We start from the raw sequence: 103,109 nt of genomic DNA, 5'->3' as shown, positions 1-103,109 counted from the left end.
GAGGCCGCCGCCGATGCTGATCTCGTAGGAGTACATCGGGGAGAGCTGGCCGCCGGCTGCGACCGCGAGCCCGTATACCTCGGGGTTGTCCTTCACCATGTCCGGCGCGACGCCGGAAGTCAGGTTCTTGAGAACCGTGGGGGCCATGAAGCCCGCGAAGATCGCGGCCACGGACTCCCACAGTTCGGTCGATGCGAGTGCGTCGAACGCCTCTGCCATGTCTGCCATGCTACACCCGGGCCGATGAGAGGGGGCGAAAAAGGCGGCCTGCGCAGGGATTGCGTCGCGTGTGTCCTGATTGCGTCGCTGGTGATCAGCGACGGCCGGGCGACTGCTCTTTCTCCCACATCTCCATGAGTCGGCGCACAACCTCGGCGTTCGAGAGCTCGCCGCGGCGGTGCTCGCTCAGGTCCTCGCGGATGTCCGCGAACTGTTCGGCGTCCTCACCGCTCAGCGTGGTGCGTTCTCGGGCCATGGTCAGAGGTTCGGGTCGTGAATCGGGTTGCCTTCCGGGCCGTAGTGTGTCGATTCCATCTCCAAGCCGCGGGTGTCCCAACGGTCCATCTCGCCGGCCGTGTTCGCGAATATCCACTCCGAGCCGATGATGTGGCCCGCGTCGTCCTCGAACTGCCGCAGCGGGACCGGCCCGGCGTCCGGCGCGTGCAGTTCCTCGGGAAGCGACGGAACGCGCGAGACGGACGGGTTGTGTACGTCGACGGGGTACTCGGCCTCGATCTGGTTCCGGTCCTGTTTGGCCTTGAACGCCCCCAGTACCGTTTCGTCACACTGTGAGACGACCGTCTTTTCCAGCTTCGCGAGCCGCTGGGTGATCCACAACGAGGACGCACCTTCACCGCGGCCGGTCGTTGCCAGCCCCTCGATAGCGTCGGGCACCTTCCCCGTCTGCGGGGCGACGAAGTGCGCCTCGTCGATGGCCGTGAGAGAGTCGCCGAGGCGACGCGCGGCCTTGATGATGCGGGCACAGACCGTCCGCCACTCCTCCGGCGGAAGGTTGTAGCGGGCGAGCACGACGGCGCCGTTCTCCGCGATGAACGACTCCCACATCTTGACGGACCACGACGCCTCCCGAGGACCGACGATGAAGTGAGAGGCGAAGCCGGCTTTCACCAGCCCGCGGTACTCGTCCTTGAAGTCGAGGACGGCGACGTGCTCGAACTCGGGGATGTTGCGCTCGATGATCGACTGCCCGACGAAGGACTTCCCGTGCCCGCTCATGGCGCCGAGGAGCCGGCGCGTCACGGCTCGCGAACTCCTGCGGCGTCCGGGTCGACGCCGGCCGCGAGCGCCACCCGGCGGTTCTTCTCGGGCGTACTGTACCCGTCGTACTCGGGATCTCGCTCGGGGAGCCAGTCGGGGACCATCTCGGTGGGGACATGCCAGCCCGCCTGTCCCTCGTCGGGGAGGTCGGCCCACACGACCGCCCACTCGTCGCCGTTCACGTCGTCGGTGTCGTGCCAGTAGCCCATCGGCACGTATGCGAGGTTGTGTTGATCGAGCAGACTCAGCGCCCGGAGCGCCAGCAGCGCGTTCAGGTTCCGCTCGCGGTACACGTCGGTCTTGTCCTTCGGTTCGCTGTCGGTCTCACTCATCCGCGTCGCCCTCCAGCTCGTCTGCGGCGTTGTGGATGACCGTACAGGCGGCGCGGAAGTTCGCTGCGAACAGTCGTTCGGCCGCCTCTCCTCCGTCGAACTCGACAACGCGATCCTCGAACGTCGCGAGGTCCACGCCCCACTTGTTCCGAACGTGGTGGTCGGCGAGCGCTCGGTCGGAGCCCTCGGCGCCGCCTTCTCGGTACGTCTCCGCCCAGCGGGCGATCTGCGCCTCCCACTCGTCGGCGTCGGCGCCGAGATACCCCTCGACGCCGTCGGTGGTGTCGAGGAGTTCGGGCGCGACGTTTTCGAGCCAGAGGTCGTCGAACGAGCCGCCGGCCATCGCGTCGATCATTGCTTCGAGCGAGTCTCGGCGCATCTCGACGGCCGGCACCTCGCCGATCACGTCCTGGTCGGTGGCGTCCTCCAGGCGCTTGGCGGCGGTCAGTACCTCGTGTTCGGCGCCGGCGATGATGCCGGTCAGGTGGTCGATCGCGCCCATCTCCTTGAGCTTCGCCATCATCTTGCGGACGGCGCGGTTTCTGATCCCCCTCATGCGGCCGCCTCACCCCCGGTTCCGCCCATCGCCTTCTCCATCAGCCGGTCGATCTGCTTGTCGAGAACGTCCGTCTCACGAGTGAGGCCGTCGCCCATCGACAGGACCGTAGCGAACAGTAGCGCCTCGTGCGGTTCGAGGTCGCTCCCGACGCCCATCATGTCCATCGTCTCGTTGAAGTGGTCCGCGAGGTCGTACTGCTCGAAGTGGTCGCGCCCCAGCTCGTTCTCGCCGCCGTGCTTGCGGATCTGGGCGTTGGTCACGGACTTGACGACCGAGACGTACATCTCGCCAGCCTTCGCGACCGACGCATCCGGGTTCGCATCGTCCGCCATGCTGCCCGGCTCGGTCGGTTCGGCGGCGTCGTCGCCGGCGTCCTCGCTCTCGTTCTCGTCGTCGGCACCGGCCTCCGCCTCAACATCGTCGGGGTCGATGTCGCTGGGGACGATCGCCTGCTCGTCGCTCTCGATGTCCGGCTGTTCGTCGCCGGTGTCGCTACCGCCCTCGGTAGCGGCCCCTTCAGGGGCGCTTTCGGCCCCCTCGGGCGCCCCCTCGTCGGCGCTCTCTTCAGCCCTGCCGTCTGGGGATTCGGCTTGCTCTTCGGGGTCGCTCATGCGGTCAGACCACCCCCGGACTCGCCGGCACCGGCTTCAGGGGCCGCTTCAGCGCCCCCCGGTTCCGCCCCTTCCGCGCCGCTTGAGCCGGCTGGATCGCCTGATTCGCCTCCGCCACCGTCGGCGGTGACGAGGAGCACCAAGAGCACCGCCCCAAGGGCCAGCCCGAGCAAGAGTGGAGGGGACACCCCGCCGATAGAGCCGGCAAGCAGGCCCCCAGCGGCGGCCGCTTCCGCCCCTGAAGCGCCCCTCCGGCGCCGCTCTCGTCGCCTTCGGAATCGCCTTCCGAAGCGCTGCCGTCGCTCGATTCGCCTTCGCTGTTCCCCTGCTGCTGTTGGTACTCGTCGTCGGTTGCCATGCTGTCGTCGGTAGCACCCCTTCAGGGGCCGCTTCGGTCGCCTCGGATTCGGCGCTCTCGCGCCCCTCTCCGCCCTGTTCTTCGCCCTTCTCCCCGCTCTCCTCGGCCGGGGACTCGGTAGCGGGGCCCTCGGGGGCGCTTTCGACCCCTTCGTCGCCCCCCTCGTCGCCCGGCTCTTGAGCTTCGAGCTCGGCTCGCAGCGCCTCCTTGTCGGCGTGGGGATCGTCGCTCATCGCGTTGATGTGCGAGCGGACACTGTTCGCGGTCTTGAACTCGCCAGTGCCGAAATCGCAGTCGTCGGCTGGGCAGGTGTGGCCGCTCATAGGTCCATGTGCTCGGCCGCACCGACGCCCTCAGCCATCGCTTCGAGGAACTCACGGAACTCGCGCGGGTCGTCGAAGTCCGGGAGCGTATCGGGCGAGAGGTGCGCTTCTGCGATGAGGTCGCCATCCTCGACAATCTCGGCGCTCCAGTAGCCTGCCTGTACCTCGGTCGGGTCGCTGATCGTGATCTGTGTCATGTGTCTGCCTCCGTAGCTGCTCGTTCGGTTTCGTCACTCACGCCGACGGGCGTCGAACCCGCACCGTCGACGGCCGCCTCTCGTACGTCCTCGCGGTCGCCGGCGGTCACGTCGTGACCGTGTTCGGAGTGGTCTGCATGGCACTCCTCGCAGGTCGTCGCGACCATCCGCACAAGATCCGTGAGGTCGGCGTTCGCATCCTCCAGCTTCGTGAAGTGGATCGGCTCCAGCCCCGCGTCGGTTCGGATGCCGTTCACCGCCCGCGCCGCGTCGTTCGCGTGCTCCAGCGACTCGCGCAGCTTCTCGATGTGCTCGGCGACAGCGTCGGTCGCGTTGAGATAGCCCCGGACCGACCGGAGGTACGCACCGACACGCGCTCCCTCGAGATCGTCCGGCGGCGATAGCGGGCTGGCATCGTCGTCGGTCGGCCCGTCTCCGGGTGCTGGGTCCGGCTCCGTGAGCAGGTCGGATACCTCCGCCTCCGAGTACCCACACGCCTCTTGGAGGAACTCGCAGGCGTCGGGGTCGCCGTGCTCGCAGTGGCCGCGGGCGTGGTTGCAGCCTTCGGCCTGCTCGGTGGCGGCTGCGTTCGCCTCCCGGTCGGCGTCGCGCTGGTCCGGATCGGCGCGGGCGCCGCCGCCCTCTTGGCCGGCGTTCTCCATCACCTCGCGGTGCTCGTCGACCGTGAGGGTCGGGTCGACGTAGCTCGTCCAGTCGCTCACACCGTGGCGGGCGGCCAGTCCCTTGATAGAGCGCGCCCAGAGCACGTTTGCCCGGCCTTTCGAGAAGTCGAGGCGCCCGCGTTCGGCGTCGGTTAGGTCGACCTGACCGGGGCCGCGGTCCTCGCGCTGGGCGGTTCCCTCGTCGGCCTCGGCGCGGAGTCGGTCAAGGAGCGTGTCGGGCGTGTCGCTGACGAAGTGGACCGTCCGCATCCGCTTGTCGTCGTCCACGGGACAAACGAGATCGGCGTGCTCCTCGCGAGCGCGGTCCGCAGCCGCCTTCGAGCCGAACTCGACGGCCTCGCTCACGTCGGCCCCTCCATCGCTGCCAGCGTTACCGCGGCGCCGATGATCAGCCAGAACAGCGTGACTACAACGGCAAACGTGATAGCCGCTGCACACCCTGCGGCGATGAACGGCCCGCTGAAGCAGGTCATGTCTCACCACCCGGACAGATGTATCGATAGCAGATCCGCCCCTCGCCGTCGCGGGTCTGCTCCATCTCGTGCTCGAAGCCCGGCCGGCCGCAGTTGGCGCAGTCCCAGCCCGGCGTCCGAACGCCTGCCTCCTTGGCCTGTTCGTACGTCTCAGGCATTGATACCCTCCGTATCCGACTCTTCGATGAGGGTGACATACTGACCGAGCATCCCGACGGCGAGTAGCGCCAGCGCGATCCCCTGACCGACCCCGCCCCAGTAGCCGAGCGGGTCTGTCGGGAACCTCGCGACCAACATCGCACCGACGTTGAGGCCGAGGATGCCGGCCGTTCCGTAGGCCCACACCAACGTCCATGCGTCAGTCATCGCCCAGCTCCTCGCCGGTGTACGCTTCCAACGTCGAGACGGCCGAGGCGGGCGCGTCGTCGCGCTCGTCGATCTCGCCGGGCTCACCGGCGCCGCGGTACTCGATTCCGTCCGCGGTGTCCTCGAAGGTGTGCGGGAACGTCTTGCCGGTCGCGTCTTCGACAGAAACGACGTGATACGTTCGCTGGGTTCCGTTCTGCTTCTCGTGGAGTGTTTGCACTCCCATGTTCGCGTGAACGGTGGTTTTGCCTACAAGTCTTGTTAGTGATGTATTCAGCTATGGAATTAATCACTTGCGACCGTAAGAAGGAGTCGCCGGCGGGGCCTACAGGTAGGTCTCGCCGTGGTCGAGGTGATCCGCACGGGCCATGTGCCGGCGGTGCTCTTTCACGCTGTTCTCGATGTTCCCGCAGCCGAGACAGCGGATCCGCGACTGAGGAATATCTGTGTCGTCTACTGCATCCGGCTCAGTCATCCGCCGGAGCCTCCTCGGGACTGCCGTAGCTGTTCAGACTCGGGGCCGTCGACGTGAGGGCCTCGTTGACCAGTGCCCGGGCAAGGTTCACGGGGACAGCGTTCCCGATCTGTGCCGTCCTCGACGCCTTCGTGTCGCCGACAAACTCGTAGTCGCTCGGGAAGCCCTGTGCCGCGGCGAGTTCCCGCGGCTGGAGCATCCGGTACCGGAGCCCGAGCCCCAGCGGTGAGAGGTTCGGAACGCACAGCGCGTGCCGATCCTTCGTCGTCACCGTCGGCAACGGCTCGTCGACGGGTGCCGTGTCGCTGTTCCCGTAGTATTCGACGAGGAACGGCGAGACCAGGTGCCCGTCGTGGTTGCTTGCCGTCACCGTGTGAAGCGGCCGGTCGTCTGCCTCGTAGGTCGCGTTCGAGTGAAGCCCGCGAGCCGGCAGGTTCCGCGGCTTCAACGGCTGCGCTTCGATGAAGTGAACGGCGCCGCGCGTCGCGATCGTCGGCACCGGCTCCGTGTCGGCGTCGAGAGCACGGGCGTTCGACTGCTGGCCCATCACCATCCGAGTTCCGCCGTCGGTCGCCGCGGACGCCGTCGCGGACACGAGAAACGGCTCGTCGCGTTCGTCGAGCGCGTCGGGTAGGTCGTCGACCGAAACGACATCCTCCTGCATCCGTTCGATGTCGTCGGGGCCGATCCCGGCGACCACGTCCGCGTAGTCGGCGAGGTCGTCGTCACAGTGGTCGCGGATACCCTGTGCGATCCGCTGCATCGTGTTGTTCGAGAGTGGCCGCGAGCGCGTCCAGATGGACGATCCGCGGTCGCTCCAGTCGATCACTTCAGCGGCCGACCGCCACGGATCGCGGTCCTCGCCGGGCGACTCCGCGTGTGTTGGTTCCGGGTGGGTAGCACGACCGCCACGGCGGGCGACGACGAACAGCCGACGCCGCGAAGTCGTGTCGCCGTAGTCGGCGGCGTTCAGCACGTCGTAGTCGACCGAGTAGCCGAGCGAGTGGATCACGTCGACCCACGCCTCGAACGTCTCGCCGTTTCGCGTCGGCTTCCCGTCGTCGTCGATCGGTCCCCACGACTTCAGTTCCGGGACGTTCTCGACGAGGACCGCCTCGGGTTGCGTCTTCTGAACCCAGTCGACGACGTGCCACGGGCTCGCGCGGCGCTGTTCGGAGACGGGTTGCGATCCGTGGGCTCTGCTGAAGTGCGTACACTCCGGGCCGGCGACGAGCAGGTCCACGTCGTCGTCACCAACGACCTTCGGCGGGTGCAGCTCCTCGACTTTCGCGTTGTGATGCTCGGCCCACGGGTGGTTCCGCTTGTGCGTCGCGATCGCGTCGTCGTCGTGGTTGACGGCGATCAGTCGCACGTCGTAGCCGAGATTTTCGCATTCGAGTGCGAGCCCGTGGCTGAATCCTCCAGCGCCGCAGAACAGGTCCACGGCGGTCAGGTGAGAACCTCCAGATTCGTCTATATCGCCCATGGTTCCACCTCGATGTCCGACAGCGGCACGTAGCTCCAGTTCCAGCGCCCGTTACTGTTCACGCGATTGATCGCGAATCCGATGGACGTCTTCTTCCACTGGTTGTTGAACTCAGCAACGCGCCACATGTTGCCGTTGGCGCTCTGAAGAACCCACGAGAGTGTCCCGTGGGGACTCTCCAGCCGCAGGCATTTCCCGGTCTCAGATGGCGTGATGGCGGCACGTAGCGACTCGTGCGACGGACAGTAATGGTCGTCGAGCGCGAGTTGAGAACCTCCCGCGTTGTGATCATCAGTCATCGGCGGGAACACCCCCACGCCGCGCCTCTCGGCGCTCGGCCACGGTCCGGTGCCGGTGGATCCACTCGTCGGGGTCGGCCGCGGGCGGCTTCACCCGGACGTAGGTCTTCGAGTGCCGGACGCTCGGCCCGTCGCCGGACAGGTTCACGTAGCCCTCTCGCTGGAGCCGGTGGGTGAAGGCATCGAGACTCCCCTTCTTCACGTCGGCCTCGTTGGCGACCGCGCTGTCGTAGTGGTCGAGGGTCAGCTTCAGGTCCTCGTTCGCGAACGCCAGCAGGGCGTCGTAGACGCGCGCCAGTGTGTCGTCGTCGGGACGGAACTCGTCGGAGGTGTCGCGACCGCGCTCGCGTCGAACGACGGCCTCCATGTGTCGGCGGAGGTCGTCGCTCATGCTGTCGCCGCGCTCGTCGAGCACGTCCTGGTAGTCCTCCTTCAGTTCGGCGTCGCACCGGACGGACAACTGCGCGCTGTCGTTGCTCTTACTCTGTTGGTTGCGAGGCATCAGATAGCCTCCGTGTGTAGCAGGTTGGTGTTCGTGTAATACGCAGACGGCGACGGGGAACGGGCCTCCGCTACACACCCCCCCGGGGAGGGGGTAGCGCGGGGTTCGTGCGCGCCCTCGGGTGTGCGCGCTCGCGAGGACCGCCGGAACCGCCGTCGCTGACGGGCCGAGACGGTCGCGAACGGCCGATCCGTCATCTGCGACCCTCCCCGCCGACGCGGCGGTCGCCGACGGCATCCTCTCGAAGCGCCCGATCGATCTGGTGGCCGCCGTCCGGTAGGGCCTCACCTGACGGTGTGTCCTCGACGGCGGTCGACGCGATCCGGACGCGCTCGCCGGTCGTCGTCTCGCCGCCGATGAACGCGGCCTTGCGAAGCGTGCAGAGATGAGCGCATGGCCCGTCGTTCCAGTGATAGCCCTCGCAGTCGCACCAACCGACGAACGCGCCGCTCTCGTCCGCGAGGGCGACGCTGTGTGCGTCCTCTCCGTCCGGGAGAGACACACGCCAGCCGTAGGTGCTCGCCCGCTCGATGAGCGCGTGCAGGCCGTCGGCGCGGTCCCACGAGGTACCGCCCATCGCGGCCTCGAAATCGAGCACGTCGCCGCTGACGGCGTCGGAGACCGTCACCTCGGCCGCGTCTGGAAGCGTGCGGCGGTCGTCGGTGCTCACCGTTCGTCACCTCCAGGACACTCGGGACAGACGCGGCGCGGGATCCCGCTGCCAAACGGCGTCCGTGTAACGAGTCGGGAGCCGCAGCTCGGGCAGTAGCTCACGGAGAACACCTCCCATCATCGAGAGCCGGACACCGCTGATCGTCCTCACCAATCGGGGAGCCGCAGACCGTGCAGATCGGCGCGGGAAGCGCCGACAAATCGACGCGACGGGTGCGGCTCACCGCCGTTCACCTCCGTGGGATAAGGAAGAGGCTACCGGCTGTCGATTCGTGATAGGGTCAGAAGTGGGTTGGGGCGGTTTTCCGATCATAGCGTCTCACCGTGGTGTTCGTCGGCCTCAAGATCCAACGAGTCGATGAGGTGCGACTCGCGTTCGCGGAACTCCTCGCGCTTCGTCGGATGGTCGTAGTGCTGTTCGATCACGGCGACGCTCGCGTTCACACGGCGCGCGACGGCCTCGACGCCGAGGCCGCGGTTACGTTGCCAGCTGATGCTCCCCGAGCGGACCTGATGCGGTGACCGCGAGGACGGGCACTGTGAGGCGCCGCGACCCGCGAACCAGTCGCACGTCGCTTGCTTCTCGCCGTGAGGGCAGTCCTGGTAACGACAGGGAACGGTCGCGTAGTAGCACCAGTTCCGTAGCGTCGTCAACGAAACGCGGCCGTGCGTCGTCGGAAGCAGCGGCGCCCGACCGTGGTCGTCGCGAACCTGCGGCCGCTGCACGCTGATCCACTCGTCCAACACCTCGACCGTCGCGTCGGGAATGCCAACGTCGCGCTCGCCCTCAACGCCGTTCTTCAGCGGAGTGTCCGCGTCCGGCCGGTGCCGGAACTCCAACACGCCGGCCGACCGGTCCACGTCGCTCACGTCGAGCCCGCGGAGGCCGCCCATCCGACAGCCGACCGTCCACAGGATCTCGAGCACGACATGGTGCTTCGAGGCGCGGTTCGGCGACGAGCGCCACGCCTTGAGTAGCGCCTCGCCGCGATCGGGCGCGAGTCGAACCTCCGAGACGTGGTCGCTGCGGTTGATGTCGGGCACCTCGATCGCGTCGCCGACGCCGTCCTCAGCGAGTCCCACGTCGCTGGCCCACTGCAACCAGTCTTGGACCGTCTGCTGGTGGTTCCGAAGCGTGACCGGGGCGAGATCGTCGCCGGCGCGCTTCGCGTCCCACTGGTTGATGTCCCACGCCGTGAGGTCGCGCATCGTCTCGATCTCCTCCTCCTCACACCAGTCGACGAACTGCTTCAGCCGGTACCAGTAGTCCGTCAGGGTGTGCTCCGCGAGCGACACGGCGCGCTTGTCGAGCCACCGTTGGGCGGCTTCCCGGGGAGAGAGGTCGGGCGCGTCGCTCACGGTTCGTCCTCGTCGGTTTCGATCCGCGGGGCGAGCATGAACCGGCCTTCGTGGCCCCAGTCCTCGTTGTGGAACTGAAGCACGGTTGGGAACTCGTCGCCCCACTTGAGGGTCACATCGTCGGCCTTCGCGGCGTTCAGGGCGTCGACCATATCGGCGAGATAGTCCATGCTGAACAGCGACGAGCACGCTTCCGCGCCGTCGTCGCGGGTGTCCCACGCACAACCGAGCATGGTCACGCGGTCGGCGGTCGTGTCGTCGTCCGGGTCGGCGTCCTTCCGCGACTCCAAGACCAACGTCTCGCCGTCGCGAGTGACGCGGACGTAGTCGTGCCGAGAGTCGATCGCGGCGACCGCGTCACCGAGCGCGTCGATGGACGGACGGGCACGGTTCGGAAGGTCGAGACCGGGGAAACTTGGACGCGGTCGCATGTTGTTGGGGTCGATCGCGAACCACTCCGAGCGCCGCGTCATACGGGTGTCCTCGCGGACAATCCGAACGCGAATCCGGCGGTCGAACACGTCCACCACAACGGGATCGCCGTCGTTGCTCCCGCGACCCTTTCGCGCCCACTTCAGGGTCTTCCGTAACCGCTTGAGGTTCACACCGGTCTGGTCTTCGTCGCCGCTGACAGTGTACCGACTGAACCCCTCGGCGGGGAATGACGCATCCACCATCCCGACGTTCGGGGCGTCAACGGCCTTGATCTGCAAGCCGTCGTCGTCGAACACGGCGACACACTCGTCCACGAGCGGCGCCGGGTACCGCAGGAACGACCGGAGCGGGTCGCCCGCGGTCGTGAACGACACACGCGCTTCCTCCGCGGGTTCCTGCGCCAACTCGTTCTCTCGGTCGTCCTCGACGACCTGACCACCGTCAGCGACGAGGCGCCGATCGTCCTCGTCGTCGGACTGGCATCCGATGCACACGCCCTCTTCGTCGAGCGCGGGCTTACCGACGTGCCGACCGCAGTCCGCGCACTTCCCCGAGGCGTTCTCGGGGGGTCGCTGTGCTCGCCCGTCGGGGCCACACACACCGCACCACTCGCGGAACGCCGGCGGGAGCGTAGACAGCGCAACCGGCCGCGGTTCGGTCGTTTTGAGCTGCCGACACTCCTCGTCGAGGTGAAACATCCCGCCGCCATTGCCGCGGCGGCGACTCTCGTACACCGTCTCGGGGAGGTCGTCGCTCATGGACGCACCTCCTCCTCGCGAGCGGCGTCGGCGGCCCACCCGGAGCGCTGGGGCCGCACGGGCGTCACACCCATGATGCGGTTGCACCGGCTGCAACGGCGATCGTTCTCGCCCGGACGGTCGCCCCGCGAGCCCTGCCGCCCGCAGCTCGGGCACCGGATGATGAACTCGTGCGGGTCGTGATGGTCGACCACCAACCCGTCCGAGACGTACGCGGGCGTCTCGGCACTCATGCGTCACTCTCCGATTGGGCGGTCACGCGACGCCCGATCTCGGCGTAGGCCGATGCGGTCCCAGCCGAGTACGTCTTGAACTCACCGAGGTCACCCTCGACCGTGTAGACGGTGCGCGCCATCACACACCCCACGTCGGCGACGCGGTCGGCGACGAGTTCGCCGGCGTCGGTCGCGTCGTACAGGCGGCCCTTCCGGCGCTCTTCGGGCACCAGCAGCGTAACGGCGCCACGCTCGCGAAGGTCGCCAAGCGTCCCAGAGACGTGCGAGAGGTCCAGGCCGGTAGCCTCCGCGATCGTCGACGGCGTCGCCGGACTCTCCGCGAGCCGTTCGAGCACGGCCGCGCGGTGTTCCGAGGCCGCGACCGCCCCGATGAGATCCCAGTCAGGGGACTCGTCGGTGACGGCAGGCTTACGGGATTCGGCCTCGTTCGACGACTCGGGGGTCGGCTCGGACTCGCTGGCAGGCGTGGTGTGAGACTGGCCCCCGTTCATGCTTCGGTCGTTGCGGCGTTCTTCTTCTCGGTGAGCAGATCGTTGGGGTAGTCGAACGGCGTTCCGTTGGCCGTCCGAACAGCGTTGCGGATGTACTCCGCGCGGCTCATCCCGAGCAAATCGGCCTCTTCGTCGATGTTGTTGACCATCTCCATCGGCATGGTGACGGTCACGTTGGCTGATAGCGCCATGCGCCCCCTGCTTAGTAGGTGGTTAACTTAGTCATTTTGGTGCTGCACTTGTTTCACCATGTATCCGTAGACCTGATTAAGTTAGTGACTTAGTACCTAAGCTATTCACTTACTGCGCCACAAATCGCGCGTGTGAGTGCAACCTCAGATGGCGGTGACGAAACCCACAACGTCACCACCACAGTTAGTTCGGAGTTCAAGGACGACTTCGACCGGGCTTTGAAGAAAGCCCAGATCGAGGGGCACGTTCCCTTGAACATGTCTCGCTCCGAAGCGATTCGGAACCTCATGCAGGCGGCGATTGCGGATCCGTCGCTGATGGCCGGTCCCGAGGACGACGGGGGCGAGTGAGTGCAACCGGACTCCCCGGCACCGGCACTATCGTGTAACGCCGGGAGGGTATTAGGGGTCAGCCTACTACCCGGAGTGAAAGTGAAACAACGGAAGCTATATCCAACATGATAGAATCGATGCGATCCGATCTGCTCCGCTTAGTCGCAGACGTGGAGGGGTTCGGGCTGTTCCGACCGGGGGAAGCGGAGGGGTGGCGCGAGGACATCGAGGCGGCGGAAGTGGTTCCGGAGCTGATGCGAATCAACGAGTCGCTGTTGCAGTCCATCGAGGATCGCGACGGGTACGAGGAGTTCCGCGAGCAGGTCGGCGTCTCGCGCGGCTCGCCGGCGGCACCAGTCGACCGAGCGCAGAAATGACAGTTGATCGATTGCCGTGGGATCAGCGTGTGTTAGAAAACGGCGCCATCGGGATTGTTACAGGAATAACCGCATCAGAAGTAGCCGGATCGGGTATCGCTTCGACACTCACTCTTGTCCCGCTTTCACTGGTATGTCTTCTCGGAGCTTCTTACGCTCTCAGATATATGCAAAACAGAAAAGCGACACGGAGGGACGGTCTGGGGCGCGAAATACAGTATGCACCGCGCCGCGAGTAACTCGTTGATTATGTTAACTTACCGTCGAAACTAAGACGGTCTGTTGAGGAATCGGAATTATGTCAGAAGAGCCGACCGCAGGCGACGCGGTGGATGGGTTACTCGGGAACCGATGGGTTCAGACGATCGCGGCCGTCGTAGCGACTGCGGCAGCAGTTCTCGGCGCGCTCCAGCCAACGAACACGGCGGCGTTCATCCCGATGATCGCAGTCCCGCTGATGTGGCGCCTCGGAATGTCATACGGTCGGCGGCAGTAGGCTACAACCCGTACAGTTCTGCGCGCTCGTTCACCGCCCGCCGGACCGTCTTCCGACCGGCATCGAGTTCCTGCGCCGCCGCGCGCTGGCTCATCTCGTCGGCGGCGACCTGCTCCAGCACGGTAACGACGCGGTGGTAGTCGCTGCCCTCGACGAGCCGACCGTCGTCCTTCTCGAACCCCAGCGGCGCGGGACCGTGCCGATACTCATCGGAGTCCTGGCGCGCCGCGATCCCCTCGCGGATGTTCTGACGCTTGATCCGCGCTTCCAACTCGCCGAACACACCGAGCATCTGAAAGAGCGCGCGCTGGTACGGATCTTCCTCGTCGGGCTTCATCACCAGCGACTCGGAGACGATGTGCAGCTCGACGCCAGCCTCTCGCAGCCGCTCGGCGGTGCGCTCCAGGTCGGTGATGGAGCGGGCGACGCGCGAGACCTCGTGCGCAACGACGGCGTCGATCTCGCCGGCCTCCGCGTCGGACATGAGCCGCTGGTAGGCGTCGCGGGCGGTGTTGGTGCCACTCGACTTGTCGCGGTAGACCTCGATCTCGGCGAGCGACGCGCCGAGGGTGTCCTCGGCGTACTGCTTCGTCGAAGTCAACTGCCGTTCGAGGTTCTGCTTCGCGGTGGAAACGCGGGTGTAACAGGCGACGGTCACGCCCACCACTTCGAGCACTTAATATCTAGTCTTTACGCCCAGTCTGGGCAGGGACTAAAGTTCAGCCCCACCCCTCGGGGGATTCTCCGGACACCGGATCAGTACACATCCGAGCGCAGAATCGAGTACTAATTTCAGGGTGGTGGTTGCCGGGGTTCCTGATACACTCGCGAACTTCATTTCACCGCGTCAAAGAAGAATCGGCCGCTAACAAGTTCTCAGTATTCCCCTGGCATCGCTGAAGAACAACAGTTAATATTACAAGAATTTCCATTTACCCTTGTGATTGTGAATCGGGAACGTCTCGCTACTATATTTCTTGCCACAGTAGCCATTGGCCAGGCTTCTTACCAATTCCTAATGGTGCGAGCAGGTCTTTCGAATTTGTTTTTCGATGCGCGGGAAGTCTGGTATCCCGTCGCGGAAGCAGTTAGTTCTGGAGAGGCACTTTACCTCGGCAATGCGGGCGACAACAAACCACCTCTCTTTGAGATCCTCAATGTATTATTTTATCAAACGGGACAATACGAGCTTTCGTTCTTTGCATTTGTTGGATTATCTAATGCACTTGCAGCAGTCTTACTCTATCGATGGGTTGCTCAAGACTACTCTTTGATATTTGGTGAAGCCGCTGCACTACTCTACCTATCTACTCTCCCGTTGATCAATGGAACTATCCTTAATGTCCGCTCAGTTGCCGTCGTATGTCTCCTCTTCGCCCTTTATACTGAGAAGCCATTCGCGAAAGGCGTCAGTATCGCCACAGGTGCGATGTTCTCTCAATATACTGCATTAGCGGCAATACCAATTTTGCTCTGGGGTATTCATCGAAGCAAGCGTACCCGCGAGTGGGTATTCTCTTATATTTCTGCTGGGTTGCTTGTCATTGCAGTCAGTTATGGCACTGTTGGGGTTATCTGGGGTGTTGAGTCATTCCAGCAAGCTATTTTGTCCTCGGTGCTTGCTGCGGGAGATTACGTTGCTACTCCTGTGCGAAATCCGCTTATAAATCCGATACGTTGGGTGAGTTTACTTGGTCTTGTGATTGTGTCGACTGTTCACGTTTGTGTTCCCGCAGCAATTTTGATATCTCGGAAGGTTCGAAGCCAACCAATCCAGATAATTGCTTCAAGCCCAAATTCTGTTTTGGGACAATCATTGATTCTCTCTGTGCTCTATTTCTGCACATTATTCATTAAATCACTCAGATACTATTGGGTATTCGTCATGCCATTTTTCTCTGTACTCACGGCCGAGCTGATCCTCTTGCGTCTGCATTCGAATTCAGAGGACCTATGAATGAGATTGGCATCAAAATGTCAAATTTAGATTTGAACGCATGTACTCAATTCGTGTGAATTCAATTAATGGGCTCTGTTGAAATCCTTCAGATCTGACATTGGCAAGAGCGAGTCTCCTGACCGATTTTCTCGGTTACGGTGCTAAATTACCGTCTCAACAAATCGCACGACAGCAAGAGGGTTTCAACAGAGCCAATTAATGAGCATTCAACTCCTATTGGATTCTTCCGGAATCAAGTTGCTCCCGACAGCAATCAAGACATACCAAAGTGGCTCGTCAATCACGATGTTGACCATTCCGGCGACGGTGATCCCACCAAATCCAATAAAGAGTGCTGAGAGGTACATCTGATCTATACTATCCAGATTGTAGATCGCTCGAGTATAATTGCGAATGATGGATAATCCGGTTGCCAGCAGTATGAGAACTGGTCCAATACCAGCCGCCATCCAGACACGTGTAATCAGATTGTGTGCCCGGAAGGAGCCGATCTCGTACATTTTCTCAGTCAAGACAACAAACCCTTCGTATCCGACACCAGTCAACCAGTGCCGCTGAATTGTAACAAGCTCCGCTTTGTGAACATCATAGCGCTGCGGTCCCAAAACCTCAGGCGAGAACGCGCCCGCTGTGAGCGGGATACTCGTTAGTCTTTGTGGGAATATGCCGATATGGACTGCAGCAAGTACAACGAGGCCGAATAATATGACTGCCACAGCTCCAGCTGGAAGTAGTCTCAAGAGTTCCAGTTCGGCGATAGACCGAAGAAACAGTATAGTCAATGCACCAAGTACGAAAACAAGCCCAACGATACCTCCCCGGGAACCCGAAAGAGGAATGAGGAAAATCATAGACGCAGTCAGCCCCACGTACGCCACTTTTGTCCATCCGGTCTTCCAATGGGTGACGAGTGCCATGAGTGGGATGAGAGCTAAGAGATTGCGCGAAAGTTCGTTTCGGCTAATATACGGGACAATACCTGCGTGAGGTCGCCGAAAGCGATCTCGAACACTCCGTATCCTACCCACAAAGTCGAGATAATTAGAAGTACTCGGATGAGTTCCTGTAGAGCATCATCTCGACCGAGATATACTACGATAGATCCATAATAAATCATCATTAAGCCGAGATCAATAGCTCGGCGCATAGATTCGTATGGACTTGGAGACCAAGATGAACTGGCGATCAAGATAGAGAGTAGAACAAAAATTCCAATATCCGAGTGCGTGAGCCTGACATATCGTTCTTTGATTGCCGTTATAAATGCGAAAGAACCTACAAAAAAGACACCTATCATACGCGGTGTAATATATAAGCCGAGATCAAAACCGTACGGAATGAAGTGGCCGATGATCGGCAAAGAAAGTAGTAGAGCAAAAAGGCGAGTATAGATTTGAGGTCGCATTCGATATGCATGCCTACATCGCTCCGAATTTAGACTTTGCCAATCCGTTGGAACACTCGGCTGGAAAGACTGAAAAATGAGGTGCCAATCCGAGTTTTTAGATCGTCATGTCGGCGACCGCTTCGTTCGTCTCGTCCCCAGAGTCGTTTATCCCTGCCGCGACGGTTGGCCACCTGCGGATAACCTTGTTATTACTGTCGCAGTTGGCTGTCCATTCCCACGGGGTCGTTACTGACGCAACGTCAAACATCGTCCCTCGCAACACGTTTGCCCGCACTCCGGCAGTAGTTGAGTCCGCGTTGTCGAAGAGTGCGATCCGATCGCCGCCGGTGAAATTCAACCCGTGTGAATTGACCACGTTGAGGGTGACTTCAACGCCATCATCGTAATCAAACACAAAAGCCTCCCCAGCAGAAACGTTGCCGCGGACCTCCACACGATTCATATTCGCCCAGCCGTTTGCTCCGCCAGAATGAAAGCGCGCGACGCCGCCCGCGTTCCACGCGTGGACTTCGGCGTACCCGCCGACAACGCTATTCCCGTTCGTCTGTCGAAACTCAACAATTGGGGTGCCGTTAGTCGTGTCAACACGGGGGTAGCCGTAGACAGCCGTTTGATCTTGGCTCGCAATAGATTCAAGATCCGCGTTAAATCGAAACCACGACCCAACACCGCTCGACTCCGATAGCATTGCCCCATCGGCGTAGACAGTTGCGTTTGGCTTCAAATCGAACACCGAACCGGCTGACGATGCCGTCTCTCGGAGCCACACCCCTGATAGCGAGAGCGTGACGCCACCCTCGATTGTGATTGGCAACGTATCGTTTGCGGACACGTCTCCGAGGAAGTCGTTAGTGATGGGACCTTTTTGGATTCTGACCGATCCACTCCTCCGTGAATCTGGGGCGGCTGCCTCATCGATTGCGGCTTGGATGCTGTCGCCACTCGCAATATCAACTTCTATTGCATCTCTCAAGGGCAGTTTGCGCGTGTGTGTCCTATTCCCTGGATCGGTAAACGATTCCTCTGTACTTACCGATTTAGGTTCGATGTCTCTTCCCCGAATCGCGTTCGGGCCGGTCGCCGGCGTTCTCTCTGGCATTTAGTTGTCCTCCATGTCGGTCTTGGTGTTCTCTCGGTCGGATCGGCTCGTCTGCGGCGGCTTGTACGGGAGTCTGTCGAGTGCTGCGCGGGATAGTCCCCGGATCCGTTCCATACCGTACCGAAACGGGACGCCCAGCCCCAGGAGTATCCCAAACAGGAGGTACCCGAGGTTCGATCCGCTGATGCTCGAAATGCTTTCGAGCACGCTTCGAACTCGCCTCCGGCTCGAACGTGACCACGACAGCTGTCACCCAGCGTTCGGCGTCCGAAACGTGGAGTGTCGAGTGACGTATCTCGTGACGCTCGAACAACAGCGAGTCGGGCGTACGGCCGGTCGTCAGCGGCGACTCCTGTGTGTCGGCGTCACCGACGCGAACACGTCGCCCGAGTTGTCGGATTTGTACGTCGACCAGCACTCCAGCTCCCTCAGGCACGTCGAGAGACGGCAAGGGTTTCGGCGTCGGTCGCCGCCAGTCGACGTGCGACGAAATCGCTTGCGTCAGGCTGTCGTAGCGTTCCGACGAGCCGGGCGTTTGCGTGTTACATCCGTGCTTGTCGGGCGAACTGCACCGCGTTCGCCGGTGGTCCGCGCTCGGGTCTCCGTTCTCGCCGAGCGTCACGAACGGGAGTCGAATTTTGTCTGGACCTCCTGCGTCGTGGTATCCCGCCAAGTACCATTCTCAGGCACTCGCCCCTTCGACCTTCTGCGTCGAAACCGACGCGGCTGGATCGTGGTTGACGCCGACGCGTCTCGGGGTCGGCTCCCGACGCTGTTGGTCCGGATTGATTACGTCGGGAGTCGTCGAAAGCCGCGGTTCGTGCGTGCGCCGCCGCGAAGGTGTAGCGCGTCATGTCGTCGATGTCGGTCGGTGGTCCGACGTTGGCCGTCGCGGCCCGGTATTGTCGCTGTCTCCCTCGTCGGTGTCGCGGATCGCCGTCGTAGATCGTCGCCGCGGACCTTCCGAGCCAGTGGCAGAGAATCGGCGAGATAGAACACGCTACCGGGACTGCGTCGGTGGTCGTGAACGTAGTCCACCCGTCACCGCCCGTTCTCGCCGGAGTCGTCCAGCACTCGGCGTGTCCTGTACGCGCCGTCGTCTGAAGGGAACCGTCCGTCCGGGGTCGGGGTTCTTGGTGACGCGCGATGGGCGATCGACACGCAGCCTCGCTCGGGAGGAGTCGGTCGTAGAACGCCAGCGATCGCCGCTTCGATTGTCGGTTGTCCGTCGCACTGCTCACGGCCGCCCGGTCCGGCCGGTGTGCGTCGGTCCATCTTCTCCCGGACCCGCTTCAGTTCCTCGTCCGTCATGTCCTCGTACTCGGTGTTCTCGATGTTAGCCATCCTGTCGCCCTCCGTCGGGTCGCGGTTCCTCGTCCGGGTCGAAGCGGTGCGGCGGCTGGTACTTCTCGTTGCCAACGAGCCGCGCCCCGAAGCGTTGGAGCCACCGGCGATTGCCGATGGACCGCGTCTTGTTCGCTGCGCCCCGCTCGCTATTCCGCTCGACAGCGCCGCGCATCCGGTGGGCCTCGTAGAGGATGCCGAGCGCCGACGTGGCGGTGATACCCGCTGACACCTGCACCGCGTAGCTCGCCAGTAGGTCCATCATGTGAACGCCTCCGCGGTGTTGCTCGCGCTGTTCGCCAGCCACGCGATAGCCAGCAGCGCGACGAGCGCCAGCACGACCTTGCTGTTCGGCAGCCCGAGCGCGTCGCCCGAGCCGCCGAACGGGTTGTTTCCGCCGTCATCGCTTTGGTCGTCGCCGCCCCCGCCGAACGGATTCGATCCGCCGGGGTCGTCGCCACCAGGAAGCGCGCTGCTGTCCTCCTCGACGGTCAGGGACCGCGGCGTACTGGAGTGCGTCCGCTCCTCCTTGATGACCGAAACGGTCGCCTCCACCGTGTACTCTCCCGCCGGAAGCTCCGGGTCGAACTCGACAGCCGCGTTCGCCCCGAGCATCTGCCCCACACGGTTCCGGGGGACGCACTCGCGGACCGTCTCATCAAAGACCTTCTCGCCGGCAGCGTCGCGGATGACGAGGGTTACGTCGGTCTTGTGTCCGTACTCGCCGCCGGTGTTGCAGGTCTTCTCCTCCCACGAGAACGCGGCCGTCTCGTTGTTGTTGACGCCGACGCGGATCGGGATCGGAACCCCCGCCGCGGCCGGACCCTCGAACTCGACGCGCCGAACTCGAACATCCGCCACGGGCTACTCACCCCCGTACATGACCCAGCCGACAACGACGAGTGCCAGCGCCAGCAGCGCCGGATTGCCGATGTCGCCGCCGACTCCCGGTGTCTCTGTGTCGGCGGGCGTGTTGTCCGGCTGGTTGTCGGTGTCGGCGCCGTCGGTGTACTCGCCGCTCTCGCTGTCGACTACCCCGCTCTCGATGCCGCCGGTGTCGTCCGACCCGTCCGACCCGCCCGAACCGTCCGATCCGTCCGAGCCCCCGATAGTGTCGAGCGCGTCGTCGGTGAGATCCTGCTGGGCGTCGTCGGCCGCCGGGTCGTCGCTGTTGTTGTCGCTGATGATGGTGACGCCGCCCGTGTCCGGGTCGCCGTCCGAGTCCACGACGTTGCCGGCCGAGTCCTCGCTGTCGTATTCGAGCCCGCCACCGTCGGCCTGCCCGAGATCGAGGTCGTCGCTGGTCTGGTCCTGCTCGATGTCCTCGGTGTCGTTCGTGTAGTCGCTCGAACCGCCGGAGTCGTCCGAGCCGCCGGAGTCCGTGTCGTCGGTGGTGTCGGTCGTCCCGCCACCGCCGCCGTCCTGGTCCCACGACGGGCCGGTGAGTCCGCCCACCATCAGCGGTTCACCTCCACGTACACCAGCGACGCGAACAGCAGCACGTTGATGAGCGCCGCCGCGACTTGGATGTCCTCGGGTGTCACCGAGGTACCCGCCAGCGCGTTCTCGAACACCGGGGCGCCCGGCTGTGCCGGCGTGCCCGGTTCCACGTACCCCGGCATGGCGGCGCCGTCGGTCATGGTCGTGAGACGGTCCGACGGCTCGGTGCCGGTCGGAGCGCCGCCAGTCGCGGCCGGCGTGAGTCCGCCGGACATTGTTTACCGCCTCGCGGCGTCCATGCGGACCACCGCGCCCAGCCCCTCGATGGAGCCGGTGGCTGCCGAGTAGGGGATCGACAGCAGCGCGTTGGCCGCCGGTTCGGGCTCGCCGTCGCCGTCGACGTCCTGCATGAACGCCGCCGTGTACGGCGCGTCGACGTACAGCGAGAGCGTCCAGTCGGTCGGGACGTACCGCTGCCAGTACGACCGCCCGAGCGAGAGATTCACCGGCTCCTTGGCGTTGTCACGCAGGTGCAGCTTGTTGATGAGCCGCGAGTCGACGGTCTCCTTCGTCCCGTTCGGTGCCTCCTTGACGAGTTCGAGCTGGGCCTGATCGCCCGCGGCGTAGTAGACGCCCAGCGTGGTGTCGGTGCCCCCGCTCGTGTAGTCGAAGGTGTTGGCGTCGTAGTCCACCGAGTCGGGCTGCACGACGGAACCGCCTTCGTACAGTAGCAGCGAGGTGTCGACCGCTCCGGAGTCGATGAGGTCGTGCGAGAGGTTGAACGTCTCCTGGTTGTCCGCAGTCCCGTCGGTCGTGAACTCCTGGTACGCCATGATGGCGTACTCCGTGGCGTTGGTCTCGCGGAGCATGTGCGCCCGGTTGACCTGCACGGAAGCGACCTCGGTCCGCTCGCCGGGCGTGCCGGCGGTGAAGTCGAAACTCGCCTTGGTGAACTCGTCGCGGTTGATGCTGGCCGACTTCAGCCGCGAGCGCACGGCGGATTCGTCCGCCATCGCTCAGTCCCCCCCGGACCGGACGGTCACGGCCTTGTCGTCGAAGTAGAACTCCGAGTTGTCCCAGTCGATCTGCTCCGAGGACTCGAGGAACACCTCGACGCTCTCGATGTCCTCGACGACCAGCGCGGAGCCCTTGAGTTCGACACGGGTCCGGTCGCGGTACTCCTCGTTCTGCTGCTCCTTGATGCTCAGACGGCGGAACGTGCCGATGTTCGAGAGCTTGTAGGAGACGACCTGCGGCTGATCGAGGTGGGGTGCGTCCCATCGGATCGTCACCTCCGTGTCGAGCGGGAGCGGGTCGTCGTTGGAGTCGCGGAGCTTCGCCTGGATGGGGAAGCCCGCGCCGCCCATGTTCGAGATCTCCAGGACCATCCCGTCGATGGGCGAGAAGCCGAGGACCGAGGTCGCCTGATCCACGACGTTGGTCTTCTCGGTGGCCTCGACCTGCCGCGTGCCGAGGTTGGAAAGCGTTTCAGTCATCTACGCCCCCACTCCCTGAACCGTCGACTTGATGTCGAACCGCTCCGCGGCCTTGTCGACCGTGTAGAGGCCGCCGCCGATGCTGATCTCGTAGGAGTACATCGGGGAGAGCTGGCCGCCGGCTGCGACCGCGAGCCCGTATACCTCGGGGTTGTCCTTCACCATGTCCGGCGCGACGCCGGAAGTCAGGTTCTTGAGAACCGTGGGGGCCATGAAGCCCGCGAAGATCGCGGCCACGGACTCCCACAGTTCGGTCGATGCGAGTGCGTCGAACGCCTCTGCCATGTCTGCCATGCTACACCCGGGCCGATGAGAGGGGGCGAAAAAGGCGGCCTGCGCAGGGATTGCGTCGCGTGTGTCCTGATTGCGTCGCTGGTGATCAGCGACGGCCGGGCGACTGCTCTTTCTCCCACATCTCCATGAGTCGGCGCACAACCTCGGCGTTCGAGAGCTCGCCGCGGCGGTGCTCGCTCAGGTCCTCGCGGATGTCCGCGAACTGTTCGGCGTCCTCACCGCTCAGCGTGGTGCGTTCTCGGGCCATGGTCAGAGGTTCGGGTCGTGAATCGGGTTGCCTTCCGGGCCGTAGTGTGTCGATTCCATCTCCAAGCCGCGGGTGTCCCAACGGTCCATCTCGCCGGCCGTGTTCGCGAATATCCACTCCGAGCCGATGATGTGGCCCGCGTCGTCCTCGAACTGCCGCAGCGGGACCGGCCCGGCGTCCGGCGCGTGCAGTTCCTCGGGAAGCGACGGAACGCGCGAGACGGACGGGTTGTGTACGTCGACGGGGTACTCGGCCTCGATCTGGTTCCGGTCCTGTTTGGCCTTGAACGCCCCCAGTACCGTTTCGTCACACTGTGAGACGACCGTCTTTTCCAGCTTCGCGAGCCGCTGGGTGATCCACAACGAGGACGCACCTTCACCGCGGCCGGTCGTTGCCAGCCCCTCGATAGCGTCGGGCACCTTCCCCGTCTGCGGGGCGACGAAGTGCGCCTCGTCGATGGCCGTGAGAGAGTCGCCGAGGCGACGCGCGGCCTTGATGATGCGGGCACAGACCGTCCGCCACTCCTCCGGCGGAAGGTTGTAGCGGGCGAGCACGACGGCGCCGTTCTCCGCGATGAACGACTCCCACATCTTGACGGACCACGACGCCTCCCGAGGACCGACGATGAAGTGAGAGGCGAAGCCGGCTTTCACCAGCCCGCGGTACTCGTCCTTGAAGTCGAGGACGGCGACGTGCTCGAACTCGGGGATGTTGCGCTCGATGATCGACTGCCCGACGAAGGACTTCCCGTGCCCGCTCATGGCGCCGAGGAGCCGGCGCGTCACGGCTCGCGAACTCCTGCGGCGTCCGGGTCGACGCCGGCCGCGAGCGCCACCCGGCGGTTCTTCTCGGGCGTACTGTACCCGTCGTACTCGGGATCTCGCTCGGGGAGCCAGTCGGGGACCATCTCGGTGGGGACATGCCAGCCCGCCTGTCCCTCGTCGGGGAGGTCGGCCCACACGACCGCCCACTCGTCGCCGTTCACGTCGTCGGTGTCGTGCCAGTAGCCCATCGGCACGTATGCGAGGTTGTGTTGATCGAGCAGACTCAGCGCCCGGAGCGCCAGCAGCGCGTTCAGGTTCCGCTCGCGGTACACGTCGGTCTTGTCCTTCGGTTCGCTGTCGGTCTCACTCATCCGCGTCGCCCTCCAGCTCGTCTGCGGCGTTGTGGATGACCGTACAGGCGGCGCGGAAGTTCGCTGCGAACAGTCGTTCGGCCGCCTCTCCTCCGTCGAACTCGACAACGCGATCCTCGAACGTCGCGAGGTCCACGCCCCACTTGTTCCGAACGTGGTGGTCGGCGAGCGCTCGGTCGGAGCCCTCGGCGCCGCCTTCTCGGTACGTCTCCGCCCAGCGGGCGATCTGCGCCTCCCACTCGTCGGCGTCGGCGCCGAGATACCCTCGACGCCGTCGGTGGTGTCGAGGAGTTCGGGCGCGACGTTTTCGAGCCAGAGGTCGTCGAACGAGCCGCCGGCCATCGCGTCGATCATTGCTTCGAGCGAGTCTCGGCGCATCTCGACGGCCGGCACCTCGCCGATCACGTCCTGGTCGGTGGCGTCCTCCAGGCGCTTGGCGGCGGTCAGTACCTCGTGTTCGGCGCCGGCGATGATGCCGGTCAGGTGGTCGATCGCGCCCATCTCCTTGAGCTTCGCCATCATCTTGCGGACGGCGCGGTTTCTGATCCCCCTCATGCGGCCGCCTCACCCCCGGTTCCGCCCATCGCCTTCTCCATCAGCCGGTCGATCTGCTTGTCGAGAACGTCCGTCTCACGAGTGAGGCCGTCGCCCATCGACAGGACCGTAGCGAACAGTAGCGCCTCGTGCGGTTCGAGGTCGCTCCCGACGCCCATCATGTCCATCGTCTCGTTGAAGTGGTCCGCGAGGTCGTACTGCTCGAAGTGGTCGCGCCCCAGCTCGTTCTCGCCGCCGTGCTTGCGGATCTGGGCGTTGGTCACGGACTTGACGACCGAGACGTACATCTCGCCAGCCTTCGCGACCGACGCATCCGGGTTCGCATCGTCCGCCATGCTGCCCGGCTCGGTCGGTTCGGCGGCGTCGTCGCCGGCGTCCTCGCTCTCGTTCTCGTCGTCGGCACCGGCCTCCGCCTCAACATCGTCGGGGTCGATGTCGCTGGGGACGATCGCCTGCTCGTCGCTCTCGATGTCCGGCTGTTCGTCGCCGGTGTCGCTACCGCCCTCGGTAGCGGCCCCTTCAGGGGCGCTTTCGGCCCCTCGGGCGCCCCCTCGTCGGCGCTCTCTTCAGCCCTGCCGTCTGGGGATTCGGCTTGCTCTTCGGGGTCGCTCATGCGGTCAGACCACCCCCGGACTCGCCGGCACCGGCTTCAGGGGCCGCTTCAGCGCCCCCCGGTTCCGCCCCTTCCGCGCCGCTTGAGCCGGCTGGATCGCCTGATTCGCCTCCGCCACCGTCGGCGGTGACGAGGAGCACCAAGAGCACCGCCCCAAGGGCCAGCCCGAGCAAGAGTGGAGGGGACACCCCGCCGATAGAGCCGGCAAGCAGGCCCCCAGCGGCGGCCGCTTCCGCCCCTGAAGCGCCCCCTCCGGCGCCGCTCTCGTCGCCTTCGGAATCGCCTTCCGAAGCGCTGCCGTCGCTCGATTCGCCTTCGCTGTTCCCCTGCTGCTGTTGGTACTCGTCGTCGGTTGCCATGCTGTCGTCGGTAGCACCCCCTTCAGGGGCCGCTTCGGTCGCCTCGGATTCGGCGCTCTCGCGCCCCTCTCCGCCCTGTTCTTCGCCCTTCTCCCCGCTCTCCTCGGCCGGGGACTCGGTAGCGGGGCCCTCGGGGGCGCTTTCGACCCCTTCGTCGCCCCCCTCGTCGCCCGGCTCTTGAGCTTCGAGCTCGGCTCGCAGCGCCTCCTTGTCGGCGTGGGGATCGTCGCTCATCGCGTTGATGTGCGAGCGGACACTGTTCGCGGTCTTGAACTCGCCAGTGCCGAAATCGCAGTCGTCGGCTGGGCAGGTGTGGCCGCTCATAGGTCCATGTGCTCGGCCGCACCGACGCCCTCAGCCATCGCTTCGAGGAACTCACGGAACTCGCGCGGGTCGTCGAAGTCCGGGAGCGTATCGGGCGAGAGGTGCGCTTCTGCGATGAGGTCGCCATCCTCGACAATCTCGGCGCTCCAGTAGCCTGCCTGTACCTCGGTCGGGTCGCTGATCGTGATCTGTGTCATGTGTCTGCCTCCGTAGCTGCTCGTTCGGTTTCGTCACTCACGCCGACGGGCGTCGAACCCGCACCGTCGACGGCCGCCTCTCGTACGTCCTCGCGGTCGCCGGCGGTCACGTCGTGACCGTGTTCGGAGTGGTCTGCATGGCACTCCTCGCAGGTCGTCGCGACCATCCGCACAAGATCCGTGAGGTCGGCGTTCGCATCCTCCAGCTTCGTGAAGTGGATCGGCTCCAGCCCCGCGTCGGTTCGGATGCCGTTCACCGCCCGCGCCGCGTCGTTCGCGTGCTCCAGCGACTCGCGCAGCTTCTCGATGTGCTCGGCGACAGCGTCGGTCGCGTTGAGATAGCCCCGGACCGACCGGAGGTACGCACCGACACGCGCTCCTCGAGATCGTCCGGCGGCGATAGCGGGCTGGCATCGTCGTCGGTCGGCCCGTCTCCGGGTGCTGGGTCCGGCTCCGTGAGCAGGTCGGATACCTCCGCCTCCGAGTACCCACACGCCTCTTGGAGGAACTCGCAGGCGTCGGGGTCGCCGTGCTCGCAGTGGCCGCGGGCGTGGTTGCAGCCTTCGGCCTGCTCGGTGGCGGCTGCGTTCGCCTCCCGGTCGGCGTCGCGCTGGTCCGGATCGGCGCGGGCGCCGCCGCCCTCTTGGCCGGCGTTCTCCATCACCTCGCGGTGCTCGTCGACCGTGAGGGTCGGGTCGACGTAGCTCGTCCAGTCGCTCACACCGTGGCGGGCGGCCAGTCCCTTGATAGAGCGCGCCCAGAGCACGTTTGCCCGGCCTTTCGAGAAGTCGAGGCGCCCGCGTTCGGCGTCGGTTAGGTCGACCTGACCGGGGCCGCGGTCCTCGCGCTGGGCGGTTCCCTCGTCGGCCTCGGCGCGGAGTCGGTCAAGGAGCGTGTCGGGCGTGTCGCTGACGAAGTGGACCGTCCGCATCCGCTTGTCGTCGTCCACGGGACAAACGAGATCGGCGTGCTCCTCGCGAGCGCGGTCCGCAGCCGCCTTCGAGCCGAACTCGACGGCCTCGCTCACGTCGGCCCCTCCATCGCTGCCAGCGTTACCGCGGCGCCGATGATCAGCCAGAACAGCGTGACTACAACGGCAAACGTGATAGCCGCTGCACACCCTGCGGCGATGAACGGCCCGCTGAAGCAGGTCATGTCTCACCACCCGGACAGATGTATCGATAGCAGATCCGCCCCTCGCCGTCGCGGGTCTGCTCCATCTCGTGCTCGAAGCCCGGCCGGCCGCAGTTGGCGCAGTCCCAGCCCGGCGTCCGAACGCCTGCCTCCTTGGCCTGTTCGTACGTCTCAGGCATTGATACCCTCCGTATCCGACTCTTCGATGAGGGTGACATACTGACCGAGCATCCCGACGGCGAGTAGCGCCAGCGCGATCCCCTGACCGACCCCGCCCCAGTAGCCGAGCGGGTCTGTCGGGAACCTCGCGACCAACATCGCACCGACGTTGAGGCCGAGGATGCCGGCCGTTCCGTAGGCCCACACCAACGTCCATGCGTCAGTCATCGCCCAGCTCCTCGCCGGTGTACGCTTCCAACGTCGAGACGGCCGAGGCGGGCGCGTCGTCGCGCTCGTCGATCTCGCCGGGCTCACCGGCGCCGCGGTACTCGATTCCGTCCGCGGTGTCCTCGAAGGTGTGCGGGAACGTCTTGCCGGTCGCGTCTTCGACAGAAACGACGTGATACGTTCGCTGGGTTCCGTTCTGCTTCTCGTGGAGTGTTTGCACTCCCATGTTCGCGTGAACGGTGGTTTTGCCTACAAGTCTTGTTAGTGATGTATTCAGCTATGGAATTAATCACTTGCGACCGTAAGAAGGAGTCGCCGGCGGGGCCTACAGGTAGGTCTCGCCGTGGTCGAGGTGATCCGCACGGGCCATGTGCCGGCGGTGCTCTTTCACGCTGTTCTCGATGTTCCCGCAGCCGAGACAGCGGATCCGCGACTGAGGAATATCTGTGTCGTCTACTGCATCCGGCTCAGTCATCCGCCGGAGCCTCCTCGGGACTGCCGTAGCTGTTCAGACTCGGGGCCGTCGACGTGAGGGCCTCGTTGACCAGTGCCCGGGCAAGGTTCACGGGGACAGCGTTCCCGATCTGTGCCGTCCTCGACGCCTTCGTGTCGCCGACAAACTCGTAGTCGCTCGGGAAGCCCTGTGCCGCGGCGAGTTCCCGCGGCTGGAGCATCCGGTACCGGAGCCCGAGCCCCAGCGGTGAGAGGTTCGGAACGCACAGCGCGTGCCGATCCTTCGTCGTCACCGTCGGCAACGGCTCGTCGACGGGTGCCGTGTCGCTGTTCCCGTAGTATTCGACGAGGAACGGCGAGACCAGGTGCCCGTCGTGGTTGCTTGCCGTCACCGTGTGAAGCGGCCGGTCGTCTGCCTCGTAGGTCGCGTTCGAGTGAAGCCCGCGAGCCGGCAGGTTCCGCGGCTTCAACGGCTGCGCTTCGATGAAGTGAACGGCGCCGCGCGTCGCGATCGTCGGCACCGGCTCCGTGTCGGCGTCGAGAGCACGGGCGTTCGACTGCTGGCCCATCACCATCCGAGTTCCGCCGTCGGTCGCCGCGGACGCCGTCGCGGACACGAGAAACGGCTCGTCGCGTTCGTCGAGCGCGTCGGGTAGGTCGTCGACCGAAACGACATCCTCCTGCATCCGTTCGATGTCGTCGGGGCCGATCCCGGCGACCACGTCCGCGTAGTCGGCGAGGTCGTCGTCACAGTGGTCGCGGATACCCTGTGCGATCCGCTGCATCGTGTTGTTCGAGAGTGGCCGCGAGCGCGTCCAGATGGACGATCCGCGGTCGCTCCAGTCGATCACTTCAGCGGCCGACCGCCACGGATCGCGGTCCTCGCCGGGCGACTCCGCGTGTGTTGGTTCCGGGTGGGTAGCACGACCGCCACGGCGGGCGACGACGAACAGCCGACGCCGCGAAGTCGTGTCGCCGTAGTCGGCGGCGTTCAGCACGTCGTAGTCGACCGAGTAGCCGAGCGAGTGGATCACGTCGACCCACGCCTCGAACGTCTCGCCGTTTCGCGTCGGCTTCCCGTCGTCGTCGATCGGTCCCCACGACTTCAGTTCCGGGACGTTCTCGACGAGGACCGCCTCGGGTTGCGTCTTCTGAACCCAGTCGACGACGTGCCACGGGCTCGCGCGGCGCTGTTCGGAGACGGGTTGCGATCCGTGGGCTCTGCTGAAGTGCGTACACTCCGGGCCGGCGACGAGCAGGTCCACGTCGTCGTCACCAACGACCTTCGGCGGGTGCAGCTCCTCGACTTTCGCGTTGTGATGCTCGGCCCACGGGTGGTTCCGCTTGTGCGTCGCGATCGCGTCGTCGTCGTGGTTGACGGCGATCAGTCGCACGTCGTAGCCGAGATTTTCGCATTCGAGTGCGAGCCCGTGGCTGAATCCTCCAGCGCCGCAGAACAGGTCCACGGCGGTCAGGTGAGAACCTCCAGATTCGTCTATATCGCCCATGGTTCCACCTCGATGTCCGACAGCGGCACGTAGCTCCAGTTCCAGCGCCCGTTACTGTTCACGCGATTGATCGCGAATCCGATGGACGTCTTCTTCCACTGGTTGTTGAACTCAGCAACGCGCCACATGTTGCCGTTGGCGCTCTGAAGAACCCACGAGAGTGTCCCGTGGGGACTCTCCAGCCGCAGGCATTTCCCGGTCTCAGATGGCGTGATGGCGGCACGTAGCGACTCGTGCGACGGACAGTAATGGTCGTCGAGCGCGAGTTGAGAACCTCCCGCGTTGTGATCATCAGTCATCGGCGGGAACACCCCCACGCCGCGCCTCTCGGCGCTCGGCCACGGTCCGGTGCCGGTGGATCCACTCGTCGGGGTCGGCCGCGGGCGGCTTCACCCGGACGTAGGTCTTCGAGTGCCGGACGCTCGGCCCGTCGCCGGACAGGTTCACGTAGCCCTCTCGCTGGAGCCGGTGGGTGAAGGCATCGAGACTCCCCTTCTTCACGTCGGCCTCGTTGGCGACCGCGCTGTCGTAGTGGTCGAGGGTCAGCTTCAGGTCCTCGTTCGCGAACGCCAGCAGGGCGTCGTAGACGCGCGCCAGTGTGTCGTCGTCGGGACGGAACTCGTCGGAGGTGTCGCGACCGCGCTCGCGTCGAACGACGGCCTCCATGTGTCGGCGGAGGTCGTCGCTCATGCTGTCGCCGCGCTCGTCGAGCACGTCCTGGTAGTCCTCCTTCAGTTCGGCGTCGCACCGGACGGACAACTGCGCGCTGTCGTTGCTCTTACTCTGTTGGTTGCGAGGCATCAGATAGCCTCCGTGTGTAGCAGGTTGGTGTTCGTGTAATACGCAGACGGCGACGGGGAACGGGCCTCCGCTACACACCCCCGGGGAGGGGGTAGCGCGGGGTTCGTGCGCGCCCTCGGGTGTGCGCGCTCGCGAGGACCGCCGGAACCGCCGTCGCTGACGGGCCGAGACGGTCGCGAACGGCCGATCCGTCATCTGCGACCCTCCCCGCCGACGCGGCGGTCGCCGACGGCATCCTCTCGAAGCGCCCGATCGATCTGGTGGCCGCCGTCCGGTAGGGCCTCACCTGACGGTGTGTCCTCGACGGCGGTCGACGCGATCCGGACGCGCTCGCCGGTCGTCGTCTCGCCGCCGATGAACGCGGCCTTGCGAAGCGTGCAGAGATGAGCGCATGGCCCGTCGTTCCAGTGATAGCCCTCGCAGTCGCACCAACCGACGAACGCGCCGCTCTCGTCCGCGAGGGCGACGCTGTGTGCGTCCTCTCCGTCCGGGAGAGACACACGCCAGCCGTAGGTGCTCGCCCGCTCGATGAGCGCGTGCAGGCCGTCGGCGCGGTCCCACGAGGTACCGCCCATCGCGGCCTCGAAATCGAGCACGTCGCCGCTGACGGCGTCGGAGACCGTCACCTCGGCCGCGTCTGGAAGCGTGCGGCGGTCGTCGGTGCTCACCGTTCGTCACCTCCAGGACACTCGGGACAGACGCGGCGCGGGATCCCGCTGCCAAACGGCGTCCGTGTAACGAGTCGGGAGCCGCAGCTCGGGCAGTAGCTCACGGAGAACACCTCCCATCATCGAGAGCCGGACACCGCTGATCGTCCTCACCAATCGGGGAGCCGCAGACCGTGCAGATCGGCGCGGGAAGCGCCGACAAATCGACGCGACGGGTGCGGCTCACCGCCGTTCACCTCCGTGGGATAAGGAAGAGGCTACCGGCTGTCGATTCGTGATAGGGTCAGAAGTGGGTTGGGGCGGTTTTCCGATCATAGCGTCTCACCGTGGTGTTCGTCGGCCTCAAGATCCAACGAGTCGATGAGGTGCGACTCGCGTTCGCGGAACTCCTCGCGCTTCGTCGGATGGTCGTAGTGCTGTTCGATCACGGCGACGCTCGCGTTCACACGGCGCGCGACGGCCTCGACGCCGAGGCCGCGGTTACGTTGCCAGCTGATGCTCCCCGAGCGGACCTGATGCGGTGACCGCGAGGACGGGCACTGTGAGGCGCCGCGACCCGCGAACCAGTCGCACGTCGCTTGCTTCTCGCCGTGAGGGCAGTCCTGGTAACGACAGGGAACGGTCGCGTAGTAGCACCAGTTCCGTAGCGTCGTCAACGAAACGCGGCCGTGCGTCGTCGGAAGCAGCGGCGCCCGACCGTGGTCGTCGCGAACCTGCGGCCGCTGCACGCTGATCCACTCGTCCAACACCTCGACCGTCGCGTCGGGAATGCCAACGTCGCGCTCGCCCTCAACGCCGTTCTTCAGCGGAGTGTCCGCGTCCGGCCGGTGCCGGAACTCCAACACGCCGGCCGACCGGTCCACGTCGCTCACGTCGAGCCCGCGGAGGCCGCCCATCCGACAGCCGACCGTCCACAGGATCTCGAGCACGACATGGTGCTTCGAGGCGCGGTTCGGCGACGAGCGCCACGCCTTGAGTAGCGCCTCGCCGCGATCGGGCGCGAGTCGAACCTCCGAGACGTGGTCGCTGCGGTTGATGTCGGGCACCTCGATCGCGTCGCCGACGCCGTCCTCAGCGAGTCCCACGTCGCTGGCCCACTGCAACCAGTCTTGGACCGTCTGCTGGTGGTTCCGAAGCGTGACCGGGGCGAGATCGTCGCCGGCGCGCTTCGCGTCCCACTGGTTGATGTCCCACGCCGTGAGGTCGCGCATCGTCTCGATCTCCTCCTCCTCACACCAGTCGACGAACTGCTTCAGCCGGTACCAGTAGTCCGTCAGGGTGTGCTCCGCGAGCGACACGGCGCGCTTGTCGAGCCACCGTTGGGCGGCTTCCCGGGGAGAGAGGTCGGGCGCGTCGCTCACGGTTCGTCCTCGTCGGTTTCGATCCGCGGGGCGAGCATGAACCGGCCTTCGTGGCCCCAGTCCTCGTTGTGGAACTGAAGCACGGTTGGGAACTCGTCGCCCCACTTGAGGGTCACATCGTCGGCCTTCGCGGCGTTCAGGGCGTCGACCATATCGGCGAGATAGTCCATGCTGAACAGCGACGAGCACGCTTCCGCGCCGTCGTCGCGGGTGTCCCACGCACAACCGAGCATGGTCACGCGGTCGGCGGTCGTGTCGTCGTCCGGGTCGGCGTCCTTCCGCGACTCCAAGACCAACGTCTCGCCGTCGCGAGTGACGCGGACGTAGTCGTGCCGAGAGTCGATCGCGGCGACCGCGTCACCGAGCGCGTCGATGGACGGACGGGCACGGTTCGGAAGGTCGAGACCGGGGAAACTTGGACGCGGTCGCATGTTGTTGGGGTCGATCGCGAACCACTCCGAGCGCCGCGTCATACGGGTGTCCTCGCGGACAATCCGAACGCGAATCCGGCGGTCGAACACGTCCACCACAACGGGATCGCCGTCGTTGCTCCCGCGACCCTTTCGCGCCCACTTCAGGGTCTTCCGTAACCGCTTGAGGTTCACACCGGTCTGGTCTTCGTCGCCGCTGACAGTGTACCGACTGAACCCCTCGGCGGGGAATGACGCATCCACCATCCCGACGTTCGGGGCGTCAACGGCCTTGATCTGCAAGCCGTCGTCGTCGAACACGGCGACACACTCGTCCACGAGCGGCGCCGGGTACCGCAGGAACGACCGGAGCGGGTCGCCCGCGGTCGTGAACGACACACGCGCTTCCTCCGCGGGTTCCTGCGCCAACTCGTTCTCTCGGTCGTCCTCGACGACCTGACCACCGTCAGCGACGAGGCGCCGATCGTCCTCGTCGTCGGACTGGCATCCGATGCACACGCCCTCTTCGTCGAGCGCGGGCTTACCGACGTGCCGACCGCAGTCCGCGCACTTCCCCGAGGCGTTCTCGGGGGGTCGCTGTGCTCGCCCGTCGGGGCCACACACACCGCACCACTCGCGGAACGCCGGCGGGAGCGTAGACAGCGCAACCGGCCGCGGTTCGGTCGTTTTGAGCTGCCGACACTCCTCGTCGAGGTGAAACATCCCGCCGCCATTGCCGCGGCGGCGACTCTCGTACACCGTCTCGGGGAGGTCGTCGCTCATGGACGCACCTCCTCCTCGCGAGCGGCGTCGGCGGCCCACCCGGAGCGCTGGGGCCGCACGGGCGTCACACCCATGATGCGGTTGCACCGGCTGCAACGGCGATCGTTCTCGCCCGGACGGTCGCCCCGCGAGCCCTGCCGCCCGCAGCTCGGGCACCGGATGATGAACTCGTGCGGGTCGTGATGGTCGACCACCAACCCGTCCGAGACGTACGCGGGCGTCTCGGCACTCATGCGTCACTCTCCGATTGGGCGGTCACGCGACGCCCGATCTCGGCGTAGGCCGATGCGGTCCCAGCCGAGTACGTCTTGAACTCACCGAGGTCACCCTCGACCGTGTAGACGGTGCGCGCCATCACACACCCCCCACGTCGGCGACGCGGTCGGCGACGAGTTCGCCGGCGTCGGTCGCGTCGTACAGGCGGCCCTTCCGGCGCTCTTCGGGCACCAGCAGCGTAACGGCGCCACGCTCGCGAAGGTCGCCAAGCGTCCCAGAGACGTGCGAGAGGTCCAGGCCGGTAGCCTCCGCGATCGTCGACGGCGTCGCCGGACTCTCCGCGAGCCGTTCGAGCACGGCCGCGCGGTGTTCCGAGGCCGCGACCGCCCCGATGAGATCCCAGTCAGGGGACTCGTCGGTGACGGCAGGCTTACGGGATTCGGCCTCGTTCGACGACTCGGGGGTCGGCTCGGACTCGCTGGCAGGCGTGGTGTGAGACTGGCCCCCGTTCATGCTTCGGTCGTTGCGGCGTTCTTCTTCTCGGTGAGCAGATCGTTGGGGTAGTCGAACGGCGTTCCGTTGGCCGTCCGAACAGCGTTGCGGATGTACTCCGCGCGGCTCATCCCGAGCAAATCGGCCTCTTCGTCGATGTTGTTGACCATCTCCATCGGCATGGTGACGGTCACGTTGGCTGATAGCGCCATGCGCCCCCTGCTTAGTAGGTGGTTAACTTAGTCATTTTGGTGCTGCACTTGTTTCACCATGTATCCGTAGACCTGATTAAGTTAGTGACTTAGTACCTAAGCTATTCACTTACTGCGCCACAAATCGCGCGTGTGAGTGCAACCTCAGATGGCGGTGACGAAACCCACAACGTCACCACCACAGTTAGTTCGGAGTTCAAGGACGACTTCGACCGGGCTTTGAAGAAAGCCCAGATCGAGGGGCACGTTCCCTTGAACATGTCTCGCTCCGAAGCGATTCGGAACCTCATGCAGGCGGCGATTGCGGATCCGTCGCTGATGGCCGGTCCCGAGGACGACGGGGGCGAGTGAGTGCAACCGGACTCCCCGGCACCGGCACTATCGTGTAACGCCGGGAGGGTATTAGGGGTCAGCCTACTACCCGGAGTGAAAGTGAAACAACGGAAGCTATATCCAACATGATAGAATCGATGCGATCCGATCTGCTCCGCTTAGTCGCAGACGTGGAGGGGTTCGGGCTGTTCCGACCGGGGGAAGCGGAGGGGTGGCGCGAGGACATCGAGGCGGCGGAAGTGGTTCCGGAGCTGATGCGAATCAACGAGTCGCTGTTGCAGTCCATCGAGGATCGCGACGGGTACGAGGAGTTCCGCGAGCAGGTCGGCGTCTCGCGCGGCTCGCCGGCGGCACCAGTCGACCGAGCGCAGAAATGACAGTTGATCGATTGCCGTGGGATCAGCGTGTGTTAGAAAACGGCGCCATCGGGATTGTTACAGGAATAACCGCATCAGAAGTAGCCGGATCGGGTATCGCTTCGACACTCACTCTTGTCCCGCTTTCACTGGTATGTCTTCTCGGAGCTTCTTACGCTCTCAGATATATGCAAAACAGAAAAGCGACACGGAGGGACGGTCTGGGGCGCGAAATACAGTATGCACCGCGCCGCGAGTAACTCGTTGATTATGTTAACTTACCGTCGAAACTAAGACGGTCTGTTGAGGAATCGGAATTATGTCAGAAGAGCCGACCGCAGGCGACGCGGTGGATGGGTTACTCGGGAACCGATGGGTTCAGACGATCGCGGCCGTCGTAGCGACTGCGGCAGCAGTTCTCGGCGCGCTCCAGCCAACGAACACGGCGGCGTTCATCCCGATGATCGCAGTCCCGCTGATGTGGCGCCTCGGAATGTCATACGGTCGGCGGCAGTAGGCTACAACCCGTACAGTTCTGCGCGCTCGTTCACCGCCCGCCGGACCGTCTTCCGACCGGCATCGAGTTCCTGCGCCGCCGCGCGCTGGCTCATCTCGTCGGCGGCGACCTGCTCCAGCACGGTAACGACGCGGTGGTAGTCGCTGCCCTCGACGAGCCGACCGTCGTCCTTCTCGAACCCCAGCGGCGCGGGACCGTGCCGATACTCATCGGAGTCCTGGCGCGCCGCGATCCCCTCGCGGATGTTCTGACGCTTGATCCGCGCTTCCAACTCGCCGAACACACCGAGCATCTGAAAGAGCGCGCGCTGGTACGGATCTTCCTCGTCGGGCTTCATCACCAGCGACTCGGAGACGATGTGCAGCTCGACGCCAGCCTCTCGCAGCCGCTCGGCGGTGCGCTCCAGGTCGGTGATGGAGCGGGCGACGCGCGAGACCTCGTGCGCAACGACGGCGTCGATCTCGCCGGCCTCCGCGTCGGACATGAGCCGCTGGTAGGCGTCGCGGGCGGTGTTGGTGCCACTCGACTTGTCGCGGTAGACCTCGATCTCGGCGAGCGACGCGCCGAGGGTGTCCTCGGCGTACTGCTTCGTCGAAGTCAACTGCCGTTCGAGGTTCTGCTTCGCGGTGGAAACGCGGGTGTAACAGGCGACGGTCACGCCCACCACTTCGAGCACTTAATATCTAGTCTTTACGCCCAGTCTGGGCAGGGACTAAAGTTCAGCCCCACCCCTCGGGGGATTCTCCGGACACCGGATCAGTACACATCCGAGCGCAGAATCGAGTACTAATTTCAGGGTGGTGGTTGCCGGGGTTCCTGATACACTCGCGAACTTCATTTCACCGCGTCAAAGAAGAATCGGCCGCTAACAAGTTCTCAGTATTCCCCTGGCATCGCTGAAGAACAACAGTTAATATTACAAGAATTTCCATTTACCCTTGTGATTGTGAATCGGGAACGTCTCGCTACTATATTTCTTGCCACAGTAGCCATTGGCCAGGCTTCTTACCAATTCCTAATGGTGCGAGCAGGTCTTTCGAATTTGTTTTTCGATGCGCGGGAAGTCTGGTATCCCGTCGCGGAAGCAGTTAGTTCTGGAGAGGCACTTTACCTCGGCAATGCGGGCGACAACAAACCACCTCTCTTTGAGATCCTCAATGTATTATTTTATCAAACGGGACAATACGAGCTTTCGTTCTTTGCATTTGTTGGATTATCTAATGCACTTGCAGCAGTCTTACTCTATCGATGGGTTGCTCAAGACTACTCTTTGATATTTGGTGAAGCCGCTGCACTACTCTACCTATCTACTCTCCCGTTGATCAATGGAACTATCCTTAATGTCCGCTCAGTTGCCGTCGTATGTCTCCTCTTCGCCCTTTATACTGAGAAGCCATTCGCGAAAGGCGTCAGTATCGCCACAGGTGCGATGTTCTCTCAATATACTGCATTAGCGGCAATACCAATTTTGCTCTGGGGTATTCATCGAAGCAAGCGTACCCGCGAGTGGGTATTCTCTTATATTTCTGCTGGGTTGCTTGTCATTGCAGTCAGTTATGGCACTGTTGGGGTTATCTGGGGTGTTGAGTCATTCCAGCAAGCTATTTTGTCCTCGGTGCTTGCTGCGGGAGATTACGTTGCTACTCCTGTGCGAAATCCGCTTATAAATCCGATACGTTGGGTGAGTTTACTTGGTCTTGTGATTGTGTCGACTGTTCACGTTTGTGTTCCCGCAGCAATTTTGATATCTCGGAAGGTTCGAAGCCAACCAATCCAGATAATTGCTTCAAGCCCAAATTCTGTTTTGGGACAATCATTGATTCTCTCTGTGCTCTATTTCTGCACATTATTCATTAAATCACTCAGATACTATTGGGTATTCGTCATGCCATTTTTCTCTGTACTCACGGCCGAGCTGATCCTCTTGCGTCTGCATTCGAATTCAGAGGACCTATGAATGAGATTGGCATCAAAATGTCAAATTTAGATTTGAACGCATGTACTCAATTCGTGTGAATTCAATTAATGGGCTCTGTTGAAATCCTTCAGATCTGACATTGGCAAGAGCGAGTCTCCTGACCGATTTTCTCGGTTACGGTGCTAAATTACCGTCTCAACAAATCGCACGACAGCAAGAGGGTTTCAACAGAGCCAATTAATGAGCATTCAACTCCTATTGGATTCTTCCGGAATCAAGTTGCTCCCGACAGCAATCAAGACATACCAAAGTGGCTCGTCAATCACGATGTTGACCATTCCGGCGACGGTGATCCCACCAAATCCAATAAAGAGTGCTGAGAGGTACATCTGATCTATACTATCCAGATTGTAGATCGCTCGAGTATAATTGCGAATGATGGATAATCCGGTTGCCAGCAGTATGAGAACTGGTCCAATACCAGCCGCCATCCAGACACGTGTAATCAGATTGTGTGCCCGGAAGGAGCCGATCTCGTACATTTTCTCAGTCAAGACAACAAACCCTTCGTATCCGACACCAGTCAACCAGTGCCGCTGAATTGTAACAAGCTCCGCTTTGTGAACATCATAGCGCTGCGGTCCCAAAACCTCAGGCGAGAACGCGCCCGCTGTGAGCGGGATACTCGTTAGTCTTTGTGGGAATATGCCGATATGGACTGCAGCAAGTACAACGAGGCCGAATAATATGACTGCCACAGCTCCAGCTGGAAGTAGTCTCAAGAGTTCCAGTTCGGCGATAGACCGAAGAAACAGTATAGTCAATGCACCAAGTACGAAAACAAGCCCAACGATACCTCCCCGGGAACCCGAAAGAGGAATGAGGAAAATCATAGACGCAGTCAGCCCCACGTACGCCACTTTTGTCCATCCGGTCTTCCAATGGGTGACGAGTGCCATGAGTGGGATGAGAGCTAAGAGATTGCGCGAAAGTTCGTTTCGGCTAATATACGGGACAATACCTAGCGTGAGGTCGCCGAAAGCGATCTCGAACACTCCGTATCCTACCCACAAAGTCGAGATAATTAGAAGTACTCGGATGAGTTCCTGTAGAGCATCATCTCGACCGAGATATACTACGATAGATCCATAATAAATCATCATTAAGCCGAGATCAATAGCTCGGCGCATAGATTCGTATGGACTTGGAGACCAAGATGAACTGGCGATCAAGATAGAGAGTAGAACAAAAATTCCAATATCCGAGTGCGTGAGCCTGACATATCGTTCTTTGATTGCCGTTATAAATGCGAAAGAACCTACAAAAAAGACACCTATCATACGCGGTGTAATATATAAGCCGAGATCAAAACCGTACGGAATGAAGTGGCCGATGATCGGCAAAGAAAGTAGTAGAGCAAAAAGGCGAGTATAGATTTGAGGTCGCATTCGATATGCATGCCTACATCGCTCCGAATTTAGACTTTGCCAATCCGTTGGAACACTCGGCTGGAAAGACTGAAAAATGAGGTGCCAATCCGAGTTTTTAGATCGTCATGTCGGCGACCGCTTCGTTCGTCTCGTCCCCAGAGTCGTTTATCCCTGCCGCGACGGTTGGCCACCTGCGGATAACCTTGTTATTACTGTCGCAGTTGGCTGTCCATTCCCACGGGGTCGTTACTGACGCAACGTCAAACATCGTCCCTCGCAACACGTTTGCCCGCACTCCGGCAGTAGTTGAGTCCGCGTTGTCGAAGAGTGCGATCCGATCGCCGCCGGTGAAATTCAACCCGTGTGAATTGACCACGTTGAGGGTGACTTCAACGCCATCATCGTAATCAAACACAAAAGCCTCCCCAGCAGAAACGTTGCCGCGGACCTCCACACGATTCATATTCGCCCAGCCGTTTGCTCCGCCAGAATGAAAGCGCGCGACGCCGCCCGCGTTCCACGCGTGGACTTCGGCGTACCCGCCGACAACGCTATTCCCGTTCGTCTGTCGAAACTCAACAATTGGGGTGCCGTTAGTCGTGTCAACACGGGGGTAGCCGTAGACAGCCGTTTGATCTTGGCTCGCAATAGATTCAAGATCCGCGTTAAATCGAAACCACGACCCAACACCGCTCGACTCCGATAGCATTGCCCCATCGGCGTAGACAGTTGCGTTTGGCTTCAAATCGAACACCGAACCGGCTGACGATGCCGTCTCTCGGAGCCACACCCCTGATAGCGAGAGCGTGACGCCACCCTCGATTGTGATTGGCAACGTATCGTTTGCGGACACGTCTCCGAGGAAGTCGTTAGTGATGGGACCTTTTTGGATTCTGACCGATCCACTCCTCCGTGAATCTGGGGCGGCTGCCTCATCGATTGCGGCTTGGATGCTGTCGCCACTCGCAATATCAACTTCTATTGCATCTCTCAAGGGCAGTTTGCGCGTGTGTGTCCTATTCCCTGGATCGGTAAACGATTCCTCTGTACTTACCGATTTAGGTTCGATGTCTCTTCCCCGAATCGCGTTCGGGCCGGTCGCCGGCGTTCTCTCTGGCATTTAGTTGTCCTCCATGTCGGTCTTGGTGTTCTCTCGGTCGGATCGGCTCGTCTGCGGCGGCTTGTACGGGAGTCTGTCGAGTGCTGCGCGGGATAGTCCCCGGATCCGTTCCATACCGTACCGAAACGGGACGCCCAGCCCCAGGAGTATCCCAAACAGGAGGTACCCGAGGTTCGATCCGCTGATGCTCGAAATGCTTTCGAGCACGCTTACTCGCCTCCCTCGAACGTGACCACGACAGCGTCACCAGCGTTCGGCGTCCGAACGTGGATGAGTGACGTATCTGTGACGCTGAACAACAGCGAGTCCGTACGGCCGGTTAGCGGCGACTCCTGTGTGTCGGCGTCACCGACGAACACGTCGCCCGAGTTGTCGGATTTGTACTCGACCAGCACTCCAGCTCCCTCAGGCACGTCGAGAGACGGCAAGGGTTCGGCGTCGGTCCCGCCAGTCGAGTGGACAACTTGCGTCAGGCTGTCGTAGTTCCCGAGCCGGGCGTTTGTTACATCCTGCTTGTCGGCGTTTGCCGGTGGTCGTGGGTCTCCGTTGCGATCACGAACGGAGTCGATTTTGTCTACCTCTGCGGTGGTATCAAGTACCATTCTCAGGCACCCCCTTCGATCTGCTCGAAACCGACCGGCTGGATGTGGTACGTCTGGGGTGCTCCCGACGTGTTTCGGATGATTACTTTGGGAGTCGCGAAAGCGCTTTGCTGGGGCGAAGGTTACGGTCATGTCGTCGATGTCGGTCGGTGGGATGGCCGCCGGCCCGTATTGCGTGCTCCCGTCGTCGCGGATCTCGTAGATCGTGCCGCGGACCTTCGAGATGGCAAGAATCGGGAGATAGAACACGCTACCGGACTGCTCGGGCGTGAACGTAACCGTCACCTTCTCGCCGTCGTCCAACTCGGCTGTGTACGGCTCGTTGAAGGGAACGTCGTCCGGGTCGGGTTCTGGTACCCAGGGCATCACCGCACCTCCTCGGGAGGATCGGCGTACGCCCCGCCGTTATTGTCGGTGCCGTCACTCTCACCGCCGGTCCGGCCGGTGTCGTCGTCCATCTTCTCCCGGACCCGCTTCAGTTCCTCGTCCGTCATGTCCTCGTACTCGGTGTTCTCGATGTTAGCCATCCTGTCGCCCTCCGTCGGGTCGCGGTTCCTCGTCCGGGTCGAAGCGGTGCGGCGGCTGGTACTTCTCGTTGCCAACGAGCCGCGCCCCGAAGCGTTGGAGCCACCGGCGATTGCCGATGGACCGCGTCTTGTTCGCTGCGCCCCGCTCGCTATTCCGCTCGACAGCGCCGCGCATCCGGTGGGCCTCGTAGAGGATGCCGAGCGCCGACGTGGCGGTGATACCCGCTGACACCTGCACCGCGTAGCTCGCCAGTAGGTCCATCATGTGAACGCCTCCGCGGTGTTGCTCGCGCTGTTCGCCAGCCACGCGATAGCCAGCAGCGCGACGAGCGCCAGCACGACCTTGCTGTTCGGCAGCCCGAGCGCGTCGCCCGAGCCGCCGAACGGGTTGTTTCCGCCGTCATCGCTTTGGTCGTCGCCGCCCCCGCCGAACGGATTCGATCCGCCGGGGTCGTCGCCACCAGGAAGCGCGCTGCTGTCCTCCTCGACGGTCAGGGACCGCGGCGTACTGGAGTGCGTCCGCTCCTCCTTGATGACCGAAACGGTCGCCTCCACCGTGTACTCTCCCGCCGGAAGCTCCGGGTCGAACTCGACAGCCGCGTTCGCCCCGAGCATCTGCCCCACACGGTTCCGGGGGACGCACTCGCGGACCGTCTCATCAAAGACCTTCTCGCCGGCAGCGTCGCGGATGACGAGGGTTACGTCGGTCTTGTGTCCGTACTCGCCGCCGGTGTTGCAGGTCTTCTCCTCCCACGAGAACGCGGCCGTCTCGTTGTTGTTGACGCCGACGCGGATCGGGATCGGAACCCCCGCCGCGGCCGGACCCTCGAACTCGACGCGCCGAACTCGAACATCCGCCACGGGCTACTCACCCCCGTACATGACCCAGCCGACAACGACGAGTGCCAGCGCCAGCAGCGCCGGATTGCCGATGTCGCCGCCGACTCCCGGTGTCTCTGTGTCGGCGGGCGTGTTGTCCGGCTGGTTGTCGGTGTCGGCGCCGTCGGTGTACTCGCCGCTCTCGCTGTCGACTACCCCGCTCTCGATGCCGCCGGTGTCGTCCGACCCGTCCGACCCGCCCGAACCGTCCGATCCGTCCGAGCCCCCGATAGTGTCGAGCGCGTCGTCGGTGAGATCCTGCTGGGCGTCGTCGGCCGCCGGGTCGTCGCTGTTGTTGTCGCTGATGATGGTGACGCCGCCCGTGTCCGGGTCGCCGTCCGAGTCCACGACGTTGCCGGCCGAGTCCTCGCTGTCGTATTCGAGCCCGCCACCGTCGGCCTGCCCGAGATCGAGGTCGTCGCTGGTCTGGTCCTGCTCGATGTCCTCGGTGTCGTTCGTGTAGTCGCTCGAACCGCCGGAGTCGTCCGAGCCGCCGGAGTCCGTGTCGTCGGTGGTGTCGGTCGTCCCGCCACCGCCGCCGTCCTGGTCCCACGACGGGCCGGTGAGTCCGCCCACCATCAGCGGTTCACCTCCACGTACACCAGCGACGCGAACAGCAGCACGTTGATGAGCGCCGCCGCGACTTGGATGTCCTCGGGTGTCACCGAGGTACCCGCCAGCGCGTTCTCGAACACCGGGGCGCCCGGCTGTGCCGGCGTGCCCGGTTCCACGTACCCCGGCATGGCGGCGCCGTCGGTCATGGTCGTGAGACGGTCCGACGGCTCGGTGCCGGTCGGAGCGCCGCCAGTCGCGGCCGGCGTGAGTCCGCCGGACATTGTTTACCGCCTCGCGGCGTCCATGCGGACCACCGCGCCCAGCCCCTCGATGGAGCCGGTGGCTGCCGAGTAGGGGATCGACAGCAGCGCGTTGGCCGCCGGTTCGGGCTCGCCGTCGCCGTCGACGTCCTGCATGAACGCCGCCGTGTACGGCGCGTCGACGTACAGCGAGAGCGTCCAGTCGGTCGGGACGTACCGCTGCCAGTACGACCGCCCGAGCGAGAGATTCACCGGCTCCTTGGCGTTGTCACGCAGGTGCAGCTTGTTGATGAGCCGCGAGTCGACGGTCTCCTTCGTCCCGTTCGGTGCCTCCTTGACGAGTTCGAGCTGGGCCTGATCGCCCGCGGCGTAGTAGACGCCCAGCGTGGTGTCGGTGCCCCCGCTCGTGTAGTCGAAGGTGTTGGCGTCGTAGTCCACCGAGTCGGGCTGCACGACGGAACCGCCTTCGTACAGTAGCAGCGAGGTGTCGACCGCTCCGGAGTCGATGAGGTCGTGCGAGAGGTTGAACGTCTCCTGGTTGTCCGCAGTCCCGTCGGTCGTGAACTCCTGGTACGCCATGATGGCGTACTCCGTGGCGTTGGTCTCGCGGAGCATGTGCGCCCGGTTGACCTGCACGGAAGCGACCTCGGTCCGCTCGCCGGGCGTGCCGGCGGTGAAGTCGAAACTCGCCTTGGTGAACTCGTCGCGGTTGATGCTGGCCGACTTCAGCCGCGAGCGCACGGCGGATTCGTCCGCCATCGCTCAGTCCCCCCCGGACCGGACGGTCACGGCCTTGTCGTCGAAGTAGAACTCCGAGTTGTCCCAGTCGATCTGCTCCGAGGACTCGAGGAACACCTCGACGCTCTCGATGTCCTCGACGACCAGCGCGGAGCCCTTGAGTTCGACACGGGTCCGGTCGCGGTACTCCTCGTTCTGCTGCTCCTTGATGCTCAGACGGCGGAACGTGCCGATGTTCGAGAGCTTGTAGGAGACGACCTGCGGCTGATCGAGGTGGGGTGCGTCCCATCGGATCGTCACCTCCGTGTCGAGCGGGAGCGGGTCGTCGTTGGAGTCGCGGAGCTTCGCCTGGATGGGGAAGCCCGCGCCGCCCATGTTCGAGATCTCCAGGACCATCCCGTCGATGGGCGAGAAGCCGAGGACCGAGGTCGCCTGATCCACGACGTTGGTCTTCTCGGTGGCCTCGACCTGCCGCGTGCCGAGGTTGGAAAGCGTTTCAGTCATCTACGCCCCCACTCCCTGAACCGTCGACTTGATGTCGAACCGCTCCGCGGCCTTGTCGACCGTGTAGAGGCCGCCGCCGATGCTGATCTCGTAGGAGTACATCGGGGAGAGCTGGCCGCCGGCTGCGACCGCGAGCCCGTATACCTCGGGGTTGTCCTTCACCATGTCCGGCGCGACGCCGGAAGTCAGGTTCTTGAGAACCGTGGGGGCCATGAAGCCCGCGAAGATCGCGGCCACGGACTCCCACAGTTCGGTCGATGCGAGTGCGTCGAACGCCTCTGCCATGTCTGCCATGCTACACCCGGGCCGATGAGAGGGGGCGAAAAAGGCGGCCTGCGCAGGGATTGCGTCGCGTGTGTCCTGATTGCGTCGCTGGTGATCAGCGACGGCCGGGCGACTGCTCTTTCTCCCACATCTCCATGAGTCGGCGCACAACCTCGGCGTTCGAGAGCTCGCCGCGGCGGTGCTCGCTCAGGTCCTCGCGGATGTCCGCGAACTGTTCGGCGTCCTCACCGCTCAGCGTGGTGCGTTCTCGGGCCATGGTCAGAGGTTCGGGTCGTGAATCGGGTTGCCTTCCGGGCCGTAGTGTGTCGATTCCATCTCCAAGCCGCGGGTGTCCCAACGGTCCATCTCGCCGGCCGTGTTCGCGAATATCCACTCCGAGCCGATGATGTGGCCCGCGTCGTCCTCGAACTGCCGCAGCGGGACCGGCCCGGCGTCCGGCGCGTGCAGTTCCTCGGGAAGCGACGGAACGCGCGAGACGGACGGGTTGTGTACGTCGACGGGGTACTCGGCCTCGATCTGGTTCCGGTCCTGTTTGGCCTTGAACGCCCCCAGTACCGTTTCGTCACACTGTGAGACGACCGTCTTTTCCAGCTTCGCGAGCCGCTGGGTGATCCACAACGAGGACGCACCTTCACCGCGGCCGGTCGTTGCCAGCCCCTCGATAGCGTCGGGCACCTTCCCCGTCTGCGGGGCGACGAAGTGCGCCTCGTCGATGGCCGTGAGAGAGTCGCCGAGGCGACGCGCGGCCTTGATGATGCGGGCACAGACCGTCCGCCACTCCTCCGGCGGAAGGTTGTAGCGGGCGAGCACGACGGCGCCGTTCTCCGCGATGAACGACTCCCACATCTTGACGGACCACGACGCCTCCCGAGGACCGACGATGAAGTGAGAGGCGAAGCCGGCTTTCACCAGCCCGCGGTACTCGTCCTTGAAGTCGAGGACGGCGACGTGCTCGAACTCGGGGATGTTGCGCTCGATGATCGACTGCCCGACGAAGGACTTCCCGTGCCCGCTCATGGCGCCGAGGAGCCGGCGCGTCACGGCTCGCGAACTCCTGCGGCGTCCGGGTCGACGCCGGCCGCGAGCGCCACCCGGCGGTTCTTCTCGGGCGTACTGTACCCGTCGTACTCGGGATCTCGCTCGGGGAGCCAGTCGGGGACCATCTCGGTGGGGACATGCCAGCCCGCCTGTCCCTCGTCGGGGAGGTCGGCCCACACGACCGCCCACTCGTCGCCGTTCACGTCGTCGGTGTCGTGCCAGTAGCCCATCGGCACGTATGCGAGGTTGTGTTGATCGAGCAGACTCAGCGCCCGGAGCGCCAGCAGCGCGTTCAGGTTCCGCTCGCGGTACACGTCGGTCTTGTCCTTCGGTTCGCTGTCGGTCTCACTCATCCGCGTCGCCCTCCAGCTCGTCTGCGGCGTTGTGGATGACCGTACAGGCGGCGCGGAAGTTCGCTGCGAACAGTCGTTCGGCCGCCTCTCCTCCGTCGAACTCGACAACGCGATCCTCGAACGTCGCGAGGTCCACGCCCCACTTGTTCCGAACGTGGTGGTCGGCGAGCGCTCGGTCGGAGCCCTCGGCGCCGCCTTCTCGGTACGTCTCCGCCCAGCGGGCGATCTGCGCCTCCCACTCGTCGGCGTCGGCGCCGAGATACCCCTCGACGCCGTCGGTGGTGTCGAGGAGTTCGGGCGCGACGTTTTCGAGCCAGAGGTCGTCGAACGAGCCGCCGGCCATCGCGTCGATCATTGCTTCGAGCGAGTCTCGGCGCATCTCGACGGCCGGCACCTCGCCGATCACGTCCTGGTCGGTGGCGTCCTCCAGGCGCTTGGCGGCGGTCAGTACCTCGTGTTCGGCGCCGGCGATGATGCCGGTCAGGTGGTCGATCGCGCCCATCTCCTTGAGCTTCGCCATCATCTTGCGGACGGCGCGGTTTCTGATCCCCCTCATGCGGCCGCCTCACCCCCGGTTCCGCCCATCGCCTTCTCCATCAGCCGGTCGATCTGCTTGTCGAGAACGTCCGTCTCACGAGTGAGGCCGTCGCCCATCGACAGGACCGTAGCGAACAGTAGCGCCTCGTGCGGTTCGAGGTCGCTCCCGACGCCCATCATGTCCATCGTCTCGTTGAAGTGGTCCGCGAGGTCGTACTGCTCGAAGTGGTCGCGCCCCAGCTCGTTCTCGCCGCCGTGCTTGCGGATCTGGGCGTTGGTCACGGACTTGACGACCGAGACGTACATCTCGCCAGCCTTCGCGACCGACGCATCCGGGTTCGCATCGTCCGCCATGCTGCCCGGCTCGGTCGGTTCGGCGGCGTCGTCGCCGGCGTCCTCGCTCTCGTTCTCGTCGTCGGCACCGGCCTCCGCCTCAACATCGTCGGGGTCGATGTCGCTGGGGACGATCGCCTGCTCGTCGCTCTCGATGTCCGGCTGTTCGTCGCCGGTGTCGCTACCGCCCTCGGTAGCGGCCCCTTCAGGGGCGCTTTCGGCCCCCTCGGGCGCCCCCTCGTCGGCGCTCTCTTCAGCCCTGCCGTCTGGGGATTCGGCTTGCTCTTCGGGGTCGCTCATGCGGTCAGACCACCCCCGGACTCGCCGGCACCGGCTTCAGGGGCCGCTTCAGCGCCCCCCGGTTCCGCCCCTTCCGCGCCGCTTGAGCCGGCTGGATCGCCTGATTCGCCTCCGCCACCGTCGGCGGTGACGAGGAGCACCAAGAGCACCGCCCCAAGGGCCAGCCCGAGCAAGAGTGGAGGGGACACCCCGCCGATAGAGCCGGCAAGCAGGCCCCCAGCGGCGGCCGCTTCCGCCCCTGAAGCGCCCCCTCCGGCGCCGCTCTCGTCGCCTTCGGAATCGCCTTCCGAAGCGCTGCCGTCGCTCGATTCGCCTTCGCTGTTCCCCTGCTGCTGTTGGTACTCGTCGTCGGTTGCCATGCTGTCGTCGGTAGCACCCCCTTCAGGGGCCGCTTCGGTCGCCTCGGATTCGGCGCTCTCGCGCCCCTCTCCGCCCTGTTCTTCGCCCTTCTCCCCGCTCTCCTCGGCCGGGGACTCGGTAGCGGGGCCCTCGGGGGCGCTTTCGACCCCTTCGTCGCCCCCCTCGTCGCCCGGCTCTTGAGCTTCGAGCTCGGCTCGCAGCGCCTCCTTGTCGGCGTGGGGATCGTCGCTCATCGCGTTGATGTGCGAGCGGACACTGTTCGCGGTCTTGAACTCGCCAGTGCCGAAATCGCAGTCGTCGGCTGGGCAGGTGTGGCCGCTCATAGGTCCATGTGCTCGGCCGCACCGACGCCCTCAGCCATCGCTTCGAGGAACTCACGGAACTCGCGCGGGTCGTCGAAGTCCGGGAGCGTATCGGGCGAGAGGTGCGCTTCTGCGATGAGGTCGCCATCCTCGACAATCTCGGCGCTCCAGTAGCCTGCCTGTACCTCGGTCGGGTCGCTGATCGTGATCTGTGTCATGTGTCTGCCTCCGTAGCTGCTCGTTCGGTTTCGTCACTCACGCCGACGGGCGTCGAACCCGCACCGTCGACGGCCGCCTCTCGTACGTCCTCGCGGTCGCCGGCGGTCACGTCGTGACCGTGTTCGGAGTGGTCTGCATGGCACTCCTCGCAGGTCGTCGCGACCATCCGCACAAGATCCGTGAGGTCGGCGTTCGCATCCTCCAGCTTCGTGAAGTGGATCGGCTCCAGCCCCGCGTCGGTTCGGATGCCGTTCACCGCCCGCGCCGCGTCGTTCGCGTGCTCCAGCGACTCGCGCAGCTTCTCGATGTGCTCGGCGACAGCGTCGGTCGCGTTGAGATAGCCCCGGACCGACCGGAGGTACGCACCGACACGCGCTCCCTCGAGATCGTCCGGCGGCGATAGCGGGCTGGCATCGTCGTCGGTCGGCCCGTCTCCGGGTGCTGGGTCCGGCTCCGTGAGCAGGTCGGATACCTCCGCCTCCGAGTACCCACACGCCTCTTGGAGGAACTCGCAGGCGTCGGGGTCGCCGTGCTCGCAGTGGCCGCGGGCGTGGTTGCAGCCTTCGGCCTGCTCGGTGGCGGCTGCGTTCGCCTCCCGGTCGGCGTCGCGCTGGTCCGGATCGGCGCGGGCGCCGCCGCCCTCTTGGCCGGCGTTCTCCATCACCTCGCGGTGCTCGTCGACCGTGAGGGTCGGGTCGACGTAGCTCGTCCAGTCGCTCACACCGTGGCGGGCGGCCAGTCCCTTGATAGAGCGCGCCCAGAGCACGTTTGCCCGGCCTTTCGAGAAGTCGAGGCGCCCGCGTTCGGCGTCGGTTAGGTCGACCTGACCGGGGCCGCGGTCCTCGCGCTGGGCGGTTCCCTCGTCGGCCTCGGCGCGGAGTCGGTCAAGGAGCGTGTCGGGCGTGTCGCTGACGAAGTGGACCGTCCGCATCCGCTTGTCGTCGTCCACGGGACAAACGAGATCGGCGTGCTCCTCGCGAGCGCGGTCCGCAGCCGCCTTCGAGCCGAACTCGACGGCCTCGCTCACGTCGGCCCCTCCATCGCTGCCAGCGTTACCGCGGCGCCGATGATCAGCCAGAACAGCGTGACTACAACGGCAAACGTGATAGCCGCTGCACACCCTGCGGCGATGAACGGCCCGCTGAAGCAGGTCATGTCTCACCACCCGGACAGATGTATCGATAGCAGATCCGCCCCTCGCCGTCGCGGGTCTGCTCCATCTCGTGCTCGAAGCCCGGCCGGCCGCAGTTGGCGCAGTCCCAGCCCGGCGTCCGAACGCCTGCCTCCTTGGCCTGTTCGTACGTCTCAGGCATTGATACCCTCCGTATCCGACTCTTCGATGAGGGTGACATACTGACCGAGCATCCCGACGGCGAGTAGCGCCAGCGCGATCCCCTGACCGACCCCGCCCCAGTAGCCGAGCGGGTCTGTCGGGAACCTCGCGACCAACATCGCACCGACGTTGAGGCCGAGGATGCCGGCCGTTCCGTAGGCCCACACCAACGTCCATGCGTCAGTCATCGCCCAGCTCCTCGCCGGTGTACGCTTCCAACGTCGAGACGGCCGAGGCGGGCGCGTCGTCGCGCTCGTCGATCTCGCCGGGCTCACCGGCGCCGCGGTACTCGATTCCGTCCGCGGTGTCCTCGAAGGTGTGCGGGAACGTCTTGCCGGTCGCGTCTTCGACAGAAACGACGTGATACGTTCGCTGGGTTCCGTTCTGCTTCTCGTGGAGTGTTTGCACTCCCATGTTCGCGTGAACGGTGGTTTTGCCTACAAGTCTTGTTAGTGATGTATTCAGCTATGGAATTAATCACTTGCGACCGTAAGAAGGAGTCGCCGGCGGGGCCTACAGGTAGGTCTCGCCGTGGTCGAGGTGATCCGCACGGGCCATGTGCCGGCGGTGCTCTTTCACGCTGTTCTCGATGTTCCCGCAGCCGAGACAGCGGATCCGCGACTGAGGAATATCTGTGTCGTCTACTGCATCCGGCTCAGTCATCCGCCGGAGCCTCCTCGGGACTGCCGTAGCTGTTCAGACTCGGGGCCGTCGACGTGAGGGCCTCGTTGACCAGTGCCCGGGCAAGGTTCACGGGGACAGCGTTCCCGATCTGTGCCGTCCTCGACGCCTTCGTGTCGCCGACAAACTCGTAGTCGCTCGGGAAGCCCTGTGCCGCGGCGAGTTCCCGCGGCTGGAGCATCCGGTACCGGAGCCCGAGCCCCAGCGGTGAGAGGTTCGGAACGCACAGCGCGTGCCGATCCTTCGTCGTCACCGTCGGCAACGGCTCGTCGACGGGTGCCGTGTCGCTGTTCCCGTAGTATTCGACGAGGAACGGCGAGACCAGGTGCCCGTCGTGGTTGCTTGCCGTCACCGTGTGAAGCGGCCGGTCGTCTGCCTCGTAGGTCGCGTTCGAGTGAAGCCCGCGAGCCGGCAGGTTCCGCGGCTTCAACGGCTGCGCTTCGATGAAGTGAACGGCGCCGCGCGTCGCGATCGTCGGCACCGGCTCCGTGTCGGCGTCGAGAGCACGGGCGTTCGACTGCTGGCCCATCACCATCCGAGTTCCGCCGTCGGTCGCCGCGGACGCCGTCGCGGACACGAGAAACGGCTCGTCGCGTTCGTCGAGCGCGTCGGGTAGGTCGTCGACCGAAACGACATCCTCCTGCATCCGTTCGATGTCGTCGGGGCCGATCCCGGCGACCACGTCCGCGTAGTCGGCGAGGTCGTCGTCACAGTGGTCGCGGATACCCTGTGCGATCCGCTGCATCGTGTTGTTCGAGAGTGGCCGCGAGCGCGTCCAGATGGACGATCCGCGGTCGCTCCAGTCGATCACTTCAGCGGCCGACCGCCACGGATCGCGGTCCTCGCCGGGCGACTCCGCGTGTGTTGGTTCCGGGTGGGTAGCACGACCGCCACGGCGGGCGACGACGAACAGCCGACGCCGCGAAGTCGTGTCGCCGTAGTCGGCGGCGTTCAGCACGTCGTAGTCGACCGAGTAGCCGAGCGAGTGGATCACGTCGACCCACGCCTCGAACGTCTCGCCGTTTCGCGTCGGCTTCCCGTCGTCGTCGATCGGTCCCCACGACTTCAGTTCCGGGACGTTCTCGACGAGGACCGCCTCGGGTTGCGTCTTCTGAACCCAGTCGACGACGTGCCACGGGCTCGCGCGGCGCTGTTCGGAGACGGGTTGCGATCCGTGGGCTCTGCTGAAGTGCGTACACTCCGGGCCGGCGACGAGCAGGTCCACGTCGTCGTCACCAACGACCTTCGGCGGGTGCAGCTCCTCGACTTTCGCGTTGTGATGCTCGGCCCACGGGTGGTTCCGCTTGTGCGTCGCGATCGCGTCGTCGTCGTGGTTGACGGCGATCAGTCGCACGTCGTAGCCGAGATTTTCGCATTCGAGTGCGAGCCCGTGGCTGAATCCTCCAGCGCCGCAGAACAGGTCCACGGCGGTCAGGTGAGAACCTCCAGATTCGTCTATATCGCCCATGGTTCCACCTCGATGTCCGACAGCGGCACGTAGCTCCAGTTCCAGCGCCCGTTACTGTTCACGCGATTGATCGCGAATCCGATGGACGTCTTCTTCCACTGGTTGTTGAACTCAGCAACGCGCCACATGTTGCCGTTGGCGCTCTGAAGAACCCACGAGAGTGTCCCGTGGGGACTCTCCAGCCGCAGGCATTTCCCGGTCTCAGATGGCGTGATGGCGGCACGTAGCGACTCGTGCGACGGACAGTAATGGTCGTCGAGCGCGAGTTGAGAACCTCCCGCGTTGTGATCATCAGTCATCGGCGGGAACACCCCCACGCCGCGCCTCTCGGCGCTCGGCCACGGTCCGGTGCCGGTGGATCCACTCGTCGGGGTCGGCCGCGGGCGGCTTCACCCGGACGTAGGTCTTCGAGTGCCGGACGCTCGGCCCGTCGCCGGACAGGTTCACGTAGCCCTCTCGCTGGAGCCGGTGGGTGAAGGCATCGAGACTCCCCTTCTTCACGTCGGCCTCGTTGGCGACCGCGCTGTCGTAGTGGTCGAGGGTCAGCTTCAGGTCCTCGTTCGCGAACGCCAGCAGGGCGTCGTAGACGCGCGCCAGTGTGTCGTCGTCGGGACGGAACTCGTCGGAGGTGTCGCGACCGCGCTCGCGTCGAACGACGGCCTCCATGTGTCGGCGGAGGTCGTCGCTCATGCTGTCGCCGCGCTCGTCGAGCACGTCCTGGTAGTCCTCCTTCAGTTCGGCGTCGCACCGGACGGACAACTGCGCGCTGTCGTTGCTCTTACTCTGTTGGTTGCGAGGCATCAGATAGCCTCCGTGTGTAGCAGGTTGGTGTTCGTGTAATACGCAGACGGCGACGGGGAACGGGCCTCCGCTACACACCCCCCCGGGGAGGGGGTAGCGCGGGGTTCGTGCGCGCCCTCGGGTGTGCGCGCTCGCGAGGACCGCCGGAACCGCCGTCGCTGACGGGCCGAGACGGTCGCGAACGGCCGATCCGTCATCTGCGACCCTCCCCGCCGACGCGGCGGTCGCCGACGGCATCCTCTCGAAGCGCCCGATCGATCTGGTGGCCGCCGTCCGGTAGGGCCTCACCTGACGGTGTGTCCTCGACGGCGGTCGACGCGATCCGGACGCGCTCGCCGGTCGTCGTCTCGCCGCCGATGAACGCGGCCTTGCGAAGCGTGCAGAGATGAGCGCATGGCCCGTCGTTCCAGTGATAGCCCTCGCAGTCGCACCAACCGACGAACGCGCCGCTCTCGTCCGCGAGGGCGACGCTGTGTGCGTCCTCTCCGTCCGGGAGAGACACACGCCAGCCGTAGGTGCTCGCCCGCTCGATGAGCGCGTGCAGGCCGTCGGCGCGGTCCCACGAGGTACCGCCCATCGCGGCCTCGAAATCGAGCACGTCGCCGCTGACGGCGTCGGAGACCGTCACCTCGGCCGCGTCTGGAAGCGTGCGGCGGTCGTCGGTGCTCACCGTTCGTCACCTCCAGGACACTCGGGACAGACGCGGCGCGGGATCCCGCTGCCAAACGGCGTCCGTGTAACGAGTCGGGAGCCGCAGCTCGGGCAGTAGCTCACGGAGAACACCTCCCATCATCGAGAGCCGGACACCGCTGATCGTCCTCACCAATCGGGGAGCCGCAGACCGTGCAGATCGGCGCGGGAAGCGCCGACAAATCGACGCGACGGGTGCGGCTCACCGCCGTTCACCTCCGTGGGATAAGGAAGAGGCTACCGGCTGTCGATTCGTGATAGGGTCAGAAGTGGGTTGGGGCGGATTTGAACCGCCGGCCTCCTCCATGTCAAGGAGGTGTCATAACCGGACTAGACTACCAACCCATCCGCGCGTGCTTCGCACTCGTCGATTCCGCAGGGACATAATTAAGACTTCCGAAAGGGTGGCGCCCCGGGGCGCCGTCCCACGGTTTCCCGCATTACCCGCCGCTGACTGGCGGGAACAGCGCGAGTTCGTCGCCGGCGTCGACCGGCGTGTCGAGTCCCTCCGCCTTCCGAACGTCCTGCCCGTTTCGAAGGATGTTGATGTGCCCTCTGAGGTCGCCGTCCTCGTCGAGCACGCGAGCCGCGAGCGCGGGGTGTGTGTCCAACAGCGCATCCAGCGCCTCCCCGACTGTCGCGGTGTCCTCCGCCTCGACGGTCGGCTCCGACTCGCCGGCCGCCTCTGCGAGGTCGGCAAACAGCTTCCAGTTCATACCCCTTCGTCGCCGTCGGGCAATCAAGAGCGTTGCGCCGTCGCATCCACCGGTCTCGTCGATCGAACGTCTCAGTCAGTCGGCGGTACCCGTTCCGTCCGCCGATCGTCGTTCGGTCGCCCGCCGTTCGATCTCGCGGAGCACCTCCGGTCGGGCGATCACGTACACCGTCTCGTCGGCCGTCAGCGGCCGACCGCGAGCCGGGATCGGCTCCACCGACCCGTCTGTCGGTTCGACGGCGACGACGGACCCGGGCACGTCCCCGACTGTCGTACCCTCGAACTCGCTTCCCGCAGCGACGGTGATGACGGCCATGGTCTCGTCGGCACCGCGCAGCAACGACGCGAACTCGCGGTCGGCACGGGGACTCGCCGGCATGGTGATCAGCCGGTACGTCCCGTCGTCGTCGAAGGCCGAAACGTCGTCGTCGTCGACGGCCAACGTCACCACGTCGCCGGCACTGGCACGCAGTTCCCCGGTCGCGATCCGTTCGGCCTCGCTCGCCGGGAGTGCCGCCGCGGAGCCGTCGTCGGCCTCCGAGGGCTCCGCCGAAGCGGGAGCGGGCGGCTCCGGGACGCGCCACACCTGTACGATGTCTCCCGGACCGCCCCCGTTGGGGGTCCGCGCGGATCGCGACGGCGCGCGTTCCCGGACCGAGCGTCGGGCCGATCCCCGCGATGCGGCGGCCGATACCGAGGTGAGTCACGCTGTCGCCGTCGAACTCGGCGTCGGTGTGCCCCACGTCGTACTCCTCTTTCAGTCGGGTGAGCAACGCCTCGTGGAGCGCTTCTCCTGAGAGGCGCTTGGGGAACAGCAGCGTCTCGCCGGCGAGTAGTTCCTTCGTGTCGTCGTCGACCGGGTCGTACCCGTCGATATCGGCGATTTCGTCTGGCAGCGTGACGGTGCGGATCCGCCCGACAGTCCGCGCGAATCGACTGAGTTCGCCCTCGACGCGGTCCCCGCCGGTGACGGCGGTCACGTTCGTCGCGAACCGGTCGCCCACGCGTCGCCCGAGGGGCGCGGTTCCGGCGGCGATGAGGAGACTGACGACGTTTCGCAGCACGGCCATCGGCGCGAACGGGTCGGCGGTCGCGATCCCCCCCACCGGGATGACCGTCGAGAACAGCCCCACCGTGTTGAGGTACACCGCGACCACCGCAGTCCCCAACAGGGTCGTCAGCCCGCGCGGCACCGGTTCACTAACGAACCAGCGGTACGCCGCCGCTGCGACGGTCGCAACGAGGAACGACGCGACCGCGAAGCCGGCGAGTCGGGGAGCGTTCACCAGATCGAGCGCGTCGGCCACCGTTTGCAGCGGCGCCGCGGCGAGCGATGCACCGCCGATCGAGCCCGGTGCCGTCGGACTCACGTCGCCGCCTCCCGACCGAAGCGATCGAGGTCGTCGCGGGTCCCGACGGCGATGAGATCCGCCCCGGCCTCGGGCGTCACGTCGCCGTCGGGCGCGAGCCGCCAGCGGGCGCCGTCGCGAACCGCGAGCACGGCCACGCCGTACTCGTCGCGGACGGCGGCGTTGCCGAGGCTCACGCCGTCGAGAGCCCCCTCCGCGCGGACGGTCACGCGGCGGAAGCGCTTGCCGGCGCGTCGCAGCAGCGAGAGCAGTTCGAACTCGCGTCTAACGCCGCGTGACCGGACGACGACGCGGCGCACGTCGGCGGCGAGGAGCCGGGCCGCGGACGCACGGTCGACCGCGAGCGTGAGCCGTCCGTCGCCCCCGGTAGTCGTCGGCGACGCCGGAGGGGCTTGGGGTCGGTCCCGCCGTCGCCGGCCGGGGTCGCGTCGCTCGCCTTCGCGCCGTCGGTTTTGGCGGCCACGACCGAGCCGTCGACGGGATCGCCGTCGGCCACGACGACGGTCACCTCGTCGCCGCGGGCGAGTCCGGTCGGGACGAGCGCGGACACCGAGACGGCGCGCTTCCCCTCGGGCACGCGGGTGGAGATGCCGGCGGTGGGCGGCGCGGCGGCGACGGTGGCCGTCCCGCGCTCGTCGAGTCGCACCGTCACCTCCGCAAGGTCGAACTCCGACCGGAGGCGGTCGGCCACCGCCGCCTCTAATTCCCCCAGCGACAGATCCGCATCGAACACTTCGGTGAAGGCGGCGATCGACGAGCGGAGGTCGGTCGGGAGCGCGGGGTAGCCCTCGATGTCGGCCACGTCGCCGCCGACGGTGACCCGAACCTTGCCTCGTCCGGCGCTGAGGTCGATCACGTCCGTGGAGAGCGTCCGCTCGGTGAGGCTCTTGAGCGTCACTCGCTTCGGGAGCGCCGCCCCCATCGCGTCGCCTTTCGCGTGGGCGTACAGCGAGATCATGAGGACGACGACGATCGCGATCAGCAGCGCCGTTCCGTTCGCCGAGTTGCGGATCGTCTGGTCGTTCAGCGCGAGGAGTCCGCCGTTGACGCCGGCGATGGCGAGCGAGAGCACGACCACACCGAACCCGGGTATCGAGACGCTGGTGAAGTATTTGAACGTGAAGCCGAGCGTCCACGCGACGAGCGCGGGGACGATCCCGGTCAGCAGGCCGAGGTAGACACCGAGTAACACTTGGACCGGGAGCGATGAATCGACCATGCCTCCCGGTGACGGCGGGAGCACAAATTCGTACCGGGAGACCGTGTTGTGTGGGGTGACCGTCGAGATGCTGTCCCGCACTGTTTATCAGTGCTGGCCGGGTGATTCCGGTAATGACAGGGCTGCGGAAGCGACTCGGCGGTCGGCTTGCTGTGGGGCTCGTCGGCGCCGCCGCGCTGCTGTCGGTGGTCACGGGGATCAACCGGATCGTCGCGCCGCCCGGGAACCGACTGCCGTTCGTCGCGCTGTTGCCCGAGGAGGCGACGCTGCTCGCGGGGTTTACCGGCGCGATCACCGGGTTCCTGCTCCTGATCGCTGCGTATCTGCTCAGGCGCCGACTCCGAGCGGGGTGGTTTGCCGCGGTCATCCTCCTGCCGTTGACGGCGCTGCAGGGACTTGTGGGATCCACGCGGATCGGCCTGCTGCTGGCGCTGGTATCGCTCGTTGCGCTGCTGTCGCTCGCGGTGGACCGCCGCCCGTTCTCCGAGGAGATCGACTTCACCCCGACACAGTGGGCGGCGCTCGCCGGCCTCGTCGGCTCGCTCGGCTACTCGACGGCCGGCGCGTACGCGCTCAACGAGGAGTTCACCAACCTCGCGACGATCACCGACGCGGTGTATTTCTCGGTCGTCACCGCCTCGACCGTCGGGTACGGCGACGTTACCCCGACATCGCCGCTCGCGAAGTGGTTCGCGATGTCGGCGCTCGTGCTCAACGTCGCCGCCTTCGCGGTGGCGCTCGGGGTCCTGTTCACGCCCGCGATCGAAGCCCGCCTCACAACCGCCCTTGGACGCATGACAGACACAGACATCGACCTACTCGCCGACCACGTGCTCGTGCTCGGCTACGGCGAACTCACCGAACCGCTCATCGACGAACTGATCGAAGCGAACGTGCCGTTTCTGGTCGTCACACCGGAGGAGTCGGTCGCACGCGTGCTCGCCGAGCGCGACGGCGTGCACGTGCTCACCGCGGACCCGTCCGACGAGGAGGCGCTCGAGCGCGCGAACGTCGGCGACGCCCGCGCGGTCGTCGCCGCGACGAACAAAGACGCCGAGGACGCGCTCTCCATTCTCACCGCCAGACAGCTCAACCCGGACGTGACGATCGCGGCGGCGGCGACCGACCGCGAGAACGTGAACAAGCTGAAGCGCGCGGGCGCTGACATGGTGATCTCGCCGGCGACGATCGGCGGTCACCTGCTCGTCCAATCCGTTCTGGGGGCGGAGACTCGGAGGCACTCGCCCGGCGCCTCCTCGACGAGGAGTGATCGAGGGGCGGCGCGGACCCGGACGAACTGCAATCGGTTCCCTCCCGTCGGGAACGACCGCCGCTCACGCCGCGGTCACCGCGGCCGCGATCTCGGCGACTATCGCAGCGTCGTCCGTCCAGAAGCCGGTGTAGCCGTCGGAGTCCTCCCGAGCGACGAGCCCGCAGGCCTGTCCCTCGTCGCCGCCGTCGAACGCGAGGACCCAGAACCGTTCGAGTTCGTCGTCGACCGCGTGGTACCGAACTCCCGGTATCGGCGGCACGTCCCAGTCGTCGACGCCGTGGACGTGAACGGACAGGTCGGTGTCGGCCGCGAGATAGCTGTACACGCCGACCTGCGGCCGGAACGCAGAGAACCGCTGAAAGCTCGCGCGGAGCGTGCCGGTCCCGACCCGATGGGCCCGGTCCTCGATCTCGCGGCTCACCGCGAGCAGCGAGCGCCGGCGCATCGACGTGAACAGCGTGTCGTCGAACAGTTCGAAGACCGCGCGGTACCCGGGCGAGACCCCGTCGCGATCGCCCGGACGGACGATCGGTGGGTCGAGGAGGTCGTCCAACTCGTCGACGCTGATCACTCCGAGGAACTCCCCGCCGCTCTCGATGAGCACGAACGGATCGGGCCCGAGGGGCGGCAGCGTTCGCACCTCGAACGCCACGCCGTGAGCGTCGAACAGCGACTCGATCCCGGTGGGTTCCGCGCCGCGGTAGACGGTGAACGCGTGTGCGGTGGTCCGGGCGTTCGCGAGCAACGAATCGAGCATCGTCACTCCCGGAGAGAGACTCGGCCGCGACGCTCCGCTCGAGCAGTTCCTCGACGCGCGGATCGAGCGGCCGCGGCGCGACCCTTCCGGCGGATCGGTCGTACTCCACCAGCCCGGCATCGTCGAGGGACGGCAGGTGAACGTGCCTGAGCGCGATGAGCAGTTGGTTCCGGTCGCTCGGGGTTCGCATCGCCCCGGCGTCAGCGGCGTCCCACCCGCACAACACGGTCGCGAGTTCGTCAACGGAGATTCCGTCGGGGCCAGTGTCTTGGACCGCCGCTAGAAGCCGTCGTCGCGCCCTCGAGGCGAACGCGCGGTAGAGCGCATCGTCCGCCAGCGTCACACTCCACTCGGTCTGTTCGCCTTCGTCGTGCTGGTCGGCAGCTATCCCGTCACGGCCCATAGTATTCAGATAAAGGATGGTCATCCGGCAAAGCTTCTTCGACGGGATCGTGTCCGAAGATCAACCCCGTGCCCAAACGACCTTCAGCGTCGCTACAGCAGCGCTATCGCGGCCGGGTGGCGATCCGTCAGCGCCCCTACAGCGATGCGACGGCGTCGAGCGCGATGTCGATCGCGCGGCCGACGTTGTCTTTCGCCTTCTCCGGCAGTTCGTCCTCGGAGTCGGCGCCCTTCTGAGTGCCGGCGACGAGGTTGCCGTCGGCGGTGCAGATGGCGCCGGCGTTCATGCCGCGGCGACGCGCCAGCGAGAAGACGGCCGACGCCTCCATCTCGATGGCGAGCAACCCGGCGTCCTCCCAGTCGGCGACGTACTCGTCGGACTCGTTGTAGAACGCGTCGTCGGAGACGATCGGCCCCACGTGCACGTCCTCGTCGTTGGCCTCCGCCGCGTCGACCAGGGCCGTGAGCGTGTCGTAGTCGGGCACCGCCGGGTAGACTTCGTTCTCGTAGCGTTTGCTCGTCCCCTCTTCTTTCGCGGCGCCGGTGGCGACGACCATGTCGCCGATCTCCACGTCGGTCTGAAGCCCGCCGCAGGTGCCGACGCGGATCACCGTCTCGACGCCGACGTTGCAGAGCTCCTCGATGGCGATGGCGGCGGAGGGGCAGCCGATACCCGTCGAGCAGATCGTGAGATCGACGCCGTCGTAGGTGGCGTTGACGACGCGGTATTCGCGGTTCTCGGCGACGAGTTCCGACTCGTCGCAGTGGTCGGCGATGCGGTCGACGCGGTCGGGGTTGCCCGGGATGAGTGCGATCTCGTGGACGTCGCCCTCGTCGACGAGCAGGTGGGGCTGGTTTGCCATACGCCCGCTCGCCGCCCGCTCAGCAAAAAGGCCGCGGAAGCGTCGGCGATCCCCGGAGCGGCGGCGGTGTTCCACTCCGCGGTAGCGCAATCCCTTTCCCCGCTCAGTCGAACGCAGCGCATGAGTGCCCTCGACGAGGACGTGCTGGCGAAGTACCGCGAGGCGGGCGAGATCCTGACGACGGTGATGGGCGAGACCCGCGAACTGGTCGAGCCGGGCGCGACGCATCTGGAGGTCGCCGAGTACGCTGAGGAGCGCATCCGCGAGGAGGGCGCCGGGCTCGCGTTCCCTGTGAACATCTCGATCGACGAGGAGGCGAGCCACGCGACGCCCGAGCGCGACGGCGAGACGGAGTTCGGCGAGGACGTCGTCTGTCTCGACATCGGCGTCCACGTCGACGGGTACATCGCCGACTCCGCGGTGACGGTCGACCTCGCGGGGGAGACGGAACTGGTCGAGGCCGCCGAACAGGCGCTGGAGGCGGCCGTCGACGCCGCGGGACCGGGGGTTCCGGTCGGCGAGATCGGCGCGGAGATCGAGGACGTGATCGAAGCGTACGACTACACGCCGGTGTACAACCTCTCGGGCCACGGCGTCGAGCGCTTCGACGCCCACACCGGCCCAAGCGTGCCCAATCGCGGCGTCGACCGATCGGTCGAGTTGGAGCCGGGGCAGGTCGTCGCCATCGAGCCGTTCGCCACCACCGGCCGCGGGAAGGTCGGCGAGGGCAGCCAGGAGGAGATCTTCGAGTTGACCCAGGACGTGTCGGTGCGCAACCGCGCGGCCCGACAGGCGCTCGAACAGGTCCGGGAGTTCGACGGGCTCCCCTTCGCCGCCCGCTGGCTCGACTCCTCGCGCACCGAGATGGCGCTGCGGCGGCTTTCCCAGCAGGGCGCTGTCAAAGGGTATCCGGTGCTGAAAGAGCAGAACGACGAGTTGGTCAGCCAGGCGGAGCACACGCTCGTCGTCACCGAGGACGGGATCGAGGTGACGACGGCAGGGCTGTTCGGCTGAGTCGGCATGCGGCGCTGATCGGCGCGGGCGGCGAGAGAAGGATCGCGTGGTTCCGGGGTCGCTCCGATTCGACCCGACGAGTCGGTCGGTCGAGTCAAGCAGCCGGTCTCAGGCGTTGTTCATCCGGGTCGCGGTCTCGGACCCGCACTCGCTGCAGGTGGTGATCCGGTACGGCTCGCGGGAGAACTCGGCGTTTTCCTCCTTCTGGCTCTCCGTGCGGATCTCGACTTGCACGTCGTGCGTCGTCTCCCAGCCACAGTCGGAACAGCGTTCGGTGACGTGGTCTGGATCGGAGGGTTGGGTCGCCATGTACGGTCGCCTACGGCACTAACCCCGATAAAGCTACTACGTATGTGATAACTCTTTGCGTCGCGAGGGTGGCAGTCCGAGCGCACCGTTCAAGACGCGGGCCGGCGACCGCCGGGTATGGATCAGGTGTTCGCGCCGTGGCGGATCGAGTGGGTCGAACGCGACGACGGGGCCGCGATCGACGGCTGTCCGTTCTGCGTGCTCCCCGAACGAGACGACGACCGCGCCTCGCGCATCGTCGCCCGCAGCGAGCGCGCGTTCGCCCTGCTCAACAACTACCCGTACAACCCGGGGCACGTGATGGTTATCCCCCGCGTTCACGAGGGGGGGTTCACCGCGCTCGACGACGACGACCTGCTGGATCACGCCCGGCTGAAACAGCGGACGATGCGCGCGCTCGACGACGCCCTCGGCCCCGACGGACTCAACACCGGGATGAACCTCGGCGGAAGCGCCGCCGGCGGCTCCATCGACGACCACCTCCACACCCACGTCGTCCCGCGGTGGGAGGGCGACACGAACTTCATGCCGGTCGTCTCCGATACGAAGGTGATCGTCGAGGCGCTGGATGACACCTGGGAACGCCTCCGCGACGCCTTCGCCGAGCAAGAGGGCGCGCGCGTCGCCGGCGACGACGACGCGGTGCGCTTCTCCGTCGAGTAGGTCGCGGATCCGCGGGTTCGACCCAACGATTTTACCGAGCGCTGACGCAGATATCCGTATGAGCAGATCCGCGGAGGAGGCTATCGATCGGGCGGGCGAGGCGGACCTCGATCCGGCCGAGGCGTTCGCCCTCCTCGGCAACGAGACTCGCATCGACATCCTCCAGTCGCTGCACGAGGCGACGATCGAGCGCGACGACGACCGACCGGTCGCGTTCTCAGAACTGTACGACCGCACCGGCCTGGACGACAGCGCGCACTTCAACTACCACCTCAAGCAACTCCTCGATCACTTCGTCCGGAAAGTCGAGTGCGGCGACCCCGACGACGGCCAAGCCGGATCGGACGACAGCACGGGTTCCGACGACTGCGTCGAGGGATACGAATTCCGCACCCCGGGCTGGAAGGTCGTGCGCTCGGTGTTCGCGGGCACGTTCACCGGGCGAAGCGAGGTGGGGCCGTTCGACGCGCCCGGCGCCTGCTACGAGTGCGGCGGCGACCTGGTGGCGACGTACGCGAACGAGTTGCTGACGATCGCCTGCAGTGAGTGCGGACGGACGCCGGTCAACTACTCGTTCCCGCCGGGGGGGCTCGCCGACCGCACTCCCGAGGAGTTCCTCGACGCGTTCCACCACCACGTCCGCCACCACTACTGCCTCGCGGCCGACGGCGTCTGCCCGGAGTGCATGGGCCGCATGGAGACGAGCGTCGCGGCCGACACCGCGGTTCCCGGCCAGGAGATCGCGGTGCGACACGTGTGCGGTCGCTGCGACAACCGACTCACCTCCGCGGTCGGCGTGAACCTCCTCGATTCCGCTCCGGTGCTCACGTTCTTCTCCGAGCGCGGCGTCGACCTCACGACCGAGCCGTTCTGGACGCATCCCTGGACCGTCAGCGACGTGCACACGACCGTCGTGAGCGAGGAGCCGCTGCGCGCCCGGCTCGACCTGCCCTGCGGTGGCGACGTGCTCTCGGTAACGGTCGACGAAACGCTCGATCTCCTCGACGTGGAACGACGGGACTGAGCCCGGCCGGCGCGCCGACAGCTACCGGTCGTCGTACACCACGTCGCCGTCGACTGCAGTCAGCGCGACGCCGATCTCGTCAATCCGGTCGGCCTCTTCCCAGGGCGAGTCGTCGAGCAGGACGAAGTCCGCGCGGTACCCCGCCTCGATCGTCCCGAGTCGGTTCTCGTCGAACCCGGCGTACGCCGCTCCCGCCGTGTACGCCCGGAGGGCATCAGTCACGCCGAGCGACTGATCCTCGCTGGGGGCGTTGACCGCGTAGTGAACGCCCAGTAGCGGGTTCAGCGGCATGCAGTCGCTGCCGAACGCCAGTGGGGCGCCGGCGTCGAGATACGCCGGGAGGCGGTTCGCGTCGGTTCTGCGGTCGCCGAGGCGATCCTCGTAGAGACCGCCCTCGAACCCCCACTTGTGGAAATTGGGCTGCACGGAGGCGACGACGCCCATGTCGGCCATCCGGTCGATCGCCTCGTCGCTGGCGAGCTCGGAGTGTTCGATCCGGTGTCGGGAGTCGCCGGGAGCGTCGGTGTCCTCGTACGCGTCGAGCACCGCGTCGACCGCCGCGTCGCCGATGGCGTGCAGCGTCACCTGGAAGCCGTGATCGTCCGCGCGGGCGACGAGTTCGTCGATCTCGTCGGGACCGAGCACCCACGTGCCCGTCTCGTCGGGGGCGTCGGCGTACGGCTCGTGGAGCTTCGCCGTCCGTCCGCCGAAGGTGCCGTCGGTGTAGGACTTCACCGCGCCGGTCCGGACCATGTCGCTGCCGTGGTTCGTTCGAAGGCCGGCGTCGATGAGCGAGTCGAGGTGGTCGGCCCAGTAGTTGATCCGCACGCGCAGCGTGAGCTCGCCCGCACGGTCGAGGTCGCGGTACACCTGCGGCGCCTTCGACTGGCGGACCATGTCGTGGACCATCGTGACCCCGCGCTCGTTGGCGGTCGCCTGCGCGGCGCGGACCAGCCGCTCGGCCTCGGCGGCGCCGGGTTCGATCGCCTCGTAGACGGGGTCGACGGCCTCCTCGACGATCACGCCGGTGGGCTCGTCGTTCGGACCCGCCGTGTGGACGTCGTCAGCCGGCATCTCCTCGCGGAGGCGGTCGAACACCGGGTCGTTGACGCTGGCGACGTGCATGTCCTCCCGGAAGGCGACAACGGGGAGCGACTCGCTCACTGCGTGGAGGTCCTCGCGCGTGAGGTATCGCGACTCGCCCCACGTCGACTCGTCGTATCCGAAGCCGAGCACCCACTCGCCGCCCTCGACCTCCTCGGCGCGTTCGCGCAGCAACTCGACCGCCTCGTCCGGGGAGTCGGCCGCCGAAAGGTCGGCGTGAACGAGCGACCGGCCGGCGTTGAGGAGGTGCGTGTGCGCGTCGATCAGTCCGGGGAGCGCGATGCGTCCGCCCGCGTCGATCGTTGTCGTGTCGGCGCCGGCGAGGAACTCCACGTCGTACGTCGTGCCGAGGCGGACGATCCGGCCGTCGCGGACGGCGAAGGCGTCGACCGTCTCGTCGGGGTCGGCCAGCGTGTGCACCTCGGCGTTCGTGACGACGAGGTCCGCGGGTTCGGTCATGTCAGAGGCCGGGTCCGCCCGGAGCAAAACGGTTCGGGAAGCGGGCGGGTGCACGGAACCGACACGACTTAGCGGCCGCCGCCGTCACGCCGAGGTATGACCGACACCGACACCGACGCGGCCGCGCTCGCCGAGCGCGTGCGCGACAGCGACCTCCGCCTGTACGAGTTGGAGGAACACGCGGACGCCGACACCGCCGCCGCGGCGCGACGGCTGCTCGTCGAGGACCACTCCGGTGCCGATCTCTCCACCAGCGGCGAGTACGCCTTTGACGCCGCCGGCGTCGAGGCCAACATCGAGAACATGCTCGGGGCGATCCAGATCCCGCTGGGCGTCGTCGGCCCGGTCGAGATCGACGGCGGCGCGATTTCGGGCGAGCACTACCTGCCGATGGCGACGACCGAGGGGGCGCTGCTGGCCTCCGTCAACCGCGGCTGCGCGGCGCTCAACACCGCCGGCGGAGCGGGGCGCGCGTCCTCAAGAACCGCATGACGCGTGCGCCCGCCTTCCGAGTCGCCGACGTGGCCGAGGCCGAAGCGCTCTCCGAGTGGGTGCGGGAGAACACGGCCGTGCTCCGTGAGGCGGCCGAGGCGACGACGAGCCACGGCGAACTGAAGGAGGCGACGCCGTACGTGGTCGGCAACACCGTGTTCGTCCGGTTCGCGTACGACACCAAGGACGCGATGGGGATGAACATGGCAACCATCGCGACCGAGGAGGCCTGCGACGTGATCGAAGCGGAGACGACCGCCTCGCTCGTGGCGCTGTCGGGGAACCTCTGTACCGACAAGAAGCCCGCCGCGATCAACGCCGTCGAGGGACGCGGGCGAACCGTCGCCGCCGACGTGACGATCCCCCGCGAGACGGTCGCGGAGACGCTGAAGACGACGCCAGAGGCCGTCGCGGAGGTGAACACACGCAAGAACCTCGTCGGCTCCGCGAAGGCCGGCAGCCTGGGGTTCAACGCCCACGTCGCCAACTCGGTCGCCGCGATGTTCCTCGCGACCGGCCAGGACGCCGCGCAGGTCGTCGAGGGCGCGAACGCGATCACGACCGCCGAGGTCGACGACGACGGGGGGCTGTACGTGAGCGTGACCATCGCCTCGCTGGAGGTGGGAACCGTCGGCGGCGGGACGAAACTGCCCACGCAGTCGGAGGCGCTCGACGTGCTCGGGATCCGGGGCGGCGGCGATCCAGCGGGCAGCAACGGCGACGCGCTCGCGGAGGCCGTCGCGGTCGCGGCGCTGGCCGGCGAACTGTCGCTGCTGTCGGCGCTCGCCTCGAGAAACCTCTCGTCGGCGCACGCGAGCCTCGGGCGGTGACCCCGCGTCGCGACCGCGGCGCTCGTTCGCGTCGGCGTCGCTACCGCTCGTTCAGCGCCGCCGCGAGCGACTGCACCGCCCACCAGCTTCGGCGCCGGAGGCGCAGCGGGTCGCCCCAGAGGTGCGCCGCCATCGGCGCCTGAAACGCGCCGGCGGCGAAGAGAAAGACGCCGACGGCGGGGTCGACGTACACCCACGCGGCGACGCCGGCGGTCCACTCCCACACGAGCAGCGCGTACGCCGCCGCGCCGTGCAGCGTCAGGAACAGCCCCAGCAACGAGACGAACGTGGCGAGAAACAGCAACCCTGCGTACGGCGGGACGCCCTCGGCGCCGCCGACGGTGCCGGACTGCAGCGGCACCGTGACCGCGTCGGCGACGGCCACCGGTCCCGCGAGCATCGACATGGGTCGACTGGTCCGCAGTCCGATATAAACGCTCGGTCGCGGTTACAGGAGCCGATACTCCCCGCGCGATTCGCTGGCCTCCCCCGCCGCGTCAGCCGGTCGAGGATGTCGCGCGCGGCCTCGGCCGGGACGCCGTGGTCGGTCGCGTAGGCGACGATATCCGCCTCGGTTGCAGTCCCCTCGCGGAACGCGTCGCGGACGACCTCGTCTCGCGAGCGCGACTCCCCCGCGTCGTCGGCGCCGGCGGCGGCGACCTCGTCGGCGTCGAGGCCGGCGCGTTCCAGATACTCGCGATCGTCGACGACCGCCTCGGACTCCTCCAGTTCTCGCTCTAACTCGGCGACGGTTCCCGCGCGCTCGAACGCCGCCGACTGCCCCTGCTTGTCGGCCAGCAGTTTCGCTCGCGCCTCGGCGGCGGCCGCCCGGTCCTCGGACTCGTAGAACCGTTTCAGGCGGTCGGTCCGGTGGCGGGTGTCACAGCGCGGGCAGGTGGCGGAGTCCTGGTCCCGGGGGTCGGCGACGAGCCAGTAGGTGCCACAGGAGTGACAGCCGACGACCGCGTACATACTCGCGGGTTGCTCGCCACCGGTGTTGAACCTTGTTACTACACCGGCACTCGGGACCCGCTGTGGGGGCTAGCTCCCGTGTGGTCTTCGAGCCCGGCCCCCAGCGTCGCCCGCGGAATTAAGCGCCTCGCCGTCGGCAGGGAGGGTATGGAACGCGAACGCCACGATCCGAGCACCGACACCGAAGCGGTTCCGGGGGCCCACCTCGCCCAACTCGCGACCGGCGCGGAGATGAGCGTCCAGCACTTCTCGATCGAACCCGGCGCGGAGGTGCCGTCGCACAGCCACCACCACGAGCAGGCGGGCTACATCACCGCCGGTGCGTTGACGTTCATCCTGGCCGACGGCGAGGAGGTCGTCTGCGAGGCGGGCGATTCGTACGTCTTGGCGGGCGAGGAGGTTCACGGCGCCGAGAACAGGGGCGACGAGCGGGTCGAGGGGGTCGACATCTTCAGCCCGCCGCGGCCGAACCCGGACTGGCAGGAGTAAGCCGCAGTCGGCGCAGGACGCGGCGCCGCGATCAGTCGGCCTTCGCCTCGTCGTCGCCGTCGAAATCGACCTCGTCAGCGCCCGGTGCGACGCTCACGTCGACCTCGTCGGGTTCGTCGGTCCCGCCGACGTGGAGCTCGCCGTCCGCGTCCTCGACGTACGCGTCGTCGGCGAAGCCCGCGACCGCGTTCTCGAACTCGCCGGCGTCCATCCGCTCGGGCGTGGCCGGCGCGTCGGCGACGCCGTCCGCGGGGCGGAACTCGCCGAGCGGGTCGTCGATGGTGATCCTGTACCGCTGGAAGAACCGCTCGTATCGGCGGTAGTGCTGCTCCAACTCGTCGCTGGGGATCTCCATCATCTCCGCCCAGCCGTGGTTGAAGAAGTCGAAGTTGGCTTGGATGTGAGTGATCTCGCGGGCCTCCGCCTCGGGGTAGCCCGCTTCCAGCGCCGCGACGTAGGTGTCCATCGTCGCGTCGAAGAACTCGTCGAGATGGGCGCGTCGGCCCTCGCGCCGCTCCTCGTCGGCCTTGTCGAGGAAGATATCGGTGTGCATCCCGACGAGCCTCTCGTTGACGTAGTCGCCGACGACCGGCGTGGTGAGCGCGCGCTTTGCGGCCCAGTGGCGGACGTTTTGGCGGAGCTTCATACGCAGTTGATGGCGCTGGACGCTCTTGAATGTGCGGCGAATCGGAACCCACGGTAAGCGATCGTCGAGGGGCGATGGGGCAGTCCTTCGATTCCTAGAGGAACCCGTGAATCCCTTTGGGACGAACTCTCGTGAACCCTCACGTCGATAGCAACCCACATTAACCCCGAATCCGAATCGCCGGTATGAGCGAGTCGTTCGTCATCATCGGCGACGGGATCGCCGGTAGTTCCGCCGCCGAGACCCTCCGTGAGGAGGCGCCCGACGCCGACATCACCGTCATCACTGACGAGGGGGAAGCCCTCTACAACCGTATCCTCATCAAGGAGTTCGCCAAGGGGAAGCTCCCCGAGGCGCCCATCTCCATCCACGAGACGGGATGGTACGAGGAGCGAGACATCTCCCTCGAACTCAACACGCTCGTCACGGACATCCGCACCGACGAGCACGAGGTCGAAACCCACGAGGGCGACGTCCTGGAGTACGACAAGCTGCTGCTCGCGGTCGGCGGCACGCCCCAGCAGCTCCCCGTCGAGGGGAGCGACGCCGACGGAGTCCACCACTTCTGGACGTTCCAAGACGCCCGTCGCATCCGCGAGTCCGCCGAGAACGCGGACCAGGCTGTCATCGTCGGCGCCGGTCTGCTCGGCATCGACCTGGCAGCAATCTGCGGCGCGCAGGACATCGAGGGCAAGTACCTGATGCGCGGCAACGCCTGGTGGCGCTACGCGCTCAACGAGGAGGGCGCCGAGATCATGCACGAGGCGATGCGCGAGCGCGGCGTCGAACCCGTCTTCGACTCCGGCGTCGACCACTTCGAGACGGACGACGAGGGCCACGTGACGGCCGCGGTCGATCCCAACGGCGACCGCTTCGACGCTGATTTCGCGGGCGTCGCCATCGGGCTGAACCTCAACACCGAACTCGTCGAGGGCACGCCCATCGAGACGGACGACGGCATCGTCGTCGACGAGTTCATGCAGACGAACGACGAGGACGTGTTCGCCGCCGGCGACATCACGCGCTTCTACGACGTCATCCTCGGCGAGCAGGCCCAAAACGGCGCGTGGGGAAGCGCGAAAGAGCAGGGGAGCATCGCCGCGAAGAACATGCTCGAGTACGGCTCGGCGGAGTTCCGCTGGGTCTCGTCGTACTCGATCACGCACTTCGACTTCCCGTTCCTCTCGTTTGGCCATCCGACGCTCGGCGACGACGAGGTCATGCGCTCGTTTGGCGACGACGAGTGGCGCCGCCTCGCGCTGAAGGACGGCAAGATCGTCGGCGGCGTGCTCATCGGCAACCTCGCACCGCAGTCTGCGTACAAACAGCTCATGCGCGAGCAGGTGGACGTGAGCGGACAGAAGGACGTCCTCATGACCGAGGGCTTCTCGGTCGACGACCTCGAAACCGAGGGCGCGACCGCCGAGTAACCGCCGAGGACGCCAACTCCCGCTGGGTTCACAGAGACAAGACGCGACAGGACCGACGACCGAGCCGTCGGACCGACACCGTTTTCGGCGGGACTCTCGGAGTACGCTCATGAACGGCGGCGGTTCGAGCGACATGACGCTCGCCTTCGAGTTGGACGCGCTGAAGTCGTTGGCCGATCCGAACGAGGTGTTCAACGACGCGCGCGGGTGGACGGAGTACGTCGGCGTGGTCTCGGAGAAGCCCACGTACGTCGTCACCAACTTCACCCGGAAGCACCGCATCCGCCAGGACTTCTTCTCGGGCCCTCGGGGCGTGCGGGAGTCACTGGAGAACGTCAAGCGGCAGTTCGACACCGACCGCCACGTGTTCGTCGGCACGACCGACGAGGACCGCGCGGTCTCCGAGGACACCGGCTGGGAGTTCCTCCCGCTGGAGCAGGCCGCGGAGGCGGCCGGGTGGACGACGACGGAACCCGACGACCAGTCGGACCACTTCGACGAGAACGCGCGCGACGACTGGCCCTGACGCCGCGGGGGACACCGCGCGCGACGGCCGGTCTCGAAGGAGCATGGGCGCCACCTTCAGCTTTCGAAACCACTAATCAGCGTCGACCCTTGTGAGTATCTACTCAATGAGTCACCAGTTGCCGGACGTGCAGGCCAGTCGGCCGGACGTCACCGTCGGACTCAGCCAGGTCGGTGTCACCGGCGTCGACAAACTCGTGAAAGTCGGCCGGGACGAGAAGCGACCCTGGGTGTTCATGGCCGAGTTCTCGGTGTTCGTCGACCTGCCCAGCGAGCGCAAGGGGATCGACATGAGCCGAAACATGGAGGTGATCGACGAGGTGCTGGAGGCGGCAACACGCGAGGAAGCGTACCGCATCGAGGACGTCTGCGGCGACGCCGCCGAACGGCTGCTTGCGAAGCACGACTACACCACCACGGCGGAAGTCGAGATGACCGCCGAGCTCGCGGCCCGCGAGGACACGCCCGCCTCCGACCGCGAGACGCAGTCGACGTTCACCGTCGTCGCCTCCGCCGTCGCCGACGACGAGGGCACCCGCGAGGAGATCGGCGCCGAAGTGACCGGCATGACCGTCTGCCCGTGTTCACAGGGAATGTCGGAGTCGCGCGCCCGCGAGAAGCTCGACGATCTCGGTGTCGACGATCAGGTCGCCGAGGAGTTCCTCGACGCCGTCCCGCAGCCGGGCCACTCCCAGCGCGGACACGCCACGCTCACGTTCACGGCCGACGGAGCCCCCGAGGTCGACCTCTTGGACGTGATAGACACCGCACGCGACGCGATGAGCGCGCGCATCTACAACTACGCCAAGCGCCCGGACGAGGACCACATGACCTACGAGGCACACATGGACGCGAAGTTCGTCGAGGACTGCGTCCGCGCGCTCGCAGAGGACGTGGTCGAGACGTACGACCACCTCGCGGACGACGTGGTCGTTCACATGAAGCAGTCGAACGACGAGTCCATCCACCAGCACAACGCCCACGCCGAACGCGAGATCACCATGGGCGCGCTGCGCGAGGAGCTCAGTCGCTGATCGCGGAGTTCAGGCTCGACTCATCGATTCACCCGCTCCCGGTTCCGCCGACCTCGTCATGCCATTCCGTTTCCGCCTCGCCTGTTCGTCTCCGGTCGTCGATTCCGTCCCGTACTACAGCCCGAGCGGCGAGGCGTCCTCCCACCGCTCGCGGAACGTCCGGCGAACGTCGCCGGCGAACTCGGGGTCCTTCAGGTCGATCATCGCGAACGACTCGTCCGGATCCACCGGGCTCGGAACTTCCATGCACACCTCCGCGTCGTCGACGAGCGTGAACGTCCCGCGCAGTCCCGGCGCGGTCCGCACCGTGAAGTTCGGGTGGTCGGCCATCCGGTCGAAGTAGCGCTCGCCGACCCCTCCGGAAGCTGTGCGGGCAGCTCCTCTGACAGCAGCAGCGACACCTCGACGCCGCGTTCGAGCGCCGCCTCCAACTCCTCGGTTATCCGCTCGCCGACGGCACCGATGTCGAGTCCGGAGGCGGGCGCGGCTGCGATCATCACGACTCGATCGTCGGCCGCAGACAGCCGTTCGAGCAACAGATCAGCCGTCTCCTCCGGGCCGAGTGCAGCCGTCCAGAACTGCTCGTCCGGCGGGTCGCCGGCCTCCAACTCCAACGAGAGCTCGTCGACGACGGCCTCGTACTGCTCGGCCTGCTCGTCGAGTTCGCGCTGCTTCTCCTCCAGCAGCCGGTCGAGGGCGGCGTCCGGCTCGACTGCGAGGTACTTCTTCGGTCTGCTCGCGGCCTGACTGCGGGCGAGCCGGTGGCGTTCGAGGCTGTTGAGCACGTCGTACACCCGGCCCATCGGGACGCCGCTCGCCTCTGACAACTCCTTTGCGGTTGCGGGTCCGACGTCGAGGAGCGCGCGATACGCACGAGATTCGTACTCCGAGAGCCCGAGGTCGCGAAGGTCGGCCATACCACACCCAGGACATGGACACTCAAAAAACACACTCCGAGTTTACCCTCCGGCGCGCGGAGCGAAGCGGCACGTCGTCGCTTACTCGGCGGCGTCGGCGACGCGGCGCATCAACGCGTCCGGCGACTCGGCGGGCCCGGCGTCGCGGCCGCGGAGGACGGCGGCACCCTCGGGCGCGCGGTCGCTGTCGGGGACGACGACCTTCTCGTGGTCGGCGACACGCAACGCTGCGCGGTGGAGATCCGAGCCGGCAGGGACGCCGACGTCGACCACGAGCGGTTCGTGTGTGAGTCGGGCGGCCACCGAGCCGTAGCCGGCCACCTGCGCGCCCATGCGCTCGGTCGCGCCGGCGAAGGCGCCGACCGCGGCCTCGGCGCGCTCGCGGTAAGCGTCCTCGCCGGTGAGCGCGGCCAGGTCGACCAGCGCGTCCGCGAACTCGACCACGCTGTCGATCGGTCGGAGCGGCCTGTCGACCAGCCCGAGACCGGTCGCGGGACCGTCGCGGAACGCCGGCTCGTCGCCGAGGACGTCGAGCCCGCGGTCGGTGACTGCGCGGGCGAGGTCGAGCCCGTCGCCCAGGACGGACTCGGCTGTGCAGAAGGCCGCCGCGACGCGCCCCACGTCCTCGAGCAGATCGATCTCGGCGCCATCGTCGTCGACGTGGCGGACGGTGCCGTCGTCAGCGACGAGCGTCTCTCGGAGGTACGAAAGCGCGCGCTCGGCGGACGCTTTCGCGCGCTCGTCATCCGTGTAGGCCGCGAGGGTGAGCAGTGCATCGGCGGCGAGGGCGTTGCCGCCGGCGTAGGCCGTGAGGTCGGTCCGCTCGCCGTCGGGGCCGACGCTGGCGCCGTAGGCGAACCCCGACCAGAGGTCGGCGTCGAGGAACGCGCGGATCGAGTCGGCCGCCTCGCGGTACGCCTCGTCGCCGGTGTAGAGGTAGGCGTTGGCGAACGCGCGCAGGACGCCGGCGTCGTCGGCGAGCAGCTTCTCGCGGGCGGGGTCGGACCAGTCTCGCGCGCCCGCGTACCGGAAGACGCCGCCGTCCTCGTCGAGGAGGTTGCGGTCGATCGCATCGAGGGTCTGAGTCGCCTTGTACCGGTCGCGCTTGAGCGCGAACTCGACCGTCCGCGGCATGGGGAACTTCGCGTCGTCGCCCCACCCGGCGAAGTCCGGGTCCCACTGGGCGTCGAGTTGCCCCGCGAGGTGCTCCTCGATGGCGGTCGTCACCGGCCCGCTCGGCGTCTCGTTGCCGGCGAGCGCACGCGGGATTCGTCCCGCGTCCTCACCGCGTTCGTCCCACGTTTCTCGCACGCGGGTGAGCACCGAGCGGAAGCCCTCCGGTCCGAGATACGTCGCTCCGGTGAGCAGTTCGCCCGACGGCGTCGTGAACACGGTCGATGGGAACCCCCCCATGTTGTACCGCTCCCGGACGCGCGGCTCGCGGTCTACGTCCACCTTCACCGGGACGAATCCGTCGTTGACGTTGGCCGCGATTCGCGGCTCGCCGAACGTCTCGACGAGCATCTCGTGGCAGTCGTCGCACCACGTGGCCGTGAGGAACAGCAACACCGGGCGGTCCGTCTGTTCGGCCTCGGCGAACGCGTCATCCCCCCACTCACGCCACAGAACTCGCGTGTCCTCGGTCATAGTCGCGCTCGGGGGCGCCCGAGGGTAAAGTCGGCGTTCGCGGACGCGAGGGGCAACTGGCAGTTGCGGCGCTCGTCCGTTCGGTCGCTTCGCCCGGTAGAGCCGCTGGCGAGGTCGTCGCGCGATCGGCCGAGCGTGCGAGCAGCGAGTCGACCTCCAAAAGGGCTATACTGCGCGCTCGGGTAGCCCGGGTATGCGCATTCGGGTTCGCTACCTGCTCGTGGCCCTGCTCGCGATCCCGCTGGCGGACGCCGCGTTCCTGCTGTGGGTGGCGACGAATCTCCTCACCGCGGTGCAGACGGTCGCGCTGGTCGTCCTCACCGGACTGCTCGGGATGCTCCTCGTACGCGCGGAGGGGCGCCACACCCTCCGGGCCATCCAGCGGAAGCTCGCGACGGGCGAGGCGCCCACGGGCGAGGTGCTCGACGGCGGCCTGTTGATCGCCGCCGGCGCGTTCCTCCTCACGCCCGGTCTGGTGACCGACACGATCGGGTTCCTGCTCGCGATCCCGCCAACGAGGTACCCGATCCGCGAGCTGTTGCGGCGCTACGTCGTCGTCCCGTACGTCGACGCGCGGATGGACGGCTTCGCGACGGGCGCGGTCTGGACCGAGGGCTTCCCGAACCCCGAGGGAACGGCCGGCAGCGACGGGAACGGGACGGCCGGAAGCGTGGGATTCGGCCCCACGGAGACGGATGGCCGTGACGCCAGCGCCGCCGGCGACGAGGACGTCGTCGACGTCGACTTCGAGGAGGTCGACGATGACGATGAACGGCGGTAGTGAGGCGCACCCGGTCGCCTCAGACGCCGTCTCCGATCGCGGGTGAGGTGACCGAGATCCACCCGACCGGGGCGGCGTGCAACCGCATGACGTGGCGGCGACGCCGAACGGAAACGCTTAACCAATCCCTCCCACTACTCGGAGATGCGCTCACCTGGGCCAATAGCTCAGTCAGGTTGAGCGCTCGGCTGATAACCGGGAGGTCCGCGGTTCAAATCCGCGTTGGCCCATCCAAGGTATCACCGGCCCTTGGCCGGTGAGAATTGGGCCACTGGCTCCCCAGCCACCCAATTTCCGCGTTCTACCAATACTACGGGTAAGGGTAGGTTTACCTCGACTCACACTCACACCACACGCGGGTCCACCCCGTACAGCGGTGCCAGAGGCGGGAGGTGGCTTTCGTGAACCGCGCGTTCGGATCTGGCAAATCCGCAGATCGCGGTTGTCAGGACTGCGACTGCCACGTCACGCGCCGCGTTCGCGCGATCAGAACCCCTCGCGGAGGAACGGGTTTGTCGGCGGGAACGCGGCTGCGAGCGCCGGCTGCGTCGCCTCACCTTCGGTATCGACGGCGCCGAGTTCGACCAGCCGATTCGCCGAGTGTGAGCCGACGACCAATCGAGCGAGCGCGCCGATGTCGAGCACCACCTCCGCATCCGCGTCCGCGACCCGGTCGACGGTGCCGCGACCGTCGGCAACGCGCAGCCGGAAGCGGTCGTCGTTCCACTCGCAGGAGTCGTCGCGCACGTCGAACACGAGCGTCGTCTCGAGGTCCGCGGGATACTCGATCGCCGCCAGCGCAGATTCGACGTCGACGACGCGCGCCATCGGTCCGGGACGGATCTCCGTCTCCGCGGCCTGCGGGTCGTCGAGGTCGTCAAACAGGCGGGTGTCGGCCGGCCCGGTGAACCGGACGCGCTCAACCTGCGAGTCGTGATCGCGACAGAATCGCAGGAGCTGTCGGCGAGCCTCCCGGTCTCTGGCCGCGAACTCGTTCACCGTCAACGCTCGTCCGTCGGAGCCATCCTCGTCCCGAATCGTGTAGACGAGATAGCCGCGGAGTGAGTCGCCCCGGTCACCGTCGGTCCACCCGTACACGTACGGGTCGGTCTCCCACGACTCGAATACTCGATGGCGCCACCAGCCCTCGCCGCGGTCCAGCCGGAACTCGTCGCCCGCCCACTCGTCGTACACTGCGTCCAGCCGCGGCCACGCGTCGGCGTCGAGCCGTTCAAACGCCCCCGCCGGGTCCGGACACGCGCTCGCTGCGCCTCCGGAGCGACCTCGATCCGTGCGTACTCGCCGATCCGCTCGTAGCCGAGTCGGCGGTAGAAAGAGTATTCGAACGGCCACAGCGCGGCGAAGGCGACATCGGCGTCACGGAGTTCGCGGTGGACGTGTCCGAGGAGATCGCGGACGAGTCCGCGACGGCGCATCTCCGGGGGCGACGCGACCGCCGAGACGCCGGCCACGTCTCGAATGCCCCCGCGGATCCGCGCAGAGAAGTCGTAGTAGCCGCAAACAGCGGCGAGCGTCTCGGTTGCAGGGTCGTCTCGATCCCCGCCGTCGTCCTCGTAGAGGCCTCTGGGCTGGAACGACGCCGGCCGATCTGGGCCCTCCGGCTCGTAATCGGGACCTCGTTCCGGGGAGAAGGCGTACACGAGGACGTCGTCGAATGCGGTCTCGTGCTCGTCGGGGATCGCGCGGTAGTCCATGAGAGGACGGGTCCCGCTCCGCGAATAGTGTTTGCGCTGCCGCGAGACCGACTCACACGACCGGTGGTCTCTCCCCGGTGCGATGCTCTAGCTCGCGCTCTGATGCTCAGGCCCGCGCTCTTGGTCACCGGTTCCGGTTCGGATCGCGGGGTTCTCGGTGGTGGGGACCCTGGCGTGGGTATGGGCGACGACACGCGGCTTCGCGACCGGATCACTCGCGATCGACTCCTGCTCGCGGTGGTGCTGGTCGTCGGTATTGCGGGAACGGGGATCGTCCGCCGTCAGCTGGGCCTCCTCGGCTTCAACGAACTCGGTCGCGTGGTGTTCATTCTCGGGTACGGCCTCACCGTCTTCGCCGTCTGGTACGGGTGGATCCGACCGCTGGACATCACCGGCCCGGGTACCGATCGCGAGATCTCGCCGTCCGGATCGTCGCTCGATGAGCCGACCGAGAGCGACCCGAACGACGGCGAGAACGGTGTCGCTGCTGACCCCGGCACGCCGAACGACCGCGCGAATTGAGCGAGACGGCGAACGAGTCGGGCGGCGGAGCGATCCAGAGCCACGTCTTGCGGGAGGCGATTCGATCGATGTACCCGCCGTGCGGACGGTCCGCTCAACGGTGGTCTGGCATCGCGGGGGCCGGGCGCAAACGAGCGAGAACGGAACGTTAATGCGGCGCCCGGGGGGAACTGAAGACAAGAGATGATCCCGCTCCAGATCGTCGACAGCTTCCTGCTCCCGTACAACGTCGGACAGGCGCTGCTGCTCGGGTTCGTGCTGACGACGCTCGCAACGCTACCGGTCTCGCGGAAAGCCATGGCGCTCAACACGATGCTGTTCGGCGTCGTGTTCCTGCTGACGCCGCAGTCGCTCGTGCCGGTCCACTATCTCTTCCTCGGCATCGTGCTCGTCGTCATCGGCCCGCTCGTGTTCGTCGTCTCGCGGCGATAGCCTCGCGTCGACTCCCGACTCGCGCCCGACGACTCCCGAACACCGAACAGGAGCGGCAGGCGGTTCGAGCCGAACGTCATCCTTTGGCCGCCGCGGCGGACCGAGGCGGCATGGTAACCGCCCGCGCGCCGGCGACCAGCGCGAACCTCGGCAGCGGCTTCGACACCTTCGGCGTCGCGCTGTCACACCCTGCAGACACCGTCTCGGTCGAGCGCGCCGCCGAGACGACCATCCGAGTGCGCGGCGCGGGCGCCGACTTCATCCCGACCGACCCCGAGAAGAACGTCGTCGGCGCCGTCGCGGAGGCGCTCGACGCTCCGGCACACATTCACATCGACAAGGGCGTCCGTCCGTCCTCGGGACTCGGCTCCTCGGCCGCGTCCGCCGCCGCCGCCGCGGTCGCACTGAATGAACTGTACGACAGGGGCTACAGCCGACACGACCTCGTTCCCGTCGCAGCCGAGGGGAGGCGGTCGTCTCCGGGGAGGCCCACGCAGACAACGTCGCACCCGCGCTGTTGGGCGGTTTCACGATCGTCCGCAGCGACGACGGCGCGACGAGCGTCGACGCCGACCTGGCGCTGGTCGCGTGCCTCCCGGAGGTCGTCGTCTCCACGCGCGACGCCCGCGGAGTCGTGCCGGACTCCGTGTCGATGACCGACCACGTTGAGACGGTCGGCAACGCCGCGACGCTCACGGCCGGGATGTGTCGCTCGGACCCGGAACTGGTCGGCCGCGGACTCGACGACCCCGTCGTCACTCCGGCGCGCGCGAAACTGATCACTGGCTACGAGGGGGTCCGCGAGGCCGCACTGGCGGCCGGGGCGACCGGCGTCACCGTCAGCGGCGCCGGCCCGAGCGTGCTCGCGGTGTGTGAACCGGGTCGCAAGCGCGCGGTCGCCTCGGCGATGGTCGAGGGTTTGCCGACGCTGGCGTCGGTGCGCGCGCGTACCAGACCGCCGTCGGCGACGGCGCGACGGTGCTGTAGCTCGACTGGGAACCGCGGCCGACCGGCGTGCCGGTCACTCCAGCGCCCGCTCGGCGAAGCGCTCCCTGACCTCCGGCTCCGGCACCTCGCAGGCGTCTTTCTTCCCGAACACCTCATACCGGTACTCGGCGACCACGTCGTAGGCGGCGTCACGGATGCCGAGCGGGAGTCGGCGCAGTGCCCACGCGAACCGCCACGGTGCCCCCAGCCGACGGGCGACCCGTAGCGCTGCCGTCGACTTCTGAGAGGTCTCGTCGCCCTCGACGAGCACGAAGGAGTTGTGGTCCTCGGTCGGGAGTCCGTGCTCGCGCAACAGCGCCTGCCCGACCGGCGAGTCCAGCGGCGCGAACCGGAACACGCCCTCGTCGTCGTGGCGGACGAGAAATCTGATCGTCCCGTGACAGAGATTGCAGACCCCGTCGAACAGGATCACCGGATGACGGTGCGGGTCCACGTCTGCCAACGGGTCTGCGTCCGGCGGCGCGTCCGAGGCTCCGTCGTGGCTCACGGCTGTCGCTACGAGTTCCGAAGGCATCAAGCCCGCGGCGACCGGGCGGCCGCACGGCGGGCTCGTCGCCGGTGTGGTGGCGAACAGGCGACACGGCGGGCTGCCCGCGGAACGGCGTGTCGCACACCCGCGTGCGCCCCGCGGCCGGAGTCAGATCACGACAGTCGCACAGCTGTGGCCCCGGTATCGAATAAAAACGCTCGTGCGGGCGAACACCCAACGCGTGTCTCTCGTCGTTAGACGCCGCGGCCCTGCAGCTTCTCCTCCTCGTCCATCTGCTCGTTCGCTTGGCCGGACATCCCCTTACCGGGGGACTTGGCGATCTCCGTGAGCGTCTCCGGGTCGTCGTAGTTGTTGACCGCCTTGACGATCGCCTCGCCCATTGCGGGCGGGTTCTCGGCGCCGAAGATACCCGAGCCGACGAAGATGCCGTCGCAGCCGTGTTGCATCATGAGCGCGGCGTCGGCGGGCGTCGCGATGCCGCCGGCAGCGAAGTTGACGACCGGCAGGCGACCCATCTCGGCGGTCTCGTGGACGAGTTCGCGGGGCGCGCCGTGCTCGCGAGCCCACTCGTCGCGCTCCTCGCGGGCCATCCCGGAGAGCTGGCGGACGGCGCGCTGGATGTTGCGCTGGTGGGTGACCGCCTGGTTCACGTCGCCGGTGCCGGCTTCGCCCTTCGTCCGGATCATCGCGGCGCCCTCGTCGATGCGACGCAGCGCCTCCTCCAGGTTGCGCGCGCCGCAAACGAACGGCGCGGTGAATTCGCGCTTGTCGATGTGGTAGCGCTCGTCGGCGGTCGTGAGCACCTCGGACTCGTCGACCATGTCGGCGCCCGCGGCCTCCAGGATCTGTGCCTCGGCGGTGTGGCCGATGCGGGCCTTCCCCATCACCGGGATCGACACCTCCTCGATGACCTCCTCGAGTTTGCCGGGGTCGGCCATCCGCGCGACGCCGCCCCGCTTACGGATGTCCGCCGGGACGGACTCGAGGTGCATCACGGCGACCGCGCCGGCGTCCTCGGCGATCCGAGCCTGTTCGCGGTTGACCACGTCCATGATGACGCCGCCCTTCTGCATCCGCGCGAAGCCGCGCTTGACGAGGTCGGTCCCGCGTTTGAGCTCCTCCAGATCGGTCTCCTCGGTCATGGTCTACGTTACGGGTGTGCGTACGTAACGGTTGTCCTTCCCCGGGCGACGGCCGCCCGACGGCGTCGCCGTTAACCGGCAACAGCGGGTCGCGACCGGGGCGCCTTACCCGTGGTCGCCGCTGACTGCCACTGCCTGCCGCTGCCTGCCGCCGCTCGACCCGGCGTGCCGCGACCCCGGGCTACAAGCCGCCCGAGCGCCATCGCCTGCCGTGTACCGACGAGACCTCCGCGACACCGAACTCGACGACCTGCTGGCCGCGATGGCGAGCGCGGACTCGGTCGTGCAGGCTGCGCCAGCACCGGACGGCGACCGCATCGCCTACGCGAAGGCCCGCGAGGGCCAGATCGATCTGTGGGTGTGGGACGGGACGACCGACACCCGACTGACGAGCGGGGGCGTCGCCGCGATGCGCTACGGCCGGGGCGACCCCGCGTGGTTCGACTGGCACCCGGCGGGCACCGAGGTGGCGTTCGTCTCGGGCGACGGCGACCTCTCGACGGTCGACGCCGAGACCGGTGCGGTGACGACCCTGACTGGCTACGACGACCCGGACCTCAGCCTCGCGTACGCCCCCGGCGGCGACGACATCGCGGTCGTGACCGACCACTTCTCGCGCGCCTCGCTCGCGCTCGTCGCCGCCGACGGTTCGCGGGTCGAGGCGCTCGCCGACGACGAGTTCCTCTACGGCGACCCCGCCGTCGCGGACGACGGGACCGTGTACGCGACTCGCGCCGAGCACCGACACCTGTTCGACGACGAGGCCCATCTCGTCGCCGTCGACCGCGACGACGGCGGCCGCGGACAGGGCGTTCGCGTGGTGTTCGCCGAGGAGGGCGTCCGCGTCCAGAACGTCCGGCCGCGCCCCGACTCCACGGAGGTCGCGTTCGTGCACGACAAGAGCGGCTTCGACGCCGTATCCGTCGTCGACGGCCACGGACCGGACGAGGATGCAGACGCCGCTGCGAGCGCCGGTGGCGACCCCGGAGAGTTGTACGCCGTCGAGGAGGCGGAGGTCGCAGACCCCGCGTGGAGTCCCTCGGGCAAGACGCTCGCCGTGACCGTCACCCGTGACGGCCGCGCGAACGTCCACGCCGTCGACCGCGACGGCTTCGCCGAGGAGGTGACCGACGAGGACGCCTTCCACACGGCGCCCAGGTGGCGCGACGGCGACGTCCTCACCGTCCGCGACACGCCGCACGAGCCCGCGACGGTGTGGAACGCCTCCGCGGGCGAGCGGGTGACGCCGAGCGCCGCGCCAGACTTCGGCGCCCGGGTCCCGTTCCCCACGACGCTCACCTACGACTCCGACGGGACGGAGGTCCAGGCGGTCGTCTACCCGCCGGCCGACGACGCGGACGACGAGTCGGTGCCGGTGCTCGTGAAGGCCCACGGCGGCCCGACCTCCTTCGACCGCTTCGGCTTCGACCACCGCGCGGCCTATCTGGCCGCGCTGGGCTACTGCGTGATCCTCCCGAACTACCGCGGCAGCGACGGCTACGGCCGCGCGTTCCGCATGGCCAACGACCGAGACTGGGGCGGCGGCGACCTCCACGACGTGATCCGCGCGGTCGACGCCGCCGACGCGGCCTTCGACGCGGTCGACGGCGACCGGGCGGGCATCTACGGCGGCTCCGGCGGCGGCCTGATGACGGTGAACGCGCTCGGCAACTCCGGCCGGTTCGCCGCGGGCGCCGCCTTCTACGGCGTCTACGACTACGAGACGTTCCTCGACGACACCGACGACATCGGCTGGCAGCTCATGAAGCGCGAACTGGGCGACGTGGCGACCGACCTCGACAACTACCGCGAGGCGTCGCCGATCCGCCACGTCGAGGACATCGAGGACCCGCTGCTCGTCCTCCACGGCGAGGACGACGCGCGCGTCCCCATCAGCCAGTCAGAGCAGTTGTGCGACGAACTGGAGACGCACGGCAAGCGCTTCGAGTTCCGCCGATACGACGGCGAGCCGCACGGCTTCGGACGACGAGAGAACGTCGTCGACGCGTACACCCGCGTCGCCGACCTCTTCGCGAAGTACCTCCGGGTCGACCCCGACGACGGGAGCAGCAGCCCGCACCCGACCGACGAGCCCGACCGCGCGTCGAACTGACCGAGACCGGGGTCCGACGACGCTCGGCCGATCGGGGACCGGTGGAGCCCGCCGAGTTTCGCTTATTCGTCCGCGTCGATCGCCTGTTGGATCCGCCGCTCGATCTGCGGCACCCGTCGCTCGACCAGGCCAGGGAGCTGTCCGGGGAGGTTCTCGCGGTTGCGTTCGAGCGCGTCAGCGATCGCGGCGGTCCGCTGTTTGAGCCCGCGCAGGCGGTTGTCCGCTCCCTGCGCGTTCCCCGCCTGCGCCGCCTCGTTCGCCCGCCGCGCCGCGTTCGTCGACGCCTCTAACGCCCGGAGCAGCCCGACGAACCCCGCGTCCGGTCCGCCGCCCGACCCGTCGTCGCCGCTGTCGCCGCCACCGGTGTCGCCGCCCGGTCCGCCGGTGACCGACGCCGTCGCCTCCAGCACGTCCTCGACGGCGTCGGCGGCCGCGCCGGTCTGCTCTTCGGTGTCGTCCGGGACGCCGACCTCGTCGATGCCGTCGGCGTCGCCGTCCTCGAAGACGCTCGCCTGCGCGATCGTCTCCGTCAGCAGGGTGAGCAGGAACGACGTCAGCGACGCCTTCCCGGTGCGCGCCTCGCGAACGGTCGCGGTCGACTGGTCGGCCGCGGGGTTCACGCGGTAGGCGCCGAGCGCGCCCGCCTCGTCCTCGACCTCGGCCGTGTAGGCGCCCTCGCGGTGGACGTACACCGCGGCGCCCTCGGCCTCGTCGTCGGCGGGGAGGCCGTCGTAGACCCGGCCGGCGACGTCGTCCTCGACGGCGACCCGGTCGAAGCCGGGCGCGTCCGCGGCGGGCTCGGCGCGCACCTTCACCGCGTCCTCGTTGGGCGTCACCACCACGTCGCCGTCGACGCCGACGGTCGTGGTCGCGGGCGGGCCGTCGGCGGTGGCCGCTGACTCGGTCGGCTCGGCCGTCTCCGAGTCGGTCGTCGCGGAGTCGGTGGATCCTGCGCCGTCACCGCCGTCGCCGCCGTGATCAATCCGCTGGCCGTACGGCGCGACGCCGGCGCCGTTGACGGTCAGTCGGTGCTCTCCGGCCGGCACGTCGCGAAGAGCGACGACCCCGTTGAACGTGGGAACCGCTTCGGGATCCGATTCGAGGAGGGCGATCCCCTCGACGACCGGCTCGCCAGTGTCGACGCCGTTGCTCCCGGGTGCGTCGTCGCTGTCGGTGGCCTCGCGGATCACGCCGACCACGTCCCCGGCGAGTCCGCTCACGTCGAGGTCGAACCGCTCTGAGAGCGCAGAGCGGTGCCGCGGGTCGGTCACGTCCGTGAGCGGGTCCGCGAATCTCGGTTGCGCCGTGGGAGTGCCCGTGGTCGTGATGTGGGACGCGACCGCGTCCTCGGCGAAGGACGGGACCGCGAACTCGAAGCTCAACTGCGGACCGGTGAACTCCCCGATAGTCAGGTCCGCCATGGGCGTCAGCGAGTAGCCGTAGTCGGCTTCGCCGGCGGTGTCGGCTCCCTCGAACGCGAACATGAGGCCCGTCTCTCGCAGCGGAATGTCGTCGGGCGGCGAGGGGTCCCCGAGAAGGACTCGACGGTCATCGCTGCGGGGACGAGGTGATCGCGGGTGACGTTCGGGAGGTCCGGGTGATCGTGGATCGGCGAGCCGTCGAGTTCCGGCAGCGAGAAGGGGAGACGATACCCCTCTCCCCGCGGAAGCCCGTAGGCCGCGGGCACGTCCAGCGGGGAGAGCGCACCGTTGGAGATGTCGGCGATGTCGGTGACGAGCGGAAGCCGCTCGAACTCCGCTTTCGTCTCGTTGATCCCCAGCGCGGAGGAGTGACTCCCCACCTCACTGATGATGCTCGCGCGGTCGGTCTCGGGGTCGAGGAACTCGTTGTTCGGCACCTTCCGAGAGTGGGCCGACGCGACCAGCAGCGTCGGGTCGCCCGTCTCCGGGTCGCCCGACCCCTCGCCCACGTCGAGGAACACGTGCAGCACCTCCCAGTCGTGCCAGTGGAAGTTCACCGAGAACTGGTCGAACGCCGAGTAGAACCAGTACTGCACCACCGTGAGATCGGTGTCCGGGTAGCGAACGGTGTTGTAGAACGCCGTCCGATGCGGGGCTCGCCGCCGGGCTCGTAGTCGCGGGCGTAGCCGTCGAACGCCGCGAAGCCGTCGAGAACGCCCCCGTCGCCGTCGTCGCCGGTGTACTCTCGTGGGTCCGTCGGGAACCACCGCTCGCCGGCGCCGAAGTACAGGTCCGGTGCGTGGGCTTCCGCGAGCGTCCGGGCGCGCTCGCCGGAGACGGCTTCGCTCTCGGGCGCGTCTCCGCCCCCGAGAACTCCCGCACAGCCCGCGATCGACGCGGCGCCGGCGGCGGCACCGGCGGCTGCACCGGCCGCGAGAACCTCGCGGCGCGTGCGTCGAGCGGTGTCGGTCTCGTCGTCCGCGTCGGCGGCGGAGTCGCGCATCCTCGGACTACCCCCCGTCGTGGGTGACCGAGCGCATCATCGTTCGGACGTCGTCGGCCTGTCCCGACAGTCGGGTCGGGTACGCGCCGACCGTGACGACGAAGTCCCCGCCCGCGCGAACCGCCTCCGAGACGTGCAGTCGAATCTCGACGGTGACTCCCTCGGTAACGGTCGCGTCGGCCGTGAACAGCCCGACGGTCGTGTCGGTGCCGAGCACCGTGACGGTCTCCTCGCCGTCCGACTGGAGGTTGGAGATCCCGTCGTACTGGGAGAGCATCCGCCGCGCCAACTCCCTCGTACTCAACTCCCCGACGGGGTTGAACGTCTGCTCGGCGATCTCGACGGCCGGCGTCGACAGCGCGACGAACAGCGACGCCTGGATGCGCTCGCCGAGTATCTCCGCGGCTTTGTCGTACTCGGCGACCTGGTTGGTGACGACGACCTCTCGGGTCTGGTCGGCGACGGTGAACTCCCGGGTGATCTCCATCGGTTCGACCCGGTACTCCTCGAATCCGGTCGATTCCAGGGTCGAATCGGGGACCGACGCGACGCTGGCGGAGAACTCCGCCGGCTCCGAGCCGGTGATGACGCCGAGACAGCCGCTCGTCGCGCCCGCACCCCCAGCGCGAGCGCCGCACCGGTCCGCCGAAGGAACTCCCGTCTGCGTGCCTCTCGTGGCATGGGACGGACCTTGGATTCAAGCGGTATCAGTCTCGTGGTCGACGGCGACGCGGGCGAGCACGCCGCTGTCGGCCTCGAACCCGTCGCGACAACGGCTCACACGGTCGAACGACCGGGTATCGTACCGCTTTTGCCGCTCGGCCGGGAACGTAGGGTACCGAATGATCTCGAAGGGCTGTGAACAGTGCTCCAAGGGCGGGAAGATGGTGCTGTTCGTGTACGGCTACTGCGACCAGCGCGACTGCTTCTACTGTCCGCTCGGGGAGAACCGCAAGAACGTCACGGACGTGTACGCCAACGAGCGCCTCGTCGAGTCCGACGAGGACGTGATCGAGGAGGCCAAGCGGATGTCGGCGTTGGGCACCTCCATCACCGGTGGCGAGCCCCAGGAGGCGATGGGGAAGACGACGCGGTATCTCCGCCTGCTCAAGGAGGAGTTCGGCGAGGACCACCACACGCACCTCTACACCGGGATCCCGGGCGGCCGCGAGAACATGCGCCGCCTGTCGGAGGCGGGCCTCGACGAGATCCGATTTCACCCGCCGGTCGAGCAGTGGGGAGACCTTCACGGCACCGAGTGGGAAGAAATTCTCTACGTCGCCCGCGAGGAGGGCCTGACGCCGGCGTTCGAGATCCCGGGCATCCGCGCGGAGGAGGAGTTCCTGGAGTTCCTCGACGAGGGGGCCGCCGACTTCTGCAACGTCAACGAGTTCGAGATGTCCGACGGGAACTACCGCCGGATGCAAGAGCAGGGCTTCGAGCTGCAGGAGGGCCACATGTCGGCCGTCGACGGCTCGAAAGAGGAGATCTTGGACGTCATGGGCGACCACGAGAAGGTGTACTTCTGCACCTCCGTGTTCAAGGACGCCGCCCAGCACCGCAACCGCCTCAAGCGGATGGCGCGCAACCTCCAGCGCCCGTTCGACGAGGTAACTGACGACGGCACACTCGTGTACGGCAAGACGTACGCGAGCCCAGAACGCATCCGCGATCTCGGGGTTCCAGAGGAGTTCTACACCACGAAGTCCGACCACGTCGAGGTGGCGTGGTGGCTGCTCGAGGAGATGATCGACGAGGGCGATCTCGACGACGGCGAGGTCGTCGAACAGTACCCGACCTACGACGGCACGGTCGTCGAGCGGACGCCGCTGGCGTGACCGTCACGGTCTCTCACTGAGCGCGCCGAGGCGTTGGTCGATCCTGAGAGCCGGAACGCCGACGCACTAACTGGCGACTGCCCCGTGTAGAGCGTCCGCGCGTCACGATTCGTCCTTCCGAGTGCAAAGGAGGACCGGGCGGTCCGTCCCGAGGACGACCTCCTGGGAGACGCTCCCGAAGAGCGCCTTCCCCGCCTTCGAGCGCTTGCGTCCGGCGATGCTGATCGCGTCAACGTCTAGTTCCTCCGCGGTCTGGATGATAGATCTCGACGGCGTTCCACTCGTCTCGTGGTACTCCACGGTGACCCCGGCGTCCTCTAAGATGGTAGCCGCACGCCTGACAGCGGCGACCTGACTGACCGACGCGCCCTCGCGGTTGTCCGTGAAGTCGTGCAACAGGTGCGCGGTCGTGCTGTCGGTGTCGAACAGGTCGCGGACCGTCGCCGCCTGGGCGGCCGCACGGTCGCCGCTCTCGTCGATGGCCAAGAGGAGATGTTTCACACGCACGAATTGCTAGCGATCGAACATATACGTATGGGTGGGTCCGAGCGCGGCGGGCGCGTCGTCGCTACTGCCGGTTCGGAGTCGCTACTCCCCGAGCGTGACAGCCTCGTCCGCGCTCCGCCGGAGCGCGTCGGAGCGGCCGTAGCTCCCCGGCGCGATCGCGAGCGTCCCGAGGCCGTACTCGTTGGCGACCTCCAGCGCGGGCTTGAAATCGGTGTCGCGGGAGGCGATCGCGACGGTCGCCGCGCGACGCTCGGCCGCGAACGACGCCACGTCGACGGCGAGTTTCACGTCCACGTCGCCGCTGGTGGTGATCACCTGAAAGCCGTTGGCTTCGGCAGCCTGGATGAGGCCCGGGGTGGCGTGCTCGTCGAGGTACAGCCGCGCGGTGACGAGTCCACCGTCGGCCTCGGCGGCCGCGCGCAGATCCGCGAAGTCCACGTCGAACTCATCGCGGAAGACGTTCGGCCCGTCGACGAACAGCGCGACGCCCCGCGGTCGCGCCGGTTCCCCGTCGGCGTCTCGCCACGGGCCCCGCGGACCCGCGGCTCCATCGCCCGCTGACGACGGCCCGTCTGCGCCGCGAGCGTCGTCGCCGCCGGCGCTCGCTCCGAAAACGCGATCCAGCAGTCCCATGGCGAGGGGACCGGACGGTGGCCGATACGCGTTCCGGTTCGCCCCCGATCGTCCGTCGGCCCCGCCGGCCCGAGGGAAACCGACATACCCGCCCCCGCCGTTCGTGGGCACATGAGCAACTGGACGGACGCGATCGTCGGCGAACGCATGACCGTCGACCGCGAGTTCAACGACCGGATCCACCAGTCGGAGTTCTCGAACCAGCAGTGGGGACTGATCATGACGGCCGTCGAGTTCGAGATCGAGGACGCGGACGACCCGGAGAACGCCCGGATCGTCGCCGACACGTCGAAGCTTCCCCAGATAATGCCCGAACTCGACAACGTCTCCCAGCAGATGGGCGGGATGCCCGGCGGCGACCCCACGGGCGACTCCTCTGGCGGCGCCTTCGGCGAGATCGTCTCCGACATCAAGGACGCCCTCCTGGGCGGCGGTGGGGGCGGCGGCACGGACACCCAGCAACTGGAGGCCGCCGAGCGACTCACCCAGGAGTACGCCGACGAGCTCCAGCGACACCTGGAGTCGAAGGGGAAGTTCGAACAGGTCCGACTGGCGTATCAGGAGTAACGAATCGGTCGAGCGCGGAAGTCGGCTCGCGGGCGTGGTTTCTGTCGCTTACAGCCGCGCCAGCACCGCGTCGGTCACCTCGCGCGTCGTCGCCTCGCCGCCGAGGTCGGGCGTGCGCGGCCCGTCCGAGAGCACGCGCTCGACGGCCGACCGAATCTTCGCGCCCGCGTCGTCGTCGCCGAGCGACTCGACGAGCATCGCCGCCGAGAGGATCGTCGCCGACGGGTTCGCGACCCCCTCGCCGGCGATGTCGGGAGCGGTGCCGTGGACCGGCTCGAACAGGCCCCGCTCGGCGCCGACGTTCGCCGACGGCAACAGGCCGAGCCCGCCGACGAGTCCCGCCGCCAGATCCGACAGCACGTCGCCCGCGAGGTTCGGGCAGACGATCACGTCGAACTGCGTCGGGTCGAGACACACGCGCGTCGCGAACGCGTCCATGAGGACGGTCTCGGCGTCGACGCCGGCCGCCTCGGCCGTCGCGAGCACGGTGTCGCGGAACAGCCCGTCCGTCTCGCGCATCACGTTGGCCTTGTGCGCGACGGTGAATCCGTCGTGGTCGCGTTCGGCGACGTACTCGCAGGCGAACTCGCCGAGGCGCCGGGAGGCCGACTCCGTCACCACGCGCGTCAGCGTCGACACGTCGTCGCTGAGGCGGTCCTCGTGGCCCGCGTACACGCCCTCGGTGTTCTCTCGGAGGAAGACGAGGTCGGTCTCCGGGCGGAGCGCGTCGACGCCGGGGTACGCCCGCGCCGGGCGGATGTTGACGAACGAGCCGACCGCCTCCCGCAGCGGGAGGATCACGTCGGCTGCCGAGTCGCCGGCCGCGCCGAACAGCGTCGCGTCCGCGGTCGCGGCCAGTTCGTACGTCTCCGCGGGCAGCGCCTCGCCGGTCTCGTCGAGCGTCGCGTCGCCCGCCTCGGCCGCGGTGAACGCGTAGTCGCCGACGGCGTCGAGCACCTCGACGGCCGCGGGGACGACCTCCCGCCCGATGCCGTCGCCCTCGATGACCGCGATCTGGGGGACATCGCCGCCGTCCGATCGCGGCGCGTCCGCCGGGCTCGCCTCAGTCATCGGTGTAGGGCAGACTGTCGTTGACCGCCGTCGCGCGGTCGAGGTTCGTCCGCATCACCGCGGTCGTGTCCCACTTCCCCTCGAGGAGCGCCTCGCGCATCGCGTCCGGGACCTCCCCCTCGATCGCGGTCCCGTCGTAGCGGACGGTCTCCTCGCGCACGTCGACCTCGACGCCCGCGTCGGGGTTCGTTTCGATGAACTCCTGGAGCGCGACGACGTCCTCGTGGTCGACCGCGAGCGTCGGGATGCCCAGCGACTTGCAGTTGTCCTGGAAGATCTCCGCGAACGACTCGCCGACGATCGCCTCGACGCCCCAGCGCATCAGCCCCTGTGGGGCGTGCTCCCGGGAGGAGCCGCAGCCGAAGTTGTCGTTGACCGCGAGCACGTTCGCGCCGCGATACTCGTTGAACGGGTGATCGTTGGGATCGCCGTTCTCGTCGCGGCGCTGGTCGTAGAAGGCGTACTCGCCCATATCGTCGAAGGTGACAGCCTTCAGGAATCGGGCGGGGAGGATCTGGTCGGTGTCGATGTCGTCGCCGCGAAGCGGACGCCGGTACCGGCGACCCGGCGGATCGCCGGCACCGCGGCCGAGTCGTCCGCGCCGTCCGTCTCGGGCGCGTCGTCGCCGGCGCTGCCGGGGACGTCGTCGCTCATTCGCTCACCTCCGCGCTCGCGTCGTCATCGTGGGGAGCGGCGCCGTCGCCGTCGGCGGTGCCGACGAGCTCGGGCGTGTCGAACGCCCGCACGTCCGTCACCGCGCCCTCGACGGCCGCCGCGGCGACCATCGCGGGCGACATCAGGTGCGTGCGCCCCTCGGTGCTGCCCTGTCGGCCGACGTAGTTGCGGTTCGACGACGAGGCGCACACCTCGTCGCCCTCGAGCGCGTCGTCGTTCATCGCGAGGCACATCGAACAGCCGGCCTCGCGCCACTGGAAGCCGGCGTCCTTGAAGATCTGGTCGATGCCTTCGGCCTCCAGCGTCCGCTTGACCGTGCCGGAGCCGGGGACGGCGAGCGCGCGAACGTCGTCAGCGACCTCGCGGCCCTCGAGCACCTTCGCGGCCTCGCGGAAGTCCGCGACGCGGCCGTTCGTGCAGGTGCCCAGGAACGCCACGTCGATCTCGTGGCCCTCCATCGTCTCGCCGGGCGTCACCTCCGTGTGATCCTGCGCGGACTCGGCGGCCGCGGGGTCGCGCGTCTCGGACGGGGCGGGCACCGGTTCGTCGACGCCGACGACCTGTTCTGGGTTGGTCCCCCACGACACCTGCGGGGCGAGGTCGTCCGCGTCGACCTCGACCCAGTCGTCGTACTGGGCGTCCTCCTCCGAGCGGATCGACTCCCAGTACTGCTTGCGCTCCTCGAACGCTTCGCCGTCCGGAGCGAACTCGCGCCCCTTCAGGTACTCATAGGTAGTCTCGTCGGGGTTGATGTAGCCCGCGCGGGCGCCGCCCTCGATGGACATGTTGCACACCGCGAGGCGGCCCTCCATGTCGAGCGTGCGGATGGCCTCGCCGCCGTACTCGTACACGTGGCCGACGCCGCCGTCGACGCCCAACTCGCGGATGACGTGGAGTATCACGTCTTTCGCGCCGACGCCGTCGCCCAGCTCGCCGGTGACCTCGACGCGTCTGACGTCCTTCTTGTCGGCGGCGATGGAGCCGGTGGCGAACACGTCGCGGATCTGGCTCGTGCCGATCCCCATGCCGATGGCGCCGAAGGCGCCGTGGGTCGAGGTGTGGCTGTCGCCGCAGACGACGGTCATCCCCGGCTGGACGAAGCCCAGCTCGGGCCCGACGACGTGGGCGATGCCCTGGCGGTCGTCGTCGAGGCCGAAGAAGCGGATGCCCGCCTCCTCGGTGTTGCGCTCCAGGTGCGTGAGCATCTCCTCCGCCTGGTCGTCGGCGAGCGGACGATCGCGCCCCTCCGGGCGCGTCGGGACGATGTGATCGGTTGTGGCGACCGTCCGATCCGGGAACGCGACCTCCATGTCGCGCTCGCGCAGCATCCCGAACGCCTGCGGGCTCGTCACCTCGTGGACGAGGTGGAGGCCGATGAACAGCTGGTCCTGCCCGTTCGGCAGGTCGGCGACCTTGTGTCGCTCCCACACCTTGTCGTACAGGGTCCCCTTGCTCATCGGCGTACGTCCCTCGGGTCGTCGCTGGCGCGCGCGAATCCGCGCGACCACACGTCGTTCGCTTCGGGATACGGCGCGGTGTGATCCACGTCGGCGACGGTGCGCTCCTCAGTCATCGGCGCGTACCTCGGCCTGGCCGGGTTCCTCGCCTTCGCCGTCCTCGGCGGCCTCGTCGGCGTCCCACGCGAACAGCGAGCGGAGGTCCTCGCCCACGTCCTCGATGTCGTGGTTCTTCTCGGCCTCGCGAAGCTGCGTGTAGGAGGGTCGGCCGGCCTGGTTCTCGGCGATCCACTCGCGCGCGAAGGTGCCGTCCTGCACCGCCTCCAGCACCCCCTCCATGTTCTCGCGGGCGTGCTCGTCGACGACCTCGTCGCCCTTGACGAGTCCGCCGTACTCCGCGGTGTCGGAGACGGAGTCCCACATCTCGCCGAGCCCGCCCTCGTACATCAGGTCGACGATGAGCTTCAGTTCGTTCAGGCACTCGAAGTACGCCATCTCGCGGGAGTAGCCCGCGTCGACGAGCGTCTCGTACCCCTGCTTCACGAGCGAGGTGACGCCGCCGCACAGCACCGCCTGCTCGCCGAAGAGGTCCGTCTCGGTCTCCTCTCGGAACGTCGTCTCGACGACCCCCGCGCGGGTACAGCCGATCGCGTGAGCGTACGCAAGGCCCTCCTCGCGCGCCTCGCCGGTGGCGTCCTGATAGACGGCGAGCAGTCCCGGGGTGCCCTCGCCGGCCTCGTAGTTGCGGCGCACGAGGTGGCCCGGCGACTTGGGCGCGACCATGGTCACGTCGACGCCGTCCTTCGGCACGATCTGGTTGTAGTGGATGTTGAAGCCGTGCGCGAACTGGAGCGTGTCGCCCTCCTCGATCCCCGGCTCGATCTCCTCGTACACGGTCGGTTGGACCGTATCGGGGACGAGCACGGAGACGATGTCCGCCTCGGCGGCGGCGTCAGCGGGCGTCTCCACGCGCAGCCCGTCGCCCTCGGCGGCCGCGCGCGAGGAGGAGTCCTCCCGCAGGCCGACGATCACGTCGACGCCGGAGTCGTGGAGGTTCTGCGCGTGGGCGTGGCCCTGGCTGCCGTAGCCGAGCACGGCCACGGTCTTGTCGTCGATCGCCGAGCGGTCGGCGTCCTCGTCGTAGTATACGTCTGTGTCCAAGGTGGAATCGGAGTCTGTCATCGGTGTGTAGTGTGCGGTGTGGTGTGATTTGGCTGTCGATGCGGCGCGGTCAGTCGTCGTAGTTCGTGAACTCGTCGTCGTCCGTCTCGCCCGCCGAGTGCCCCGGCTCCTCGCCGGGCGTCGTCGGGGAGTCCCCTCGCTCCAGGGCCGTCTGGCCGGTCCGGGCGATCTCGATGATGCCGAACTGGTCGAACGCGTCGATCGCGTCGTCGATCGTGTTCTCGTCGCCGGTGATCTGCACGGTGATGGTACGCGGGCCGGCGTCGAGGGTCTGCCCGTCGTACATCGAGGTGATCGCGTGCACCTTGTCGGGCTCCTCGCCGCGGACCTTCAGCAACACCAGTTCGGCGGCGACGGCGTCGCCGCTCAGCTCGCCGACCGCGATGACCGGCGTGAGCTTCGCGAGCTGCTTTTTCGCCTGCTCGATCCCCGCCTCGGTCTCCTCGACGACGAGGGTGATCCGCGAGTGGCCCTCGACGGTCGTCGGGCCGACCGTCAGGCTCTCGATGTTGAACTGCCGGCGGCGGAACAGCCCCGCGGCGCGCGCGAGGACGCCCGGTTCGTCCTCGACGAGCGCGGAAACGGTCGCGCGTCGCGTCGGCTCCGGACCGTGGTCCGGCTCCTTGCGGACGCCGTGTTCGTCTCGGCGACCCGTCGGGTGTGGCCGCTCGTCGGGAGTCGGTCCCGCCAGCCCCGTCTCGGGGGCGTCGCCGCCGGCGGGACGTGCGTGCTCGGCCACCGGCGACTCGGCCGGGTGGTCGGTGCCGCCGTCGGTGGTAGGCGCTCCGGCCGATCGCTCAGTCTCCTCCTCGGATCGGTCGCCCTCGGTACGCTCGCTCATAGCTGGTCCTCCGCGAGCGCGAACTGGCCGTTCGCGGCGCCGCTGGCGACCATCGGATAGACGTTCTCCTCGGGGTCGATGTGGGCGTCGACGACCGAGGGGCCGTCGTACGCCAGCGCCTCCTCGACGACGCCCTCCACGTCGTCGTACTCGTCGATGCGGAAGCCCTTCGCCCCGAACGCCTCCGCGAGCGTGTCGAACTCCGGCATCCAGTCGTACTGGGAGGCCATGTGGTTGCCCTCGAAGAAGGCGTCCTGCCACTGGCGAACCATCCCGATGTACTCGTTGTTGAGCACGACGATCGTGACGTCGAGGTTCTCCCGGACGGCGACGGAGAGCTCCTGGATCGTCATCAGGAACGATCCGTCGCCCTCGAAGCTGATCACCTGCCGGTCGTCGTCGGCGGCGACGCGCGCGCCGATGGCCGCGGGCAGCCCGTACCCCATCGTCCCCAGCCCGTGCGAGGAGACGAAGGTCCGCGGCTCGCGGTACGTCCAGTACTGGGCCGCCCACATCTGGTGTTGGCCGACGCCGGTGGTGACGTACGCGTCGTCGTCCATGGCGGCGTCGAACGCCTCGACGACGAACTGCGGTTTCACCGGCTCGTCGGGGTCGATGGCGTAGTCCATCGGGTACTGCTCGCGCCACGCGGCGCACTGCTCGCGCCACGCCGCGGTGTCGGGCGCGTCCGCGTAGCCGATGGCGGCGTCGAGCTGGTCGAGCACCGTCGCCGCGTCGCCGATGACCGGGTAGTCGGCGTGGACGTTCTTCGAGATCTCGGCGGGGTCGATGTCGACGTGGACGACCTCCGCCTCGGGCGCGAACGTGTCGACGCCACCGGTGAGGCGGTCGTCGAACCGCGTTCCGACCGCGATCAGGCAGTCCGTGTGGGTGATCGCCATGTTGGCGTAGCCGGTGCCGTGCATCCCCGCCCACGAGAGACACAGGTCCTCATCCTCGGGGAACGATCCGATGCCGGGCATCGTCGTCACGACCGGGATCCCGAACTCGCGGGCGAACGCCCGCGCCTCCTCGGTCGCGTCGCCTTTGATCACGCCGCCGCCGAACAGGCAGAGGGGACGCTCGGCGCGCTGGATCGCGCTCGCGGCCTCCTCGACCTGCCGGTCGTCGGCCTCGGCGTCGGGGATCGCTCGGTCGGGCGCCGCCGGTTCGCCGACCGGGCGGTCGGTCTCACCGAACGTGACGTCTTTCGGGAGGTCGACCAGGGTCGGCCCCGGACGACCAGTCCCCGCGAGCGCGAACGCCTCGCCGACAGTTCGGCCCACGTCGTCGGAGTCGCTGGCGAAGTAGTTGTGCTTCGTGATCGGCGCAGTCACGCCGACCGTGTCGGTCTCCTGGAACGCGTCGGAGCCGACCATGTCCGAGGGGACCTGTCCCGTCAGCGCGAGCATCGCGTCCGAGTCCATCGACGCGTCGGCGATGCCGGTGACGAGGTTCGTCGCGCCCGGTCCCGAGGTGGCCATGCAGACGCCGGGGTCGCCGCGGACGATGCCGTAGGCGTCGGCCGCGTGGACTGCTCCCTGTTCGTGAGCCATTGTCACGTGGTGGATCGACGACGCCGAGAGCGCGTCGTAGACGGGCATGATCGCCCCGCCCTGCACGCCGAAGGCCGTCTCGACGCCGGCGGCTTCAAGGGCGGCGATAACCGCGTTCGCCCCCGTCCCCGGAGACCTCGTGGCTGCCTCCGCTCGCGCCGCGGCGGCGTCGGCGGTGGGCTCGTCGGTCGGTTCGGCGTCCGCCTCGTCGGGTCGCTCCGCTCGGTCGGTTCGCCCCCCGCCGTCGCCCTCGTCGGGCTCGGCGTCGGGGGTCGCTGGCTCGGTCATCGTCGGTCTCCTCCATCCGTGTGTGTCATTCGTTCGCGGTCGGTGATCGCTGGTCGCTGGTCATCTGGTGTCGATACGCGCGTCGGGGGTGGGTGATGTGGGGGCGCTTACGCCCCTACGATACCCGCGGTCCCGGCGAGAAGGGCGACGACACGCTCGGCGGGCGCCGGGCGAACGGCGGCCGTCGTGGAACGGGTCGTCATCTCGCACATGGCTACCGGTCGGATCCGTATAACCGTGGCGCGGGTGGCAACGATTGCGGCGCCTCCTGCCCGCTCGTGGGCGGGGAGAGCGCACCGCCGCCCTCAGATCCGAGCCTCCCGCTCGCGCTCCTCTTCGCCGTCGTCCTCCATCTCGGCGACGCCCTCCTCGCGGGCGAACTGGCGAACGTCGGACATGGTGACGCGGCCCTCGGCGCCGGCGTCTTTCACCCGGCGGGTGATGGTGCGCACCTGCGACTCCGTCGGGTCGAACCCGGCGTCGGTCAGTCGTTGGCGGACCGAGTGGGTGCCGGTGTGTTTGCCCATCACCAGCTCGCGGGTCGCGCCGACCATCTCCGGGGTCATGACCCCCGGCTCGAACGTGTCGCTGTTCTCGATGACGCCGGCGGCGTGGATGCCGGACTCGTGGCTGAAGGCGTTGCGCCCGACCACGGGCTTGTTCGGCGGCACCTCGATGTCGCTGGCCTGCTCGACCATCCGCGACACTTCGGTGATCCGGGTCGTGTCGATGCCGGTGTCGGCGTCGTACAGCGACTCGGCGGCCATGACGACCTCCTCGAGGGCGGCGTTGCCCGCGCGCTCGCCGATGCCGTTGACCGACACCTGCATCTGGTGGGCGCCAGCCTCGACGCCGGCCAGCGCGTTCGCGCCCGCCAGCCCGAAGTCGTCGTGGGTGTGGACGTCGATGCCGGCGTCCGTGTGCTCGGCGACGACCTCGATCAGGTCGCCGAAGCGGCGCGGCGTCGCCACGCCGCAGGTGTCGGGGATGTTGATCCAGTCGACGCCGACCTCGTCGACGGCCTCGATGACCTCGACCAGGAACGACTCCTGGGTCCGGGTGGCGTCCATCGGCGAGAACATGACCTCGGCGCCGGACTCCTTGGCCATCTCGACGGCCTCGACCGCCCGCTGTTTCACCTCCTCGCGGGTGGCGTGCATCGAGTCTTCGATCTGCACGTCGCTCGTGGAGACGAAGGTGTGGATCATCCCGACCCCCGAGTCGATGGCGGCCTGAATGTCCTTCTCGACCACGCGGGCGAGCCCGCAGACGGTCGTGTCGGTCGACTCCGCGATGTCTTTGACGGCCTCGAACTCCGCGTCGGAGTTGACCGGGAAGCCCGCCTCGATGACGGACACGCCCAGCTCGTCGAGCGCCGCGGCTATCTCACGTTTCTCCTCGTAGTCGAACGACGTGCGCGGCGACTGCTCGCCGTCGCGGAGCGTCGTGTCGAAGATTCGGACAGAATCGAACTCGTCAGTTGCACTCAGTGTGCCCTGGAAGAACTCGTTCCGCCGGACTGGTTACCGACGAGTCCTGATTATGGGACATCATCCCATGGGAGAGCAGAACTGATTGTAAAGCGTTGTGGTCGGACAGGTCGACGCCGCCGCAGAGATCCATCACGAACGTTCGATCTACCGTAAAATCGAATGACTTCGCCGACTACCCGTTGAATACGATTCTTAGTATTTCCTAATATGCATGATATTGACGGATGCGGGGTGGGCATCATCCGGCCGACCGCGGGTGCGAGGCGATCGCCGGTCCGTCGGGGTCAGACGGGCGTCCGACCGTGGACCGAACCCTTTTGAAAGCACACGCCGTGAGCGGCGATATGACCGATTTCGGGCTCGACCTCCGCGACGCCGAGGAGATGATCGAGTCGGAGGGGACCGTGGGGGACGTGATCTTAGGGGTGCTCGACGGGGAGACCGAACCCGAGCACTGGGTGCGCAACGTGGAGTACGGGAACGTGCTCGTGCTCGCCGTCGAGGGCGATCTGAACGAGCGGGCCGGCGGCTTCGCGCGAGAGGTGAAGGATATGGGCGGGGAATTGACCCACTTCCGAGGCTTCCTCATCGTCTCCCCGCCGGGCGTCGACGTCGACACCGAGAAACTGAGCTGAGCGTCGGCGGGTTCGACCCGGCACGACGTGGCGGGACGGGCGTCGGAGAGTTCCAGCAGCTACCCCGAGAAGCGATCGGTCTCGGCGCCGCAATCGGCACATCGGAGGACGTACTCCTCCACCTCGGGGTTCGCGCTCGATCCGACGCCCTCGGTCTTATTCCTCATCGGTCGGTTCGAGTGGGACTCGCTCTACCTCGATGTCTTCGTAGTCTCTCTCAGAGGAGAGTACGTCCATCCCTCGCGTTTCCGCAGTCGCTGCGTGGAACGCGTCGAACGGTGTCATCCCCTCGTCGTAATAGTTGACTGCTTTCAGAACTACCTGTTTCTCTTTCTCGTCCTGCACTGGAACGAGTTCGAGCAGATTCGCCACGAGCGGTACGTAGTCGAACTCGTAGCGTTCTCGGGCGAGAAGGAGTTCGAGGTAGGAGAACGCCGATGTTTCGACCTCGTATTCCCCGAGTGCTTCCTCAGCGGACCCCTGCAGCCAGTCGGAGTCCTTGGCGAGTGCGAGCAAGAAGTCCGTCTCGACGTACACCGTCATCTATCGGCGTCCTCCTCTCCGGCGTCTGCCATTGCTTCTTCTTCGATGTCTTCTCGAATGTCCTCGACTGGTGCATCACGAAGGTCGCCCGCCGCCTCGCGGACGGCGGCGAGTGGATCGTCTGCGACCGGAATCAACTCGATTCTGTCCTCGTACATCACGAGATGATACTTCTGGCCGTACTTCTCGCGGACCTCTTTCGGGATGTACAGCCGTCCCTGCCCATCGGTCTCTGTTGACATAGAAGCATATAGTCTACCACAGTCAAAGATTCTTACCATCAAATTCTGTTTGGTGGTTCTATATGGCGACTCTATGAGAGCCAGCTATGTACTGCATGCAAACCCCGGGAAAATCGGAAGGGGCCGGTGCATTGGTTGGCTCGCTACAACTTGAAGACTCCCTCATGACACCGATAACCGTCCGACAGAAAAGGATCGAATGACAACGAGAACCGATGATCGAACGCATTTGGCACGGATGGACGACCCCGGAAAACGCGGATGAGTATGAGCGGCTTCTGAGAGAAGAGATAATCCCGAGCTTTGACGACAAAGAAATCGATGGGTATCGTGGGTTTCGATTGTTGCGTCGCTCACGCCCGGAGGAAGTCGAATTCGTCACGATCATGAGGTTCAGATCGATTGAATCGGTGAAGCAATTCGCAGGGGAGGATTACGAGACTGCTCACGTACCTCAGGAGGCGCGTGATGTACTCATAAGATTCGACGATCATGCACAGCACTACGAATTGCGAGAGCAATTAGACTACTAGTTGAGACGACTCACCGGCGCCTCCATGAAAGTGAGACACCTAGCGAGACGGTGACATGAAATCTCACCACAACCACGATCAACTCGGTGAATGTCACCAGAACGGAACTCCCCAGAACTATTTACACGCGCACACGTGCTCAGTGGCTGTTCCACACCGATCAGAGTGCGAGAACTTGCCTCGCCATGCGGTGTACCTTCCATGAGTACAGAGGATTTACTCGGTGGGTTCGACGAACTGCTGGGTTCCCTTTCGGACGAGATACGGAACGCGTTTCGAGACGGCGAGGCCGAATTTCGTCTTCCAGTCGGCGTAGATAACCGGCCCCCTCGATTCGATCTTCCCAGCTAGCTTGCGGCCGACGGTTTTCGGGTCACTCAGCAGGGATTCCGGATAGCCGAGTTCGGCCGTGGAGCGCGTGTTCGAGAGCGGCGGGTGCATCACTGTACACGTGACATTCTCATGTTGCAGTTCCAGCCGCAGCGATCGCACGAGCGCTTCGATAGCGCCTTTCGTCGATGCATAGCCGGAGAGTCCGGGATGGCCGACGAGGCCTGCCCCGGAACTCACGTTATGGATGAGTCCTTCCCCCCGTTCCCGCATATGCGGCAGGATCGCGTGGATCAGCCGGACATAGCCGAAGTAGTTCACCTCGAACTCCCGTTTTGTGTCGGCGAGCGTCTGGTCCTCGAAGAGGTCGAAGTTGAATATTCCAGCATTGTTGACGAGGATGTCGATCGGTCCCCATTCGCTCACGACCTCCCCGATCGCTGTCTCGACGTCCTCATCTACGGTCACATCACAGTCGATAAAACGCACCAATTCAGGGTGGCTGTTTTGGAGAGGTTCGATGTGCTCTCCGTTGATATCGAGTCCAGCAACTCGGTAGCCGTCCTCGACGAGCGAGGTGAGAAGATGATAGCCGATCCCCTCGTTTGCCCCGGTGATTACGACAGTACGGTGTCGTTTTGTCCAGTCCATAACACAAAAATTCGCGTGTAACACGTATCAACGTCGTGGTTGGGCACTATCACGCGAAATCTGGCCAGATCGTTCCAGAGATCAGTCACCGAGTTGTAGGAACAGTTACGATCAATTCGCAGATTCACTCAGCGGCTGTTCCACTCTAGATTAGACCGTAAGAATCCCCCTCCATATGGCGGGTAGCTTCGCTACGTACAGAGGGTGTAGTCAGCACGGGGTGATCTCGGTCGGGACACGGTTGCGGGATATCGCTCAGTTCACTTACGTTTCGCCGGTTCGACACATTCGAGATGATGGAACCCCAACGGGCGCCGAATGGAGTCTATCGTTGAGACTCTCGAACCCAATGTTCCCTCCCGCGTGAGAACGCGGCTCGGTCCGTTGATCACCCGACTCGGCCGAGCTCTCGGACAGCCCGAGTATCGCCTTCGTGATACCGAATATGTCGGCACCGTTCAACAGCCGCTGGACGAGTTCACAGAAACACTCCGGAAACACGGGTTCGAGTGGGACCCACTGGCGTGGTATCATCAGCCGTCAGTTGGGTCGGAGCCAAACGGGAGCTGGACGTATCGGCGGACCGTGCTGGCCGACAGACAGATCCACGTCATCCTCATCGCCCACTCCCCGGAGTATATCGACGTGTTCGCCCACGAGGAATACAGCTGGCTGCGACACCCGATCAAACACTTCCGGCAGGTCGGAATCAAGCGGAAAGTCGGTCGGAGGAAAATGCGGAACTGGATCGAGAGCCACGGCATAGAAGTCGATGTCAACTCACGTCGCCGGCGACGGGTCACACAGGCGGTAAAAGACCTCTGCACGCATCTCCGGTCAATTATCCGGTAGTGTGGATTCGATCCATATCTTCGAAGAGCATCGGCGAACTACGCCGCACTTGGTGTTCTTCGGAAGTTGCTCTCGGTGGCTTGCTATTCGTCGTCGCCGGGTCACCAAAAGGGGATTTGCGCCGGATATTCAGCATGGCTCTATGAACAACATGTCGAACTGGAAGAGCGTTCAGCGGTAACGGCTAGTTCATCGAGAATCGGGTCCGACCAATAGGGTTCAACAAGGCTTCTCACTCATCGTGAGAAATCCGGCACTTCGGTGAGATTTCACCTCACCCGAGATCTTGCTGCATAGACGAATAGCAACGAGACTGAGACCGCCAGAACTACTGACGCCCGAACAGCGACGCGCCGATCGTCACGTCCAACTCGCGTTTCGCGCGTGTCGGGTTCGGCGTGTTCGCCACGTCCCCGGTCACGAGGTGCCGGTAATCGCCCTCGGCCGGCTCGGTGGGTCCGGCGACGCCGCCTTCGTCGGCGTCGGACCAGACCGGATCTCCGTCACGGCTCCTCCTCTGCCGTGTCCGTACTCTCGTCGTCGGGCAGCAACACGAGGTGGTGGCCGTCCGGGTCGTACAGCTCGACCGACCCATCGGGCGCCTCTTGGACTGTCACCGAAGGGAGGTCGCCGTAGGCGTGCTCCGCGACGGCCGCGGGCTCGCGTACCCGGAACGCCAGGTCGACGTGGACGCCACCACGGGCGCCCGCCAGTCCCAGCTGGGGCTCCCACAGTTCCACGTCGAACTGTCGGTCGGCGCCGGCGGGGCCGCGCATCCGGATCCGTCGCCGCCCGTCGCCGCGGTCGACCGCCGAAAACCCGAGTGCCGACCAGCAGTCGCTCGCGAGGTCGACGTTCGCCACCTCCAGCACCACCTCGAACACGCCGACGAGACCGGTTCCGGTCCCGTCGGGGGCCGTCCCGCCGATCTCCGGGGCGTGGCCGTCGTCGTCCTCGAGATATAGCGAGCGAAAGGTGCCGAAATCAATTTCGGGCGCGTCGGGGAAGCGAGCGCGCCAAGCGGGGTACTCGCGGGCGGGCGTCTCGAACGCGAAGTGCGTGTGGAGGCCGCCGCGCGGGACCGAGTCGGGCCGACGGAGCACGAACTCGGTGCCGCCGACGTCGAAGGCACACTCGGTAGCGGTTCGACGGGTCGGAACCAGACCGAACGTGTCGGCGTACCACGTCGCCGCGCGCCCGAGGTCGGACACCTCCAGCGCGAGCGACGCGAGCGCCGGGCGCGGCTGCGTCGCCGCGGGTCGCGTCGTCATCTCGTCCACCCTTCCGGCGGCACCCCACTTAAGCCCGCGGCGCCCGTTTCGTCTTCCGATGGCGATGAAAGGTTCCGGCGACGCCGACCTCACCGTGATCGACGAGTTCACCGACGGCGTTGGGTGGATCGCCTATCCCGACGAGACGATGGAGCGCGCGAGCCACGCCCTGTCCGTCGACGGTGACGTGTGGGTACTGGATCCGGTGGACGCCGACGGTGTCGACGACCTCCTGGCTGATCTGGAGGGGAAGTCACCGGGGTAGTGGTCTGTCTCGATCGCCACAAGCGCGACGCGGCGGCGATCGCGACCCGCCACGACGTGCCCGTGTACGTGCCCGATTGGATGACTGGTGTCGCCACGAAGCTCGACGCGCCCGTCGAGCGGTTTGGACGCCAACTCGGCGGGTTGCAGGCGATCACGATCCGCGATTCGTCGATCCCGCCGTGGCAGGAGGTCGGGTTGTACGACGAGGACGGCGGCACGCTGTACGTCCCCGAGTCCGTCGGGGCCTCCTCGTACATGCGCACGGGGGCCGAGACCCTCGGTGTTCACCCGATGCTCCGGCTGTTCCCGCCGCGGCGCGCGCTGTCCGGGCTGGACCCCGAGCGGGTGCTGTGTGGACACGGCGCCGGCGTCATGGAGGACGCCGGACGCGAGCTCGCGGCCGCGCTCGACAGTTCGCGCGGAAACGCGCCGGGACTGTACGCGAAGGCCATCGGGCAGTTCCTCGGGTGAGCGCCCCGTCGTGATCCCCCAACCGGCGGCGGCCCCGGCGGCGACGGTCCCGCCGACGCGACGACGGACGGATCGGTTGGAATGGACGCCACTCCCAGCCGTGAGGATCCCGCGCCAGTGTACATCACCGCCGACCTGCTCTCGCTGCTGGTCGAACGTGCGGCCGACGCCGACCCCAAAGCCGAGAACGTCGTCCTCGACGCGACGCCCGGAGGCGAGTTGGTCGACAGACCTGCGGATCTGGATCCGTCGACGCCGGTTCTCACGCACTTCTACTTCCCGGCGGCCGCCGGGTCCGTCTCGGCTGTGTTCGGGATGGATCTGGGTCGACCTGCGGGCCGTGCACGCTTTCTCTCGCATCCCGACGGCGACCGCCGGCTCACCGAGGAGGACGACCTCGCGGCCGCGGTGCTGGTGGCGGTGCCGCCGTACGATTCCGAGAACGTGACCGCGTACGACCGCCGGGGGCGTCGGCGGGAACTGGTCGTCGTCGACGCGCACCCGCCTGAGGAGCGGGTCGAGGACTGAGTCGTGATAAGTGAGAGTCGGCTGCGTCCCTACTCTAAATAGCCGAGGTCGCGGAGTTGCTCGGTGATCTCCTCGAACTGTGCCTCCGAGAGCGACCCCTGTTTCTGGTGTTGGATCACGATGCTTCGGAGGAGAAAGCGCACGAGATCGGAGGTCGACGAGAAGCTCGTCCCCTCGAGCGTCTCCTCGACGCGCTCGGCGAGGTCCTTCGGGATGGAGACGGTGGTGTAGTCGGTCATGGCTCGGGGAACGGGCGCGCGACCGATAAGCGCGACGGAGCCGCCGCCGGCGACACGCCGTCTGCGTCGTGCGAGCCACCGACTCCTGCGTCGCGTCCGTGGGCCCGTCCGCTTTAGTCCCCGGGGCGGCAACTCGGCGTAATGGCAGCCAGACCGCCGCAGGGGGACACGAGCGAGCCCGAGTCGATCGAGTTCGGCATCGCGGCGTTGGACGCCCGCCTCGACCGAGCGGGCGTGCGGTTCCCGGCGACGACCGAGGAGCTGATCGCGTCGATGCGGAACACGAGCGTCCCCTACGACGCCGCGGGAAACACGCTCGATCTGGCGGAGGTGCTCCGCGAGCTCCCGGAGGAACGGTTCGAGACCGAGCGCGACCTGCTCAATCGTCTCCATCCGATCTTCGAGGACCGGCGGCGCAGCGGCGCGGGGTCACTGCTCGGGCGGGTTCGCGCACTCTTACCGTTCTGACCATATCCGATCAGGTCCGGTTTCCATCATCCGAGTGTCTACTCCGAACGGTCGAACACTATCGGCCGGCCCTCTTGTCCCGAATCGGACTCGCTCGCTCCTGTTGTCCGAAAGGGGGTATCGAAGCCACACCGGACGTCCGGCGGCGTTCACAGCAGCGATGGACCTCCGGAAAGAGTCGTATCAATAGACGAGTGGCAGACTGTGGGTGCCTGCGGCCGAGGTGATCAGCGTGTAGCCGCAAGCAGTGCCTCGAAGAAGCGCTGCCGGGGGACATCATCACAGCACAGGAGCGGTCACACCTGGTCGCAGTCTACGGGTTTTCATCAGCACCGTTGGGAGTCCTGTATCGAGTGAGTTGTCGTGTCATCCCGTATTTTCTTGCTCCGCGCGGTATCGGCCGATAGACGCCATGTAGTGAGCGATCGTGGCCGACGATCGTACCCGAACCGAGAACGCCACAATCACCCACACACTTGTTCAAACGCCTGTTACCGGGGAGCTGAATCGATTGTGAAGGTACGCTGACCGCGGTAGAGGTTCCTTCGACGTTGCTCGAACCTGC

The 103,109-nt window shown here is 66.4% G+C and carries 142 protein-coding genes, 2 tRNA genes and 11 pseudogenes (1 of these 155 only partly in view); 28 read left to right on the top strand and 127 right to left on the bottom strand.

Annotation, left to right across the window (positions count from 1 at the left end; genetic code table 11):
- From P0Y41_RS14960 to P0Y41_RS14855, 23 genes are all read right to left on the bottom strand, one after another.
- On the bottom strand, positions 1–228 hold the 5' portion of the coding sequence (locus P0Y41_RS14960) for a hypothetical protein (RefSeq protein ID WP_284062023.1). The gene continues 66 nt to the left of window position 1, outside the view; the window shows 228 of its 294 coding nt (coding positions 1–228); it begins with the start codon at positions 226–228; its stop codon lies off the left edge, out of view.
- 85 nt (positions 229–313) lie between these two features.
- A complete protein-coding gene (locus P0Y41_RS14955) occupies positions 314–475 on the bottom strand; it encodes a hypothetical protein (RefSeq protein ID WP_284062022.1) in 162 nt (53 codons plus the stop codon).
- A gap of 2 nt (positions 476–477) precedes the next feature.
- Positions 478–1,260, bottom strand: coding sequence for a hypothetical protein (locus P0Y41_RS14950; RefSeq protein WP_284062021.1), 783 nt, complete (start codon positions 1,258–1,260; stop codon positions 478–480).
- Positions 1,257–1,610 carry a WDGH domain-containing protein gene (locus tag P0Y41_RS14945; protein ID WP_284062020.1) on the bottom strand — a complete coding sequence of 118 codons (354 nt, stop codon included), beginning with the start codon at positions 1,608–1,610 and terminating at the stop codon, positions 1,257–1,259. The genes P0Y41_RS14950 and P0Y41_RS14945 overlap by 4 nt, the downstream gene beginning before the upstream one ends.
- The gene (locus tag P0Y41_RS14940; protein ID WP_284062019.1) at positions 1,603–2,166 is read right to left on the bottom strand and encodes a hypothetical protein; all 564 of its coding nucleotides are present in this window, start codon (positions 2,164–2,166) and stop codon (positions 1,603–1,605) included. Before P0Y41_RS14940 ends, P0Y41_RS14945 begins: the two co-directional genes overlap by 8 nt.
- A complete protein-coding gene (locus tag P0Y41_RS14935; RefSeq protein WP_284062018.1) occupies positions 2,163–2,780 on the bottom strand; it encodes a hypothetical protein in 618 nt (205 codons plus the stop codon). The genes P0Y41_RS14940 and P0Y41_RS14935 overlap by 4 nt, the downstream gene beginning before the upstream one ends.
- Positions 2,781–3,457: 677 nt before the next feature.
- Complete coding sequence (locus P0Y41_RS14930; protein WP_284062016.1) at positions 3,458–3,658, bottom strand: hypothetical protein; 201 nt, start codon at positions 3,656–3,658, stop codon at positions 3,458–3,460.
- Positions 3,655–4,686 (bottom strand): hypothetical protein, encoded by a 1,032-nt coding sequence (locus P0Y41_RS14925; protein ID WP_284062015.1) that lies wholly within the window; start codon positions 4,684–4,686, stop codon positions 3,655–3,657. The genes P0Y41_RS14930 and P0Y41_RS14925 overlap by 4 nt, the downstream gene beginning before the upstream one ends.
- On the bottom strand, positions 4,683–4,814 hold the full coding sequence (locus tag P0Y41_RS14920; protein WP_284062014.1) for a hypothetical protein: 132 nt from the start codon (positions 4,812–4,814) through the stop codon (positions 4,683–4,685). Before P0Y41_RS14920 ends, P0Y41_RS14925 begins: the two co-directional genes overlap by 4 nt.
- Positions 4,811–4,972: a hypothetical protein gene (locus tag P0Y41_RS14915; protein WP_284062013.1), complete on the bottom strand. Its 162-nt coding sequence runs from the start codon at positions 4,970–4,972 to the stop codon at positions 4,811–4,813. The genes P0Y41_RS14920 and P0Y41_RS14915 overlap by 4 nt, the downstream gene beginning before the upstream one ends.
- Positions 4,965–5,180 carry a hypothetical protein gene (locus P0Y41_RS14910; RefSeq protein ID WP_284062012.1) on the bottom strand — a complete coding sequence of 72 codons (216 nt, stop codon included), beginning with the start codon at positions 5,178–5,180 and terminating at the stop codon, positions 4,965–4,967. The genes P0Y41_RS14915 and P0Y41_RS14910 overlap by 8 nt, the downstream gene beginning before the upstream one ends.
- Positions 5,173–5,406 carry a hypothetical protein gene (locus P0Y41_RS14905; RefSeq protein ID WP_284062011.1) on the bottom strand — a complete coding sequence of 78 codons (234 nt, stop codon included), beginning with the start codon at positions 5,404–5,406 and terminating at the stop codon, positions 5,173–5,175. Before P0Y41_RS14905 ends, P0Y41_RS14910 begins: the two co-directional genes overlap by 8 nt.
- Positions 5,407–5,505: 99 nt before the next feature.
- Entirely contained in the window at positions 5,506–5,655 is a 150-nt protein-coding gene (locus tag P0Y41_RS14900) for a hypothetical protein (RefSeq protein ID WP_284062010.1), read from the bottom strand.
- Positions 5,648–7,141, bottom strand: coding sequence for a DNA cytosine methyltransferase (locus tag P0Y41_RS14895; RefSeq protein WP_284062009.1), 1,494 nt, complete (start codon positions 7,139–7,141; stop codon positions 5,648–5,650). The genes P0Y41_RS14900 and P0Y41_RS14895 overlap by 8 nt, the downstream gene beginning before the upstream one ends.
- Entirely contained in the window at positions 7,129–7,440 is a 312-nt protein-coding gene (locus P0Y41_RS14890) for a hypothetical protein (RefSeq protein WP_284062008.1), read from the bottom strand. The genes P0Y41_RS14895 and P0Y41_RS14890 overlap by 13 nt, the downstream gene beginning before the upstream one ends.
- Complete coding sequence (locus tag P0Y41_RS14885; RefSeq protein ID WP_284062007.1) at positions 7,433–7,942, bottom strand: hypothetical protein; 510 nt, start codon at positions 7,940–7,942, stop codon at positions 7,433–7,435. Before P0Y41_RS14885 ends, P0Y41_RS14890 begins: the two co-directional genes overlap by 8 nt.
- Positions 7,943–8,135: 193 nt before the next feature.
- On the bottom strand, positions 8,136–8,612 hold the full coding sequence (locus P0Y41_RS14880; RefSeq protein WP_284062006.1) for a hypothetical protein: 477 nt from the start codon (positions 8,610–8,612) through the stop codon (positions 8,136–8,138).
- Positions 8,609–8,716, bottom strand: a complete 108-nt coding sequence (locus P0Y41_RS18065; RefSeq protein WP_390214545.1) for a zinc ribbon domain-containing protein — start codon at positions 8,714–8,716, stop codon at positions 8,609–8,611. The genes P0Y41_RS14880 and P0Y41_RS18065 overlap by 4 nt, the downstream gene beginning before the upstream one ends.
- A gap of 207 nt (positions 8,717–8,923) precedes the next feature.
- Positions 8,924–9,973, bottom strand: a complete 1,050-nt coding sequence (locus P0Y41_RS14875) for a tyrosine-type recombinase/integrase (protein ID WP_284062044.1) — start codon at positions 9,971–9,973, stop codon at positions 8,924–8,926.
- Positions 9,970–11,166 (bottom strand): beta clamp domain-containing protein, encoded by a 1,197-nt coding sequence (locus P0Y41_RS14870; protein WP_284062043.1) that lies wholly within the window; start codon positions 11,164–11,166, stop codon positions 9,970–9,972. The genes P0Y41_RS14875 and P0Y41_RS14870 overlap by 4 nt, the downstream gene beginning before the upstream one ends.
- Complete coding sequence (locus tag P0Y41_RS14865) at positions 11,163–11,399, bottom strand: hypothetical protein (protein WP_284062042.1); 237 nt, start codon at positions 11,397–11,399, stop codon at positions 11,163–11,165. Before P0Y41_RS14865 ends, P0Y41_RS14870 begins: the two co-directional genes overlap by 4 nt.
- Complete coding sequence (locus P0Y41_RS14860; RefSeq protein ID WP_284062051.1) at positions 11,396–11,893, bottom strand: winged helix-turn-helix domain-containing protein; 498 nt, start codon at positions 11,891–11,893, stop codon at positions 11,396–11,398. The genes P0Y41_RS14865 and P0Y41_RS14860 overlap by 4 nt, the downstream gene beginning before the upstream one ends.
- On the bottom strand, positions 11,890–12,084 hold the full coding sequence (locus tag P0Y41_RS14855) for a ribbon-helix-helix domain-containing protein (RefSeq protein ID WP_284062039.1): 195 nt from the start codon (positions 12,082–12,084) through the stop codon (positions 11,890–11,892). The genes P0Y41_RS14860 and P0Y41_RS14855 overlap by 4 nt, the downstream gene beginning before the upstream one ends.
- A 132-nt stretch (positions 12,085–12,216) precedes the next feature.
- On the opposite strand from P0Y41_RS14855, the gene P0Y41_RS14850 reads away from it, so the two are divergent.
- Both P0Y41_RS14850 and P0Y41_RS14845 read left to right on the top strand, forming a co-directional pair.
- Complete coding sequence (locus P0Y41_RS14850) at positions 12,217–12,435, top strand: hypothetical protein (RefSeq protein WP_284062038.1); 219 nt, start codon at positions 12,217–12,219, stop codon at positions 12,433–12,435.
- Positions 12,436–12,554: 119 nt separating this feature from the next.
- A complete protein-coding gene (locus P0Y41_RS14845) occupies positions 12,555–12,794 on the top strand; it encodes a hypothetical protein (protein ID WP_284062037.1) in 240 nt (79 codons plus the stop codon).
- 497 nt (positions 12,795–13,291) lie between these two features.
- Here P0Y41_RS14845 and P0Y41_RS14840 read toward each other — a convergent pair whose 3' ends face one another.
- Entirely contained in the window at positions 13,292–13,948 is a 657-nt protein-coding gene (locus P0Y41_RS14840) for a recombinase family protein (RefSeq protein ID WP_284062036.1), read from the bottom strand.
- Positions 13,949–14,308: 360 nt separating this feature from the next.
- Here P0Y41_RS14840 and P0Y41_RS14835 point away from each other — a divergent pair, with 360 nt between their 5' ends.
- A complete protein-coding gene (locus P0Y41_RS14835) occupies positions 14,309–15,247 on the top strand; it encodes a hypothetical protein (RefSeq protein WP_284062035.1) in 939 nt (312 codons plus the stop codon).
- 209 nt (positions 15,248–15,456) lie between these two features.
- On the opposite strand, the gene P0Y41_RS14830 is transcribed toward P0Y41_RS14835, so the two are convergent.
- The 35 genes from P0Y41_RS14830 to P0Y41_RS14665 all read right to left on the bottom strand — a co-directional run bounded on the left by P0Y41_RS14830 (position 15,457) and on the right by P0Y41_RS14665 (position 34,186).
- Entirely contained in the window at positions 15,457–16,167 is a 711-nt protein-coding gene (locus P0Y41_RS14830; RefSeq protein ID WP_284062050.1) for an O-antigen ligase family protein, read from the bottom strand.
- A gap of 585 nt (positions 16,168–16,752) precedes the next feature.
- Complete coding sequence (locus tag P0Y41_RS14825) at positions 16,753–17,757, bottom strand: hypothetical protein (RefSeq protein ID WP_284062033.1); 1,005 nt, start codon at positions 17,755–17,757, stop codon at positions 16,753–16,755.
- Positions 17,758–17,964: a hypothetical protein gene (locus tag P0Y41_RS14820; RefSeq protein ID WP_284062032.1), complete on the bottom strand. Its 207-nt coding sequence runs from the start codon at positions 17,962–17,964 to the stop codon at positions 17,758–17,760.
- A gap of 834 nt (positions 17,965–18,798) precedes the next feature.
- The gene (locus P0Y41_RS14815) at positions 18,799–19,101 is read right to left on the bottom strand and encodes a hypothetical protein (RefSeq protein WP_284062049.1); all 303 of its coding nucleotides are present in this window, start codon (positions 19,099–19,101) and stop codon (positions 18,799–18,801) included.
- Positions 19,094–19,366, bottom strand: a complete 273-nt coding sequence (locus P0Y41_RS14810; protein WP_284062029.1) for a hypothetical protein — start codon at positions 19,364–19,366, stop codon at positions 19,094–19,096. Before P0Y41_RS14810 ends, P0Y41_RS14815 begins: the two co-directional genes overlap by 8 nt.
- A complete protein-coding gene (locus P0Y41_RS14805) occupies positions 19,363–19,962 on the bottom strand; it encodes a hypothetical protein (RefSeq protein WP_284062028.1) in 600 nt (199 codons plus the stop codon). Before P0Y41_RS14805 ends, P0Y41_RS14810 begins: the two co-directional genes overlap by 4 nt.
- Positions 19,963–19,965: 3 nt before the next feature.
- Positions 19,966–20,559 carry a hypothetical protein gene (locus tag P0Y41_RS14800; protein ID WP_284062027.1) on the bottom strand — a complete coding sequence of 198 codons (594 nt, stop codon included), beginning with the start codon at positions 20,557–20,559 and terminating at the stop codon, positions 19,966–19,968.
- On the bottom strand, positions 20,559–20,816 hold the full coding sequence (locus P0Y41_RS14795) for a hypothetical protein (RefSeq protein WP_284062026.1): 258 nt from the start codon (positions 20,814–20,816) through the stop codon (positions 20,559–20,561). The genes P0Y41_RS14800 and P0Y41_RS14795 overlap by 1 nt, the downstream gene beginning before the upstream one ends.
- Positions 20,817–20,819: 3 nt before the next feature.
- Positions 20,820–21,554, bottom strand: coding sequence for a hypothetical protein (locus P0Y41_RS14790; RefSeq protein WP_284062025.1), 735 nt, complete (start codon positions 21,552–21,554; stop codon positions 20,820–20,822).
- 3 nt (positions 21,555–21,557) lie between these two features.
- Positions 21,558–22,037, bottom strand: coding sequence for a class-II aminoacyl-tRNA synthetase family protein (locus P0Y41_RS14785; RefSeq protein WP_284062024.1), 480 nt, complete (start codon positions 22,035–22,037; stop codon positions 21,558–21,560).
- A complete protein-coding gene (locus tag P0Y41_RS14780; RefSeq protein ID WP_284062023.1) occupies positions 22,038–22,331 on the bottom strand; it encodes a hypothetical protein in 294 nt (97 codons plus the stop codon).
- Positions 22,332–22,416: 85 nt separating this feature from the next.
- Positions 22,417–22,578 (bottom strand): hypothetical protein, encoded by a 162-nt coding sequence (locus P0Y41_RS14775; RefSeq protein WP_284062022.1) that lies wholly within the window; start codon positions 22,576–22,578, stop codon positions 22,417–22,419.
- A 2-nt stretch (positions 22,579–22,580) separates the two neighbouring features.
- Positions 22,581–23,363: a hypothetical protein gene (locus P0Y41_RS14770; RefSeq protein ID WP_284062021.1), complete on the bottom strand. Its 783-nt coding sequence runs from the start codon at positions 23,361–23,363 to the stop codon at positions 22,581–22,583.
- Entirely contained in the window at positions 23,360–24,268 is a 909-nt protein-coding gene (locus P0Y41_RS14765; RefSeq protein WP_284062048.1) for a WDGH domain-containing protein, read from the bottom strand. The genes P0Y41_RS14770 and P0Y41_RS14765 overlap by 4 nt, the downstream gene beginning before the upstream one ends.
- On the bottom strand, positions 24,265–24,603 hold the full coding sequence (locus P0Y41_RS14760; protein ID WP_284062047.1) for a hypothetical protein: 339 nt from the start codon (positions 24,601–24,603) through the stop codon (positions 24,265–24,267). The genes P0Y41_RS14765 and P0Y41_RS14760 overlap by 4 nt, the downstream gene beginning before the upstream one ends.
- A gap of 274 nt (positions 24,604–24,877) precedes the next feature.
- Positions 24,878–25,564, bottom strand: a complete 687-nt coding sequence (locus P0Y41_RS14755; protein WP_284062017.1) for a hypothetical protein — start codon at positions 25,562–25,564, stop codon at positions 24,878–24,880.
- On the bottom strand, positions 25,561–25,761 hold the full coding sequence (locus P0Y41_RS14750) for a hypothetical protein (protein WP_284062016.1): 201 nt from the start codon (positions 25,759–25,761) through the stop codon (positions 25,561–25,563). The genes P0Y41_RS14755 and P0Y41_RS14750 overlap by 4 nt, the downstream gene beginning before the upstream one ends.
- On the bottom strand, positions 25,758–26,018 hold the full coding sequence (locus P0Y41_RS14745; RefSeq protein WP_284062046.1) for a hypothetical protein: 261 nt from the start codon (positions 26,016–26,018) through the stop codon (positions 25,758–25,760). The genes P0Y41_RS14750 and P0Y41_RS14745 overlap by 4 nt, the downstream gene beginning before the upstream one ends.
- Entirely contained in the window at positions 26,015–26,788 is a 774-nt protein-coding gene (locus P0Y41_RS14740; protein ID WP_284062045.1) for a hypothetical protein, read from the bottom strand. The genes P0Y41_RS14745 and P0Y41_RS14740 overlap by 4 nt, the downstream gene beginning before the upstream one ends.
- Positions 26,785–26,916 carry a hypothetical protein gene (locus P0Y41_RS14735; RefSeq protein ID WP_284062014.1) on the bottom strand — a complete coding sequence of 44 codons (132 nt, stop codon included), beginning with the start codon at positions 26,914–26,916 and terminating at the stop codon, positions 26,785–26,787. The genes P0Y41_RS14740 and P0Y41_RS14735 overlap by 4 nt, the downstream gene beginning before the upstream one ends.
- On the bottom strand, positions 26,913–27,074 hold the full coding sequence (locus P0Y41_RS14730) for a hypothetical protein (RefSeq protein ID WP_284062013.1): 162 nt from the start codon (positions 27,072–27,074) through the stop codon (positions 26,913–26,915). Before P0Y41_RS14730 ends, P0Y41_RS14735 begins: the two co-directional genes overlap by 4 nt.
- On the bottom strand, positions 27,067–27,282 hold the full coding sequence (locus P0Y41_RS14725; RefSeq protein WP_284062012.1) for a hypothetical protein: 216 nt from the start codon (positions 27,280–27,282) through the stop codon (positions 27,067–27,069). Before P0Y41_RS14725 ends, P0Y41_RS14730 begins: the two co-directional genes overlap by 8 nt.
- Positions 27,275–27,508, bottom strand: coding sequence for a hypothetical protein (locus P0Y41_RS14720; protein WP_284062011.1), 234 nt, complete (start codon positions 27,506–27,508; stop codon positions 27,275–27,277). The genes P0Y41_RS14725 and P0Y41_RS14720 overlap by 8 nt, the downstream gene beginning before the upstream one ends.
- A 99-nt stretch (positions 27,509–27,607) precedes the next feature.
- A complete protein-coding gene (locus tag P0Y41_RS14715; protein ID WP_284062010.1) occupies positions 27,608–27,757 on the bottom strand; it encodes a hypothetical protein in 150 nt (49 codons plus the stop codon).
- Positions 27,750–29,243 (bottom strand): DNA cytosine methyltransferase, encoded by a 1,494-nt coding sequence (locus P0Y41_RS14710; protein WP_284062009.1) that lies wholly within the window; start codon positions 29,241–29,243, stop codon positions 27,750–27,752. Before P0Y41_RS14710 ends, P0Y41_RS14715 begins: the two co-directional genes overlap by 8 nt.
- A complete protein-coding gene (locus P0Y41_RS14705) occupies positions 29,231–29,542 on the bottom strand; it encodes a hypothetical protein (RefSeq protein WP_284062008.1) in 312 nt (103 codons plus the stop codon). The genes P0Y41_RS14710 and P0Y41_RS14705 overlap by 13 nt, the downstream gene beginning before the upstream one ends.
- Complete coding sequence (locus P0Y41_RS14700; protein ID WP_284062007.1) at positions 29,535–30,044, bottom strand: hypothetical protein; 510 nt, start codon at positions 30,042–30,044, stop codon at positions 29,535–29,537. Before P0Y41_RS14700 ends, P0Y41_RS14705 begins: the two co-directional genes overlap by 8 nt.
- Before the next feature lie 191 nt (positions 30,045–30,235).
- Positions 30,236–30,712 carry a hypothetical protein gene (locus P0Y41_RS14695; RefSeq protein ID WP_284062006.1) on the bottom strand — a complete coding sequence of 159 codons (477 nt, stop codon included), beginning with the start codon at positions 30,710–30,712 and terminating at the stop codon, positions 30,236–30,238.
- The gene (locus P0Y41_RS18060) at positions 30,709–30,816 is read right to left on the bottom strand and encodes a zinc ribbon domain-containing protein (protein WP_390214545.1); all 108 of its coding nucleotides are present in this window, start codon (positions 30,814–30,816) and stop codon (positions 30,709–30,711) included. The genes P0Y41_RS14695 and P0Y41_RS18060 overlap by 4 nt, the downstream gene beginning before the upstream one ends.
- 207 nt (positions 30,817–31,023) lie before the next feature.
- A complete protein-coding gene (locus P0Y41_RS14690; RefSeq protein WP_284062044.1) occupies positions 31,024–32,073 on the bottom strand; it encodes a tyrosine-type recombinase/integrase in 1,050 nt (349 codons plus the stop codon).
- Positions 32,070–33,266, bottom strand: coding sequence for a beta clamp domain-containing protein (locus tag P0Y41_RS14685; RefSeq protein ID WP_284062043.1), 1,197 nt, complete (start codon positions 33,264–33,266; stop codon positions 32,070–32,072). The genes P0Y41_RS14690 and P0Y41_RS14685 overlap by 4 nt, the downstream gene beginning before the upstream one ends.
- Positions 33,263–33,499, bottom strand: coding sequence for a hypothetical protein (locus tag P0Y41_RS14680; protein ID WP_284062042.1), 237 nt, complete (start codon positions 33,497–33,499; stop codon positions 33,263–33,265). Before P0Y41_RS14680 ends, P0Y41_RS14685 begins: the two co-directional genes overlap by 4 nt.
- A complete protein-coding gene (locus P0Y41_RS14675; protein ID WP_284062041.1) occupies positions 33,496–33,621 on the bottom strand; it encodes a hypothetical protein in 126 nt (41 codons plus the stop codon). The genes P0Y41_RS14680 and P0Y41_RS14675 overlap by 4 nt, the downstream gene beginning before the upstream one ends.
- Positions 33,621–33,995 (bottom strand): winged helix-turn-helix domain-containing protein, encoded by a 375-nt coding sequence (locus P0Y41_RS14670; protein WP_284062040.1) that lies wholly within the window; start codon positions 33,993–33,995, stop codon positions 33,621–33,623. Before P0Y41_RS14670 ends, P0Y41_RS14675 begins: the two co-directional genes overlap by 1 nt.
- The gene (locus tag P0Y41_RS14665) at positions 33,992–34,186 is read right to left on the bottom strand and encodes a ribbon-helix-helix domain-containing protein (protein WP_284062039.1); all 195 of its coding nucleotides are present in this window, start codon (positions 34,184–34,186) and stop codon (positions 33,992–33,994) included. The genes P0Y41_RS14670 and P0Y41_RS14665 overlap by 4 nt, the downstream gene beginning before the upstream one ends.
- Positions 34,187–34,318: 132 nt before the next feature.
- Here P0Y41_RS14665 and P0Y41_RS14660 point away from each other — a divergent pair, with 132 nt between their 5' ends.
- On the top strand, positions 34,319–34,537 hold the full coding sequence (locus P0Y41_RS14660) for a hypothetical protein (RefSeq protein ID WP_284062038.1): 219 nt from the start codon (positions 34,319–34,321) through the stop codon (positions 34,535–34,537).
- A gap of 119 nt (positions 34,538–34,656) precedes the next feature.
- Complete coding sequence (locus P0Y41_RS14655; protein ID WP_284062037.1) at positions 34,657–34,896, top strand: hypothetical protein; 240 nt, start codon at positions 34,657–34,659, stop codon at positions 34,894–34,896.
- A gap of 497 nt (positions 34,897–35,393) precedes the next feature.
- Here the strand turns inward: P0Y41_RS14655 and P0Y41_RS14650 are convergent, their stop codons facing one another.
- Entirely contained in the window at positions 35,394–36,050 is a 657-nt protein-coding gene (locus tag P0Y41_RS14650) for a recombinase family protein (protein ID WP_284062036.1), read from the bottom strand.
- 360 nt (positions 36,051–36,410) lie between these two features.
- Here P0Y41_RS14650 and P0Y41_RS14645 point away from each other — a divergent pair, with 360 nt between their 5' ends.
- Positions 36,411–37,349, top strand: coding sequence for a hypothetical protein (locus tag P0Y41_RS14645; RefSeq protein ID WP_284062035.1), 939 nt, complete (start codon positions 36,411–36,413; stop codon positions 37,347–37,349).
- A 209-nt stretch (positions 37,350–37,558) separates the two neighbouring features.
- Here P0Y41_RS14645 and P0Y41_RS14640 read toward each other — a convergent pair whose 3' ends face one another.
- The 35 genes and pseudogenes from P0Y41_RS14640 to P0Y41_RS14480 all read right to left on the bottom strand — a co-directional run bounded on the left by P0Y41_RS14640 (position 37,559) and on the right by P0Y41_RS14480 (position 55,929).
- Positions 37,559–38,650 carry an O-antigen ligase family protein gene (locus P0Y41_RS14640; protein ID WP_284062034.1) on the bottom strand — a complete coding sequence of 364 codons (1,092 nt, stop codon included), beginning with the start codon at positions 38,648–38,650 and terminating at the stop codon, positions 37,559–37,561.
- A 205-nt stretch (positions 38,651–38,855) separates the two neighbouring features.
- Entirely contained in the window at positions 38,856–39,860 is a 1,005-nt protein-coding gene (locus P0Y41_RS14635) for a hypothetical protein (protein WP_284062033.1), read from the bottom strand.
- Positions 39,861–40,067, bottom strand: coding sequence for a hypothetical protein (locus tag P0Y41_RS14630; RefSeq protein WP_284062032.1), 207 nt, complete (start codon positions 40,065–40,067; stop codon positions 39,861–39,863).
- A gap of 2 nt (positions 40,068–40,069) precedes the next feature.
- A complete protein-coding gene (locus P0Y41_RS14625) occupies positions 40,070–40,828 on the bottom strand; it encodes a hypothetical protein (RefSeq protein WP_284062031.1) in 759 nt (252 codons plus the stop codon).
- The gene (locus tag P0Y41_RS14620; protein WP_284062030.1) at positions 40,828–40,989 is read right to left on the bottom strand and encodes a hypothetical protein; all 162 of its coding nucleotides are present in this window, start codon (positions 40,987–40,989) and stop codon (positions 40,828–40,830) included. Before P0Y41_RS14620 ends, P0Y41_RS14625 begins: the two co-directional genes overlap by 1 nt.
- A complete protein-coding gene (locus P0Y41_RS14615; protein WP_284062029.1) occupies positions 40,982–41,254 on the bottom strand; it encodes a hypothetical protein in 273 nt (90 codons plus the stop codon). Before P0Y41_RS14615 ends, P0Y41_RS14620 begins: the two co-directional genes overlap by 8 nt.
- Complete coding sequence (locus P0Y41_RS14610) at positions 41,251–41,850, bottom strand: hypothetical protein (RefSeq protein ID WP_284062028.1); 600 nt, start codon at positions 41,848–41,850, stop codon at positions 41,251–41,253. Before P0Y41_RS14610 ends, P0Y41_RS14615 begins: the two co-directional genes overlap by 4 nt.
- 3 nt (positions 41,851–41,853) lie before the next feature.
- The gene (locus P0Y41_RS14605; RefSeq protein WP_284062027.1) at positions 41,854–42,447 is read right to left on the bottom strand and encodes a hypothetical protein; all 594 of its coding nucleotides are present in this window, start codon (positions 42,445–42,447) and stop codon (positions 41,854–41,856) included.
- Positions 42,447–42,704, bottom strand: a complete 258-nt coding sequence (locus P0Y41_RS14600; protein ID WP_284062026.1) for a hypothetical protein — start codon at positions 42,702–42,704, stop codon at positions 42,447–42,449. Before P0Y41_RS14600 ends, P0Y41_RS14605 begins: the two co-directional genes overlap by 1 nt.
- A 3-nt stretch (positions 42,705–42,707) precedes the next feature.
- Positions 42,708–43,442: a hypothetical protein gene (locus tag P0Y41_RS14595; RefSeq protein ID WP_284062025.1), complete on the bottom strand. Its 735-nt coding sequence runs from the start codon at positions 43,440–43,442 to the stop codon at positions 42,708–42,710.
- 3 nt (positions 43,443–43,445) lie between these two features.
- Positions 43,446–43,925, bottom strand: coding sequence for a class-II aminoacyl-tRNA synthetase family protein (locus P0Y41_RS14590; protein ID WP_284062024.1), 480 nt, complete (start codon positions 43,923–43,925; stop codon positions 43,446–43,448).
- Positions 43,926–44,219, bottom strand: a complete 294-nt coding sequence (locus P0Y41_RS14585) for a hypothetical protein (protein WP_284062023.1) — start codon at positions 44,217–44,219, stop codon at positions 43,926–43,928.
- Positions 44,220–44,304: 85 nt separating this feature from the next.
- A complete protein-coding gene (locus P0Y41_RS14580; protein WP_284062022.1) occupies positions 44,305–44,466 on the bottom strand; it encodes a hypothetical protein in 162 nt (53 codons plus the stop codon).
- A gap of 2 nt (positions 44,467–44,468) precedes the next feature.
- Complete coding sequence (locus P0Y41_RS14575; protein ID WP_284062021.1) at positions 44,469–45,251, bottom strand: hypothetical protein; 783 nt, start codon at positions 45,249–45,251, stop codon at positions 44,469–44,471.
- Positions 45,248–45,601: a WDGH domain-containing protein gene (locus P0Y41_RS14570; RefSeq protein WP_284062020.1), complete on the bottom strand. Its 354-nt coding sequence runs from the start codon at positions 45,599–45,601 to the stop codon at positions 45,248–45,250. Before P0Y41_RS14570 ends, P0Y41_RS14575 begins: the two co-directional genes overlap by 4 nt.
- Positions 45,594–46,157 (bottom strand): hypothetical protein, encoded by a 564-nt coding sequence (locus P0Y41_RS14565; RefSeq protein WP_284062019.1) that lies wholly within the window; start codon positions 46,155–46,157, stop codon positions 45,594–45,596. The genes P0Y41_RS14570 and P0Y41_RS14565 overlap by 8 nt, the downstream gene beginning before the upstream one ends.
- Entirely contained in the window at positions 46,154–46,771 is a 618-nt protein-coding gene (locus tag P0Y41_RS14560) for a hypothetical protein (protein WP_284062018.1), read from the bottom strand. The genes P0Y41_RS14565 and P0Y41_RS14560 overlap by 4 nt, the downstream gene beginning before the upstream one ends.
- The gene (locus P0Y41_RS14555; RefSeq protein WP_284062017.1) at positions 46,768–47,454 is read right to left on the bottom strand and encodes a hypothetical protein; all 687 of its coding nucleotides are present in this window, start codon (positions 47,452–47,454) and stop codon (positions 46,768–46,770) included. Before P0Y41_RS14555 ends, P0Y41_RS14560 begins: the two co-directional genes overlap by 4 nt.
- The gene (locus tag P0Y41_RS14550) at positions 47,451–47,651 is read right to left on the bottom strand and encodes a hypothetical protein (RefSeq protein WP_284062016.1); all 201 of its coding nucleotides are present in this window, start codon (positions 47,649–47,651) and stop codon (positions 47,451–47,453) included. Before P0Y41_RS14550 ends, P0Y41_RS14555 begins: the two co-directional genes overlap by 4 nt.
- Positions 47,648–48,679, bottom strand: a complete 1,032-nt coding sequence (locus tag P0Y41_RS14545) for a hypothetical protein (RefSeq protein ID WP_284062015.1) — start codon at positions 48,677–48,679, stop codon at positions 47,648–47,650. Before P0Y41_RS14545 ends, P0Y41_RS14550 begins: the two co-directional genes overlap by 4 nt.
- The gene (locus P0Y41_RS14540; RefSeq protein ID WP_284062014.1) at positions 48,676–48,807 is read right to left on the bottom strand and encodes a hypothetical protein; all 132 of its coding nucleotides are present in this window, start codon (positions 48,805–48,807) and stop codon (positions 48,676–48,678) included. The genes P0Y41_RS14545 and P0Y41_RS14540 overlap by 4 nt, the downstream gene beginning before the upstream one ends.
- Positions 48,804–48,965, bottom strand: a complete 162-nt coding sequence (locus P0Y41_RS14535; protein WP_284062013.1) for a hypothetical protein — start codon at positions 48,963–48,965, stop codon at positions 48,804–48,806. The genes P0Y41_RS14540 and P0Y41_RS14535 overlap by 4 nt, the downstream gene beginning before the upstream one ends.
- A complete protein-coding gene (locus P0Y41_RS14530) occupies positions 48,958–49,173 on the bottom strand; it encodes a hypothetical protein (protein ID WP_284062012.1) in 216 nt (71 codons plus the stop codon). Before P0Y41_RS14530 ends, P0Y41_RS14535 begins: the two co-directional genes overlap by 8 nt.
- Positions 49,166–49,399 carry a hypothetical protein gene (locus P0Y41_RS14525; protein WP_284062011.1) on the bottom strand — a complete coding sequence of 78 codons (234 nt, stop codon included), beginning with the start codon at positions 49,397–49,399 and terminating at the stop codon, positions 49,166–49,168. Before P0Y41_RS14525 ends, P0Y41_RS14530 begins: the two co-directional genes overlap by 8 nt.
- 99 nt (positions 49,400–49,498) lie before the next feature.
- Positions 49,499–49,648: a hypothetical protein gene (locus P0Y41_RS14520; protein WP_284062010.1), complete on the bottom strand. Its 150-nt coding sequence runs from the start codon at positions 49,646–49,648 to the stop codon at positions 49,499–49,501.
- Positions 49,641–51,134, bottom strand: coding sequence for a DNA cytosine methyltransferase (locus P0Y41_RS14515; RefSeq protein ID WP_284062009.1), 1,494 nt, complete (start codon positions 51,132–51,134; stop codon positions 49,641–49,643). Before P0Y41_RS14515 ends, P0Y41_RS14520 begins: the two co-directional genes overlap by 8 nt.
- Positions 51,122–51,433: a hypothetical protein gene (locus P0Y41_RS14510; protein WP_284062008.1), complete on the bottom strand. Its 312-nt coding sequence runs from the start codon at positions 51,431–51,433 to the stop codon at positions 51,122–51,124. The genes P0Y41_RS14515 and P0Y41_RS14510 overlap by 13 nt, the downstream gene beginning before the upstream one ends.
- Positions 51,426–51,935 (bottom strand): hypothetical protein, encoded by a 510-nt coding sequence (locus P0Y41_RS14505; protein ID WP_284062007.1) that lies wholly within the window; start codon positions 51,933–51,935, stop codon positions 51,426–51,428. The genes P0Y41_RS14510 and P0Y41_RS14505 overlap by 8 nt, the downstream gene beginning before the upstream one ends.
- Positions 51,936–52,128: 193 nt before the next feature.
- Positions 52,129–52,605 carry a hypothetical protein gene (locus P0Y41_RS14500; RefSeq protein WP_284062006.1) on the bottom strand — a complete coding sequence of 159 codons (477 nt, stop codon included), beginning with the start codon at positions 52,603–52,605 and terminating at the stop codon, positions 52,129–52,131.
- Positions 52,602–52,709, bottom strand: coding sequence for a zinc ribbon domain-containing protein (locus P0Y41_RS18055; protein ID WP_390214545.1), 108 nt, complete (start codon positions 52,707–52,709; stop codon positions 52,602–52,604). The genes P0Y41_RS14500 and P0Y41_RS18055 overlap by 4 nt, the downstream gene beginning before the upstream one ends.
- A gap of 186 nt (positions 52,710–52,895) precedes the next feature.
- Positions 52,896–52,970 (bottom strand) — tRNA-Val (locus tag P0Y41_RS14495).
- A gap of 95 nt (positions 52,971–53,065) precedes the next feature.
- A complete protein-coding gene (locus P0Y41_RS14490) occupies positions 53,066–53,341 on the bottom strand; it encodes a ubiquitin-like small modifier protein 1 (RefSeq protein ID WP_284062005.1) in 276 nt (91 codons plus the stop codon).
- 75 nt (positions 53,342–53,416) lie between these two features.
- Positions 53,417–53,926, bottom strand: a complete 510-nt coding sequence (locus P0Y41_RS14485; protein ID WP_284062004.1) for a DUF8167 domain-containing protein — start codon at positions 53,924–53,926, stop codon at positions 53,417–53,419.
- A 157-nt stretch (positions 53,927–54,083) separates the two neighbouring features.
- Positions 54,084–54,626, bottom strand: a pseudogene (locus P0Y41_RS18140) (DUF8167 domain-containing protein); the annotation flags it as partial.
- A gap of 80 nt (positions 54,627–54,706) precedes the next feature.
- Positions 54,707–55,929: pseudogene (locus tag P0Y41_RS14480) on the bottom strand (potassium channel family protein).
- A 113-nt stretch (positions 55,930–56,042) separates the two neighbouring features.
- On the opposite strand from P0Y41_RS14480, the pseudogene P0Y41_RS14475 reads away from it, so the two are divergent.
- Positions 56,043–57,050, top strand: a pseudogene (locus P0Y41_RS14475) (NAD-binding protein); the annotation flags it as partial.
- Positions 57,051–57,263: 213 nt separating this feature from the next.
- On the opposite strand, the gene P0Y41_RS14470 reads toward P0Y41_RS14475, so the two are convergent.
- From P0Y41_RS14470 to P0Y41_RS14465, 3 genes and pseudogenes are all read right to left on the bottom strand, one after another.
- Entirely contained in the window at positions 57,264–57,647 is a 384-nt protein-coding gene (locus tag P0Y41_RS14470) for a DICT sensory domain-containing protein (RefSeq protein WP_284063430.1), read from the bottom strand.
- Between the two features lie 451 nt (positions 57,648–58,098).
- Positions 58,099–58,362, bottom strand: a pseudogene (locus P0Y41_RS18050) (hypothetical protein); the annotation flags it as partial.
- 136 nt (positions 58,363–58,498) lie between these two features.
- On the bottom strand, positions 58,499–59,224 hold the full coding sequence (locus P0Y41_RS14465; RefSeq protein ID WP_284062003.1) for a guanosine phosphorylase: 726 nt from the start codon (positions 59,222–59,224) through the stop codon (positions 58,499–58,501).
- 120 nt (positions 59,225–59,344) lie between these two features.
- Here P0Y41_RS14465 and map point away from each other — a divergent pair, with 120 nt between their 5' ends.
- Positions 59,345–60,238, top strand: a complete 894-nt coding sequence (gene map, locus P0Y41_RS14460) for a type II methionyl aminopeptidase (RefSeq protein ID WP_284062002.1) — start codon at positions 59,345–59,347, stop codon at positions 60,236–60,238.
- Between the two features lie 108 nt (positions 60,239–60,346).
- Here the strand turns inward: map and P0Y41_RS14455 are convergent, their stop codons facing one another.
- Positions 60,347–60,547, bottom strand: a complete 201-nt coding sequence (locus P0Y41_RS14455) for a DUF7835 family putative zinc beta-ribbon protein (protein ID WP_284062001.1) — start codon at positions 60,545–60,547, stop codon at positions 60,347–60,349.
- Positions 60,548–60,664: 117 nt separating this feature from the next.
- Between P0Y41_RS14455 and P0Y41_RS14450 the strand changes: the two genes are divergently transcribed.
- The gene (locus P0Y41_RS14450) at positions 60,665–61,210 is read left to right on the top strand and encodes an HIT family protein (protein WP_284062000.1); all 546 of its coding nucleotides are present in this window, start codon (positions 60,665–60,667) and stop codon (positions 61,208–61,210) included.
- 58 nt (positions 61,211–61,268) lie between these two features.
- Positions 61,269–62,234 carry a winged helix-turn-helix domain-containing protein gene (locus tag P0Y41_RS14445; RefSeq protein ID WP_284061999.1) on the top strand — a complete coding sequence of 322 codons (966 nt, stop codon included), beginning with the start codon at positions 61,269–61,271 and terminating at the stop codon, positions 62,232–62,234.
- Positions 62,235–62,255: 21 nt separating this feature from the next.
- On the opposite strand, the gene P0Y41_RS14440 is transcribed toward P0Y41_RS14445, so the two are convergent.
- The gene (locus P0Y41_RS14440) at positions 62,256–63,797 is read right to left on the bottom strand and encodes an amidohydrolase (RefSeq protein WP_284061998.1); all 1,542 of its coding nucleotides are present in this window, start codon (positions 63,795–63,797) and stop codon (positions 62,256–62,258) included.
- Between the two features lie 96 nt (positions 63,798–63,893).
- Between P0Y41_RS14440 and hmgA the strand changes: the two are divergent.
- Positions 63,894–65,119, top strand: a pseudogene (gene hmgA / locus P0Y41_RS14435) (hydroxymethylglutaryl-CoA reductase (NADPH)).
- Between the two features lie 40 nt (positions 65,120–65,159).
- Here hmgA and P0Y41_RS14430 read toward each other — a convergent pair.
- Positions 65,160–65,525, bottom strand: coding sequence for a hypothetical protein (locus P0Y41_RS14430; protein ID WP_284061997.1), 366 nt, complete (start codon positions 65,523–65,525; stop codon positions 65,160–65,162).
- A 42-nt stretch (positions 65,526–65,567) separates the two neighbouring features.
- Positions 65,568–66,091 (bottom strand): annotated as a pseudogene (locus tag P0Y41_RS14425) (DUF5817 domain-containing protein).
- Positions 66,092–66,238: 147 nt separating this feature from the next.
- Here P0Y41_RS14425 and P0Y41_RS14420 point away from each other — a divergent pair.
- Entirely contained in the window at positions 66,239–66,580 is a 342-nt protein-coding gene (locus P0Y41_RS14420) for a cupin domain-containing protein (RefSeq protein ID WP_284061996.1), read from the top strand.
- A gap of 31 nt (positions 66,581–66,611) precedes the next feature.
- On the opposite strand, the gene P0Y41_RS14415 is transcribed toward P0Y41_RS14420, so the two are convergent.
- Positions 66,612–67,226 (bottom strand): DUF6149 family protein, encoded by a 615-nt coding sequence (locus tag P0Y41_RS14415; protein WP_284061995.1) that lies wholly within the window; start codon positions 67,224–67,226, stop codon positions 66,612–66,614.
- Positions 67,227–67,411: 185 nt separating this feature from the next.
- Between P0Y41_RS14415 and P0Y41_RS14410 the strand changes: the two genes are divergently transcribed.
- The 3 genes from P0Y41_RS14410 (at position 67,412) to mptA (ending at position 70,215) form a co-directional block, all read left to right on the top strand.
- Positions 67,412–68,656, top strand: a complete 1,245-nt coding sequence (locus tag P0Y41_RS14410; protein ID WP_284061994.1) for an NAD(P)/FAD-dependent oxidoreductase — start codon at positions 67,412–67,414, stop codon at positions 68,654–68,656.
- Between the two features lie 109 nt (positions 68,657–68,765).
- Positions 68,766–69,182, top strand: a complete 417-nt coding sequence (locus P0Y41_RS14405; protein ID WP_284061993.1) for a DUF7124 domain-containing protein — start codon at positions 68,766–68,768, stop codon at positions 69,180–69,182.
- A 106-nt stretch (positions 69,183–69,288) separates the two neighbouring features.
- Complete coding sequence (gene mptA / locus P0Y41_RS14400; protein ID WP_284061992.1) at positions 69,289–70,215, top strand: GTP cyclohydrolase MptA; 927 nt, start codon at positions 69,289–69,291, stop codon at positions 70,213–70,215.
- Positions 70,216–70,329: 114 nt separating this feature from the next.
- Here mptA and P0Y41_RS14395 read toward each other — a convergent pair.
- Both P0Y41_RS14395 and P0Y41_RS14390 read right to left on the bottom strand, forming a co-directional pair.
- A pseudogene (locus tag P0Y41_RS14395) lies at positions 70,330–71,132 on the bottom strand (TrmB family transcriptional regulator).
- 81 nt (positions 71,133–71,213) lie between these two features.
- Entirely contained in the window at positions 71,214–72,779 is a 1,566-nt protein-coding gene (locus P0Y41_RS14390) for a DUF255 domain-containing protein (protein WP_284061991.1), read from the bottom strand.
- Positions 72,780–72,978: 199 nt separating this feature from the next.
- Here P0Y41_RS14390 and P0Y41_RS14385 point away from each other — a divergent pair, with 199 nt between their 5' ends.
- Complete coding sequence (locus P0Y41_RS14385; protein ID WP_284063429.1) at positions 72,979–73,560, top strand: FxsA family protein; 582 nt, start codon at positions 72,979–72,981, stop codon at positions 73,558–73,560.
- A gap of 156 nt (positions 73,561–73,716) precedes the next feature.
- A tRNA-Ile gene (locus P0Y41_RS14380) sits at positions 73,717–73,790 on the top strand.
- Positions 73,791–74,046: 256 nt separating this feature from the next.
- Here the strand turns inward: P0Y41_RS14380 and P0Y41_RS14375 are convergent.
- Positions 74,047–74,754, bottom strand: coding sequence for a GNAT family N-acetyltransferase (locus P0Y41_RS14375; RefSeq protein ID WP_284061990.1), 708 nt, complete (start codon positions 74,752–74,754; stop codon positions 74,047–74,049).
- A gap of 173 nt (positions 74,755–74,927) precedes the next feature.
- Positions 74,928–75,275: pseudogene (locus tag P0Y41_RS18045) on the bottom strand (GNAT family N-acetyltransferase); the annotation flags it as partial.
- Between the two features lie 102 nt (positions 75,276–75,377).
- On the opposite strand from P0Y41_RS18045, the gene P0Y41_RS18040 reads away from it, so the two are divergent.
- From P0Y41_RS18040 to P0Y41_RS14360, 3 genes and pseudogenes are all read left to right on the top strand, one after another.
- On the top strand, positions 75,378–75,797 hold the full coding sequence (locus tag P0Y41_RS18040; protein WP_490396649.1) for a DUF7996 family protein: 420 nt from the start codon (positions 75,378–75,380) through the stop codon (positions 75,795–75,797).
- Positions 75,798–75,980: 183 nt separating this feature from the next.
- Positions 75,981–76,229 (top strand): DUF8006 family protein, encoded by a 249-nt coding sequence (locus tag P0Y41_RS14365; protein WP_222915982.1) that lies wholly within the window; start codon positions 75,981–75,983, stop codon positions 76,227–76,229.
- A gap of 110 nt (positions 76,230–76,339) precedes the next feature.
- Positions 76,340–77,216 (top strand): annotated as a pseudogene (locus P0Y41_RS14360) (homoserine kinase).
- A 34-nt stretch (positions 77,217–77,250) separates the two neighbouring features.
- Here P0Y41_RS14360 and P0Y41_RS14355 read toward each other — a convergent pair.
- The gene (locus P0Y41_RS14355; protein ID WP_284061988.1) at positions 77,251–77,724 is read right to left on the bottom strand and encodes a thiol-disulfide oxidoreductase DCC family protein; all 474 of its coding nucleotides are present in this window, start codon (positions 77,722–77,724) and stop codon (positions 77,251–77,253) included.
- A 236-nt stretch (positions 77,725–77,960) separates the two neighbouring features.
- Positions 77,961–78,869: a pyridoxal 5'-phosphate synthase lyase subunit PdxS gene (gene pdxS, locus P0Y41_RS14350; RefSeq protein WP_284061987.1), complete on the bottom strand. Its 909-nt coding sequence runs from the start codon at positions 78,867–78,869 to the stop codon at positions 77,961–77,963.
- A 211-nt stretch (positions 78,870–79,080) separates the two neighbouring features.
- On the opposite strand from pdxS, the gene P0Y41_RS14345 reads away from it, so the two are divergent.
- Positions 79,081–80,982 carry a S9 family peptidase gene (locus P0Y41_RS14345; RefSeq protein WP_284061986.1) on the top strand — a complete coding sequence of 634 codons (1,902 nt, stop codon included), beginning with the start codon at positions 79,081–79,083 and terminating at the stop codon, positions 80,980–80,982.
- 62 nt (positions 80,983–81,044) lie between these two features.
- On the opposite strand, the gene P0Y41_RS14340 is transcribed toward P0Y41_RS14345, so the two are convergent.
- From P0Y41_RS14340 to P0Y41_RS14325, 4 genes are read right to left on the bottom strand one after another with little or no spacing between them, the layout of a single operon-like run.
- Positions 81,045–82,466: a hypothetical protein gene (locus P0Y41_RS14340; protein ID WP_284061985.1), complete on the bottom strand. Its 1,422-nt coding sequence runs from the start codon at positions 82,464–82,466 to the stop codon at positions 81,045–81,047.
- Positions 82,409–83,002 (bottom strand): hypothetical protein, encoded by a 594-nt coding sequence (locus tag P0Y41_RS14335; protein ID WP_284061984.1) that lies wholly within the window; start codon positions 83,000–83,002, stop codon positions 82,409–82,411. The genes P0Y41_RS14340 and P0Y41_RS14335 overlap by 58 nt, the downstream gene beginning before the upstream one ends.
- Entirely contained in the window at positions 82,957–83,406 is a 450-nt protein-coding gene (locus P0Y41_RS14330) for a hypothetical protein (protein ID WP_284061983.1), read from the bottom strand. Before P0Y41_RS14330 ends, P0Y41_RS14335 begins: the two co-directional genes overlap by 46 nt.
- Before the next feature lie 7 nt (positions 83,407–83,413).
- Positions 83,414–83,893, bottom strand: coding sequence for a DUF6517 family protein (locus P0Y41_RS14325; protein WP_490396648.1), 480 nt, complete (start codon positions 83,891–83,893; stop codon positions 83,414–83,416).
- Positions 83,894–84,248: 355 nt separating this feature from the next.
- Here P0Y41_RS14325 and P0Y41_RS14320 point away from each other — a divergent pair, with 355 nt between their 5' ends.
- Positions 84,249–85,244, top strand: coding sequence for a radical SAM protein (locus tag P0Y41_RS14320; RefSeq protein WP_284061982.1), 996 nt, complete (start codon positions 84,249–84,251; stop codon positions 85,242–85,244).
- A 102-nt stretch (positions 85,245–85,346) separates the two neighbouring features.
- Here P0Y41_RS14320 and P0Y41_RS14315 read toward each other — a convergent pair whose 3' ends face one another.
- Both P0Y41_RS14315 and P0Y41_RS14310 read right to left on the bottom strand, forming a co-directional pair.
- Positions 85,347–85,745 carry a universal stress protein gene (locus P0Y41_RS14315; protein ID WP_284061981.1) on the bottom strand — a complete coding sequence of 133 codons (399 nt, stop codon included), beginning with the start codon at positions 85,743–85,745 and terminating at the stop codon, positions 85,347–85,349.
- An 87-nt stretch (positions 85,746–85,832) separates the two neighbouring features.
- Positions 85,833–86,384, bottom strand: a complete 552-nt coding sequence (locus tag P0Y41_RS14310; RefSeq protein ID WP_284061980.1) for an NYN domain-containing protein — start codon at positions 86,382–86,384, stop codon at positions 85,833–85,835.
- Positions 86,385–86,495: 111 nt separating this feature from the next.
- On the opposite strand from P0Y41_RS14310, the gene P0Y41_RS14305 reads away from it, so the two are divergent.
- Complete coding sequence (locus P0Y41_RS14305; RefSeq protein ID WP_284061979.1) at positions 86,496–86,951, top strand: DUF5799 family protein; 456 nt, start codon at positions 86,496–86,498, stop codon at positions 86,949–86,951.
- Positions 86,952–86,999: 48 nt separating this feature from the next.
- Here the strand turns inward: P0Y41_RS14305 and P0Y41_RS14300 are convergent, their stop codons facing one another.
- The 7 genes and pseudogenes from P0Y41_RS14300 to P0Y41_RS14270 all read right to left on the bottom strand — a co-directional run bounded on the left by P0Y41_RS14300 (position 87,000) and on the right by P0Y41_RS14270 (position 95,511).
- Positions 87,000–88,022, bottom strand: coding sequence for an isocitrate/isopropylmalate dehydrogenase family protein (locus P0Y41_RS14300; protein WP_284061978.1), 1,023 nt, complete (start codon positions 88,020–88,022; stop codon positions 87,000–87,002).
- A pseudogene (locus P0Y41_RS14295) lies at positions 88,015–88,676 on the bottom strand (3-isopropylmalate dehydratase small subunit). Before P0Y41_RS14295 ends, P0Y41_RS14300 begins: the two are co-directional and overlap by 8 nt.
- The gene (leuC, locus tag P0Y41_RS14290; RefSeq protein ID WP_284061977.1) at positions 88,673–90,154 is read right to left on the bottom strand and encodes a 3-isopropylmalate dehydratase large subunit; all 1,482 of its coding nucleotides are present in this window, start codon (positions 90,152–90,154) and stop codon (positions 88,673–88,675) included. Before leuC ends, P0Y41_RS14295 begins: the two are co-directional and overlap by 4 nt.
- A gap of 108 nt (positions 90,155–90,262) precedes the next feature.
- A complete protein-coding gene (ilvC, locus tag P0Y41_RS14285; RefSeq protein WP_284061976.1) occupies positions 90,263–91,336 on the bottom strand; it encodes a ketol-acid reductoisomerase in 1,074 nt (357 codons plus the stop codon).
- A 49-nt stretch (positions 91,337–91,385) separates the two neighbouring features.
- Positions 91,386–92,177 (bottom strand): acetolactate synthase small subunit, encoded by a 792-nt coding sequence (gene ilvN, locus P0Y41_RS14280; protein WP_284061975.1) that lies wholly within the window; start codon positions 92,175–92,177, stop codon positions 91,386–91,388.
- Entirely contained in the window at positions 92,174–94,021 is a 1,848-nt protein-coding gene (gene ilvB / locus P0Y41_RS14275; protein ID WP_284061974.1) for a biosynthetic-type acetolactate synthase large subunit, read from the bottom strand. The genes ilvN and ilvB overlap by 4 nt, the downstream gene beginning before the upstream one ends.
- A gap of 305 nt (positions 94,022–94,326) precedes the next feature.
- Positions 94,327–95,511 carry a LeuA family protein gene (locus P0Y41_RS14270; protein ID WP_284063427.1) on the bottom strand — a complete coding sequence of 395 codons (1,185 nt, stop codon included), beginning with the start codon at positions 95,509–95,511 and terminating at the stop codon, positions 94,327–94,329.
- Between the two features lie 347 nt (positions 95,512–95,858).
- Here P0Y41_RS14270 and P0Y41_RS14265 point away from each other — a divergent pair, with 347 nt between their 5' ends.
- The gene (locus tag P0Y41_RS14265; RefSeq protein WP_284061973.1) at positions 95,859–96,149 is read left to right on the top strand and encodes a DUF5779 family protein; all 291 of its coding nucleotides are present in this window, start codon (positions 95,859–95,861) and stop codon (positions 96,147–96,149) included.
- Between the two features lie 156 nt (positions 96,150–96,305).
- Here the strand turns inward: P0Y41_RS14265 and P0Y41_RS14260 are convergent, their stop codons facing one another.
- The 3 genes from P0Y41_RS14260 to P0Y41_RS14250 form a co-directional block, all read right to left on the bottom strand.
- Positions 96,306–96,692: a PIN domain-containing protein gene (locus P0Y41_RS14260; RefSeq protein WP_284061972.1), complete on the bottom strand. Its 387-nt coding sequence runs from the start codon at positions 96,690–96,692 to the stop codon at positions 96,306–96,308.
- Positions 96,689–96,934 (bottom strand): AbrB/MazE/SpoVT family DNA-binding domain-containing protein, encoded by a 246-nt coding sequence (locus P0Y41_RS14255; protein ID WP_284061971.1) that lies wholly within the window; start codon positions 96,932–96,934, stop codon positions 96,689–96,691. Before P0Y41_RS14255 ends, P0Y41_RS14260 begins: the two co-directional genes overlap by 4 nt.
- Positions 96,935–97,683: 749 nt before the next feature.
- A complete protein-coding gene (locus P0Y41_RS14250) occupies positions 97,684–98,448 on the bottom strand; it encodes an SDR family NAD(P)-dependent oxidoreductase (protein ID WP_284061970.1) in 765 nt (254 codons plus the stop codon).
- 318 nt (positions 98,449–98,766) lie between these two features.
- On the opposite strand from P0Y41_RS14250, the gene P0Y41_RS14245 reads away from it, so the two are divergent.
- Positions 98,767–99,300: a hypothetical protein gene (locus tag P0Y41_RS14245; protein ID WP_284061969.1), complete on the top strand. Its 534-nt coding sequence runs from the start codon at positions 98,767–98,769 to the stop codon at positions 99,298–99,300.
- Positions 99,301–99,803: 503 nt separating this feature from the next.
- Here the strand turns inward: P0Y41_RS14245 and P0Y41_RS14240 are convergent.
- Complete coding sequence (locus P0Y41_RS14240) at positions 99,804–100,571, bottom strand: VOC family protein (protein ID WP_284061968.1); 768 nt, start codon at positions 100,569–100,571, stop codon at positions 99,804–99,806.
- Positions 100,572–100,629: 58 nt separating this feature from the next.
- Here P0Y41_RS14240 and P0Y41_RS14235 point away from each other — a divergent pair.
- Positions 100,630–101,309 (top strand): annotated as a pseudogene (locus P0Y41_RS14235) (hypothetical protein).
- Between the two features lie 81 nt (positions 101,310–101,390).
- Positions 101,391–101,837 (top strand): JAB/MPN domain protein-containing protein, encoded by a 447-nt coding sequence (locus P0Y41_RS14230; RefSeq protein WP_284061967.1) that lies wholly within the window; start codon positions 101,391–101,393, stop codon positions 101,835–101,837.
- A gap of 29 nt (positions 101,838–101,866) precedes the next feature.
- Here the strand turns inward: P0Y41_RS14230 and P0Y41_RS14225 are convergent, their stop codons facing one another.
- Positions 101,867–102,076, bottom strand: coding sequence for a ribbon-helix-helix domain-containing protein (locus tag P0Y41_RS14225; protein WP_284061966.1), 210 nt, complete (start codon positions 102,074–102,076; stop codon positions 101,867–101,869).
- Positions 102,077–102,217: 141 nt separating this feature from the next.
- On the opposite strand from P0Y41_RS14225, the gene P0Y41_RS14220 reads away from it, so the two are divergent.
- Positions 102,218–102,544, top strand: a complete 327-nt coding sequence (locus P0Y41_RS14220; RefSeq protein WP_284061965.1) for a hypothetical protein — start codon at positions 102,218–102,220, stop codon at positions 102,542–102,544.
- Positions 102,545–103,109 lie beyond the last annotated feature (565 nt).

The sequence above is a fragment of the Halobaculum halobium genome, from assembly GCF_030127145.1.
GTDB classification, from domain to species: domain Archaea; phylum Halobacteriota; class Halobacteria; order Halobacteriales; family Haloferacaceae; genus Halobaculum; species Halobaculum halobium.
The sequence above is the reverse complement of the archived record's forward strand: the minus strand, read 5'-3'. Positions and strand labels throughout refer to the sequence as shown.

Bases quoted from the DNA above. Each gene is read 5' to 3' on its own strand.
- P0Y41_RS14955 (WP_284062022.1), bottom strand. From the start codon at position 475: ATGGCCCGAGAACGCACCACGCTGAGCGGTGAGGACGCCGAACAGTTC.
- P0Y41_RS14945 (WP_284062020.1), bottom strand. From the start codon at position 1,610: ATGAGTGAGACCGACAGCGAACCGAAGGACAAGACCGACGTGTACCGC.
- P0Y41_RS14940 (WP_284062019.1), bottom strand. From the start codon at position 2,166: ATGAGGGGGATCAGAAACCGCGCCGTCCGCAAGATGATGGCGAAGCTC.
- P0Y41_RS14935 (WP_284062018.1), bottom strand. From the start codon at position 2,780: ATGAGCGACCCCGAAGAGCAAGCCGAATCCCCAGACGGCAGGGCTGAA.
- P0Y41_RS14930 (WP_284062016.1), bottom strand. From the start codon at position 3,658: ATGACACAGATCACGATCAGCGACCCGACCGAGGTACAGGCAGGCTAC.
- P0Y41_RS14920 (WP_284062014.1), bottom strand. From the start codon at position 4,814: ATGACCTGCTTCAGCGGGCCGTTCATCGCCGCAGGGTGTGCAGCGGCT.
- P0Y41_RS14915 (WP_284062013.1), bottom strand. From the start codon at position 4,972: ATGCCTGAGACGTACGAACAGGCCAAGGAGGCAGGCGTTCGGACGCCG.
- P0Y41_RS14910 (WP_284062012.1), bottom strand. From the start codon at position 5,180: ATGACTGACGCATGGACGTTGGTGTGGGCCTACGGAACGGCCGGCATC.
- P0Y41_RS14905 (WP_284062011.1), bottom strand. From the start codon at position 5,406: ATGGGAGTGCAAACACTCCACGAGAAGCAGAACGGAACCCAGCGAACG.
- P0Y41_RS14900 (WP_284062010.1), bottom strand. From the start codon at position 5,655: ATGACTGAGCCGGATGCAGTAGACGACACAGATATTCCTCAGTCGCGG.
- P0Y41_RS14895 (WP_284062009.1), bottom strand. From the start codon at position 7,141: ATGGGCGATATAGACGAATCTGGAGGTTCTCACCTGACCGCCGTGGAC.
- P0Y41_RS14890 (WP_284062008.1), bottom strand. From the start codon at position 7,440: ATGACTGATGATCACAACGCGGGAGGTTCTCAACTCGCGCTCGACGAC.
- P0Y41_RS14885 (WP_284062007.1), bottom strand. From the start codon at position 7,942: ATGCCTCGCAACCAACAGAGTAAGAGCAACGACAGCGCGCAGTTGTCC.
- P0Y41_RS14870 (WP_284062043.1), bottom strand. From the start codon at position 11,166: ATGAGCGACGACCTCCCCGAGACGGTGTACGAGAGTCGCCGCCGCGGC.
- P0Y41_RS14865 (WP_284062042.1), bottom strand. From the start codon at position 11,399: ATGAGTGCCGAGACGCCCGCGTACGTCTCGGACGGGTTGGTGGTCGAC.
- P0Y41_RS14860 (WP_284062051.1), bottom strand. From the start codon at position 11,893: ATGAACGGGGGCCAGTCTCACACCACGCCTGCCAGCGAGTCCGAGCCG.
- P0Y41_RS14855 (WP_284062039.1), bottom strand. From the start codon at position 12,084: ATGGCGCTATCAGCCAACGTGACCGTCACCATGCCGATGGAGATGGTC.
- P0Y41_RS14845 (WP_284062037.1), top strand. From the start codon at position 12,555: ATGCGATCCGATCTGCTCCGCTTAGTCGCAGACGTGGAGGGGTTCGGG.
- P0Y41_RS14835 (WP_284062035.1), top strand. From the start codon at position 14,309: ATGGTGCGAGCAGGTCTTTCGAATTTGTTTTTCGATGCGCGGGAAGTC.
- P0Y41_RS14830 (WP_284062050.1), bottom strand. From the start codon at position 16,167: ATGGCACTCGTCACCCATTGGAAGACCGGATGGACAAAAGTGGCGTAC.
- P0Y41_RS14825 (WP_284062033.1), bottom strand. From the start codon at position 17,757: ATGCCAGAGAGAACGCCGGCGACCGGCCCGAACGCGATTCGGGGAAGA.
- P0Y41_RS14815 (WP_284062049.1), bottom strand. From the start codon at position 19,101: ATGGCTAACATCGAGAACACCGAGTACGAGGACATGACGGACGAGGAA.
- P0Y41_RS14810 (WP_284062029.1), bottom strand. From the start codon at position 19,366: ATGATGGACCTACTGGCGAGCTACGCGGTGCAGGTGTCAGCGGGTATC.
- P0Y41_RS14800 (WP_284062027.1), bottom strand. From the start codon at position 20,559: ATGGTGGGCGGACTCACCGGCCCGTCGTGGGACCAGGACGGCGGCGGT.
- P0Y41_RS14795 (WP_284062026.1), bottom strand. From the start codon at position 20,816: ATGTCCGGCGGACTCACGCCGGCCGCGACTGGCGGCGCTCCGACCGGC.
- P0Y41_RS14790 (WP_284062025.1), bottom strand. From the start codon at position 21,554: ATGGCGGACGAATCCGCCGTGCGCTCGCGGCTGAAGTCGGCCAGCATC.
- P0Y41_RS14785 (WP_284062024.1), bottom strand. From the start codon at position 22,037: ATGACTGAAACGCTTTCCAACCTCGGCACGCGGCAGGTCGAGGCCACC.
- P0Y41_RS14780 (WP_284062023.1), bottom strand. From the start codon at position 22,331: ATGGCAGACATGGCAGAGGCGTTCGACGCACTCGCATCGACCGAACTG.
- P0Y41_RS14775 (WP_284062022.1), bottom strand. From the start codon at position 22,578: ATGGCCCGAGAACGCACCACGCTGAGCGGTGAGGACGCCGAACAGTTC.
- P0Y41_RS14765 (WP_284062048.1), bottom strand. From the start codon at position 24,268: ATGAGGGGGATCAGAAACCGCGCCGTCCGCAAGATGATGGCGAAGCTC.
- P0Y41_RS14760 (WP_284062047.1), bottom strand. From the start codon at position 24,603: ATGGCGGACGATGCGAACCCGGATGCGTCGGTCGCGAAGGCTGGCGAG.
- P0Y41_RS14755 (WP_284062017.1), bottom strand. From the start codon at position 25,564: ATGAGCGGCCACACCTGCCCAGCCGACGACTGCGATTTCGGCACTGGC.
- P0Y41_RS14750 (WP_284062016.1), bottom strand. From the start codon at position 25,761: ATGACACAGATCACGATCAGCGACCCGACCGAGGTACAGGCAGGCTAC.
- P0Y41_RS14735 (WP_284062014.1), bottom strand. From the start codon at position 26,916: ATGACCTGCTTCAGCGGGCCGTTCATCGCCGCAGGGTGTGCAGCGGCT.
- P0Y41_RS14730 (WP_284062013.1), bottom strand. From the start codon at position 27,074: ATGCCTGAGACGTACGAACAGGCCAAGGAGGCAGGCGTTCGGACGCCG.
- P0Y41_RS14725 (WP_284062012.1), bottom strand. From the start codon at position 27,282: ATGACTGACGCATGGACGTTGGTGTGGGCCTACGGAACGGCCGGCATC.
- P0Y41_RS14720 (WP_284062011.1), bottom strand. From the start codon at position 27,508: ATGGGAGTGCAAACACTCCACGAGAAGCAGAACGGAACCCAGCGAACG.
- P0Y41_RS14715 (WP_284062010.1), bottom strand. From the start codon at position 27,757: ATGACTGAGCCGGATGCAGTAGACGACACAGATATTCCTCAGTCGCGG.
- P0Y41_RS14710 (WP_284062009.1), bottom strand. From the start codon at position 29,243: ATGGGCGATATAGACGAATCTGGAGGTTCTCACCTGACCGCCGTGGAC.
- P0Y41_RS14705 (WP_284062008.1), bottom strand. From the start codon at position 29,542: ATGACTGATGATCACAACGCGGGAGGTTCTCAACTCGCGCTCGACGAC.
- P0Y41_RS14700 (WP_284062007.1), bottom strand. From the start codon at position 30,044: ATGCCTCGCAACCAACAGAGTAAGAGCAACGACAGCGCGCAGTTGTCC.
- P0Y41_RS14685 (WP_284062043.1), bottom strand. From the start codon at position 33,266: ATGAGCGACGACCTCCCCGAGACGGTGTACGAGAGTCGCCGCCGCGGC.
- P0Y41_RS14680 (WP_284062042.1), bottom strand. From the start codon at position 33,499: ATGAGTGCCGAGACGCCCGCGTACGTCTCGGACGGGTTGGTGGTCGAC.
- P0Y41_RS14675 (WP_284062041.1), bottom strand. From the start codon at position 33,621: ATGGCGCGCACCGTCTACACGGTCGAGGGTGACCTCGGTGAGTTCAAG.
- P0Y41_RS14670 (WP_284062040.1), bottom strand. From the start codon at position 33,995: ATGAACGGGGGCCAGTCTCACACCACGCCTGCCAGCGAGTCCGAGCCG.
- P0Y41_RS14665 (WP_284062039.1), bottom strand. From the start codon at position 34,186: ATGGCGCTATCAGCCAACGTGACCGTCACCATGCCGATGGAGATGGTC.
- P0Y41_RS14655 (WP_284062037.1), top strand. From the start codon at position 34,657: ATGCGATCCGATCTGCTCCGCTTAGTCGCAGACGTGGAGGGGTTCGGG.
- P0Y41_RS14645 (WP_284062035.1), top strand. From the start codon at position 36,411: ATGGTGCGAGCAGGTCTTTCGAATTTGTTTTTCGATGCGCGGGAAGTC.
- P0Y41_RS14640 (WP_284062034.1), bottom strand. From the start codon at position 38,650: ATGATAGGTGTCTTTTTTGTAGGTTCTTTCGCATTTATAACGGCAATC.
- P0Y41_RS14635 (WP_284062033.1), bottom strand. From the start codon at position 39,860: ATGCCAGAGAGAACGCCGGCGACCGGCCCGAACGCGATTCGGGGAAGA.
- P0Y41_RS14625 (WP_284062031.1), bottom strand. From the start codon at position 40,828: ATGCCCTGGGTACCAGAACCCGACCCGGACGACGTTCCCTTCAACGAG.
- P0Y41_RS14620 (WP_284062030.1), bottom strand. From the start codon at position 40,989: ATGGCTAACATCGAGAACACCGAGTACGAGGACATGACGGACGAGGAA.
- P0Y41_RS14615 (WP_284062029.1), bottom strand. From the start codon at position 41,254: ATGATGGACCTACTGGCGAGCTACGCGGTGCAGGTGTCAGCGGGTATC.
- P0Y41_RS14605 (WP_284062027.1), bottom strand. From the start codon at position 42,447: ATGGTGGGCGGACTCACCGGCCCGTCGTGGGACCAGGACGGCGGCGGT.
- P0Y41_RS14600 (WP_284062026.1), bottom strand. From the start codon at position 42,704: ATGTCCGGCGGACTCACGCCGGCCGCGACTGGCGGCGCTCCGACCGGC.
- P0Y41_RS14595 (WP_284062025.1), bottom strand. From the start codon at position 43,442: ATGGCGGACGAATCCGCCGTGCGCTCGCGGCTGAAGTCGGCCAGCATC.
- P0Y41_RS14590 (WP_284062024.1), bottom strand. From the start codon at position 43,925: ATGACTGAAACGCTTTCCAACCTCGGCACGCGGCAGGTCGAGGCCACC.
- P0Y41_RS14585 (WP_284062023.1), bottom strand. From the start codon at position 44,219: ATGGCAGACATGGCAGAGGCGTTCGACGCACTCGCATCGACCGAACTG.
- P0Y41_RS14580 (WP_284062022.1), bottom strand. From the start codon at position 44,466: ATGGCCCGAGAACGCACCACGCTGAGCGGTGAGGACGCCGAACAGTTC.
- P0Y41_RS14570 (WP_284062020.1), bottom strand. From the start codon at position 45,601: ATGAGTGAGACCGACAGCGAACCGAAGGACAAGACCGACGTGTACCGC.
- P0Y41_RS14565 (WP_284062019.1), bottom strand. From the start codon at position 46,157: ATGAGGGGGATCAGAAACCGCGCCGTCCGCAAGATGATGGCGAAGCTC.
- P0Y41_RS14560 (WP_284062018.1), bottom strand. From the start codon at position 46,771: ATGAGCGACCCCGAAGAGCAAGCCGAATCCCCAGACGGCAGGGCTGAA.
- P0Y41_RS14555 (WP_284062017.1), bottom strand. From the start codon at position 47,454: ATGAGCGGCCACACCTGCCCAGCCGACGACTGCGATTTCGGCACTGGC.
- P0Y41_RS14550 (WP_284062016.1), bottom strand. From the start codon at position 47,651: ATGACACAGATCACGATCAGCGACCCGACCGAGGTACAGGCAGGCTAC.
- P0Y41_RS14540 (WP_284062014.1), bottom strand. From the start codon at position 48,807: ATGACCTGCTTCAGCGGGCCGTTCATCGCCGCAGGGTGTGCAGCGGCT.
- P0Y41_RS14535 (WP_284062013.1), bottom strand. From the start codon at position 48,965: ATGCCTGAGACGTACGAACAGGCCAAGGAGGCAGGCGTTCGGACGCCG.
- P0Y41_RS14530 (WP_284062012.1), bottom strand. From the start codon at position 49,173: ATGACTGACGCATGGACGTTGGTGTGGGCCTACGGAACGGCCGGCATC.
- P0Y41_RS14525 (WP_284062011.1), bottom strand. From the start codon at position 49,399: ATGGGAGTGCAAACACTCCACGAGAAGCAGAACGGAACCCAGCGAACG.
- P0Y41_RS14520 (WP_284062010.1), bottom strand. From the start codon at position 49,648: ATGACTGAGCCGGATGCAGTAGACGACACAGATATTCCTCAGTCGCGG.
- P0Y41_RS14515 (WP_284062009.1), bottom strand. From the start codon at position 51,134: ATGGGCGATATAGACGAATCTGGAGGTTCTCACCTGACCGCCGTGGAC.
- P0Y41_RS14510 (WP_284062008.1), bottom strand. From the start codon at position 51,433: ATGACTGATGATCACAACGCGGGAGGTTCTCAACTCGCGCTCGACGAC.
- P0Y41_RS14505 (WP_284062007.1), bottom strand. From the start codon at position 51,935: ATGCCTCGCAACCAACAGAGTAAGAGCAACGACAGCGCGCAGTTGTCC.
- P0Y41_RS14490 (WP_284062005.1), bottom strand. From the start codon at position 53,341: ATGAACTGGAAGCTGTTTGCCGACCTCGCAGAGGCGGCCGGCGAGTCG.
- P0Y41_RS14470 (WP_284063430.1), bottom strand. From the start codon at position 57,647: ATGCGCCGGCGCTCGCTGCTCGCGGTGAGCCGCGAGATCGAGGACCGG.
- P0Y41_RS14465 (WP_284062003.1), bottom strand. From the start codon at position 59,224: ATGGCAAACCAGCCCCACCTGCTCGTCGACGAGGGCGACGTCCACGAG.
- map (WP_284062002.1), top strand. From the start codon at position 59,345: ATGAGTGCCCTCGACGAGGACGTGCTGGCGAAGTACCGCGAGGCGGGC.
- P0Y41_RS14455 (WP_284062001.1), bottom strand. From the start codon at position 60,547: ATGGCGACCCAACCCTCCGATCCAGACCACGTCACCGAACGCTGTTCC.
- P0Y41_RS14450 (WP_284062000.1), top strand. From the start codon at position 60,665: ATGGATCAGGTGTTCGCGCCGTGGCGGATCGAGTGGGTCGAACGCGAC.
- P0Y41_RS14445 (WP_284061999.1), top strand. From the start codon at position 61,269: ATGAGCAGATCCGCGGAGGAGGCTATCGATCGGGCGGGCGAGGCGGAC.
- P0Y41_RS14440 (WP_284061998.1), bottom strand. From the start codon at position 63,797: ATGACCGAACCCGCGGACCTCGTCGTCACGAACGCCGAGGTGCACACG.
- P0Y41_RS14430 (WP_284061997.1), bottom strand. From the start codon at position 65,525: ATGTCGATGCTCGCGGGACCGGTGGCCGTCGCCGACGCGGTCACGGTG.
- P0Y41_RS14420 (WP_284061996.1), top strand. From the start codon at position 66,239: ATGGAACGCGAACGCCACGATCCGAGCACCGACACCGAAGCGGTTCCG.
- P0Y41_RS14415 (WP_284061995.1), bottom strand. From the start codon at position 67,226: ATGAAGCTCCGCCAAAACGTCCGCCACTGGGCCGCAAAGCGCGCGCTC.
- P0Y41_RS14410 (WP_284061994.1), top strand. From the start codon at position 67,412: ATGAGCGAGTCGTTCGTCATCATCGGCGACGGGATCGCCGGTAGTTCC.
- P0Y41_RS14405 (WP_284061993.1), top strand. From the start codon at position 68,766: ATGAACGGCGGCGGTTCGAGCGACATGACGCTCGCCTTCGAGTTGGAC.
- mptA (WP_284061992.1), top strand. From the start codon at position 69,289: ATGAGTCACCAGTTGCCGGACGTGCAGGCCAGTCGGCCGGACGTCACC.
- P0Y41_RS14390 (WP_284061991.1), bottom strand. From the start codon at position 72,779: ATGACCGAGGACACGCGAGTTCTGTGGCGTGAGTGGGGGGATGACGCG.
- P0Y41_RS18040 (WP_490396649.1), top strand. From the start codon at position 75,378: ATGCTCAGGCCCGCGCTCTTGGTCACCGGTTCCGGTTCGGATCGCGGG.
- P0Y41_RS14365 (WP_222915982.1), top strand. From the start codon at position 75,981: ATGATCCCGCTCCAGATCGTCGACAGCTTCCTGCTCCCGTACAACGTC.
- pdxS (WP_284061987.1), bottom strand. From the start codon at position 78,869: ATGACCGAGGAGACCGATCTGGAGGAGCTCAAACGCGGGACCGACCTC.
- P0Y41_RS14340 (WP_284061985.1), bottom strand. From the start codon at position 82,466: ATGTTCGCGTTCGAGGGAGCCGACACCGCCGGCGAAGCCGACTACGGC.
- P0Y41_RS14330 (WP_284061983.1), bottom strand. From the start codon at position 83,406: ATGCGCGACTCCGCCGCCGACGCGGACGACGAGACCGACACCGCTCGA.
- P0Y41_RS14325 (WP_490396648.1), bottom strand. From the start codon at position 83,893: ATGGAGATCACCCGGGAGTTCACCGTCGCCGACCAGACCCGAGAGGTC.
- P0Y41_RS14320 (WP_284061982.1), top strand. From the start codon at position 84,249: ATGATCTCGAAGGGCTGTGAACAGTGCTCCAAGGGCGGGAAGATGGTG.
- P0Y41_RS14310 (WP_284061980.1), bottom strand. From the start codon at position 86,384: ATGGGACTGCTGGATCGCGTTTTCGGAGCGAGCGCCGGCGGCGACGAC.
- P0Y41_RS14305 (WP_284061979.1), top strand. From the start codon at position 86,496: ATGAGCAACTGGACGGACGCGATCGTCGGCGAACGCATGACCGTCGAC.
- P0Y41_RS14300 (WP_284061978.1), bottom strand. From the start codon at position 88,022: ATGACTGAGGCGAGCCCGGCGGACGCGCCGCGATCGGACGGCGGCGAT.
- leuC (WP_284061977.1), bottom strand. From the start codon at position 90,154: ATGAGCAAGGGGACCCTGTACGACAAGGTGTGGGAGCGACACAAGGTC.
- ilvC (WP_284061976.1), bottom strand. From the start codon at position 91,336: ATGACAGACTCCGATTCCACCTTGGACACAGACGTATACTACGACGAG.
- ilvN (WP_284061975.1), bottom strand. From the start codon at position 92,177: ATGAGCGAGCGTACCGAGGGCGACCGATCCGAGGAGGAGACTGAGCGA.
- ilvB (WP_284061974.1), bottom strand. From the start codon at position 94,021: ATGACCGAGCCAGCGACCCCCGACGCCGAGCCCGACGAGGGCGACGGC.
- P0Y41_RS14265 (WP_284061973.1), top strand. From the start codon at position 95,859: ATGACCGATTTCGGGCTCGACCTCCGCGACGCCGAGGAGATGATCGAG.
- P0Y41_RS14260 (WP_284061972.1), bottom strand. From the start codon at position 96,692: ATGACGGTGTACGTCGAGACGGACTTCTTGCTCGCACTCGCCAAGGAC.
- P0Y41_RS14255 (WP_284061971.1), bottom strand. From the start codon at position 96,934: ATGTCAACAGAGACCGATGGGCAGGGACGGCTGTACATCCCGAAAGAG.
- P0Y41_RS14250 (WP_284061970.1), bottom strand. From the start codon at position 98,448: ATGGACTGGACAAAACGACACCGTACTGTCGTAATCACCGGGGCAAAC.
- P0Y41_RS14245 (WP_284061969.1), top strand. From the start codon at position 98,767: ATGGAGTCTATCGTTGAGACTCTCGAACCCAATGTTCCCTCCCGCGTG.
- P0Y41_RS14240 (WP_284061968.1), bottom strand. From the start codon at position 100,571: ATGACGACGCGACCCGCGGCGACGCAGCCGCGCCCGGCGCTCGCGTCG.
- P0Y41_RS14230 (WP_284061967.1), top strand. From the start codon at position 101,391: ATGGACGCCACTCCCAGCCGTGAGGATCCCGCGCCAGTGTACATCACC.
- P0Y41_RS14225 (WP_284061966.1), bottom strand. From the start codon at position 102,076: ATGACCGACTACACCACCGTCTCCATCCCGAAGGACCTCGCCGAGCGC.
- P0Y41_RS14220 (WP_284061965.1), top strand. From the start codon at position 102,218: ATGGCAGCCAGACCGCCGCAGGGGGACACGAGCGAGCCCGAGTCGATC.